This window comes from Mycobacterium sp. URHB0021, from assembly GCF_054057895.1.
In genome coordinates this window covers 6915133-7030475 of the sequence record NZ_JBSRZT010000002.1, presented here as the reverse complement: position 1 = coordinate 7030475, position 115343 = coordinate 6915133, and the positions used below count along the sequence as shown (strand labels likewise).

Sequence of the window (115343 nt, the reverse complement as noted above, 5' to 3'; positions counted from 1 at the left end):
TCGACCGCGACGATCTGCCGAAACTCGTCGACAAGCTGAAGCACGTCCTCGTCCGGCAGGAACTCGGCCGACCGCTACTCACTCAACACGGCATCGAGGAGCTCTCAACTGCGTTGAGCGGCAGGGGATTGCCGCAACGCAGCGTCGTCGCGCGCGCACTGGCCAATCAGGATGCCGCCGACGCGATGACCGAACATCAGGCCGTCATCCTCGATGCCATCAAGCTTTTGAGCCGGGTCGAGATCCGTGGGGGAGCGGGCAGCGGCAAGACCTTCCTCGCCATGGAGCAGGCCCGGCGGCTCTCCGCGAAGGGCGAACGCGTGGCACTGGTCTGCTACTCCCACGGCCTGGCCTCCTATCTCGAGCGCATCACCGCGAACTGGAAGCGCCAGCACCAACCCGCCTGTGTCGGCGAATTTCACGACCTCGGCAAGCAGTGGGGTGCGCCCGAGGGGCCCGATGAAGCGGTCCGCAGCGATGAGACGGTCCGCTTTTGGGAGCACGACCTACCGCTCCAAATGACTGACCTCGCAGCACAGTTGGAGCCCGGCCATCGGTTCGACTCGATTGTGGTCGACGAGGCCCAGGACTTCGCCGACGCGTGGTGGGATCCACTGCTGGCCGCGCTGAAGGACGACGAGACGGGCGGTATCTACGTCTTCACCGACGAAGGTCAACGGGTCTTCAGTCGATACGGCTCACCGCCGGTGCCGCTGGTTCCACTAATCCTCGACCACAATCTGCGCAAGACCCGCCAGATCGCCAACGCTTTTCAGCCGCTCGTCGACCATCCGATGCGTTTCCTCGGTGGTGAGGGTCCCGCGGTGAAGTTCGTCGCCTGCACCCGCAACGACGCGATGGGTGCCGGCGACGACGAGGTCGAGATGCTCCTCGAGGAGGGCTGGCGGCCCGAAGACGTGGCGCTGCTGACCACCGGGACCCGTCATCCGGAGCAAAAGGAACGGCAAGCCGGCGGCAGCGCCGCCTACTGGGACAGCTTCTGGGACGCCGATCAAGTGTTCTACGGTCACGTTCTCGGCTTCAAAGGGCTTGAGCGCCGCGCCGTGGTCCTCGTCGTCAACGAGGAGTCGGCATTCGAGCGATCCCGGGAACGGCTCTACGTCGGGTTGTCGCGAGCACGCGACCAACTCGTCGTGTGCGGGGATCCGGATTTCATCCGCCAGGTGGGCGGACCTGATCTCGCCCACCGGCTTCATGTGTCGCCGATCTAACGTCGCTGTCTTGCAGTCGCACCCATTAGGAGGGCCGTGGTTCGCGGCTCATGCCTCGTGTCCAGAGGAGCGCGTCGAGTAGTCGAAGCCGCTGACTGTCGCTGCTGAACCAGCTCTTACTCAGCCGACTGGTCCCGTGTGCGAGTAGCTTCCTGAACTCGCTGCAGAACTTGGCGATCAGGCTTGACTGCGCGCCGCAGGAACCACAGAACAGCCCGGTCGCGGTCAGTCCACCGCCACCATCCCTGCTGCGGGACACGTCAGTATCGTCACCGCTAGTCAACGATGCCTGTCAAAGGGCCGTGCCGAGGCAGTCGTGTGAGCCAATACATCAGGCAGACGGGAATTAAAGCACGCTCGCCAGCGCTATCTTACATAGAAACGCTATGTTTTGTTTCTCTCCGGAAGCGCCCCGCCGGGGCCCGACAACTCAATTGCGGCGAGCGAGCGGCCGTATCTCGGGCGTATCCACGCCCAAGGAGTGAATCATGACCATCAAACGCCGCTTTCTACCGCCAATGTTGTTCGCGGTGGCTGCCGCGGCATCGATCGTAACCGCACCCGACGCGCTGGCCGAACAATCCTGCACCTATACCAGCGCCAACAGCACCGTCTGCCAGACACCTGGAAATGTGCAGATCGTCAATTCGCCGCCTCCGGTGCAGTACGCCCCGGAGTTTCCCTACTTCGGTGGCAACTTGCTCGTCTTCCACCATGGTGGACATCGCTAGAACCTTCGAACGCTTGGTGACGAGCGGATAATTCTCGTCTCCGCTCGTATCCAGGATGTAGCTCCACTGCGCGAGACGATGGCTGTCCTCACAGACGGCGAGGGTGGCGGCGTCGACTTCGTTACCCATCTCGTGGCCACCACCGATGCAGTTCGATCGATCGTTGGCCTAATCGACTAACAGGCGCACGTCGGTTCTGGCATAGCTGACCTACAGCAAACATTACCCGCGTCGAGATGTCGTACCTTTCTGGAACAATCGGGTGATGACGCAAACACCACCCAAACGCCTTCATATCGTCGAGGGCAGCATCTGGAAAGACGCGGTGATCGCGCTCTTGGAACCCGCATCCCCGTACCGCCCGTGGCGTTACAGCTTTGAAGAAGTCAGCCCCGGCGATTTGGTGGTGGTCGTAATAGGCACGGATCCAATCTCGATCCTGACCGAGTTTCGCCCATGTTGGCGACGATGGCCGTCTCGGCACTGCGGTGCGCGGCGTGCGTTGGTACCGTGCCGATGTCGTCGATCTGACAGCCTTCGCCGCGATGCTCGGTCTGGGGCACTCCATGACGACGGAGTGGACGCTCGACGGCGACGCGGCCGTGCAGACGAGGCGCGCATTGACTGGTCTCCGCTGCGGTGGGAGGGAAGTGCGATTCGGTCACACCTCCCTGGCGGAGGCGCGCGTTCTGCTGCACTCGGGTGGCAACTGTCAGGGATGCGATCGCGAGATCGACCTCAGCAGACCCGACGCGCGCGATGAGGTCTTCGTGCACACCGTTGATGCCTACCGACGGCCGGCGCCGAGGGAATCCAGCCTCACCGCTGAGGCCGATTGGCCTGTAGTGCTCTGCCGTGGCTGCCACCTACGCATGCAGGACGGCGGCTACCGCAGTTGTCTTGATTTCCGATTGGACAAGAACCCGTCATGCCCCCAGTGCGGCGGGAGACGGAGCCTCAGCACGTTCTATGGCATGCCCGCCGGCGACATTCCGCCCGGGCGACATGCCGGCGGATGTTGTGTCTCCGAAGAACGCTGGTATTGCGACTTGTGTGGGTACCAGTGGTGACAAATCGGCTGGGATGTCGCGGGATTCAAGGTTTCGTCCACCGCTTCACGCGCTCGCGAAGAAGTCGATGCTGAACTGCCGACTCAGGGCATCGGTGTGCTGCCTTGCGCGTGTCGGCTCGCAACTCGGCGATGCGCGCGATCGCCGAGTCGTAGTCCAGGCCGCCGTCGATAAGGCGACAGCCGACCACGGTGCTGGTACGGCCCTTGCCGCCGCAGCAGTCGACGTAAACGACTCTGCCTGAGTCCGTTTCGCCTTGGATGCCGGTAAGGATCCGGTCATAGCCGGCGTGGGCAATCACTCCGTTGTCCGGAATCGGATGAGCGAAATGCCGCATCTGTCGGCCAGCCTCCGTGACCGCTTCCTGAAGCACCTCGCGATAGGAGTCGAGACGATCCTGTGGAGTCGTCAGATCGACGATCGACCCAACGCCGGCCTCGATGAGCAGGCGCACCTTCGCCGCCGCCTTCTTCCGCGTCAGCGCGCCCGGGTATTCACCGGCTAGCAGACGTCCCGGCTCCACCCACCACGCATGGAAGAATTCGTCATGCGGCCACCGCCCGACGTTACCCATCGAACCGCTCCGCAATCGCCCGCGACGAGTCATGGATCCGTCCGTGACTGACCAGCCGGACATCCAGGTCAGCGTTCTCCACGAGCGTCAGCGCATGCATGATCGCATCATCGATCCACGCGTGAGCGTTACCGAACACGCCACCTCCGACACGGGTCAACAGCACGATATTGGATTGTCCTGAGAGCGATTGCTCGACCGCCGCCAACAGCGTCGCATCGTACGTGGCCTCCAACACCAGCCGCGCGAATGCCTCCCATGCCGATGGCCGGCCGCTTCCGTATGCGACCGGCAACCCCGAGCAAAACGCCTGCGACACAAGCTGCTTGCCCTCGCGGACATCGGTCACCTCGACGTCGTGGTGCAATCCGATCGACAGCGACGCGCGCAGCTCGTCCTGCACGTCCTCGCTCACCTCAGCCAGCAGCCTGCTGATGGCATCCAGACCGTATCGCGTGCACAACGCGTAACCGTTGCTCATCGTCCACAGGTCCGACACTGGCCGGCCCAGTTTCGCCGACAGCGCCGCACCCATCGCAGCCAGCGCATCGAGCTGGCGATCCCGCGTCTGCCCGATCTGGCCGTAGACGGGGGCGAAGTAATTGCGGTAGATCGTCGCCGCCCCCGCCGCGACTGCGCACGCCGGTCCTTGCGTGTGGTCGCCGCTGTACCGCGTCACCCCGTCCTCCGGGGTGACACTGGGCCCCGTCATCTCCAGCAAGTTGAACTGCGACGCCACCTGAAACAGCGCGCCCTCCAGTGCGGGCTCGGCGTGCATGGCCCGCGCCTCGCCGCTGACACATCGCACGGTGATTCGTCCGCCCGAGGGCACGTCGACGCGCGCTCGCAGTTCGGCCAACGTCGGCAGTTCCAGGGTGCCGATGCCGTAGCGCTTTTCGTTGACCGTCGAGACGAGCGTGTCTCCCTCAACGACGAGCCGCTGGCGAGTGTCGTCATAGCTCGTCTCACGGAAACCTGTCAGGTCGGCGAACCAGTCATGCTGCATAAACAGCATGTTCGCACGCGCTACTGACATCTGACTTCGTGTACGCGTTTGCTGTCGCATACATGTATCTGCGTCCGTCCCTCAGAAATTGCCGCGGTTGCCCCTACGCGGGCAGCCATAAACTCGAAAAATGGGATTGCTCGAGGCCGACACGATCGGCCTGCGTATGTTGGCCGCGCATTGCGGGTCCTGGGCCATCGACGTCGAGGTAACTGACCAACCGGTGTCGGCCGCGCCTTGGTGTCAGGCGACATCGGCGGCGGTGGCTGCGGTGCACGCCGATGTCGGTGCGGCCGCACAGTCCCTCGCCGACCGGATGCAGTCGACCGCGGCGAAGCTGAGCGCGGCCAGTGTCGCCTACGCAGTCAACGACATGGACTCGGGTACGCGGATCAGTGCGCTGACCATTGCGGTGTAGATGCCAGCCAGCGCTTTGGGCCCCACGTTGCTGCAAGTACGTACATGGGATACCGAGCACCTGACCGAGGCGGCCGCCTACTGGACCGGCACAGCCACGGTGTGGGGCGACGCGTTCACGAACCTGTCGGCACACATCCCGTGTCCCGGTGGCAGCCCCTGGGTTGGTGATGCCGCCGAGGCCGCCCAACATCGGGCCGATGCCGACAAGCTGACCGTGATGGGTCTGGCCGATCAGCTGCATCATGCCTCGGCCGTCGCCCGCGCGGGCGCACGCGATATCGATGCTGCCAAACAGGGCGTCCTCGCCGCTGTGAACGCCGCGCGGGACGCCGGATTCATAGTGGGCGAAGACTTCTCGGTCGTCAGCCGCGAATCCGGCCTCGCGTCGGTGACGGCTACACGGCAGGCCCAAGCACAGGCGCTAGCCGCCGATATTCGGGCGCAGCTGGCAGCACTGATCGCCACCGACCAACAGGTGGCCGCCATGATCACCGCCGCCGCTGCCGGTGTCGGCACCGCACCCGACAGCGGGCATCCGACCATTCAGGCGGTTAACAACCGCACCGTGAAGCAAGCTCCTCCGCAGCCCGAACCACCCGACCCATCGCAGGGACCGATGCCGCCCATCAACGACGCCGAGGACGTCAAACGAGTTCTCGATCCGCTGCAGAACGGGGGTAGGCGTGGGCCCAATAGCGTCGGTACGAAGACCGGTGTCAAAGAGGTTTGGGACCGGGGCTCGGTGCGTCAGCTGTGGGAGAACCTGACGCGTAGCGCCGCGGATGCCGACGGTTGGCCGGGCTACCGTGGACCGGTGCGGATGCTTCCCGACGGCACAATGATCGGCCTACGACAGAGCGGTAAAGGGTGGGACGACACCATCGATATTCGGTACCCCGACGGCACGCGCAACAAGATTCACACACCGTATGCACCGTATTTTCCGTCAATTGGGACGCCCCCGCAGCTCGGGCCACCTCCAACTGCGCACGCGCCTGTAGCCGTGCCCTCAGCCGGAATCTTCGAACCGAGTGGCCTACCGCCGTGGCTGCAGAACCCCTCTGCGCCCGGGATCCAGACGCCCGTGCAGACACCGACGATCATGCCCGGAGTCGCGCTCCCTGATGCACCATCGGCATCCGTCACTACACCGGCCAACCCCGGATTCTTACCCGATCTGGGCCACGACCTTGCCGAGGCTAGCAAGACGGCAGGCGCCGGAGTGCTCGCTGGCGTCGTCATCATCGGTGGTCTCCTCACGGGCGGTGTCACCCCGAGTGGACAGATCGCGCGATGACATTAGGCGCAGCGGCGTTCCCCGAATCGGTTGCGCGCTATGGCACGTGGCCGTCACCGACTTTCGAAACATGCCCAACGTCAGGGCTTGCACCTCGTGCAATGGTCGTTTGGGCCGGTGATTTTCGTACATGAACGCCGTATGCACTTGACCGGCGAGATCGCGGCGACCAGGCCCTCGATCAGCAGGTTCTCTCGCACCGCATCGCGTTCAGAATCCGTCATAAGACGTTACCGCGACACAACTATCGGCTAAGGCTCACTGGACTTGTAGAGCTCCAATGCCAGCTGTTGTCCGATGGCCGTGAGGTTCATCCAAACGATGTCGCTCCAGCCCCGCCGGTCGTCGAAGTTCTTGACGTAGGCGTCTTCTATCCTGGCCATCGCCGCATCGACAGGCAGGTCCCACAGTTCGAAGCCGGACGGCTCTTTTCTGTCTGGCACACCCAGTACGAACAAACCGTCATTGACGAGGTCTCGGATCAAGTTCAGCGTCAAGTCCTGTACTTGGTTCAGTGGCGGCGCATGGGTGGGATCCGTGCCTGCGAAGCCTTCGTGCACTTCCCAGAGCGCGACGAAATCCTGTAGACCTTCGAGCAACAGGAGCTCTTTGACGTCGGCAGCATCAGGAATGTTCATCGCACGACTGTCACCATCTTGATCACCAATCTGCCCTCGCACGTCATTGCGAGGCCGTTCGTGTTGTAGATCAATGCTAGGCCGCCTGTGGACGGTCCAATACGCTAGATTTTTGACGGCGCAGCGGCACCCTGGATGCCGCGTCCGGCGCCCCACCTACCCGTCGAGCATCGCCATACTGTCGCGCCACGCGGTGACGATGTCCTCGACACGTGTGTGTACAGGTGCGCGAGCCGATTCGCGGTCGAGACCCGACATGAGCAGGTCGTAGTCAGTGTCGACGTGGCGCACCAAGGCGACGACGGCCAGGACCGCGTCGGGGTCCAACGACCGACCCGCCGCGCCTCGTCTCACCCGGCCACTGCTGCGTGTCGCAGCGTGCAGCGCGATCGCCGGGGCGCGGTCGGCCGGACGACCGGGGATCTGCTCCCGGATCGCGGCCGCGAACTCGCCCCGGAACCGCGCGTCCTGGTCGGCTTCAGTCGGCGTCAGGCCCTGCCCTTCGGCCCAGTGCCGCAACGCCAGAAGGGGCTATTCTCCATTCGGCCCATCGATAGGCTGCTCGGCCCCCAACTTCTGGATGTGCACGGTGCCGCCCCATGCAGACAGGAATCCCCGGTTACATCCTCCTGCAACGCCTTCGGCTTGCACGCCGACGGTGTGTTCGCCCGCCGGCACTCGATACGCCGCGGTACTTTCCCCTGGCCCTAGTAAGTCAGAGCCCACCACCCGGCCATCGATACGGACGCGCGCGATGATGTCGGAGCAGTGAGTCGGATCTGCGGTGATCCAGACGTTCGACCTTGTCGCATAGTGGGTGTCCCAACTTGGGATGTTCTTGCACAACTGGGTCCATGGTTTCTTGCACGGGTCGACCGTGATTTGTTCGTTCCAGGAATCCGCCGACGCGGGAGCAGCGAGCGCAAGGGCAGCGAAACCGCCAGTGACGGTAGCGATTGCGACCGACCTAGCCGCCCTCCGGGCGTATGTGAATGTCATATGAATCCCCCCAGTTTGGTGTGACCGAATGTCCGTTGAGCTGATGCTATTTCGGTCGATCATCGAGGTCGCGAGTAGTCGAGTACCCGAATCGTGGCCGCGTCGTGCGTGTCTACCTGCGGTTTCGGCACGCTTCGATTTCGGGCATACGGGTACGCCGCCGCTCGGGGGGTAGGTGCCTTAAGGCAGGTCGCCCAGTGCAGCAGTCTGATCAGGCGTCCGTCACGGAGGAAATCACCAAGCGGTCTGCCGCATCATTTCGGTGTCAGGCCCACCCGGGTCCCGCATTTGCAGAGTTGGACATGAAGCTGACCCCCCGCGCCGTCGACGTCACCCCTGCGCCCAGTGCGTCAACGCCCGAGGCGTCCGGTCCCTGTGTCGATGAGGACCTGGCCGTCACCAACGGGCCGCTGTTGTCGCGGAACACCCAAAGTCGCGTGGCGCTGCCTTCAACCGATCTGCAACGCCAGCGTCAGCTCGGTGGACCAAGCCGCTCTAGCCCAACACGTTGCACATCAGCGCGGCCCGCGCCCGGTCATCCCCGAACCTTGCCGGGCCCACTATCGCTTTTGTCCACCTCAGAGCGACACAGTCGCCAGATACATTGCACGCCTATCGATTGAGCGACAATGTCGCTCGGAGGTGGACACTGACAACAGTGGTCTGCGGCCGTCGCAATCACGTCGAGCGTCGCCGCCACGTCGTCCCTACACGGCGCCGGGCCCGCGGAGGCTATCCACAGCCCCGTCTCAATCGCGCATCGACCTGTCGGACGTCCGGTCGACAGTCGCTCCAATCGACGCGTACGCCGAGACCGCGTCATCGGAGATGGGGGAGACATGGGCAACAGGGTGAACTTCGTCATCGTCAAGGACCACGACTGGCAGCTCTATTACTCGCACTGGGCGGGCTGCCGCATCCTCGACGCGCTGATCGGCGGGCCGGAACTCGCCCTGCGGTACGCGGCCTCGCTGCGGCGATGCGAGAAGAACGAGTGGTGCCCCTCGACGTGGGCCGACGGCGGTGCGGTGGTAGACGTCGACCGTCGCCGGATCTTGTTCTTCGGCGAGTCGCTCATGGTGGAGATGAACGAGCGCCGAGCTCTCATGGGGGTACTCGCCACGGTGTGGTCCGACTACGAGATCTGCTGGGCATACGACGGAACCACAGAACTGGCGGGGTATGTGGGAGCTTCGCTGCCGCCCGATCCCTGGGACAGGCAGCCGACGTTGAAGCTTGCCCGTGGCCGAAATGACCTGTGCCATCTCATCTCTGTGGTCGACGCCGACGGAGAGCTCAGATTCTGGCCGCTGTGGTGGCACCTCAGCAAGGCGCGGCACGGGCCGGCATTGCTCGACAAACTGCCCGGTCCGGGCATCCGCCGGATCAGGCTCGGCAAGGTTCCCGAAGGCGGTGCCCACATCGACGTGCGTCGAAAGACGCTGGGAGCCTGGTAAACCGCCGACACCATGGGCTTCTTCCAAGCGCTTCCCGAGCTGTGGCCGGGGTGGCAGACAGAGGTCTGGGAGGATCGCTTCGAGAAGCACGTCGAACACTGCGGCGGCGCTCTACGCGTTCCCGGACTGGACGTGATCACAGGCATCGAGAGCGCCGAGGCGTCGATTCGCAAGCGGGTGTTCGAAAGCTTCGAGGACAGCCCGGCCGGGTACATCGCCCAACTCCCGGGACTGCTGGCGCCCGTTGCACCCGGCCTCGTGGTCAGCTCCGATGCCGTCGGCGATGGTGGCGTACGCCCGACCAGGGCCGAGTGGTCTCGCTTCGTCAGTGCGTGCGACCAGGTGGGCTGCCGACATGATCGTCGGAACGTCGGCTCATCGCGATGCTTGTCGCAGGGTAGATCGGCAACACGCCGGGCGGGGTGACGCGGTTGAGGGCCCGAGCGGGGAATGATGTGCGGCTGATGAGCCCGCCGATGGCGAAGCATTCAAGGTAGGTCTTGAACAGCGCCCAGACGCCCAGCTCGGCGAGGCCGAAGTTGCCCGCCGAACAAGACATTCCGCCCACCCGGCCCGATCATCGATGGTTGCTGGCGCCGGCATGCAATGACCGCTTGCCCGCGGAACACCTGGCGCGGCTCGTTGCCGAACTGGTCGACGAGCATGTGCGCATTCGATCTGCGCACATCGGGGTGCGCGGTGGATGGTCCTACGATCCCCGGCTGATGGCGGTCCTGTTGTACGCCTACACAATCGGAGTGTGGTCGTCGCGGATGATCGAACGCAGGTGCGTCGATGATGTGGCCTTTCGCTGGCTGACTGCCGGCGCGTCCCCGGAATATCGGGCGATCATCGAATTTCGCGAACAGCACCTGTCTGCGCTCGGATTTCTGTTGGTGCAGGCGTTGCGCCGGGCCCCCGGTGGCATCCGCCCAAAGGATGTCTCGGCCCTTCTGGTTGACGCCGAACGGATCGATGAAGCCGAGGACGCGGCGTTCGGAAGGAGCCGTCGTGTCGGCCGACAGCCGCAGCGGTTGCGGCGACGCGATATTGGGCTGTCCAAGATCGTCAATACCACGGCGGCCGTGGAAGCCGAGATCGGGCGGCGCCGGCAATGGCGGCCGGTGGTCGGCGCGCTCTTGCTGGCGGTGGCGATCGCGGGCGGATTCACCGTCGCGACGCACAAGACGCTCACGGTCTCGGTCGACGGCTCACCGATGACAGTGTCGACGATGAAGTCGCGGGTGATCGACGTGCTGCGGGAAAACGGCTTCAGCGTCGACAACCACGACGAACTGTATCCGGCCGCCGATCAGCCGGTCCATCAGTCCGACACCATCGTGCTGAAGCGTGGCCGGCCGTTGCAGGTGTCGGTGGACGGCGGCCGGAGCAAGCAGACGTGGACGACTGCCGTGACGGTCGACGAGGCCCTCAAGCAGCTGTCGATACGGGACGCCGCCCCCGCCGCGGTATCTCGTTTCAGCCGAGTGCCATTGGCCGGCATGGCGCTGTCGCTGGTCAGTGCGAAGAAGGTGCATATCGTCGACGGAGGCGTGCCCAGCGATCGGTGGCTGGCGGCGCCGAATGTGGGGCTGTTTCTGGCGGCAGCCGGTGCGCCGCTGGGGCAAGGTGACAACGTTGTCCCGCCGGCGTCGACTCCGGTCACCGCGGGCATGAGGATCGTGGTCACCCGTATCCGACTGCGGGATGTCACCGTGCGCATCGCGCTGCCGCCGCGGGCGTATCGCATCCAGGATCCGACGATGAACATGAGCCGCCACGTTGTGGAGGTCCCAGGCACCACCGGGACGCAGGAGGTCACCTTCTTGGTGTCGACCGTCAACGGTGTCGAAACCGGGCGGTGGCCCGTCAAAAACGAGATCGTGGCACCCGCCCGACCCTCAGTGTTGCGGGTCGGTGCGAAGCCAGGCACCTACGTACCGCCGGTGCTCCACGGCGCGGCCTGGGATGCGCTGAGCGCGTGCGAGTCCGGCGGCAACTGGGCCATCAACACCGGCAACGGTTTCTATGGGGGCGTGCAGTTCGACCAGAACACATGGGAGCGGCACGGTGGACTGCGTTATGCGCCGCGAGCGGACCTGGCTACCCGGGAAGAGCAGATCGCCATCGCCGAGGTCACTCGGGCAGTTCAGGGCTGGGGCGCCTGGCCGGTATGCAGCAGAAGAGCGGGGGTGCGCTGACTCCCCGTACTCGTCGAGCATCGCCACACGAATCGTTGGTGACGAGCAGCTGAGTCTGGCCCACGAATCGGGCACCATGGTGATGTGGCGCTCTCCGAAACGACGCTGCTCGACGTAGCCGGTGACCTGGTCTTCGCCCGGGGCGAGGACTACGTTCGTTATGTCCGAGGGCTCCGCACCACCGACTTCAAGGCCTACGCGTCAATCCAGGCCAAGCGCGTCTACACCGTCGAGCTCGACTGGTCCGGTCCGCTACCCGACGGGTCCTGCACCTGCCCGCATCATGCCGACGGCAACTTCTGCAAGCATCTGGTCGCGACCGGGCTCGCCGCGATCGACAGCGGACGGGTCGCGGTCGACGACACCGCCAGCAGTACGGCCGAGGCAGCGCTGCACGAGGCGGTGCAGGCGATGGATCCCGATGAGCTGCGTGAACTGGTCATCACACTTGCGCAGCGCGATGGCGGGGTGCGCCGCCTGCTGGAGATTCGCGCCACGACAGCCTCAGGCGACGACGCGCAAGCCAAAGCCGAGTTGGAGGCCTACGTGCGAAACACGTTGACGTTCCGCGGCTTTGTCGACTACCGACGTTCCTTTGAAGTCGCGGGAGCGGCTGGTGAAATGCTCGACGAACTCGAGAACCACCTCAACAGTGGGGCCGCGGAAGTCGCGCGGCCGGCGTTGCTGCGGGCACTGACCCGGCTGCGCAAGCTCATCCTGCAGGCTGATGACTCCTCGGGCTCGATCGGTGACCAATGCCAGCGGGCCGCCGACCTATACGCGCGCGCCTGCCGTCTGGGTAAGCCCGACCCCGTCAAACTCGCGACGTGGCTGGTGAAATTCCGGGCTGACTCGCCGGGGTGGCCGGCGCTGGTCTTGGCGGACTTCGTGGACTCGTTCGACGAAAAGGCACTCGGGACCTACCGCCAGGCAGTGACGGCGCTGGACCGTAAGCTCGAAGATCATGACCAATGGAAGCGGCTCGAAGTCGACGCGATGCTGCTGGAACTCGCCGATCACGACGGCGATGTCGACCGGGCCGTCCACCTGCTTGCTCAGCGGGAACACCCACAGTACGGGGCGATCGTCGACCGGTTGCGGACAGCCGGCCGCACCGAGGATGCGGTGGCATGGATCGATCGTGCAGTTGCGGATGGACGGGTCACCAGCCACATTGGTGCCAACGACTATTGGCTGAGCCCGGACGACGTGGCCAAGACGTATCAGGGATTGGGCCGGATCGAGGATGCGGTCACCGTCCTTCGCGCAGACTTCGTCCGGCAGCCGTCGATTCCCACCTACCGAGTCCTGCTCGATTTCGCGGCCGGCATCGACCGTGCCGACACCGAACGCACCTGGGCCCTCGACCACGCGCGGCAACTGGCGACTGACCGTTACGCCAAAGGCGCGGTCTTGGTTCAGCTCTCGCTGAGCGAGGGTGATGTCGAAGGCGCATGGCAGGCCGCGGACCGCTACGGCCCTGGCTGGGCGTGGCGGGAATTGGCCAACCGAGGCGCCGAGGCTCGGCCTGTCGGAGCTGCAGACCTGTACCGGCCGCAGCTCGAGAAGGATCTGCGGCACCCCGACTCCAAGCTCTATCCTGACATCGCCGCGACCCTGGCGACGATGGCTGAACTCTATGAACGAGGCGGTCGCAGTGCCGATTTCGCGTCATTCATCGCGCAGATCCGCCAGGACTACGGCAGGCGGCCCTCGCTGATGAAGGCGCTGGACGCGAAGGGCCTGTGAACGGCGGGCGCGATGTCACTGCCCGTGAGTAGCGTCCGCGATATGAGTGACAGACGACGTGCACGCAGGGCCAAATAGGTCCGACGTGACGCGCGGCGGGCGAAGAAGCGCGTCGCCGAAAGCTCTACCGACACCGCACTCACCCACGTAATACGCAGTGCCTTCGCGGGTGGGCAACCACTCAGTCTGCTCGGTGTCGCCAGCATGGCGATCAACGCGGCGAAACCCGCTCCGCTGATATCGCTGACGTCCGGCCAGTGCGATCCGGGTCGTCTGGACCGGATCCTTGACGGCTTGATCGGTGTGCGGGAGCGCGCGGGGACGGCGCTACTGGCCGTCATCGCCGAATTGCTCGTCGACGATCCGGCCCAACAGCTCCGTTGTCGCCGCGAAGTGGCCGAACGACGTGACCATCTGCCGCAATGGATCACCGCGTTACCGCGGGTCGACGTGTACCGGGCGGTGCACATTACCAATGCTTTCGGTGACTTCGACGAAGTCGTGATCGGTATGCGACTCGACGGTGGGCACGAGCTGACCATCGCGGTGGGGATCGACCACAACGTGTGCTCGACCGTTACCGATGCAGACGCCGTCCCCGATCCGATCGACGAAGCCCTCGCTCGGGCGGCCGAATCCCGCAGCGAGACTCACGTTTTCGAGATGGGTCTGGCCGACGCGCGTGCCTGGATCGGGGATGCGCTCGACAAGCCGACACTCGCACCTGAGACCGAAACGTGGCCGCAGTGCCGGCCATTAATTCAGTGGTTGGTAGGTCGGCTGCCTGAAGGTGGTGACCGCCGGTCACCGGCCTGGGAGTGGCAGTCGAACGAGGAGCTGTGTGACGGGTTCTTCGCAACCAGTTCCGCAGCGCCGTTCACCGACTTCAGTCATCGGGAACTGCTGCTGGAGTTGTTCGAGACTGGTACGGGCGACCCATTGCGGTGGAGCTCGGTGCGAGTCGAAGGGGCCATCGGCGGCACGCCCGACATCGCGGACGGCTTGCCGTTGGAGGTCGCGCTGGACGCGCCCGATCTGCTGCGCGCGTTCATTCCATATGCCCACGGGCAGAGCGGGATACGGGATGAACTGACGTCACAGACGCTTGCTGTGGTCGACGCGTTGAGGTCGAGCTACAAGCGGGAGGTGCTCAGGGAAGCCAAGTACTGGGATCTCGATGATGCGGTCTAGTCCGGGACTCGGGTGGCCCGAACTTGTCGGACCCCTCTGCGATGATGGGGCTATGTCTTCGACCGCGTCGCTTGAGGTGCCGGTGGTGCGGGCTGGGGAGCGTGTTGAGGTGTTGTTCGGGGAGTTGTCGGAGTTGGCGGGGCAGCGCAATGCCATTGATGGGCGCATTGTGCAGATCGTCGCGGAGTTGGATCACGACGGGTTGTGCGGGTCGACGGGGGCGCGGTCGATCGCGGCGTTGGTGGCCTGGAAGCTGGGCGCCTCCTCGGGCAACGCCGCCACGATCGCCGCCATCGCGCACCGGTTGCCGGTGTTTCCGCGCTGCGCGCAGGGGATGCGGGAGGGTCGGCTGTCGTTGGATCAGGTCGGGGTGATCGCCGGCGGCGCCGCCGATGGCTCCGATGAGCATTATGCGGAGTTCGCCCGTGTGGCCTCAGTGTCGCAGTTGCGCACCGCGGTCAAGCTCGAACCCCCACCCGAACCCGACCCCGACCCGCAGCCCGAGCCGCAGCCCCGGCCCGATCCCGAGCCCGAGCCGGAGCCGCGGGTTTCGATCAGCTCCACCTCCGATGAGCAGTTCTGCTATTACCGGATCACGTTGCCGCATCTGGAGGCGGCGAAGTTCGACGCGGCCCTGGCTTCTCATCGTGAGGCGCTGGTCGCCGAATGCAAACGCGATCATGCCGCCGGCGGCGACGCGTCCGGGCGGCCGGCGGCGCTCCCGTCCACCGGTGCGGCGTTTCTGCGGCTGGTCGATGCCGGCTGGGACGCCGAGGCGGCGGCCCGCCCCCACGGCCAGCACACCACCGTGGTGGTACACGTCGATGTCAAGGACAGGGTCGCGGCGTTGCATCTGGGTCCGCTGCTGTCGGCTGCTGATCGGCGCTACCTGAGCTGTGATGCCACCTGCGAGGTGTGGTTTGAGCGCAACGGGCAGCCGATCGGGGCGGGGCGGGCGTCCCGGGTGATCAGCCGCCGGCTGCGCCGCGCGCTGGAGTACCGCGACCGCAGCTGTGCGGTGCCCGGGTGTGCGGCCACCCGGGGTTTGCATGCGCATCACCTGTGGCATTGGGAAGACGGCGGCCCCACCGAGCTGGACAATCTGGTGCTGCTGTGCCCCTACCATCATCGTTTGCACCACCGCGGCGGCATCACCATCACCGGACCCCCACACAAGCTGTCGGTCACCGACAGCGCCGGCCGGATTCTGAGCCCGGGATCGCTGGCCCGCCCCCCAACTCAACCCCCACCGGCGGTGCCGCCGTATCCGGGACCCACCGGCGAACGCGCCCACTGGTGGTGGTATCAACCCTTCCAACCCCAACCACCACCCACCCTGAACTAGCTTCACTCACCGCAGCCGGCCACCGCCAGCGTCCCCGGGCAATCCGCAGCAACCCCGCGGTGCTCAACGATTTGGGCGGTAGGCGGAAGTAGTCGTCTTCGACGCGTCGCACGCGCGGTCGGACCGAGCGACTGCCACCACCGCATGCAGGCCGCCGTTTACCGTACCCTCCTCGATTTCGGATCCATCAGCGTGTCCAATTCACATTGGGACGAACATGATTCCGTTCAGTCGCCGTGGAATGACCAGCGGTGGAGCGCCCGCGTCGAGCCCGAACAGCTGCCTCGGCGCGAGACTCTCGGCGCAACTCCGGAGGCCGAGGCGGCCGGTATCTTGGACCTTCTAGCCGCAGAATTCGACGATCACACCTTCCCGATCGGCGGCTTCGCCCGATGGCTCAGCGACGCCGATATCGAATGCGAAATGTCCATGCAGTTCTTCGAAAACTAGTACTACGAGTGGCATTCAGCGACAATGTCGCTCGTAGGTGGACACTTTCTGCAGTGGTCTGCTGCCGGTAAAGAGTTCGTCCAGGATGTCGGTGATCCGTCTCGAACTCATCGGCCGAAACATCTCCGATTACGAAGCGGTGGTGCAAATCGACAGTTCTCGAGCATTCGCAACACCCGCGCGTCGACTTCGGCATCATTACCCCTTCGTGGGTGCACGCGCAGTCTGTTGAGTTTCAGCGGACCCGACGACGACGCAATGCCGTTGTCTACGCGGTCGATAGTCCGCGCCTGGCGGGGCGCAGTTCGACTGCCCGGTACTCGCCACGAACCTACTTAGCTAGGAAGCACGATATCGCCCACCCCGGGCCGGCCAGCGCAGCAATTTGCCCGCCCACTGACGCACCTGCAGCCGCCGTTGCAGGGCGCGAGGACACCGGCTCGCGCAGAGGCGCCGCCGAGAACCGGCTACGTTGGCACGGTGAGCGTCACTCCCCATGACCTGACCGGCACGGAGCGAGCTGTACTTCTGGTCTTGATGGCCGAATCGCGGCCAGTGCCGAATCCCGACCTGGTCGCCCTCGGGCCCAAACTCGACAAGCCGGGCCGCGACAAACTCAACGACCTGGGGCTGATCGAATCGGACCGCAGCAGCGGCCGCTTCGTGCACGAGCTCACCGACCGCGGCTGGCACCTGTGCCGCGAGATGCTCTCCGCCGGAGCGCCGCCTAAGTCGACCGGCCCGGCGAGAACCCTCTACACGATGCTGGCCGCTCTCGACCGCTACCTCACCCACGCCGACCTCAGCCTCGCCGACGTGTTCGGATCCCCGAAGGAGGTGCAGACCGCAACCGTCGAGGACCGCATCCGCGACACGTATGCCACCCTCACACCCCGGCCCGGCGGCTGGGTCGGCCTCGCCCACCTGCGCTCAGAACTGGCCGACGTGCCGCGCGCAGAAATCGACGCGGCTCTGCACACGCTCTATCGGACGCCCGGCGTGAGCCTCATCCGCGAAGAGAATCAAAAGGCGCTGACCACCATGGACCGCGACGCGGCCGTGATGATCGGCGGCCAGGACAAGCACCTCATCGCGATCGAGGCCTGATGCATGAAACACAGCGGGAAGCGCTCGCATCACTGCGCCTCACCTGGGCGCCCACAGCCGACGACCTGTGGCGGCCCCAGGCGGAGACCCACGTCAAGGGGCTCAACGAGTACGCCGCCGACGACGTCATGGAGGCCTTCGGCGACGCCGCCCGTGACCCGGTCTCCACGCCGCTCGGTGTCGTCGTGCGCGGGCCGGCCGGGTCGGGCAAGACCCACCTCCTCGGTCAGATCCGTGATCGAGTGCAATCCTCCGGCGGGTACTTCTTCGTCGTCGAACTGCTCGACGCCGCCAGCTTCTGGCAGTCGGTGCGTAGCGGCATCCTGGAAAGCCTGGGCCGTCCCGGCGCCGAGCGCGAAACGCAACTCAAGGATCTGCTGTGGGACTTATCGTCGATCGCGCACGTCTCCCGGGCCGACCGCCGGGCCATCATCGGTGACGACGATCTGGAGCCCGAGACCCTCGACCGCTTCGTCAACGCCATGGCCAAGGCCCGCCCCGACCCCGTCCGCCAGTGCCACCAGACGCTGCGCGCGCTCGTCCTGCTCGGCGCCGCCGACCTGTCCGCCCACGACGCCGGCGAGGCCTACCTGCAGTCCAGCGAGGAGTTCGGCAGCGACGACCGCGACCGCTGGCGGCTCCGCGCATCCCCCGCCTCCGCGCAGGAGTGCGTCCGAGAACTATCCCGGCTGTTCGCGCTCGCCGGTCCCGCGGTGCTCGCCCTGGATCAGATCGACACGTTGCTCGCGCAGTCGCTCGCAAGCACCGGCGACACCGCGACCGGCACCGGCGACACCGTCGTCGATCAGGTGGCGCACGGGCTGATGGCCGTCCGCCAGACCATGCGCCGCACCGTCGCGGTGGTCGCCTGCCTACCCAGCGTGTGGGAGCACGTCCGTGACCGGGCGACGGCGTCTGTGGCCGACAGGTTCCGCGTCACCGCACCGCTGCGGCCCCTGCCGACGGCCGACATCGGCCGCGCCCTTCTCGAGCGGCGATTCGTCGCGAGCTACGGCGCCAACGGATTTCATCCGCCCTATCCCAGCTGGCCCATTCTGCCTGCCGCCTTCGCCGACGCGCCCGACCTGACGCCCCGGCAGCTTCTGATCCGCGCCGACGCTCATGTCCGGGAGTGCCTCAAGCACGACGAGGTCATCGAACTCGAGCACCTCGCCGGCGAACAGCCCTCATGGGATACGCCGTCGCACGACGACATTGCCGACGACGCTCTGACAGGAGTTGACCGCCTCTTCGCGGAATACCGCCGTCGGGCGGTGCCCGCCGCCGCGCTCGACCCCGAGGGCGAGGACATCGCGATGCCCGAGCTGCTCAGCGCGGCGCTCACCGCGTGGATCGCGGAGCGCGATACCGACCAGTCCTACACCTGTGACCCGCCACCCGGCCGCCACGTGACGCTGCACGCCCGGCTGCGTCAGAGCCTCGACCCCACCACGGACGACGAACGGCACTGGGCGTTCCGCAGCATCGCCGCCACCAATGCCGTCGCTGTTCAGAACCGCATCAAGAAGTCTTGGGGTGCAACGGGACTCGGTATGGGCTCCGACCGGCGCCAGTTGTTCATGTTGCGTAACTCGGCGTGGCCCGCCGGACCGAAGACCGCTCAACTGGTCGAGGACTTTCACCGCGCCGGCGGCCGCACCGTCTCCGTCTCCGACAACGACCTCCGCACCATGACGGCCCTGCGGGACCTGATCGGGGAGGACCCCGCCGAGCTGTCCAGCTGGCTTCGTGCCCGTCGACCGGCGCACGGATTGGGCCTCCTGCGCGAGGCGCTCGGCGACGACGACGACACGCCACCGCCACCGGAGCCGACCCTCGAACCACACGGCGACCCCGAGATCGACATCACCGAACCTGATGACGCCGAGAATATTCCGGACACCGTGCTGCCGCTGGGAACCGACCTCCGCACCAACGAAACAGTCACCGTCGACCTCGCGGCGCTACGCAAGCACGTCGCCGTCTTCGCCGGCACCGGATCGGGCAAGACCGTCCTGATCCGGCGTCTGGTGGAGGAGTGCGCCCTGCGCGGTGTGTCCTCGATCGTCCTGGACCCCAACAACGACCTGTCCCGGCTGGGCAGCGGTTGGCCGGAACGGCCCAACGGGTGGCGGCGATCCGATGACGCGCGCGCCGCGGACTACCTCAACGACACCGAGGTGGTCATCTGGACGCCGCGGAAATCCTCGGGACGTCCGCTCGCGTTCCAGCCGCTGCCCGACTTCCCCAGCGTGGTCGACGACGAGGACGAGTTCCACGAAGCCGTCGAATCCGCCGCCGCGGCGCTGGAACCGCGGGCGCTGATCTCGGGTAAGACCGCCAAAGCGAACCGGGCTCGGGCGGTGTTGCGAGAAGCGTTGCAGCACTATGGGAGACAACCCACGCCGACGCTCCCGGGGTTCGTCAGCATGCTCGGCGACCTCCCCGAGGACATCAGCGACCTGGCCGGTGCAGACCGGATCGCCGCCGACATCGCGCAGGATCTGCGCGCCGCCATGGTCAACGACCCGTTGTTCGGCGGGCGCGGCACGGCGCTCGATCCCGGCGTGTTGCTCACCCCGGCGGAGGGATACAAGGCCCGCGTGTCGGTCATCAGCATGATCGGGCTGTCGTCCGACGAGCAGCGCCAGAGCTTCGTCAACCAGTTACAGATGGCGCTGTTCGCCTGGATCAAACGCAATCCGGCAGGCAAACGGCCGCTGCGCGGCCTGCTGGTGATGGACGAAGCCCAAACGATCGCCCCGGCAAAGGGATTCACCGCCTGCACCCGCAGCACGCTGGCCCTGTCGTCGCAGGCCCGCAAGTACGGGCTGGGGCTGGTGTTCGCCACCCAGGCCCCGAAGGGGCTGCACAACCAGATCCCCGGCAACGCGGTCACCCAGTTCTACGGCCTGCTCAGCGCGCCCGTCCAGATCGAGTCCGCGCAGGAGATGGCTCGCGCCAAAGGCGGTTTGATGCCCGACATCAGCCGACTGCGGTCCGGCAACTTCTACGTCGCGATCGAGGGCGAAGCGTTCCGCCGCATCGTGGCGCCATGGTGCCTGTCCCATCACCCGGCCAGTCCGCCGTCGGCCGAAGAGGTGCTTGCCCTCGCCCGGGCGCCCGGGCGTCCGATCAGAAGTTAGGTCCGTCGCCGGCTATCCGTCGAGCAGCGCCACACCGTCGCGCCACGCGGTGACGATGTCGTCGACACGCGTGTCGACCTGTGCGCGGGCCGATTCGCGGTCGACACCCGACATGAGCAGGTCGTCGTAGTCGGTGTCGACATGGCGCACGGAGGCGACGACGGCAAGGCGGACAGCGTCGGCGTCCAATGCCCGGCCCGCGGCGCTTCGTCCGACGCGGCCACTGCCGCGCGCCGCGGCGTGAAGTGCGATCGCCTCAGCGCGGTCGACCGGACAGCCGGGGAACTGCTCACGGATCGCGGCCGCGAACTCGCCGCGGAACCGCGCGTCGTCATCGGCTCGGCGGCTCTGGTCGCGTGTTCGGCGGCGGGCGCGCACGTCGGCGTCGGAGAGGCACTCTTGTGCGGCCTGTTCGATCGCGACCGGCTCGGCCAGGATGCCTTGCCGCTCATAACGTTTGCGTCGTGAGCTCCAGCGCACCACGACCGCGGACAGTCGGCTCGCTTGCCGGGCGCGGCGGGTCAGCGCGGCATCGCCCGAGGGCAGAAACTCGAGATGGCCGAGGTCGGCGCAGTCCAGACACAGGGGACCGGCCTTGCCCGTGAGCATGAGGTCGCCGGTGTCGCCGCACGATGCGCACGTCCACGCGTTGTGGGGAGAGACGACGGTGATGTCCCGGGGACGACGCGGGCTCTCGACAACAGGATCAGCAACGTCGGTCGACGACGCCCAATGGGTGCGGAAGGCGCGTTCGACGTCAGAGTCACCGTCGGCGGTGAATTCCAGATCGTGGTAGTCGGCTTCTGAGGGCGTGAGGCCACGATCTTCGGCCCAGCGCTGCAACGCCGCGAAAGCTGCGGTGACCTTCTCGGAGCCGACCCCTACGCACCGATCGAGTGAAGGAACACGGCCGTGCTCCCACCTGTCGACGTTCGGCTGAGCGAGCCAGCCGAGACCGACGAGAACATCGATGGGGCGGACGGATCGCCGTTCGGCCAGCGATGCCTCGGCGATCCGTGCCACTCGTGTTTCAAGGCTTGCCATAGCGATCTCGACGTTACGTCTGCGATGCGACACGCGACAGCGGCTAAGCGATCTCCCAGTTGACTGTGAAGCCCTCGTGCAGGACCAGAGCGGTCAGGACGTCGATCCGCTCGCCGAGGGGCCACGACTCGACGTCGAACCCGTCGGCGCCGAAGAACGCCCAGTTCAGCGACGACTCCGGGGTCGTGCGTGACCGATATCGGATGGCGTCGATATCGGTCCACCAGCGTCTGGCCGCGTCGGCGAGTCGCTGGCAGGTGGTCCAGACATCGGGATGTTGCCCGGTGCTGATCTGGTCGTCCACCTGCAACGCGTCGAGGTTCTTCTCGGTGCGGAGGTCGAGCACCCGTAGGTTGCGGGTCGACACGAGGCGGACGAGGTGGTGCGTTCGGTGGTCGGCGGGGATGACGAGCCCCGTCGATCGGTATCGCTCCCGGAACGCGCCGACGAGCGTGGCGCCGGCGTAGCGGGTCCGGAAGGCGCCCGATGCCGAATCGAACCGGTAGCGCGGTTCGAGAAAGCCGGTCCAGTCCCAGTCGGCGGGTGGGGTCGCGTCCACGCGCCAGATCTCGCTGCCGGCCGGGATCGATCGACGGCGTAGGCCGACGGGCCTGTCATGGGGGAATGGGACGCGGTAGCCGGCGGGAAGCTCAGGCACCGAGGGAGGTCAGCATCTGCCACGCGGTCGCGGTGGTCTTGGGTTTGCGCAGCGCCGCGGCGATCGAGGTGCTACCGAGTTCCTCATGTTCGAGGCGCATGATCCGGTCGGCCGCCAGGGGATCCGAGGTGAACCGGGTTAGCAGCTCGAGTATCCGCGGTAGGTCTGGGCGCATCCGGTCACCGTCGAACTGCCAAGCAGGAAACCAGGTTTGATTACCGACCGCACTGCCGATCAGCTTGCCGCGGCTGCGAAGCCGGTGCACCGCCTGAGGCGTTCGCAACTTCAAGATCTCCTGTACTTGCGGCGTCCGTATCGAGCCGTCGACGAAGTCCTCGACGAGTGCGGTGCGGCGCTGATCGCTCAGTTGGCGCGCCGCGACGCGCTCCAGCGTTCCCTGCGGAGACGTCGGGGCGGTGAGCAACGCATCGAGGACTTGGGCGAATCGCGAGTCTTTCTGCGCCCGAACCGCCACCTGACGGGCGAGTGGGGCAATGGCAGCGGTCATGCTTTTGACCTTACTCTCGGTCCGGGGGAATCGAAACAATCGAAACAGACTCTCGGATGGCGCACGGCGCGCACCATCCACAGGCCGGATCAGTTGTCAGACCTGCGCGGTATGGTTCAGATGCAGGCGAGACCAGCGGTGAAGATCCCCGCGGCGGTTCCCGCACGAAGCCTTTCCACTCCGACAAGAGGAGAAAAGATGGGCAATCGATACGACAAAGCGGGGCACCTGTGTTGCGACCGGTGCGGCAAGTCGGCCGGTGTCCGCAAGCGAACATGTCCCTACAAAGTGCTGGGGCACAGTCTGGATGGCCCGCGGCGGTGGTTGCCCTACTGTCCTCCACTGATGCTCTGTGGATTCTGCTATACGGCCATGGGGCAACGGCTCATGCACCGGGAGTGCCGCGCCGCCGCTGCTGTCAGTCAAGCCGAGGATGACGAGATCGAACGCCGACTCGATGCGGGGGAGTCGCTCTCGGTCGACGCGTACGGCGACTGGGAGCCGACGGTGCCCAAGGGCATGGTCGGCCTGAAGTTCGTCGGCCGCGGCGGTGTGTCTTACCGGCTGATGCCCGAGGCCGACTATCCCAACCAACTCGTGGCGCTGTCGGCGGTTCGGACTGAGCCCTGGACGGATCACCCCTGACCCCTCACGCCGGCCGGTGGCGTCGCCACTGCAGACGTCACCGCGTACGCGATCGACACCTCGACGGGAGACGCGTGCCCACGCTGGGGCTCGGTGCACTAAGCCGGTCAAGCCCTCACTATTCAGCGACAATGTCGCTCGTAGGTGGACACTGACAACAGTGGCCTGCCGGTCGTGCTGCGCTACTCCAGGGGGCAGTACGCCGCGGACGCGGTCACGTCCTTCCTTTCGGCGTGAGTCCGAAGGTTTGCGATCACAAAGCTGTGGGAACGCCATCCTCGCTATTTGTCCTGCTCGCAAGGAGGCGACCATGGCAACGCCCACTGAGACACCAGGCGTGATCCGCAGCAGCATCCCCGCGCGGATCGACCGGTTGCCGTGGTCGCCGTTTCACACCCGGATGGTCGTCGCGCTCGGGGTGGCCTGGATCCTCGATGGTCTAGAGATCACCGTGGCCAGCGCGGTCGCCGACACACTCACCCAACCCGAGACGCTCGGGTTGTCGTCCGCGGCGGTCGGCCTCATCGCCACCGTGTATCTGGCCGGCGAAGTGGTCGGCGCGCTGTTCTTCGGTCGGCTGTCGGACAAACTCGGCCGACGCAACCTGTTCATGATCACCTTGGGCGTCTACCTGATCGGCAGCGGTCTCACCGCTTTGACACTGGGCAACAGTGGGGGCTGGATCGCGTTCCTTTACGTCACACGGTTCATCGCCGGCATGGGGATCGGTGGCGAATACGCCGCCATCAACTCGGCGATCGACGAGTTGATCCCTGCCCGCTTCCGCGGCCGAGTCGACATCGCGGTCAACGGAACCTACTGGGGTGGCGCGATTCTCGGCACTCTCGGCACCTTCATCTTCCTCAAGACCATCGACCTGAGCCTGGGTTGGCGGCTGGCCTTCCTCCTTGGCCCGGTGCTCGGCCTGGTGATTCTGTTTGTGCGGCGGCATTTGCCCGAGAGCCCGCGCTGGCAGGTGATGAACGGCCGCGTGGACGCCGCCGAGAAGTCGATCGCCTACATCGAGAAAGAGGTCGAGGCCACCGGTGTCACGCTGCCCCCGGTCGACGAGAGCAAGTCCATCGAACTGCGACCGACCGAAAAGATCGGCTATCTGGCGCTGACGCGAGTGCTGTTCCGCGAGTATCCAACCCGGTCCATTTTGGGCGCGTCACTCATGATCAGCCAGTCGTTCCTGTACAACGCGATCTTCTTCACCTACACCTTGGTGCTGGGCAAGTTCTACGGGGTCCCCTCTGGGACGACGCCGCTGTATCTCATCGCGTTCGCCGTCGGGAACCTCACCGGTCCCTTGACCATTGGGCACTTCTTCGACACCATCGGCCGCAGGAAGATGATCGCCGGAACATATCTACTGTCCGGTCTTCTGCTCGCCATCAGCGCATTCCTGTTCAACGCCGGGATGCTCAACGCGATCACCCAGACCATCGCCTGGTGCGTCATCTTCTTCTTCGCCTCAGCCGGGGCCAGCGCTGCCTACCTCACCGTGAGCGAGATATTTCCGCTCGAGGTTCGGGCGAAGGCCATCGCGGTGTTCTTCGCCATCGCCCAGTGCTTCGGTGCCCTCGGTCCGGTCATCTACGGCGCCCTCATCGGTGATGGCTCCCAACCCTTCAAGCTGTTCCTGGGCTATCTGCTGGGCGCAGCCGTGATGATGGCCGGCGGCTTGGTCGCCTGGTTCCTCGCGGTCGACGCCGAAGGCAAGTCGCTGGAAGACATCGCCACCCCGCTGTCCGCTGCCGGCGTCGACCGCCGGCGGGGTTCCGTCCGTGCGGAGGGCGCCACCCGGCCCTACTCACCCTGAGTGCCGACGGCCGACGCCGATGGTGGCGCCGAGCCACCTTGCGGCTCGCGGGCCGTCATCAATCGGATGATCTCCTCGCGGTCGGCCGCCGACGGAAGGCCCATGCCGGGCTGGTACCCGTAGACCCCATGCAACGGGGTCGAGCCGGTCCGGCCGTCGAGGATGTCCACCGAGTCCGTGGAAATCAGACCGGGATGCTCCACCCCGCACGCCTCGGCGACCTTGACCAGGTCGCGGCGCAGCGTCTTGATGTAGTTCGCCACTCGCACGGACTTGATGTCGGGCACCAGCCCGCGGGCCAACCACGCGTTCTGGGTGGCGACGCCGGTGGGACACGTGTCGGTGTGGCACTTCTGAGCCTGGATACACCCGATCGCGAGCATGGCCTCCCGTGCGACGTTCACCATGTCACAGCCGAGCGCGAACGCGACCACCGCGTTGTCGGGTAAGCCGAGCTTGCCGCCGCCGATGAAGGCGACCTGCTCATGCAGCCCTTGCTCGGCGAAGATCCGGTACACCCGAGCAAAGCCGAGCTGGAAAGGCAGCGACACGGTGTCGGTGAAAATCAACGGCGCGGCGCCCGTGCCTCCCTCGCCGCCGTCGACGGTGACGAAGTCGACTCCGCGTCCCGTCTCTCGCATGAGATCGGTTATCTCATACCAGAATTCGAGATCACCGACCGCGGACTTGATGCCAACAGGCAGGCCCGTCTCGGCGGCGAGCAGTTCCACCCAGTCCAGCAGGCTGTCGGTGTCGGTGAACTCCGCATGCCGCGACGGGCTGATGCAGTCGCGCCCTTCCGGCACGCCGCGAGCCGCCGCGATCTCGGCAGACACCTTCGGGGCGGGCAACAGGCCGCCCAGGCTCGGCTTGGCGCCCTGACTCAGCTTGATCTCCAGGGCTCGTACCGGCGCGCCGGCCACCACGTCCTTGAGCTTGTCGAGATCAAAGCGGCCGTCGCCGTCGCGACAGCCGAAGTAGGCGGTACCGATCTGGAAAATGAGTTCGCCGCCGTGCCGGTGGTAACGCGAGATGCCGCCCTCACCGGTGTTCTGCAGGCAGTCGGCCAGCGCTGCCCCCCGGTTGAGCGCCTCGACGGCGTTGCCGGACAGGGACCCGAAGCTCATGGCGGAGATGTTGACAACAGATTTCGGCCGGAACGCCCCGCGCCGGTCGCGTGCAGCGCCGAGCACCTTGGCGCACGGCAGTTCAATCTCGTGCGCGGCCTTCGGCGCGGACGGCGGCACGGCTCTACTGAAGGTCCGATGCTTGATCACCGGGTAGCCGGCGGTGTACTCCAGGTCGTTGTCGGTGCCGAAGCCGAAGTAATTGTTCTCCTTCTTTGCCGACGCGTACACCCACCGACGCTGATCGCGGGTGAATGGGCGCTCCTCGTCGTTGGCGGCGACGATGTACTGCCGCAGTTCGGGGCCGATGGCTTCGATGAGGTAGCGCGCATGGCCGACGAGGGGAAAGTTGCGCAATAAGGCGTGGTTGCGCTGGAACAGATCGCGCGCGACGACAGCCCCCACGGTGGAGGCGGCCGCGGCCGCGACGGCCCGAACGGCACGGCTCATGCGATCAGTGTTTCCGCGCCGACGGGTCCTAAACCGATTCGATCGCAGTTCAGTCGCGACTCGGGCGGTCGAACATTCCTTCGCTGACTCAGATGATCGCCTTGCCCGCGCTGCGCTGTGTCGGCGCGAATGCCGATACGGCCTCCGCTCGTGGGGGGTGAAGATTGCCGCGTGCACCTGGACAATGACATCGTTCTCCGCGGCGTGCGGATAGGATACCTCCGCCAATGACAGCCCGGCGGCTCCGGCCTCCCGGTCACCCGTGACGATCGCTTGCATGGCCAAACCTCGTTTCGACGTTAATTGGTGTTTCGGCGGGCGCTCGGGTGCCGCAGATGATCGCGCGCCAGGATTTCCTCTGCCTCGAGCATGGTGATCATGTCCACTCCGGGAGCGCAGATGCACACCGCGACAAACCGGGTCCACGTCTCTGCGTCCAGATTCGATACCTGGTAGTGCACGATGTCGCCGCCAGGCTCCCAGAACGCCTCGCCCGCAACGATTCCCGGGGCGCCTCACCCTCCAGCTCGAAGAAGATCCTGCCCTCCAGGACGTATCCGAAGACCGGACCGGAATGGCGGTGTGGCTCGAGGTCGTCGGCTCACTGGCCGAATACGTCGAGGTTCGCGGCGTCGACCACGGCTACGACATCATGACCGACGACACCAAGACAACGCGGCGGATGTACGGGCTGATAGCAGCTCACGTGAACCGTGCGATCGGCTGAAATTCCCTGTCGACGTCCTGGTCGAGCCTCAATGCAACAGCGACGACGGCGGCACACCATAGCGCTGCCGGAACGCGGCGGCGAACCGGCCGAAATGAGTGAACCCCCACTTCACTGCCACGTCGGTCACTGAACAAGCGGAGCCCGAGGACAGCTCGGTTCGAACGCCGGCAAGTCGGATTTCAGTCAGACACTCGCGGGGAGTCTTGCCGAGATACAGGCGGAAGCCCTCCTGCAGGCGCCGTACGCTGACGCCGGCCACCTGGGCCATTTCCGCTGCGGTCCAGGGACGGTCAGGCTCAGCGTGGATGGCTTCGATCACGCGAGTGACGATCCGTGGTCGAGCAGCGTGCCGCTCTTCGGTCTCGTTCGGGATGGCAGCGAGCAGGAATCCATCTGTGAGCGACGTCGCCAACCCCTGTGCCACATGCGGATTAGCCAACAACGTGTCATCGACGGGTTGCTCGGCGATGCTGGTCAAGAGTCGAAACCAGCTGGCAGCAGCGGGCGTCCGCAAATCGATTTGATCCGGGATCACCGCATCGGGGCGACCGGTCACACGCCACATCTCGCGTTGGACGAAGTCCCGATCGATCTTGACGCCAAGAACCGTGCAGACCTGCGGCCAACGCGTGATATCGGTTGGCGTATCGGCCGGGTTGACCGTGGCGAAGCCCTGGGTGGACACGACCAGTCGCCCTGCGATCCGGGTCTCGAGCTCGCCGCGAAGCGGGATGTTGATGCCGATAGCTCCAGGATGCTCGCTGTGAACGGAAACATCGGCCCCCCAATTGATCCGGACGATACGCAGGGGGCCGAGGTGCAGAGCCGATACGCCGGGCGATTCGGCGCGATCGGAGGCCGCAAGCGGCTGGAGACGATGCGGAAAATAGGCGTCGGACACAGCATGGGACACCGCGTCCCAATCGGGACATGCTGGTTCCCGGAAGGGGCTGCCACCGGGTAACTCGGCGCCGGAAAAGCTCTCGCGCAATGTGGATCGACCTCGCGGTTTACGGATCGTCACTCAACGGATCCGTCCCTATGTTCTACCTCAGGTCGTAAGAATCAGAAAGGGGCGCACGACATGGAAAAGCGGTCCCTGAACAATGTGTTCGGCCAATTCGCCAGCGGCGTCACCGTGATCACCTGCGCCAACGCTTACGGGGAACCGCATGGAGCGACCGTCACGGCGTTCACCGCGGTGTCGATGGAGCCGCGGCTGTGTCAGGTAACGGTGACCCGTAGGTCGAAAGCCTGCGACTACCTCGACGGAGCTCCGTTCGCGGTGAACATTCTGGCTGCCGATCAATTCGACATCGCCCTGCACTTCGCCGGCCGACCATGTGAGCCGGGGCCGATATGGGCCGAAGGGCCGACAGTGCCCACCCTGCACGGGGCGGCGGCGACGCTGAGTTGTGAACCATGGCGCACCTACGACGGCGGCGACCACATCATCTTCATCGGAGAGATCGTCGAGGCGCATAGCACCGACAAGCCCCCACTCCTGTACTACCGAAGCACCTTCCATGATCTCGGCGAACCATCGGTCAAGTCGTTGTGGACGTTATCGGCCGACGACCCCCACTCAGGATGGTTCGACGCCACCACCGCTTTTGTGCCGGTAGCGCAGTTGCCGACCAGACCCAACCACGAGAGGTGACAGTATGACCGCAACGCAAGAGCCTGTAGTCGACGAGGCCGCGGTTCAAGGCAATCCGGCCGCGGACGCCGCTGCCAACACTGCGCGCAACTTCGCAACCCGGCCGATGACCGGCGACGAGTACATCGCTTCCCTGCAGGACGGCCGTGAAGTTTATCTGCACGGCGACCGGGTCGCCGACGTGACCACCCATCCGGCCTTCCGCAACCCGATTCGCATGGTCGCACGGCTCTACGATGCGTTGCACACCGGCGATCACGTCGATGTGCTCACCACCCCCACCGACACGGGTAACGGCGGGGTCACCATGCCATTCTTCAAGGCGCCCACCAGTAGCGAGGACTTGCTCAAGGCGCGGGACGCGATCGCGCGATGGGCCCAGATGACCTACGGCTGGATGGGCCGCTCACCTGACTACAAGGCCAGCTTCCTGGGCACGCTGCATGCCAACAAGGAGTTCTACGCTCCCTTCGAGGCCAACGCGGAGCGTTGGTATCGGGAATCGCAGGAGAAGGTCCTGTACTGGAACCACGCCATCATCAACCCGCCGGTGGATCGTCAGCTGCCACCCGACGAGGTGGGCGATGTGTTCATGAAAGTGGAAAAGGAAACCGACGCCGGCCTCGTGGTGTCCGGCGCCAAGGTAGTGGCGACGGGATCCGCGATCACGAACTACAACTTCATCGCCCATTACGGACTGCCGATCAAGAAGAAGCAGTTCGCGATCATCTGCACGGTGCCGATGGATGCTCCCGGCATCAAGCTGATCTGCCGCTCGTCGTACTCACAGAACGCAACCGTGATGGGCAGCCCGTTCGACTACCCGTTGTCGAGCAGGCTGGATGAGAACGACACGATCTTCATCTTCGACAAAGTGCTGGTGCCGTGGGAAAACGTGTTCATGTACGGCGATGTTGATCGCATCAACTCATTCTTCCCTCAGTCCGGATTCCTGCCTCGGTTCACACTTCAGGGATGTACGCGGCTCGCAGTCAAGCTCGACTTCATCGCCGGTTTGTTGCTCAAGGCGCTGGACGCCACCGGCGCAGGCGGATTCCGCGGGGTGCAGACGCGGGTGGGTGAGGTCATCGGTTGGCGAAACCTCTTCTGGGCGTTGACCGACGCGATGGCACGTAATCCCGAACCGTGGATCGGCGACACCGTCATCCCCCGGCTGGAGTACGGATTGACCTATCGGATGTTCATGATCCAGGGCTATCCCCGCGTCAAGGAAATCATCGAGCAGGACGTGGCTTCCGGGTTGATCTACCTGCCGTCCTCGGTCGCTGATTTCAAGAGCCCGCAGGTGCGGCCCTACCTGGACAAGTACGTCCGCGGATCTGACGGGGTCACCGCCGTCGACCGGGTGAAAGTGATGAAGGCCCTGTGGGACTCGATCGGTTCGGAATTCGGTGGGCGTCACGAACTTTATGAGCGCAACTATTCGGGCAACCACGAGAATGTGAAGGCGGAGTTGCTGTTCGCGGCGCAGAACCGTGGGGGCGTGGCGCAGATGAAGGGCCTGGCCGAAGCCTGCCTGGCCGAGTACGACCTGGATGGCTGGACCGTGCCGGATCTGATCGGCAACGAGGACGTGACGCACTTCGGAAATCGTTGAACATGACGCACGGTAACGAAAAAAGGGAAAGAGGACTATGACGACTGTCGAGAACAAAGAAGAAGCGGCCCCGGCGGCGGCGGCCTCGGGTGCGTCGGCGACGGAGCGTTTCCACGCCGACAAGTCACCGTTCGACGCGGTACGGGCAACTCCGGCCGCACGAGTGGACACGCTCGTCGGCGAGGTGCTCTCCGCCATACATGACACCATCCGTCGCCACCGACTCAGCTATGACGAGTACAACGCACTCAAGGCGTGGCTGATCGGCGTGGGCCAAGACGGTGAATGGCCGCTGTTCCTTGATGTTTGGGTTGAACATGTTGTCGAAGAAGTGGCTACCGACCACCGCCACGGCAACAAGGGCAGCATCGAAGGTCCCTACTACGTTCCGGGCGCCCCGGAGTGCGGTGCGGAGGGTGTCCTTCCGATGCGCGCCGATGAAGAAGGAACCGCGCTGGTGTGGTCGGGCGCGATCACATCCACCGACGGCACACCGCTGGCGGGCAAGGTCGAAGTGTGGCATGCCGACAATGGCGGCTACTACTCACAGTTCGCGCCGGACGCGCCCGAATGGAATCTTCGGGGTTGTTTCTCCACTGGACAGGACGGCCAATTTCGGGTCACCACAATCCGCCCGGCGCCTTACCAGATTCCCACCGACGGATCATGCGGGAAGCTGGTCGCGGCGGCCGGCTGGCACTCGTGGCGCCCGGCGCATCTGCATGTGAAGGTGAGCGCACCGGGCCATGAGCTGCTTACGGCTCAACTGTATTTTCCCGGCGATCCGCACAACGCAGACGACATCGCCTGTGCCGTCAAGCCGCAACTGATGCTGGACCCGGTGCGTCAGCCCGATGGCAGCGATCATGTCGTCTACAACTTCGTTCTGGACCCACTCCCAAGCTGAACCGCTGGCGCGCGTGGTCGTCCGGTCAGAACAGCGACAGCTGGCGCGGATCCCCGGACGGAGCGGTCCGCGCCGGCCGTTGGCGCACCTTCACCGGCCACCAGAACCATCGTCCGAGTAGCGCGGCGATGGACGGTGTCATGAATGATCGCACGATCAGGGTGTCGAACAGCAGGCCGAGCGCGATCGTGGTGCCGATCTGGCCGAGCACCAGCAGGTCGCTGAAGATGAACGACGCCATGGTGAAGGCGAATACGAGTCCGGCGGCGGTCACCACCGAGCCGCTGCCCGCCATCGAGCGGATGATGCCGGTGTTGATGCCGGCAGGGATCTCCTCCTTGAACCGGGAAACCAGCAGCAGGTTGTAGTCCGACCCCACGGCCAGCAGCAGGATCACGGCCAACGGCAGGATCACCCAGTACAGCGGAATGCCCAACAGGTGTTGCCAGACCAACACCGACAGGCCGACCGAGGCGCCCAACGACAGCGCTACGGTGCCCACAATGACGAGTGCGGCGACCAGGCTGCGCGTGATGAACATCATGATCAGCAGGATGAGGCTGAGCGAGGCGATGCCGGCGATGATCAGGTCGTAGTGCGCCATCTCAGAGATGTCTTTGTAGGTTGATGCGGTGCCGCCGATGTAGATTCTGGAGCCGGCCAACGGGGTGCCCTTGACGGCCTCCTGGGCCGCGTGCCTGATCGCGTCGATGTGGGCGATACCTTCGGGTGTTGCCGGATCCACGTCATGGGTGATGATCATCCGCGCGGCCTTGCCGTCCGGCGACAGGAACAGTTTCAGCCCGCGCAGGAACTCGGGGTTGCTGAACGCCTCCGGCGGCAGGTAGAAGGAGTCGTCGGTCTTGGACGCGTCGTAGGCCTGGCCCAGCGCGGTGGAGTTCTGCAGCGCCGCCTGCGACTGGTCGTAGATACCGGCCGTGGTGGCGTAGTTCGTCATCGTCAGGTCGCGGTTGGTCTGCTGATTGGCGATCTGCGGCGGGATCAACGCGAGCAGCTTGGGCTGCAGCGCATCCAGCTTGCCGATGCTGATCGCCACATTGCTCAACTGATCGGTCAGCTCGTCGATCCCGTCCAGCGCGTCGAACAGCGACCGCAACGCCCAACAGACCGGGATGTCGAAACAGTGTGGTTCCCAATAGAAGTAGTTGCGCAGCGGCCGGAAGAAATCGTCGAAGTTCGCGATCTTGTCGCGCAGCTCCTTTGCCGTGGCGACGGTGTCCTGAAACGCCACGCTCTGCTCGTGGGTCACGTCGCTGGACTGCTGCTGCAACGCCAGTTGTTGGCGCAGCACGCCGATGGTGTCGTCGATGACGGCCACCTGCTTGGTCAGATCGTTGGCACGGTCCTGCTGGAAGGGCAGGTTGTTGATCTGGGCCGCACTGCTGGTACTGAGCTGGAACGGGATCGAGGTGTGGTCCAACGGCGTGCCCAGCGGCCGGGTGATCGACTGCACCTGCGCGATGCCGTCGGTGTGGAACACGGCCTTGGCCACCCGCTCCAGCAGGATCATGTCGGTGGGATTGCGCAGATCATGGTCGGTCTCGATCATCAACAGTTCAGGATTCAGCCGGGCCTTGGAGAAGTGCCGCTCCGCAGCGGCGTATCCCACATTCGACGGTGCACTGGCCGGCATATACCCGCCGATGTCGTAACTCACCCGGTAGCCCGACAACGCCGCCAACCCGACGAAGGCCAGCGCCAGCGTGGCGATCAGGATCGGCCCCGGCCACCGCACGATCGCCGTGCCGATCCGCCGCCACCCCCGCTTGGCCGTCGTGCGCTTCGGTTCGAGCAGACCGAAGCGGCCGCCGATCACGATCACCGCCGGCGCCAGGGTCAACGAGGCGATCAACGAGACCAGCACACCGATCGCGGCCGGAATCCCCAGGCTCTGGAAATACGGCAGGCGGGTGAAGTACAGGCAGAACACCGCACCGGCGATGGTCAGCCCCGACCCCAGGATCACGTGCGAGGTGCCGCGGTACATGTCGGCGAAGGCGACCTCTTTGTCCAGGCCCTCGTTGCGCCGCTCGTGATAACGGCCCAGCAGGAAGATGATGTAGTCCGTGCCGGCGGCGATGACCAGCAGCGTGAGGATGTTCGTCGAATACGTCGACAGCCCGATCACACCCGCGTTGGCGAGGAACGCCACGATCCCGCGCGCCGCCGACATCTCGATGAGCACCGTGACCAGCGCCACGATCATCGTGACCGGCGAGCGGTACACGATGAGCAACATCAGCGCGATCACCGCGACGGTCAACAGGGTGACCATGACGGTGCCCGCGTTGCCCACCTCGAACTGATCGGCGATCTGAGGCGCCGAGCCGGCGACGTAGGCATGGACCCCCGGTGGAGCCGCTGTCTTGGCGATGATGTCGCGCAGCGCGTCGACCGACTCCAGCGACAACGCCTCGCCCTGGTTGCCGGACAGGAACACCTGCACGTAGGCGGCCTTGCCGTCGGGGCTCTGCGACCCGGCGGCGGTCAGCGGGTCACCCCAGAAATCCTGCACGTGCTCGATGTGCCTGCGGTCGTCCTCGAGCCGCTGGACCAGCTCGTCGTAGTAGCGGTGCGCATCGGCGCCGAGCGGCTGATCGCCCTCCAGCACCACCATCGCCGCACTGTCGGAGTCGAACTCACCGAACACCTTGCCGATTCGCTCAAACGCCTGCAGCGAGGGTGAATCCGGCGAACTCAACGCCACGTTGTGAACTTCACCGACCGCCTCGAGCTGGGGCACCAGCACGTTCGTCAGGGCAGCGACGGCCACCCAGAACAACACGATCGGCACACAGAGCCAACGAATCCACCTGGCCACCCGGTCGGTGATCATCGGGCGCTCGACGAGATGGTTGCTCATCCCGACTTGTCCAGGCAGTACGTGTAGGCGTTCACCGTGTTGGCCGTTCTCTCGTCCTTGACCACGTCGTCGATCTTGATCCGGCAGCCGATGGAGTCGCCGTCGCCCTGGGCGGAGACGTTGACGAACACCGCCGGGTCGGTGGTGGTGGTGTCGTAGGCCCACGGCAGCGCCGCGTCGTCGACCCGCTGCGGTTGAGCGTGCACGTCCAGATAGGTGATGGTCGCGACGGCGCCCGGGGCGCCGAACACCTCCAACACAACGTGCTTGGGGTTGAACGCGACGATGTTGTTCTCCGCGCCGCTAGGAGTGGAGGTGACATCGCGTGAACCGAAGATGCCGTTCAGCCGGTACACCGCGAATCCCGCCACCACGACGACGAGCACCGCCACCAGCAGCATCCATCGCCGGCTCAGCACGCCGCCGAGCGAAACCCGCTGCATCCCTGACCCTTTCGACGAGCGGCGACACGTTGACCGACGGTGGGACATCTCTTCGGTAGGGAAGCGATATCAACCAAATTGACAGTACGGTACCGGACCGGACTCCACAAGCCGTACGGGTTCTCGCTGGCTACTCGCGGCCTTCAGGCGGGGTCACGGGTGAGGCTGGGGATGTCGCGACATGAGGGCTTTTCGCTGCTCGAGGAACTGCTCCTGCATGATGGTCTCGAGATCGGCGCTGCGGGACACCTCCACGAGCACCGCACGGATGGTGCTCGCATGGGTGCTGACGTGAGCAGCCGGTGATAGCCGTGCTCCTGAAGCAGCTCCAGCGTCATGGCGAGCAGCTGTGCCTCCCGTGGCGACCACGGAGCCAGTCGACTCATGCGAACGAGTATCGGGCAATTCTGCTGAGATCCCAGAAATCGCGTCAGTGACCGGTGTCAGCGATCCGCCGATGCCGCCCAGGCGAGGAATTCGTCGGCGGTGAAGACCGGCTTGCCGTACTCCTGCGCCTTGCGTGCCTTGCCCGACTGCGTGCCTGCCTCCGCGGTCACCAGCACCTCGCAGCGCGTCTTGGTCACCGACTGCACCGGCGTCAACCCGACTGAGGCCGCCAGTTGCTCCATCTCCCAGCGCTCCACGATCTGACCCGCACTGTCCTGGGCGGTGCCGGTGAAACAGATCCGGACGCCGGGCGTCAGCACCGCGGCGATGTCGTCGCGTTCCGAACACACTGACCCCGAGACGATCTCGAGTCCCAACAGCTCAGATGCTTCCCGTAGGCGTTGGACCACCTCGGCGGGCAACTGCACCCGCGATGCGGCCGCCCGCAGCTGATCGGCCACCGACTGCCGGGCCGCCGCGTCCCACCCCGTGTCCAGATCGTCACGTGTCGGCGCCCCGCCCAACAGCACTGCCCCGACATCGCGGCTCACCCGCAGCAGGGCCGACAATCCCGGCAGATGATCGGCCGCCGGCGTCGGCACCGCAGGGTCGCGGCTCACCAGCAGACCCGAAACCGACTCCGTCGATTCAGGTTCCTCGAACGCCGAGGATCCCGGCTCCGAATCCGACTCGCTGTGCACCGTCAGCGCCGACTGCGCCCGCTCCAGCGCCGTGCGCCCCGACACGCGGGTGCCTGGTAGCTCGACACCGAGCGGCATCGCCGTCACGTATCCCAGCCGCTTGAGTTCGAAGTCGATCAAGCCCAGCGTCTCGTCGATCCCGGCGCCGACGGGGGTGCAGCCCGCCAGCATCGGGGCGATCACCGCCCAGGCTTCGCGCAGCGTCGGCGCCAATAGCACATCAGACACGTTGATCCCGAACGCCGTTCGGGCATCGGCCAGATCCCGCTGTGGGTTGATCAGCGTCGTCACCGCCGTGCCGTCGTCGAAGGCCACCGCCAGCTCCACCGGCCGCGGCCGCGACATTCGACCCTCGTCGCCCACCGTCAGCATCCCGATCGCGCAATAGCGGCGCGCGCCCGTATCGCCCGACGAGGTGCGCAGAAACCGTGCGATGCGCCGGTCGGTCTTCAAATCCTTCGGCAGCACAGGTCTTTTCAACACCAGGCCGGCCAACGAGGTGCAGCGACTCAACGCCACATACAGCTGACCCGTCGAGAACATCCCGCCGGACAGGTCCACCACCAGACGGTCCAGGGTTTGTCCCTGGCTCTTGTGGATCGTGATCGCCCAGGCCAGCTTGAACGGCAGCTGCGTGTAGGAGCCGATCACCTCCCGGCTCAGCGCGCCGCCCGACACCACCGGCCGCGTCGCCTCCCACGTGAACGGTGTCACGTCCGCGCAGGAGCCGTCGGCGAACTCCACCTCCACGACGGCTCCGTAGCGGTCGTAGTCGACGCCGACCACACGGCCGATGGTGCCGTTGACCCAGCGGTTGCCCTGGTCGTTGTTGAGCATCATCACCTGCGCGCCGACCTTGAACCGCAACGTCTCCTCGACCGGCGGGTCGAACAACGACAGGTCACCCGAGACCCGGGCGTGGTGGATCAGCTCGTCGCCGGGTAACCGTTCCAGGTGCTGGCGATTGCGCGCGGTCACCAGGCGGTTCGTCGGCGCCAAGGTCAGCCAGAACTCGTCGTCGGGCGGAACGAAGTCCGCGTCGGCGCGCGCGTTGAGCTGCTCCTGCGCGTGGCCCAGCAGCACGCCTTCGCGGATCTCGTTGAGAATGGCCGTCATTCGCTGATCGCCGAGCTGACGGAAGACCGTCGTCAACGCCACGGTGGGGAAGTCGTCACGGACGAAGCTGTGCGCGGAGAAGAAGTACGGCGTCTCGTACGCGGTCGTCAAGCCCGCCGAGAAAAACGCCGCCTCGCCCTCGCTGACCACCGGCGGCAGCTGATACAGGTCGCCGACCAGCACGATCTGCACGCCGCCGAATGGTGTCCCCGGCGCCGGTCCGAACCGCGACAGTGCGGCGGCCACCATGTCGAAGACGTCGGCGCGCACCATCGACGCCTCGTCGATGATCAGCGTCTGCAGCGATGCCAGCGTCTTGGCGAAGCGGCCCGGCCGGTAGGCGCCGCCGCGGACGTCGTCCAGTGTCGTGGTGGTGCGGAAGCCGAACAGCCGGTGGATGGTGTAGCCGTCGACGTTGAGCGCGGCGATCCCCGTCGGCGCGACGACCACCGCGCGTTCGGCGCCGGTCATGAAGTGGCGGATCAACGTCGACTTGCCCGTGCCTGCCTTCCCGGTCAGGAAGACGTGCCTGCCGCCGGCCAGCAACTCGAGCGCATGGCGAAACTCGTCGGTGAGAACGAGCCCGTCACTGTGCGCCACCACGAGTGTCCACGTTACTGGCGGATGTCACCCGCTGCTTGCGCAACCGCGAGCGTGACTCCGGGTGATCTGGCCGGCGTCTGCGCGGGCGACGGGCGGTCGCCAGATTTTGCGCTCGCCACCGTGAAGGCGATCGCGGCGGTGGCGAGGTCACTGGTCTCCGCGAGATTGAGGCCGGTCAGTGACGTGAAGACGCTGAGCCGCTTCCGGACTGTGTTGCGGTGTCGATAGGTCCGCGCCGCGATGTCCGCGATGGTCCCGCCGTGCGCCACGAGATCACCGACCGTTTCGAGGATTCCGTTGCGTTCATGTTCGGTGAGCGTGCCGAGCGGCCGGAATACCGCCGACTGCAACGCATCGGACAGTTCGGCATTGGCGGCGGTGACCGCGTGCAACCAATTGTCGCGCACCCAACGGACTCCGAGGTCGGACCGCCCGCCGACCGCCATCCGCGCAAGCCGAATCGCCCTCGGTACCGCCGCCATTCCGTCGGCGTCGATGACCGAACAGGTGTGTTCATCCAGCGGTGTGAGGCTGGGGATGATCTCGGGCTGGTGGTTGGTCACGAGAATGATGCCGCGAAGTTCTTGGGCGAACCAGTTGAAGTAAAACGCGTTGCCGCCGGCATCCAGGCGGGCGGCGCATTCAGCGACCAACTCCGGCCGTGGAATCGGGAAAGCTCCGACGAGGCAGACGTAGTGACCCGATGCCGGGAGTTCGAGTGTGCGCGCGGCGTTGTCGACGGTGGGCAGGTGGTGGTCGCCGTCGAGCAGGAGCTGCTCGAACGCCGCCGAGCGGATCTCTTCGCGACTGCCCTGCGCCACCTGATAGCCGTGCACGACCTCCTCGGTGCTGGCCTCGATGGATTCCCACACCATCAACGACGAACGCTCCAGGAAGTCGGCGCGGGTGTCGACGCCGAATGCGCGGCCTTCGGCAATCAACGCCTCCCACAGCGTTTTGAGGTCAATACGAAAGGCGTGGAGGACACTCGAGAGGGCGACGTTCTGGTGTGCCCTGATACGTCCCACATCGAGCGCGGCGTTCTCGAGAGATTCGGGGATGTCGTCACCGACAAGCCGGGCCAGCGCAAGACGCATCGTGCGGTCCATGTGGTAGCGCAGATCGTCCCGGCTCACGGGGCCGGTCGAGTACGTCGGCTCGTCATGGATGGTTTGTTCCACCGCGCTCTCGATGATCTGCGGCAGCCGGATGTTCAGAAGGCGACGGGCCGCCGCGCGGATCAAGAGCGTCGTCTCGTCCGTCGACGTCGTCATGGCGCTCCTCCCGGCCCGAGATCCGCTTCTCACACGGGGGCAACTCGGGCGAAACAATCACCGCGCTGATCCGCCGGTGATGTGCACATTGCACTCAATCTTGTCACATCCCGCGCCACTTGAAGCATTGACCTGGGCATATTGCCGCCAAAGAATGTGGTGTACGACACGTTGCACCCACTTGGTGGGACCCGCGCCCGGGAAGGAGATCGATGCCCAAGCCACCCGTCAACTCTGCCGACACCGATGTACTGGCAGAGGCTGTCGTGTCCGCTCGGCTGGCCGATTCCTACGGACTCGTCGGCGCCGATCTGAAGTTCCTGGGTGGCGAGTTGGACCGCAACTACCGAGTGTCGGCCGGCGATGGTCGCACCTTCCTGGCCAAGCTCCGCAAGAAAGCGGACCGGAGTGATCGGCTGCGCTGGCAGAAGGAAATTCTGCTGCACATTGCCGATCGACACGTCGGTGTCGGGGTGCCGACGCTAGTGCGCACCATCGACGGCGACCTGGACGTGGGCATCGACGTCGGTTCCGAGCGGTGGCTGCTCACCGTGCTCGATTGGGTGCGCGGAACCGACATGGTCCACATCGCGAGCCACTCCGAGGGATTGCTCATCGACATCGGTGCCGCCGCGGCCGGCGTGACAAAGGCGCTCGAAGGTTTCCGGTCCGAGACCTTGCATGAGACCCACCATTGGGACGTCACGCGCTCCGCCGAGGTGATCGACGAATGTCTAGCTCTGGATCCCACGCTCGGGGAGAATCCCGACATCCGCACCGCACGCGGATGGTTCACCGACGTCGAACCGCGGCTGGGCTCGCTGCCCAGGGCCATGGTCCACAACGATCTCAACGACAACAACATCTTGGTCGAGGTCGTCGACGGTGTCCAGAAGGTGGCGGGCGTGTTGGACTTCAATGACGCGCTGTACACCGTGCGGGTCGCCGAACCGGCCATCGCCGGCGCGTACGCGATGCTCCGCAAGGACGATCCCCTCACGGCGATGGGATTCATCATCGCCGGCTATTGCGACGTCACACCGTTGAGCGATGACGAACTGGCAGTGGCTTATCCGCTGGCGGCGGCGCGGCTGTGCGTGCAGGCATTGACATGGGCGGTCCGCGGACAGGCCAATCCCACTGAGTACGGAGCGATGCGGATGCGCCACACCCTGCCGGCGCTGCACCGCATCCTGCAGGTCGATAGGCGCACTGCGGCAGCGCATTTGCGAGAGATAAGCAGTCGGCGTCACGCACGACGGAATGGATGCTGAGGCCGGTCATGGCACATATCGAAATTCGCAAGGTCAGTAAGAGATTCGGTGCGACCGCTGCGCTATCGGAGGTCTCGATGTCGGTCGAAGCCGGCCGCGTTCACGGACTGCTCGGGGAGAATGGGGCAGGCAAATCGACCCTGATGAAGGTGCTCTCCGGCGTGGTAAGACCCGACGCCGGAGAGGTGACCATTGGCGGCCAGCGGTTGCGGATGGGATCGCCGCGCGACTCCCGCGACATCGGCCTGGCGATGGCCTACCAAGAGCTCAGCGCCCCGCCGAACATCACCGTGCCACCAAGCTGTGTCTCCCTAAACTGCCGACCCGCTTCGGCTTCGCGGTGTCCCAGCGGGAGCTGATGGAAAGGGCTCGGGCAAGACTCCGCGAGTGGGAGGCCGAACATCTCGACCCACATGCGGTGATCAGCGAACTGAGCCTGGCGGCTCGCCAAGAGGTGGAAATTGTTGCAGCTCTCTCAAGTTCGCCTTCGCTGCTGGTGCTCGACGAGCCGACGGCGGCGCTTCCCGACCCGAACTGGCTCTTCCGGCAGCTGGCGCGAGTCACCGCTACCGGCGCCTCCGTCATCTACATCAGCCACAAGCTCAACGAGATCAACACGATCTGTGACACCGGCACAGTGCTGCGCAACGGCCGGGCCGTCGCGAGCTTCACCCGCGGCGAACTGTCCGAGGACGAACTGGTAGAGCTGATGATCGGTCGCTCATTCAACCATGCATTTCCCGCCAAAGCCGACGAAGACAGCGTCGGCGATGTGGTTCTCGACGTCCGGGATCTCAAGGCAGGCGTCAAACTGGCAGGGGTGTCGCTCCAGGTGCGTGCCGGCGAGATCGTCGGCGTGGCCGGTCTCGAAGGCCAAGGCCAATGCGAGCTCTTCTACGCCCTGGCTGGGGAACTGCGCCATCACGGGGGCACGGTGTCCGTCGCGGCCAAGCCGGGCACGGTTGATTTCTCGCTCGTCCCCGAAGAGCGCAAGAGCGAGGCGTTGTTCCTGCAGATGCGTTCCGACTTCAACCTGACACTTCCGCTGACATCGCGGTTCTCGCGGGCCTCGGTGGTGTCGCGACGGCAAGAACGTGAGCTCAGCGAAGGAATCGCCGCCGAGGTCAACCTCGCGCCGACCATGCTCAAGCAGCGCATCGCCGACTTGTCCGGGGGCAACCAGCAGAAGGTGGTCTTCGGACGGTCCCTGGCGCAATCACCCCGCTGCCTGCTGCTGTTTGACCCGACCCGCGGTGTGGACGCCGCGACGAAGCTGGAAATCTACAAGATGACAAGGGAGTTCGCGGCCAGCGGGCACGCCGTGCTCGTGTACTCAACCGAGATCCCCGAACTCGTCGGCTTGTGTGATCGTGTCTGTTCGCTCTATGGCGGGCGGATCGTCGACGAGCACACCGCAGACAGTCTCACCGAAAGCTCGGTGATGCACAGTGTGCTCGGCCGCAACCCGGAGGCCGTCCAGTGAGCATCATCGAGGCTTTGACGCGCCGCAGCATCGGCACCAACCGTGAAACCCGCATCGCCCTCATCTTCTTCATCGTCTGCTACGGGGCGGTACTGTTCGTCACCCCGTTCGAACGGAACGGCTACGCGTTCAACAACTTCGTGGTTCTGATGACGCCGCTGGCGGTCGCCGCGGTCGGCACCACACTGGTCCTCATCACGGGTGGATTCGACCTGTCGGTGGCCGGCACGATCAGTCTGTCCAACGTCATCGCGGCGACGACCATGGCGAAGTATCCGGGCGCAACCTGGCTCATCGTGCTTGCTGTTATCGCCGTCGGCCTGCTGGTCGGCCTGACCAACGGACTGCTCGTCGTCCGTGCCGGTCTGCAATCGCTGGCGGTGACCCTGGGCACGTTCATCATCCTGACCGGCATCGCGCTGGTCGTTCTCCCCGCACCGGGCGGCGAGGTTCCCGAATCGTTCGCGTTGGCGTTGACCGATCCCCTCGGCCCCGTGCCGGTCGCATTGATCGTGCTGTTGGTACTGGCCGGGCTGTGGTGGGCGTTCAGCACGTCGCCGATCGGGGTGGCGGCCTACGCCGTGGGGGCCGACCGTCAGGCCTCGCTGATGTCCGGCGTCCGCGTCGGCATGGTGGAGATTCTCTGCTACACCCTCGCCGGCGGACTCTACGCGGCGGCGGCCCTGTACCTGACCGCGATCACCGCGTCGGGAGACCCGAATGCGGGACGGCCCTTCCTGCTCACGTGCTTTGCGGCCATGGCCCTCGGCCTCGTCGGTTTCCGGGGCGGGTCGGGCAGCGCGGTGGCCGCCATGTTGGGTGCCGGCAGCCTTGTCGCGCTGCCGAAGCTGCTCTTCGCGGCGGGGGTCGAAGACTTCTGGTCAGGAGCACTGCAGGGCAGCGTCATTCTCATCGCACTCGCGATACCCGTAGTCACCATGCGACTGGCCGCCGCCAGACGACCACGAGCCGACGTCGAGGAAGGGCTGGCACGATGACCTCCGGAATCACCGAGCCGACCGTGGACGCACCCGCCGGCACCGACTCGCGGTCCGCGCCCGCCGGCCCCCGCCGCGACTGGATGCGAAACCAGGCACTCATCGTCTGGGTCCTGCTCATGCTGTGTTTTCCGCTGTCCCGCTTGGCAAGCGAGAGCTTCCCGTCGGTATCCCTGGTCGTCAATGTGATGATCCTCGGCCTCTTCCTCGCCGTCATCGCCTTCGGGCAGGGCCTGGTGGTGCTGACCGGCGGCATCGATCTGTCCGTGGCGTCCTCGGTCGCGCTCGGTGCCTACCTCACCGGATCGCTGTGGACGGGCGGCATCCCCGCTGTGTTCGCCGCCATCATCGCCGTGGTGGCCTGTGCCGCGGTCGGTGCCATCAACGGCCTGATCATCAACCGGCTGGGGTTTCCGGCGTTCATCGTCACCCTCGCGGTCGGCACGATACTGGCCTCCGTATTGCTGGGCGTGGCCCGCGGCGCCCCGGCGCAGCGGTCACCCGAAGGGCTGGCCGCATTGTTTCGTCAAGAGACCACGGTGATCGGGATTCCCGTGGCGATCTGGCTGTTCCTCGTAGTGGCGGCGCTCGGCCTGTTCATCCAGCACAAAACGACGCTGGGACTGCGCGCCTATGCGTTGGGCAACAGCGTTGCAGCGGCCAGGAACGCACGCGTCGACGTCGGCCGGGTGACGGTCTCGGTGTACGGGATCGCCGGCGCCGCGTACGGGCTGGCGGGGGTGATGCTTCTCGGATACTCGTCGGGCGCCGACCTGAATGTCGGTGAGCCGTGGCTGCTTCCCAGCATCGCCGCTGTGGTCGTCGGAGGTGCCGCGATCCGCGGTGGCTCAGGCACTTACGGCGGCACGCTTGCGGGCGCGCTGCTGCTGACACTCCTGGGCATCGACATCAGCGCCACCGGCCTGGCCGAGGGTTACAAACAAATCGTCTACGGCGCCGTCATCCTCATTGCGCTGCTAGGGTCCCGCCTCGCGGGCAGGAGGAACTGACATGACCAGGTTACGTTCCGTCGCCGCGCTGGCCGCAGCGCTGATTACGGCAGCCGCTCTGAGCGCATGCGCGGACCCCGACGCGGGCACGGACAAGATCTTCCTCGATCTCAGTTACAGCGGCAACAACTGGCAGGACGAAGCTGCCAATCTCGCCCTCGCCGTCGCAAACTCCCCGGAGTACGCTGGAAAATACGTTGTCAGAAAACAGATCTCGGGTACCGACATTCAGAAACAAATTTCCGATCTGCAATCGATGATTGCGGCCAAAGCCAAACTGGTGGTGCTCTACCCACTGTCACCGACCGCATTGTCGCCGACCATCCGGCAGGGTTGTGAACGTGGCGTCACCTTCATCGCCTATGACTCCACTGTCCGCGAACCATGCGCCTACAACGTCGCTTTCATCACCGGCGCACGAGTCGACAATCCGCGCGACGCCTTCTTCGGAGCGCAGACGGCCGAAGCGCTGGCACAGATGCTCAACGGTAAAGGCAAGATCTTCATGAATCGGGGCGTTCCCGGAACGGCGACCGACCAGGTCCACTACGACACGGCCAAGGCCGTATTCGACCGCTATCCCGGGATCACCGTCGTGGCCGAGTATTACGGTAAGTGGGACTCGGCAGTCAGCCAGCAGGAGACGGCCAAGGCGCTGGCAGCACACCCCGATGTCAACGGAATCTGGTCCCAGGACGGTGAAGTCGGCGTCGTCAAGGCACTGCAGGCGGCCGGCAAGAAGATTCCGGTGACGGGGGAGAACGGCAACTACTTCCGCAAGATGCTGAGTCAAGGATGGCCGGGCATCTCCTCGGGCTCGCCACCGGCGCAAGCAGGTGTCGCGATGCGCATCGGCCTACGCATCCTGGAGCAGGGGCCCGATTCGGTGCCGCACAACATCGAGATGCCGCTACCGTGGGTCACCACGCAGAGCGCAAAGCCTTGTCCTGGCAATGAATTCGTCGGTGGATGCAACTTCTTCCCGAACGAGTCCGACACCTTTGTCACCGAGATCTTCCAGAAGGACCTGCTACCGCAGAGTTCGCTCGCCGCCGCAAAGACCGGCCAGCCGATGGCAGGGCTGAAACCCCTGGGTGACGTCTCGGGTTTCGCGCAACCGGAATGGCGACGGGTCTACACACGGGGGAAGTGTGACAGCGGCTGGCGGGAGGGTGACGTCGCGGACGTCCAGAACCCGTCCGGGCTACCCGGGTGCGTCCAGGATCAGCAGTGACTGCGCCAGAACGGATCGGAGAGGACATGAAGGTGATCAATCGAATCGACCTCAACGCCGACATCGCCGAGAGCTTCGGCCGGTGGAACCTGGGCGAGGATCATGAGCTGGTCAAGCTCGTCACGACGGTCAACGTCGCGTGCGGTTGGCATGCCGGGGATCCGTCGACCATGCATCGGTCGGTGGAGATGGCCGCCGCCGCGGGGGTGAACATCGGCGCCCATCCCGGATTCCCCGACCTGTTGGGTTTCGGGCGGCGACCGATCGTCATCGACGACACCGACGCCGTCGATTACGTGCTGTACCAGGTCGGCGCCCTGATGGGGATCGCCAGCCGGTTCGGCGTCGAACTCAGCCACGTCAAGCCGCACGGTTCGTTCTACGGTTCGATCGTCACCAGCGCCGAGCGGGCCGTGGCGATCGGGGAGGCCTTGCAAGGGCTGCAAAAGGGCATCCCGATGCTGCTGGCCCCGGGGCCCGGCACCGATGCCCTGCGTGCCGCCGGCCTGCCGGTAATCGCCGACAACGCCGCAGATCTCGACTTCGACGAGGACGGCAGAAACATCATCGAGCCGCGACCGGCGGCACGTGACCCCGAAATCGTGGCCCAACAAGCACTTCGGATGGCCCGCGGCACTGTGCTAACGGTATCCGGGCGCGAAATTCCGATGGCGGTGCAGACCGTCTGCGTCCACGGCGACCGGCCGAACGCCGTGGCGGTGGCGACCGAGATCCGGCGGGTCCTCGCCGACAACGACGTCGCGGTTCGGTCGGCTTTCGAGGACCACCGGTGACCGAGCTGCCCGACGGATCGCGGTTGACTTACGGCGGTGAGGAATTCGTCTTCGTCGAGCTGACCGAGTACATGTCGCTGTCGGGAGCGTTGAGAATCCAGGCGATCACCGACGCCCTGGCCGAACTCAACCTGGACGGCGTCATCGACATCTGCCCCTCCAACGCGAGCTACATGCTGCGCGTCGACCCCGACCGGTGCGATCCGCGGTCACTGCACGAACCGATCTGCGAACAGCACCACCGCTTCGTCGACACCGCCGATGTGGTGCTGGACACCGAGATCCTCGAGGTCCCCATCTTCTACAACGACCCGTGGAGCACCGAAACTGCGATGCGGTTCCGGGACCGGCACCAGTCCAGCACCGAGACCGATCTCGAATACATCAGCAGGATCAACGGTTTCGACTCGATCGGCGACTTTATCTCCGCACACTCCGGCAATCCGTTCATCGTCACCTTCATGTGCTTCGTGCCCGGCAATGCCGAGTCCATGCAGCTGGTGCCCGAGGACATGCAGCTGGAGGCGCCGAAGTACGTGCGGCCCCGCACCGACACTCCCGCACGGGCGCTCGGCCACGGCGGCGCCTTCGCGACGATCTATCCCGCTCGAGGTGCTGGCGGCTATCAACTCGTCGGCCGGGCCGCCACCCCGGTCTTCGATCTCGCCCAGGAACTCCCCGACTTCTCCACCGATCCGGTGTTGGCCAAGGCGGGCATGATCGTCAAATACCGACCCATCGACCGAGACGAATACGACGCCATCCGCAAAGACGTGGAGAGCGCCACTTACCGATATCGGCGGGTCCCGGTCGAGTTCGGCCTGGCGGCGTTCTTCGATGACCCGCTGACCTACAACAAATCTCTCCTCGGTGAGCTGAGCCGTGCTTGACGTCGTCGAACCCGGTGTCCAGACCCTGGTGCAGGATCTGGGCCGTAACGGATACTTCGCCATCGGACTGCCGCCGTCCGGCCCGATGGACTACCGCTCCCATCACGTCGCCAATGCGCTCGTGGGGAACGACCCGGCGGCCGCGACCCTGGAATCCGTGTTCAGCGGTCCCACACTGCATTTCCGCCGCGACACCGTCGTCGCGGTCACCGGCGCCAAGGTTGACTTGCGGATCGACGGGGTGGCGATGCCAACATGGACCACGCTGCCGGTGTGCGCCGGCCAGATACTGACCGTCGGGCCCGCGCTGGAAGGTGCGCGCAGCTATGTGGCCGTGCGCGGCGGTATCGGAACTCCGGTGGTCATGGGCAGCCGGTCGACGTATCTCCCCTCGGCGATCGGGGGGGTAGATGGTCGCGAACTCCGCGTCAATGATGTCCTGCCGTGTGCGAACCAGTTCGGGCCTTGCCCCCGCCTCGGCTATGTGGTCGATGAGTCACTGCGCCCGTCACTGAACCCACATCAAGAGATCCGCATCGTCTTAGGACTGTGCAGCTACCGGTTCACCGGCGTCAGTATCGAGAAGATGCTGTCATCTGACTTCAACGTCGGCGTCGAAGCCAACCGGGTCGGCTACCGGCTGAGCGGACCACCGTTGGAGTTCATCGACCGGGAAGCACCTTTTGGCGCCGGCGCCGATCCCAGCAACGTTGTCGACCTCGGCTATCCCGTCGGGTCCATCCAGGTCCCGGGTGGCCAGGAATTGATCTGCCTGCTCCGAGACGGTGTGACCGGCGGCGGCTACGCGACCATCGGAACCATCATCGGTGTGGACATCGACGCTCTGGCACAGATGCAGGCGCCCAACACCGTTCGGCTGGTCGATGTCGACATCGACCAGGCCGTCGGTGCCCGGCGCGCGCGGGACTCCACGTTGTCCGAGATCTATCGATCGGTGATGTCTTAGCTGATCCCGCCCAATTGAGCGCCAGTGCGCCGGAATAACAAGGAGTAATCGTGGTATCGAAGACCCTGCACATGGCCAACGCCTTCGACGGGTCCGAGTTCGATCGCCTCGACCCTGAGGCGCAAGCGCTGATCCGCCGACGCGAGGCCGTCCTGGCGCCCAGCTACCGGCTGTTCTACCGGCACCCCGTGGTCGCGGTGCGTGGGTCCGGTGTGTGGTTGTACGACGCCGACGGCAATCAGTACCTCGATGCCTACAACAACGTCCCGGCCGTCGGCCACAGCCACCCCCACGTGCAGCGCCTGGTCAATGATCAGCTCGGCCTCCTCAACACCCACACTCGGTATCTCACCGAGCCGGTGATCACGTACTCGGAACGTCTTCTCGACCTCTTCCCGCCCGAGCTGACGAAGGTCGTCTACACGTGCACGGGCAGTGAGGCGGTTGACCTCGCCCTGCGGATCGCCCGGTACGAGAGCGGCGCTGAGGGGGTCATCTGCACATCCCACGCATACCACGGCACCACGGCTGCCGCGGCGGCGATCTCGCCGAGCCTGGGACCCAACAACCGGATCGGTTCCGATGTGGCACTCGTCGCTGCCCCCGATACGCAGCGCGACGACTCGGCCACCATGGCGGAGGACTTCGCAGACCGAGTCCGCCGGGCGATCTCCGACCTGCGCGACCGCGGTGTCGGATTCGCCGGAATGATCGTGGACTCCATCCTGTCCAGTGACGGAGTGCATTCTGATCCGGCGGGATTTCTCGCGCCGGCCGCACGCGCGGTCCGCGAAGCCGGCGGGCTGTGGATCGCCGACGAAGTCCAGCCGGGGTTCGGCCGGCTCGGATCCACGTGGTGGGGGTTCCAGCGACACGAGTTCGTGCCGGACCTGGCCGTCATGGGAAAACCAATGGGCAACGGGGTGCCGATCGGCGCCGTGGCCGGTCGCGAGGAGGTGATGGCAGCTTTCGGTCGAGATATTCGCTACTTCAACACCTTCGGTGGCAATCCGGTCAGCATCGCCGCAGCCACCGCGGTCCTCGACGTCATCGAATCCGAGCGGCTGCTCGAGAGTGTGAGCAGGACCGGGCAGACTCTGATCGAGGGTTTCAACGAGCTGGCAACCCGGCATGGCTGCATAGGCGGCGTCCGCGGATCCGGGCTCTTCACCGCGGTCGAGTTCGTCAATGAGGAGGACCGGAAAACACCCGACGCTGCACGAGCATCATTGGTCGTCAATGAACTACGCGATCGCAGAATCCTGATCAGTGCCTCCGGGCCGCATGAGAACGTGCTCAAGATCCGTCCGCCGCTGCCGTTCACCACCGACCATGCGACACAGCTGCTCGGTGAGCTCGACGATGTGCTCGCAGGCCCAGCTCGGTGATTCGCAATCGGGAGGCGCGAACCCGTCCGGTCCTGTGCTCACGCCTTGGCGAAACCCAGCTCGCCGGGGTCTGGAAGACCGCGCTGGGTGCAGGACTGCACGTGCATTTCCAGGATCTGATCGATCGGCACCGGGCTCCGGGTGGTGGCGGCCATGGCCCGCTGTGCCTCTTCCGCCCAGAGGAACGGAAATACCGCGAATCCCTGCCGCAGGCCCATTCGGCCGCCTCCGCGCGCCGAGTCGGCCACAGCACGTCGTAGTTACCCCGGTCGAGTGCCCATGACGTACTCAGCACCTACCCCGGCAGCAGCATCGCTGCCGCCAACGCCTACCTCGTGAGCCGGCCCGCGCCCCAATGAGCAGCAGTCAGGTTGCGTTTCTGGCCCCGGTGCCGGCGGCAGACCCCTCAGCTCCGCCAGCGTGGCCACCACGAGGCTTCGGTGTGACCCCGTCGGCCGGATCGCGGTGATGGGTGGCGCGCGGTGAATCCCCGTTGCGCGGATGATGGCCGCCGCCAACACTTGTCGCGTCGCTCGTCGGATCGTCGTGTTGGTGGTCGCCCTTCTTCGTTCCGCCGCGTCCGTGCTTGGGGACGTCGCCGGACTCGTCGTCCTTACGGCCCGGCGCGGTGGCGCCGGGTCCGTCGGTGTTCTTCGAATCGTCGGATGTCGCGGACTGATCCGACGACCCCGGCTTGTCCGCCGCCGGGTGCTCGTCCGGGTTGTTCGGCTGCCCGTCTTCGGTCGCCTTGGTCGCCTCGTCGGCGCCCACCCCTTGATCGGCAGCCGGTTCCTCAGCACTGGACTTCTCGGCTTCCGGATTCTCTTTCGCCGTCGTCTCGTCCTGTATCGACTGCGCAGCCAGCCCGCTCGCCTCGGCCACTTCCTGCTGCCTTTCGACGGGAAGCGCAAGCGCCGCGAGCGTGGTACTGCCGGGGTTGGCCAGGCCGTTGAAGAACGCGGTGACCGCCTTGACGACCGCCTCCTCGACGCCCTGGACAGTCTTGGCGATCTGGTTGACGAACTGGGTGACCGCCTCGGTAATCGCTTGGGCGAGAGCCTGAACGGGGTCGAGGATGGCACCGGCGTTGGCCGGATTACCCCAGGGCGAGGGGGGTGCTATGCCAGCGTTGCGCGCGTCGATGAGCTGCTTGAGCATGATCGCGGCCAGCTTGGGAACCCAGTCCGCGCCGTACTTGAAGATGCCGAGCGAACCGTTCTCGTCGGAGTTGTCCAACCGATCCTGAAGGGTGTAGATGAACGCCGGCCCCAGCCAGTCCGTCCCCAGGTACGCGTACGCCGGATTCTGGTCGAGTGTGGCCCAGCCGTCGAGGAAGTTCTTGATCCAATCCGACTGCATCTGTTCCCGCATCTGCTCGGTACCGCTCAACAGCGCGGTGCCGAGGCCGTATTCGGTCGCCCAGATCTTGGTCAGCGCGTCTCCGTTGGCGATCATCATCTGCCGCAGATCGATCAGCTGCTGCAGCGGCGTGTTCTGACAGAAATTTGCGCAGTTGCCGTCGGTGAACTGCTGCTGATAGCTGTACGGATGGAAGGACAGCGCGTCGAAGAAGCCCTTGGCGCCGTTGGCGTACATGGTCGCGAGAAAATCCCGGGGATCCACCGTCACGTTGCCGAAGTTGATCACCGACGTGAAAACGCCGGCGACCACCAGCGCGGCGGGGTCGGCCGCCTTGATCGCGGTGTAGGCCTTCTTCAACAGTTCGGTGTAGGCCACCGGGTCCGGAGCCGGCAGCCATGATTGATACAGGTTCGGTTCGTTCCAGACCTCATAGGCCGAAATCGCACCAGGGAAAAGGGTATTGAGCCGGGTCACGGCTTCGGATGCAAACGCCGCGAACTTGTCCGGGTCGGGCGCGACGCCGTAGCAGCCGATACAGCCCTGGCCGTCCTGGCCGCCCCAGTACGGCGTCGAGTTCAGCACCCCCAGCACGGCCATGTTGCGCTGCTGGGCCTGGCTGACGATCAGATCGATGCGTTTCCAGTCCGGCGGGAAGAAGACCTCCTCCGGGCTACCGGGCGCCGCCGGCTCGATCGCGCCCCACGGAACCAGCACCCTCACGGTGTTGACCCCCAAATCCTGCATCTGCTGGAGGCGCTCGATGACCTGCTCGTCGGTCAAGTTCGGGTCGTACAGATCCGAGTCGGAGATGCCGATGGTCTGATCGGAGTCGTTGATCGCTGCGGTGTTGACGATCCCCACGCTTGCTGCGTTCACCGTCCGCGGCAACGGCGAAGTCGGCACAAGCAAATTCGACACGTAGGCGCACACTATGGCGATCGGCGCGACAACAATCATCGTTGTGATCGCATAGCGTCGCCAACGACGGCACACTGAGCGCCTCATAGCCACTCCTGATTGAGAAACGATGCCAAAGGCATCGAGGATTTGCGTCGACAAAAGTTATCCCACGGCAGTTAACGGAGCGTAGTTAATTCGAAAACGCTCTGATTGGTGACGACTGAGTGCAGCGCTGGATCACACTGTGTGCGTGGTGTTCTCAGCACCCTCCCAGCTGATGCCCAGCCAGACAATGTCAGCAAAAGCGCACGGATTGTCTCTGATTCCGTCCGGCATCCGCTGTTTCGAATTGAAATTGCACTGAATTTGGCCAACGGGCCGATCCCCACACTGTGCGCCACCACCACTGCGGGCTACCTGGCGGCCGATTTCTGCGCACCGAGTTTCCTGGTGGAGTAGCCCTTTGCGCACCCGACGTGCTCCGGCAAAATGTGGTCACGAACCGTCCTCGGGTGATTCAAATCACTCCAGCTATGCGCCGCGCGACGTGCCCATATCGTTCGACGCGGTCGGGGGCCGACAGGGCGTTGTACAGCACGATCCGCGTCGCGACTCCCTGGTATCTCTCGATCAGCGCGTCGGCCAGGCCGTCCCACGTGGACTCGGTGGCGAAGGCCGCGATGTGGTCGTCGGTGATCTGGGCCGCCATTCCGGTGAAGTCACCGGCTTTCTGCTTTTCCCGGATCCGGGCGGTCGTCCCCTCGAAGCCGGCCTCGTCCCAGATGAACGCGTAGTTCGGCGTGCTTCCGTAGAAACTCATGCTGGCCCGCGCTAGCTCGCGCTCGTGCTCGCGTTCCTCGTCGCTGTCGCCGACGATCGTCATGACCGGAACGACCACGGCGATCTCATCGGGCGACCGTCCCGACTTCCGCACTCCCACAGCTAGATTCGGTACCACATGACGCGCGATGTAGCCGGGTTCACCGAGCGGATGCACGTGTACGCCGTCGGCGACCTCGCCCGCCATCCGCAGCATCCACGGATTCACCGCCGCCACGTCCACTTTGGGATCGGGCGCGTCGATCGGTCCCGCGCTCCACTGCGGGGTGATGAAGTCGAGGTCGTAGAACTCGCCGTGATGGTTCAGCGTCCCGGTGCGGAACGCGGCGAAACACGCTTTCACCGCGCGCACGTAGTCGCGCAACCGCGGGCCCGGATGCTCGAACGGCATACCGTAGCGCCGCACGACATGGGTGCGCACCTGCGTGCCGAGACCGAGCCGGAACTTCCCGCCACTGGCCTCCTGGAGTTCCCATGCCGTCGCCGCGGTGACGAAGGGGCTGCGCGGAAAGGCCACCGCCACGCCGGTCGACAGGTCAAGGCCCGGCGCGGCCTGCGATGCGACCGCGACGTTGAGATACGCGGTGCGCCCGGTTTCGGTGAAGAGCAGACCCGAGAACCCCGAGTCTTCCACTCGCCGGGCCAGATCGCCGATCTTGTTCAGCTGCCGGGGAACCGTCATCGCGTCGACATACACGGGAGAACGGTACTCCTGAGTCCGGTTGTGGCGGCCGATCATTCGCGGCGGACAACATTATCGAACCTTCAGGTCGTCACCGAAGAACATTCAAAAGCGATGACGAGACTAAACCCGTCAGGCCAAGAAATGGCCAGGAGTGCGGGCAGTACGGCGTCCGCGAGACGAAGGGCTTGGTGATGAAGAGACTCACTCTGGCGGCGGGTGCCGTCGGCGCGCTGGCGGCGACGGTGCTGGGCTCCTCGGGTACAGCTGCGGCGGCTCCTTCGGGGTTCGCCAACTTCGGCAACGCCCAGGACACCGTCAACACGTTGACGGCGGCGGGTTACAACGTGCAAATCAACGGGGGCACCGCATTTCCGTTGTCGAGTTGCAAGGTCATTCAAGTCAAGGGGCTGAACAACTCGAACATCGACTCCAACGGAAAGCGGATCGACCCGACCAAGTTCGACACGGTGAGCGTCGACGTCTCGTGCAGGGGAGGCTAGTGCGTCCCGTCGGGAGGCCGATCGCAGCACGGGAGCGACGATTTTGCTCCTCGGCATCGGCCTCGCGGCGTAACGTTTGCCCGGCACACGGCCTCGACATCGGAGTCGAAGGGAATAACGATGAAGGTCAGGAAATTAGCGGCAGTCATCCTTGCCGCCGCGGTGATGATCGCCCTTGCTGCCAGTTCGGTGTTCACGGCGTCGGCGGCCAACAACATCCGGGCGTTCGGTCAGCAGGACACACTGAACGACTACGTCACCGGCGCCCCGATGATCGGGTACACGGTGGACGGCCTCATGCCGAGCTCCGACGCCGTGCCCCATAACGGCAGGTTGTACGAAGCGACCGTGACCGTCGATGCGCTGGGAGGTTGGGCCGCTCCGTTGGTCCCCCTGTTCAACGCCCGCGCCGAGAACGGGCAGACCTACCGCGTCATCGCGGATGCTCCCGGAGGGCTCAGCGGCGCCGCGGTTCCGCCGGGGGTCTCGACGACCGGCAAGCTTTATTTCGACGTCGTCGGCGACGATCCGAACAGCGTCGTCTACAACGACGGCGTCCACGACCTCCTCGCCTGGGTTCCATAGACCGGCCGCCCTTTCGGACTCAGCCGTCAAGCACGCCGACCTCGAACGACGAGAAGGCCCTGATGGCTCGTTCGGCTACGCCGTTTGCGAGGCTGGACCCGAGGAGCCTGCTGGATGACTTTGCCGATCGTGTCTGCCGTGCTCTTCTCGGCGTTGCTGCATGCGATCTGGAATTCGTTGGCGCACGCCGTCGGCGACCGCCTGGTGGGCTTTGCGCTCATCGGCGTCGCCGACGCCGCGGGCGGGGCGGTGATGGTGGCGTTCGCTTGTCTGCCACCCGCCGGCGCCTGGCCCTTCATCGTCACTTCCGCGGCGCTGCACGTGGCCTACAACCTGCTGCTGTTGGCCAGCTATCAGCTCGGCGAGTTCAGCCAGATGTATCCGCTGGCCCGAGGCACCTCGCCGTGGGTGGTCGCGTTGGTCTCGGTGACCGTGCTCGGCCGCCACCTGCCGATCGTCGAACTGGCCGGTGTGCTGGCGGTGTCCGGAGGTCTCATCGCCCTGGTCCTCATCGGCGGCCGTCCGCACCGTAAGGATCTGCCGGCACTGTCCGCGGCCACGCTCACCGGCTTGATGATCGCGGCCTACACGGTGACCGACGGACTCGGCGTCATGCACGCGCCGCTGTTCGCCTACACCGGGTGGATGTTCCTGCTGCAGGGCCCGCCTATCGCGATCATCGCGATGGCCCGGCGCGGACGCCGGCTGCCGAGTGCGGTACGTGCAGCGGCCATACCGGGACTCAGCGGCGGCGTCATCTCGCTGGCCGCGTACACCATCGTGCTGTGGGCGCAGACCAGTGGCGCGCTTGCACCCATCGCGGCGCTGCGCGAAACCAGCATCGTGTTCGGGGCGTTGATCGGCGCGCTGTTCCTCGGTGAGCGGCTCGGTGCTCGCCGCGCGATCGCCGCGGGTGTGGTGCTGGCCGGGGTATTGTTGATCAGCCTGGCGTGAACGCGATTATGCTGTCGGACACCGGCTTCCGGTGCTATGGGCGCAGATCAGTACGTCGGGACGCCTGCGGCCGGCGACGGCAGCACTTGCGAGGATCGCAGTGATCTTCATGGTCGACAAACTTCAATCAGATACATCGCTCTTGCCGCTCAGCGAGGCCACCACGGTCCCGAGAGTGGTGACGACTCCGCGAGGTCGAACAGGACAAGCTCAAAGACAACGAGAACAACGCCGCGATCGCGGCCACGAGGCCGAATGTCGCGTGGCTGAACATGAACGCCACGACACAGACGGCGGCGAAGGCGGCGGTCAAAGAGCTGAGGACCACACCGGTCGCGGTGGGGGTATCAGTCACACCTAACGCATACCACTTCGACGGGTGAGACAAACGTGGCGGAAGTGGCGGCTATGCCCCGGGCTCTTGACCTGCGGCTGCGACGGTCCTGAGTCTGTTTCGGCGCAGGCGCTAATCGGTGGCTTGCGATCCGGTGGCGATCACCGCGCGATTGCGGTCCGCGATGATCCCGAAGTTCATCTTCTCCAACCGCCGGTCGTAGCTCATGAACCCGTTGACCTCGTCCTCGACGTCGGTGGTCTGGGTGTAGATGGCGCCCGACAGCCCGCCGTCCCGCACCGCCTTCTCCAGATCCCGGCTGACCTCGACGTAGCGCTGGGTCAGCCGCGCCTGGCTGTCGGTCATCTCGTAGGCCTGCGGCTTTCCCGGCCACCGATTCTGATCGAGCACCAGCCCGAGACCGCCGTACTCACCGTCCACCCGGACCCGTCGGTCGACCGGACGCGGGTCGGCAGCCTTGGACCGGTCGTCGCGGTCATCGGGCACCACCGGCCGGCCGGGACCGACATAGGTGTGGTCGTCGAAGATGTCGCCGGCCATGCTGTCGGGCCGGGACTTGCAGCAGTTCACCCCGCTGTTGGCGTCCACCATCCGCGTCGGATCCTCGGCCTTCACAGCGTTTGCGACCCGGGCGGTGTCGAACTCGCCCCAGCCCTCGTTGAACACCACCCACCCGATGATCGAGGTGACGCTGCGCAACTGGTCCACCATCGCCGCCAGCTCGTGCTCGAAGTTCGCCTTGGCCGCAGGCGGCGGATCGGGGGCGGGGCCGACCGGAACCTTCAGCGACACATCCAGCGACGGCATGTCCTGCCACACCATCAGCCCGATCTTGTCCGCCCAGTAATACCAGCGCGCCGGCTCCACCTTGGCATGCTTGCGGACGAAGTTCATTCCCATCGCCTTGGTTCGCTCGAGGTCGAACTTCAGCGCATCGTCGGTGGGCGCGGTGTAGATCCCGTCCGGCCAGAAGCCTTGGTCCAGCGGGCCGTGCAGGAAGGTGATCTTGCCGTTCAGCGCGATCCGCGGTCTGCCCTTGCCGTCGTTGACGACGCCGATCGTGCGCAACCCGGCATAACTGGAAACCTCGTCGACCACCTTGCCGACGGGGCTCAGCAATCGCACCTTGAGGTCGTAGAGGTACGGGTCGTCCGGGCTCCACAGGTGCGGGTTCGACACCGGGACACGCAGCGGCGTACCCGCGATGCCGACCGAGTGCGCCACCTCCTCGCCGTCCGGTGTCGAGACGACCACCTCGGCGCGCTGCTTGCGCGCCCCGGAGACCCTTGACGTGATGGTGAACCCGGTCAGGTTCGAGGCGATGTCGAGCTTGTCGATGTGCGCAGCGCGCACCGGCTCGATCCACACCGTCTGCCAGATGCCCGACGCTCCCGTGTAGAACAGGCCCTCCGGCCCGTTACGCTGCTTGCCGACCGGGAACGGGTTGGCCTCGTTGCGGTCTTCGACCCCGACCGTGATCTGCTGCTGCGATTCGGACCGCAGCGCATCGGTGATGTCCGCGCTGAATTCGGTATATCCGCCTTCGTGATGGGCCACCTGTTTGCCGTTCACCCACACGGTGGCGATCTGGTCGACCGCGCCGAAGTGCAGCAGGACGTGCCGACCACGCCAGCTCGTCGGCAGCTCGAAAACCTTGTGGTACCACATCTGATCGTCGTGGCGCTGTATCCCGGACAGCGCCGCCTCCGTCGGGTAGGGGACCAGAATCCGCTCGTGGTACTCCTTCGCCGGGGGAGGTGCCGGCAGGGCGGCCGCCTGCGGTCGGCCGGCGTAATCCCACACACCGTTGAGGTTCATCCACGGTGCCCGGGCCATCTGCGGGCGTGGGTACTCGGGCAGCGCGTTGTTCGGTCCCACCAGCTGAGTCCACGGTGTCGACAGGGGCGGATTCTGCCGGTGCCATTCCACGAGCGCGTTGGCCGGCGCGTTCACCATTGCGATGCTAATCAGGACACCCAACGCCGCCGCGGCGAACCGGCGGGGCCACACGGTTTTCAACAAGACGCAACACCGGTGACGGTGTCGTCCCGCTCCGGTCGCTGGTGATCGGACGGTACGGGGCCAGCAGGCATGGATATCCCCCACATTGAAGATTCGATCGGGTCGATGCGGCGGCGCTATCCCGAAGGACCCCCGTGAACGGCCAGCATCGCAGCAGCAAACCTACCGGCAAGCCGTTGAAAAAGAAAGCACATGTCGAGCGGCGCGTCGCGGCGCGCCGCACCGAGACGCTGTGTATCTCATCACCCTGAGCAGGGCACTGTGTCCAAGAAGACCGCGGTGAACTCGTTAAGTGACGTACTGCAAGGCACTCTCAAGTACGGAATGAGACTTTTCATGATCGATCTTGTTCGTCGGTCATTCGGCCGACAGGGACTGCATCACGCCCTCAGCACGGCGTATCGCAACCCCGATGATGCGGCCGCAGCCGTGACCTGCTTTCCCGGCGAGCAAACGACCGCTGCCCGAGCGGACTCAGACTTCGTGGATCATCACGCGGGCGCGATACTCGAGACGTTGTCACGGTGTGCCAGCATCAACGGAGATGATGCCGACCGATAACCATGTGCACACGCGGTGGTCCTGGGACACCGCTACCTCGTCGTCGATGCAGCTTGCCTGCGCCCGCGCCGTCCAGGTCGGCATTCCCGGGCTGGCGTTCACCGAGCACGTCGACTTCACCGACTGGAGCGTCCACGACTCGGACGAACTCGCCGGGACGGCGATCGCACCACCGGCACGCATCAGTCCGCGGCCACGCGTGAAGCCGTTCGACGTCGAGGGCTACTCCGCCGACCTGGCGCGGTGCCGCGAGCAGTTTCCCGAGCTGCGTATCCTTTCTGGCATCGAAGCCGGCGAACCCCACCTGTTCCCTGCCAGCGTGGCCGCCGTACTGGCGGCGGGGAACTTCGAGCGCGTGCTCGGCAGCCTGCACGGAATCGTGGACCACGGCACGCTCACCGGGATCAGTCACGCGCTGTTCGACCGCCTCGGCGCACACCAGCTGATGCGACGCTACTTCACCGATCTCGTTGCTCTGGTGGACAGTTCGTCAGTGTTCAATGTGCTGGCGCACTGCGATTATGCACGCCGGTACTGGCCGACCGCGCGGGCGGGCGCCTACGCCGAAGCCGACTTCGAGGAGGAGTACCGGACGGTATTTCGCGCCCTGGCGTCGTCGGGGCGCGCGTTGGAGATCAACACGCGTAGCCCGCTGGCGTCGGCGGACCTGATGCGCTGGTGGTGGCAGGAAGGTGGCGACGCGGTGTCGTTCGGCAGCGACGCTCATCAACCGTTCCGGGTCGGCGAGCACTTCGACCGCGCTGTGGACGTCGTCGAGGCGGCCGGGTTCCGGCCCGGGCGGGACCGCTACGACTTCTGGCGGCGCTGACAGATGCGGACATGCTGATTCTCTTTGGAGGACCTTGAAGTTCGTTGTGCGTTTCGCCGCTGCTGGACCGTTTCATCACCGAGCGCGTTGTCACTCGTGATCCGGGTTGAACGAGCAGCCTCTCGGCGGGAAGCGAAATGGTATGAAACGAATGTTCGCGGGTGTCCTGGCGGTGGGAGCGGTCGGTTGCGCCGCCGGGCTGGGAGAAGGTGTCTCGGCAGCCGACGACGCCTACGGTGCCGCCGCCAGGTCGTCGGTAGGCAGATCATCGACCGCCCGAGTCGTCTACGCGGTGGGAGGGGCGCGGGCGCCGGACATCCCGTGGTACGACTACACCGAACGGGCCGGCACCGCGTACTATCCCGGCGCCAAACGGACGATCGTCGACTACCCGGCCGCGGCGGCGTTCAACTGGCTGCCCGATATGTACCTGCCCGCGGGTGGCCGGGAGAGCGGGAGCATCGGCCAGGCGGTCGATGTCGCGGCGAAGCACCTGGACGCAGACATCCGCGGCGGCGCCGGCCCGGCGGGCGCCGTCGGCTTGTCCGAAGGCGCGCTGGGACTCGACCTGGAACAGATGCGGCTGGCCGGCGACCCGAGCGCCCCGCCGCCCGACAAGGTGTCGTTCACCGAATTCGGCGACCCCACCGGCCGCAACGCGTTCGGCGCCAGCATGCTGGCACACATCTTCGGACCCGGTTCCTACATTCCGGTGATCGACTACACCATGCCCAAAGCCGTGGACAGCCAATACGACAACAACAAGGTCGTCACCGCATACGACGGGCTCTCCGACTTCCCGGACCGCCCCGACAACCTGGTGTCACTCGCCAACGCCGCCGCGGGCGCTGCCCTCGTGCACACCCCGACCGCGTTCACGAGCCCCGGTGACGTCCCGTCGACGAACATCCGGGCCACCGGCAACGCCAAGGGCGGGACCACGACGACATATCTCATCCCCGTCGACCATCTCCCTCTGACGCTTCCCCTGCGGTATCTCGGCGTGCCCCCGGGATTCGTCGACCAAATCGACAGTGTCCTGCAACCGATGGCCGACGCCGGATACGCGCGCAACGACAACCCGGCCACCAAACCGGTATCTGTCGATCCTGTTCACGGCATGGATCCGATCGCCCTGCTGGACCCGGCCAGCCGCGACAGCATCAACAAGACCTTCGGGACGATTCGCGGCATGATTCCGTCGATCGGCTGAGGCTCGCACCACGGTCGGTGGCGGCGTAAGGTTCGACCGTGACGATTCGATTTTGCTCGAATACTGAGCGCCACAAGACATTCAGGTGGTGGCTCGGGTACAGGAGCTGCATCGTCGTCCTGGCCTCGGCGGCGCTGGCCACCGGTCTGTCGACGGCTCCGGGGCGGTACGGCGTGCGGTTGGCCGCGCTGATCACGCCGGCCAATTCCACCGCGCAGATATTCGCCGGCGCCAGTTACTACGAGCAGGACTGGTCGCCCTTCGGCCAGCAGCAGGTCGTGCCGTTCTTCTTCGGCCCGCAGGGCATCGTCACGGCGATCGACAACAACAGCGCCGACCCCACCGGTACGGTCGTGCTGTCGTCGGGGTGGGGCGCCGGCCAGACGAGCACCGCGCTCGGCGCTATGCAGGCCAACCACGACCCCTCGATCGACAGCGTGCGCCTCGCGATACTCGACAATGACACCAACCGCGCCGGTGGCGGGTTCTGGACCACCTACTGGATGTTCGCGCCGCTGCTGTCGACATCGGCGGCGCCGACACCGAGCGACACGCCGGTGCCCGTGGTCGACACCGCCTACGCATACAACGTCAACTCCGACGCACCGACGTACCCGATCAATGTGCTCGCCGACATCAACAGTCTGGCCGCGTACGTCGAGGACTATGGAGCGCAGGCGACCGCCCCCATGCCCGCCGCGGTATTGCAGTCGGTGACGCCCGGCGCCCAGCATTACCACTACATCGTCGCTGCCGACGGCACCGTGACCAAGCAGGTCGCGGTTTCCGGCAACATCACCTACGTCACGTTCGAGTCTGCCGGCCTGCCGTTGCTCAAGCCGCTTCGGCTGCTGCCCGGCGGTAGCATCCTCGCCGATGCCCTCGAACCCGCTCTGACCGTGCTCGTCGACTGGGGTTACCAGGACAACAATCCGATCCCTGACGATCCCACGGTGACACGACCCGTCGGCCTTTTGCCGTCGCTGTCACAGGACGTGGCAGCCGTCCAGCAACTGGGCACTGCCATCGGCCAGGGCATGGCGGCCCTGCAACGGGACCTGACGCCGTCGACCACATCGGTGAAAATGAGTTCGGCGCAACGGGTTCGGTCTCGCGAGAGTGCAGCCCGCGACGCTGCTGTTGCCGACCACACGATCGCCCGGGAACGGCGGCCCCACTGGCATCGAGCCGAGGACCACCATTCGTCGGCGCAGGCTCCGCATCGCGCGACCGGTGTCCGGCATGACCACGGGTCATCCGGGTCGGCATCGCCGGCGTCGCACTCTGCCCGTCACCACAAAAGCGGTGGCCATTCGCGGTGAGTTCCGGTCACCCGCACCCTGAAGAAGATCGACGACGACGCGATCGATCCGACGCTGCGTGAGGGGTTGCTGAACGCGTTCCGCGACTGGAAGTAGCGCAGTGCTATCCGGCGCGAAGGTGCCGTGGCGGGCGTGGAGCGTCCGAATACTGTTGGCGCCGAACGTCAGACAGCGGCGAGTGCACCATGTAGCCGACTCCGCGGACCGTGTCGATGAGATGCTCGTATTCGCGTCCCAGTTTGGCGCGAAGCCGCTGCACGTGGACGTTGATGGTGCGGAGGCTGTCACCGCAATCGTCATCCCAGACTTCGTGCAACAGCTCTTGGCGCGTGAACGCCTTGCCCGGATGACTGGCCAGGCAGCTGATCAGCCGAAACTCGGTGGGCGTCAGATTCAGCGAACGGTCCGCCAGCCGGGCGCCGTGGCCGACCTGATCCAACACGAGATCGCCCACGATGATCTCACTGTCGCCCCCCTCACCTGGGCTTCGTCGGTTGATCGCCAGTCGCATGCGCATGTCCAACTCGCCCGGGCTGAAGCCGGACACCGCGACTTCGTCGATGAGCCAATGCTCGTTGACCGCCACCAGACCGGACTGCGCGACCAGCAACAGAATGGGCAGTGATGGCGCCGCCGCCCGCAACAATGCACACAGGTTCCGCGCCGCGACAAGGTCGGTACGGCCGTCGACGACGCCGATATCGGGGCGCCGCAAGTCGGCTTTCGCCACGGCGCCGTCTCGCATGGACACGGTGTCGACCGCGTCGGCCAGCAGTGTCACGCCTGCAAGCTCACCGTCCAATTCAGGGTCATCGGTGACGATCAAGACGTTCATGGGGTTTTCCCCTCCGGCGTGCGGCCCACGTCAGTCGGGCCGCACCCAAATGTTCAGTTGAGGCCACGGCGGCAACTTCGACCGGGGCGCATGCAGGGCTGCAAGTACTGGCCGAGTACCCGAATCGACGAAGATAAATGCAAAACGAAGAAACCTGTGCGTGCGCTGAGGGGCAGGTCAGCCTCGACGGCGGACTCAGCGCGGTGTGACAGACACCCGCTCTCTGGACGGCGCGGGCCGGACCCTGACCACCTGTGGCCACCAGAACCAGCGACCCATCAGCCCCGCGATCGACGGCGTCATGAAGGCCCGAATCACCAACGTGTCGAACAGCAGGCCCAAACCGATCGTCGTGCCGATCTGGGCGACCACCACCATGGCGCTGACCATCATGGACATCATGGTGAACGCGAACACCAGGCCGGCCGCGGTGACGACGGACCCACTGCCGCCCATGGCGCGGATGATTCCGGTGTTGATTCCCGCCGGTATCTCCTCCTTCATCCGTGCGACCAGTAGCAGGTTGTAGTCCGCGCCCACCGCCAACAGGATGATGACCGCCATCGCCATCACCATGAATTGCAGTTCGATGTGCAGAAGATGCTGCCAGATCAGAACCGACAACCCGAAGGAGGCGCCGAGCGACAGCACCACGGTGCCGACGATGACACCCGCCGCGACCACGCTGCGCGTGATGAGCAGCATGATGATGAAGATCAGCGTCAACGCGGCAACGCCGGCGATCAGCAGGTCGTACTTGTTGCCTTCCTCCATGTCCTTGAACGTCGATGCGGTGCCGCCGATGAAGACCCTCGATCCCTCCAGCGGAGTGCCCTTGATCGCATCGAACGCCGCGCCCCTGATGGCGTCGATGCGCTTGATGCCGTCGGCGGACAACGGGTCCTTTTCGTGGGAGATGATGAAGCGGACCGCGTGGCCGTCCGGGGAGATGAAATTATCCATGCCGCGCTTGAAATCTTCGTTGTCGAAGATCTCCGGCGGCAGATAGAACGTGTCGTCGTTGTGGGAGTCGTTGAACGCCTCACTCATCGCACTCTGATTCTGGTTCATCGCCTCCGTCTGGTCCTGCTGGCTCTGCTGGCTGGAGTGCATGCCCAGCATCATCGTGCGCATGTTCCGCATCGTCTCGATCGTGGGCCCCATCAACGTGACCATCTGGGGCATCAGGGCATCGAGACGATTCAGGTCCGGGAGCAGGCTCTGGAATTGGTCGGTCAGGGTGTCGACCCCGTCGAGCGTGTCGAACACCGATCGGATGGACCAACACACCGGGATGTCGTAGCAGTGCGGCTCCCAGTACAGGTAATTGCGGATCGGCCGGAAGAAGTCGTCGAAATCGGCGATGTGATCGCGTAACTCGGCGATGTCGACGGCCATGTCGTTGGTCTTGCCGACCATCTGGTGCGTCGTCGCGCTCAGCTGTTCCATCAGCACGATCATCCGGTCCATCGTGTTGATGGTCGTCTGCATCTCGCTGGCCTGCACCAGCATGTTGTCCATGGTCTGCTGCATGTACGAGCGGTTCATCTCCTGGAAGTTGCCGCTCAGGCCCAGCTGCGCCGGAATCGTGCTGAACTTGACGGGCTTACCGTCCGGGCGCGTGATCGACTGCACCCTGCCGATGCCGGGCACCTTGGTCACGGCCTTGGCGATCCGCTCGATCACCAGGAAGTCCGCCGAGTTGCGAAGATCGCGATCGGTTTCGACGAGAAGCATCTCGGGGTTCATCCGGGCCACCGGGAAATGTCGTTCGGCCGCGGCGAATCCCTCGTTGGCCGGCAGGTCGGCGGGCAGGTATTTCCGGTCGTTGTAGCTCGGCTGATAGCCCGGCAGGGTGACCAGCCCGACCAGGGCGATGATGACCGTGATGAGCATTATCCAGCCCGGCCACCGGACGACCGCGGCGCCCAACCGCCGCCAGAAGCGGATCCGCATCGCCCGCTTGGGCTCCAACAGCCCGAAACGGCTGGCGACCGTGATGATCGCGGGTCCCAACGTCAGCGCCGACAGGACGGCGACGACCATCCCGACCGCGAGCGGGATGCCCAGCGTCTGGAAGTAGGGCAATCGGGTGAAGGAGAGGCAGAAGGTCGCACCGGCGATCGTCATGCCCGAGGCCAGCACCACGTGGGCGGTGCCGTTGAACATGGTGTAGAAGGCCGTCTCGCGGTCTTCCCCGATCGTGCGGGCCTCCTGGTAGCGCCCGATCAGGAAGATCGCATAGTCCGTCGTGGCGGCGATGGCCAGGGTCACTAATAGCTGCGTCGCGAAGGTCGACAACCCGATCAGGTCGTGCCAACCGAGGAACGCCACCACCCCACGGGTCACCAAGAGGCCCAACACCAGCATCACCAACACGAGCAGGACGGTGACGATCGACCGGTAGAAGAACAGCAGCATCAGAACGATGACGCCGACCGTGGCCATTTCGATGATCTTGACGCTCTTGTCGCCGGCCATCTGCTGGTCAGCCTGCAGGGCCGGCCCCCCGGTGACGAACACCTCGACCCCGGGCGGCGGTGACAGTGCCTCGACGATGTCCTTCGCCGCGGCGACCGACTCATTGCCCAGCGCTTCGCCCATATTGCCTGCGAGGTTCACCTGGACGTAGGCGGCTTTGCCGTCCTCGCTCTGTGCTCCGGCTCGCGTCAGCGGGTCGCCCCAGAAGTCCTGAATGTGCTGAACGTGCTTTTTGTCGGCCCGGAGTTTGGCGATCATGTCGTCGTAGAAGTGGTGCGCGTCCGCGCCGAGGGGCTTGTCGCCCTCCAGCACGATCATCGCCGAGCTGTCCGAGTCGGATTCCTGGAAGTCCTTGCCGATGCGCATCATCGCGATCACGGATGGTGCGTCTTTGGGGGACATCGACACCGACCGGAGCTGTCCGACGACGTCGAGCTGCGGCGTGGTCACGTTCAACACCACGATGAGGCCCAGCCAGCCGAGGATGATCGGAATCGCCAGCCGGCGGATCCAGCTGGCCAGCCGGTTTCTCTTCGGCAGCTCGGCGGTGGTTGCGGGGTCGATCGTCGGGGCGCTCACCTGATCGTCATCCGCCGACGACGCGAGTAGGGCATCTGGGCAGGACTCCTCCCAGCGGCATCGCCGTGACGATGCGGTTAAAGGTTCGCTACGAGAATACGATGCGCAGCGCCGTCAGGGTGGCGGCCGGCCGTCAGTCGACGGCCCGCCTCGCGCGATGGGCCGCGAACAGGGCGCCCGCGGCGGTTGCAATGCGCACGGTGTTGAGTCGATACCAGAGGCGCAGGCGGGCGTCGCGTACAGCCGGTGGGGGCGGATCGGCCGTGAACATCACCTTCAAATTCACCTCGCGCACGAGGTAGGCGGTCAGAGCTGCCGCCGCGGTCGAGCAGCCGGCCGCGATGGTCAACCACCGGCGTGCACCGGGGATGCCCCAGCCGGCGACGACCGCTCCGACCGTGCTCACCAGCGTTGCCGGCGCGACTGGGGCGTAATAGCGCACCGGACTGCCGGGCCCCAGAACGGAGGTGCCGCGCTTGCCGTTGGCGGCCTCGTCGGCGAGGTGGTCCGGGATCTTCGCGACTGCCTCGTAGATGTTGCCGAACAACCAATGGGCATAGCCGAGCTGGGCGATATCGAGCAGCCGCGCCGTCAGGACGGGCCGGCGAGCGGCCGAACGCGTTCCCTTCATCTCCCCAGGTTACGAGCGATAGAGCGGAAGGTTCTCGGTGAGGGATCGAATGTTGTGCAGGACAGCGAATCAGGGTGTCGTCGACTGGCCGGCGGCCCACTCCTTGGCGCGCTCGAGCTCGTCGAGGCCGAACAGGGCGAGCTCGCCGGGGACCATCCACGCCAGCGCATGCAGCGTATGGGCGACCCATTCCCTGTCGGACACCACGGCGATCCGCTTGAACGCCGAGTGACGCTTGACCAAGGCGCCGAAACCGAGCTTCAGGTCCTGCGCCAAGCCGCCGCGGGCGAAGCCCTCGTAGTCGGGAGCGATGACCTCCACGAGTCTGATCTCGTCGGTATCGAGCATCTCCGCCATCGTCGGCGCGAAATCGCGCAGGTCGTTACCGCCCAGCCGACCCGACACCCGGATTCCGGTCACTCCATTCGGCATGTCTGGCAAGACTTCGATCATCGGTGTTTCCTCCCTGGCATCATCGTGCCCCTCGCGAGGCTTTCGCGACAGCACGAAGCCCACCGCGTACGTGTCTGCGGTGTCCGGTGTGTCCGGGGCGTTACCCATCCGTCAATTGGGGTTTGATTCGCTACCGGCCGGGGTAACGGGTCCGCCATGACAGCCCTTGACTCGCCGTCCAGTCGAACCGGCGGCCTAGAAATCTGGCCTGGCAAGGCCTATCCGCTGGGCGCAACCTACGACGGTTACGGCACCAACTTCTCGTTGTTCTCGGAGACCGCCGAGCGGGTCGAGCTTTGCCTGTTCGAAGTCGACGAGGCCGGCCGGCTCGAAGAGACGAGGGTGACATTGCCGGAAGTCGACGCCTTCGTGTGGCACGGTTATATCCCCACCATCGAACCGGGCCAACGATACGGCTACCGCGTGTACGGTCCGTACGATCCGGCGGCCGGTCAACGCTTCAACCCGAACAAGCTGCTACTGGACCCGTACGCGAAGGCGATCGACGGTCAGTTTCAATGGGATCAGTGCCTGTTCGGTTACACCTTTGGCGACCCGGAGAGCCGCAACGACGAGGACTCGGCCGAGTGCATGCCGAAGTCGGTGGTGATCAGTCCGTTCTTCGACTGGGGGGTGGATCGGCCGCCGAGACACGAGTATGCCGATTCGGTGATCTACGAGGCGCACGTCAAAGGGTTGACGCAGACTCATCCGGACGTTCCCGAGCAGTTGCGCGGTACCTATGCGGGGGTGGCGCATCCGGTGGTCATCGAGCACCTGAAGTCGTTGGGCGTCACGGCGATCGAGTTGATGCCGGTGCATCACTTCGCCAATGACTCGACGTTGATCGACAAGGGCCTGTCGAACTATTGGGGTTACAACACCATCGGGTTCTTCGCGCCGGACTCCAAGTACAGTTCCAACCCGAACCCGGGCGGTCAGGTGCAGGAGTTCAAGGCCATGGTGCGTGCCCTGCACGAGGCGGACATCGAGGTGATCCTCGACGTCGTCTACAACCACACGGCCGAGGGCAATCACATGGGCCCCACGCTGTCGATGCGCGGCATCGACAACGCCGCCTACTACCGCCTGGTCGACGACGACAAGCGCTACTACATGGACTACACCGGCACCGGCAACACATTGAACGTCCGGCACCCGCATTCGCTGCAGCTGATCATGGACTCGCTGCGGTACTGGGTCACCGAGATGCACGTCGACGGCTTCCGCTTCGACCTCGCCTCCGCGCTCGCCCGTGAGTTCTACGACGTGGACCGATTGGCGACTTTCTTCGAACTGGTGCAGCAGGATCCGACGGTCAGCCAGGTGAAGCTGATCGCCGAACCGTGGGATGTCGGGCCCGGCGGCTATCAGGTGGGCAATTTCCCGCCACAGTGGACGGAGTGGAACGGCAAGTACCGCGACACCGTGCGTGACTACTGGCGAGGTGAGCCGGCGACATTGAACGAGTTCGCGTCAAGGCTGACCGGCTCCGCGGACCTCTACGAACAGACTGGGCGCAGGCCCGTCGCGTCGATCAACTTCGTCGTCGCCCACGACGGGTTCACGCTGCGCGACCTGGTGTCCTACAACGAGAAGCACAACGAGGCCAACGGTGAGAACAACAACGACGGCGAGAACCACAATCGCTCGTGGAACTGCGGAGCCGAAGGGCCGACCGATGACCCGGCGATCAAGGCGCTGCGTGCCCGCCAGCAGCGCAACTTCCTGACCACTCTGCTGCTGTCGCAAGGTGTCCCGATGATCGCGCACGGCGATGAACTGGGCCGCACCCAACTGGGCAACAACAACGTCTACTGCCAGGACAACGAGGTGTCCTGGATGGACTGGGAGCACGCCGACGAGGAGCTGTTGGAATTCGTCCGCAGAGTAGGCGCACTGCGCACCGCTCATCCCGTCTTCCGGCGCAGGCGTTTCTTCAGCGGCCGCCCCGTGCGGCAGCGCGGGGCACAAGGACTACCCGACATCTCCTGGTTCCGTCCGGACGGCTCGGAAATGGATGACGCGGACTGGGAGAGTGGGTTCGGCAAGTCCGTCGCCGTGTATCTCAATGGGCTCGGGATTCCTGACCTGGATGCACGCGGACAGCGGGTTACCGACGACTCGTTTGTGCTGTGTTTCAATGCGCATCATGAGCCGATCGAATTCGTGCTGCCACCAGAGGAATTCGGGGCGCGGTGGGAACCGGTGATCTATACCGCCGACGCCGTCCAGGTGGAAGGCGTGAAGCCGATCGATGCCGGGTCGTCGCTCAGCGTCGAGGGACGTTCGATCCTGGTGTTGCAGGGACTGGTTGCTACCGCATGAGGCGCCCGGCGCGCCAGATCGCGAGTTCGGCGTGATGCTGTCGCCATTCCCATCGCAGCCACAGGACGACGGCGGGGACGGCGACGACAACGACCATCCACCAGGTGTAGCCGAGGATGAAGCCCACGGCGAGCAGGGTGATCGCCAACTGGGCGACGAGACTCGTCCGGCCCATTTCCTCGACGTCTCCGCTCAGTGGGACGCTCATCGCGTCCGATAACGGCCCAAGACGGACAGCAGGCTGGTTGGCCGCCAGCTTTGCGCCAAACGGTTCGTTCATCGAGAGCCCCTCGCTCTGGCGATTGTCATACGCGTTAATTGAAGCGCGTCGGGCATGTTACTGCTCGGTACAGGGTGACATTTCGTCCTTGTTGTCGTACGAACGGCGGATGTCAGGTATGGATGGTGATCCAAATTTGCCACATCGGAGTGACCGGAGGGGGCGGTACTGCTCAGCGTGGGGCCTCGATTCACTCCTCCAGGTCGAGGACCGGCGTCGGTCGCTGGAAGCCGCGGGTGATCGCCAGCAACCAGATGAAGCCGACGCCGAGCCAGCACAGGCCGATCACCAGCGCGGTTCCGGACAGGCTGGTCCACAACCACGCGGTCAGCAGAAAACCGATCAACGGCAGGACCAGGTTCATGAGCACACGGTTCCGCTCACGCAGGTCGACGAAGAAGTGCTTGATCACCGACAGGTTGACCACCGAGAACGCGACCAGTGCGCCGAAGCTGATCACCGACGCCAGAATCGCCAGATCGATCACGATCGCCAGCAGAGACACGACGCTCACCACCAGGATCGCGTACACCGGCGTGCTGAACCGCACCGACACATGCCCGAACACCTTGCGCGGAAGAATGCCGTCGCGTCCCATCGCGAACAGGATCCGGGCCACCGACGCCTGCGAGGTCAGCGCCGATCCCAATGCGCCCGCCACGTAGGCGGCGGTGAAGAACGCGTTGAGGAACTGGCCTCCGGCGGCCACCATCACATCGAGTGAACCCGAGTCCACGTCGGCGAACTCGTTGGACGGAAACACCAGATGAGACACGTACGACAGCACGATGAAAATCACGCCGGAGACGACTGTGGCGAGCATGATGGCCTGCGGCACAGTACGTTTGGCGTCTTTGGCTTCCTCTGACAGCGTCGAGACGGCGTCGAATCCGAGGAACGACAGACACAGGACCGCCGCGCCGGCCAGGATCGGGCTCAGACCGCCGGCGGTGCCGTCACCGGTGAAGGGCGCCATCAGGTCCACCTGACCGAAGCCCGCCACCTTCGACAGCGCCATCACGATGAACACGACGATGAAGACGGCCTGAATCGCGATGATCAGGAAGTTGGCCCGCGCCACCGAGACGATGCCGACGATGTTGAGCACTGTGACGATCCCGATCGCCACCAGCACGATCACCCACGGCGGCAGCGCAGGCACCGCCGCGTTGAGGTACAGCCCGATGACGAGGTAGTTGATCATCGGCAGGAACAAGTAATCCAGCAGCAACGACCAGCCGGCCAGGAACCCGACGGGGGCGCCAAAGGTCCTCTGCGTGTAGGTGTACGCCGAGCCCGCCACCGGAATCGCCCCGGACATCCGGGCGTACGACAGCGCGGTGAAGATCATCGCGATCGTGGTCACGGCGTACGCCACCGGCAGCCGGCCACCGCTGGTCTGGGTGACGATCCCGTAGGTGGTGAACACCGTCAGCGGCACCATGTAGACGAGGCCGAACAGCAACAACGACGGCAGGCCCAGTGCCCGCTTCAGGTGGCCTTCGTGCTCGCCGACGGTGGCCCCGCTCGCGACGGAATCCGAGGGCAGTGTCATGGTCAGTCCTTTCCGTTGCCGGCCCGGTATGCCGGTTCGCCGTTCAAATAGGTCGCATGCACCGCCACCGCGGGCAGCTCCAACGCCGGGGTGCTGCGCGGGTCGCGGTCCAACCAGACCAGATCAGCGCTGGCACCGGGCGCGATGACACCCCAGTTGCCTTCCGCGAACGCCTGATTGGCGACGCCCGCCGTGTATGCGCTCAACGACCGCTCGATCGGCAGGATCTCGTGCGGCGTCCACCCGCCGTCCGGTTCACCGTCCTGGGTGCACCGCGACACCGCCACCGAGATTCCGTCGAGCGGTGCACCGGAGGACACCGGCCAGTCCGAACCGAACCCCAGGGGCGCACCCAGCTTGTCGAGCGTCCGGATCGGGTACTGCTTGTCGGCACGCTCGACGCCGAGACGCGGAATGGTCAGCACCGTCATCAACGCATCCATCTGCGCCCACAGCGGCTGCATGTTCGGGATGACGCCCAGCTCTGCGAACCGGCCGAGATCGGCGTCGTCGACCAACTGGGCGTGCGCGATCACCGGCCGGCGGTCGCGCGGCCCGTTGCGCGCGGCCACGTACTCGATGGCGTCCAGCGCCTGACGCACCGCGGCGTCGCCGATGGCGTGGATGTGGATCTGCAGTCCCAGCTCGTCGACGCGGCGGGCGGCCTCGTCCAACGAGTCGCCCTCCCAGGTGCGCATCCCGTGGCTGTGCAGCCCCGAGCAGTAGGGCTGCAAGAGCGCGCCGGTCTCGTTCTCCACCACGCCGTCGGCGAAGAACTTCACCGTGTTCGCGGTCAGCAGTGGCGACGCGGCGTCGGTGACCAGGCGGCGTTGCTCGGCGTAATGCTCGACCTGCGAATCGAAATGCCGCGGGTCGGCGTAGAGGGCGAGGTTGAAGCGCATCCGCAGCGCGTTGCTCCGCGCCGCCGCGACGTAGGTGTCGACGTCGGCGGGCTCCACCCAGGCGTCCTGGGCCCAGGTCACGCCGCGGGCCAGGTAGTAGTCGGCCGCGGTGCCCAGCGCGTCGATCCGCACCTGCTCGTCAAGCGGGGGAACCGCCGCCATCAGCAGATCCACTGCGCCCCACTCGCGTAACGTGCCGAGCACCGATCCGTCGTCACGATGCGGGATCTCGCCGAGCACCGGATCCGGGGTGTCCGCCGTGATCCCGGCGCGGTCCAGCGCCACCGAGTTGCACCACATCGTGTGGTAGTCCCAGGCGCGCAGCGCCACCGGGCGGTCGGGGACCGCGGCGTCGAGCCAGCGCGCGTCGAACAGTCCGTCGGGCGCCAGGCTGCCGTCGTACGAGGCGCCGAGGATCCACTCCTGGTCGGGGTGATCGGTGGCGAATCGCCTTACGGCCTCGACGATTTCGTCGACACTCCGGCCGGCGCGGACGGGTGGTCCGACGGCTTCCAGCCCGCCGTAGAGCGGATGGGCGTGACCGTCGCCGAAGGACGGCATGAGGAATCCGCCGTCGAGGTCGACGCGTTCGGCGCCGTCGGCCCGTTGCCGCGCCTCGTCACCGATCGCGACCACCCTCCCGTCGGACACCAGAACCGCGTCGGTGTCGCCCGTACCCGTCCAGATCACGCCGCCGGTGAACAGCGTCGGGCTCATTTGACCACCGCGGTGGCGAGGTGGCCGGCACCGTAAGGGTGTTGCGTGTCAACAGGTTCGGTCAGACGCGCGTAGGTATCGGGACGGCGGGTGAGCAGGAACGGGAACAGCTCCAGCCAGTCGCGGCGCTGATCGAGGTCGAGATCGGCGACCAGGACGGCCTCCTCGTCGCGGGGTGCCTGAACGAGCACCCGGCCGTAGGGATCGGAGATGAACGACGACCCGTAGAACGACACCGTGCCCTCGTCCCCGGTTCGGTTGGGCACCACCATGAACAGTCCGCTGGTGATGCCGTTGGCCACGATCACGTGCTGCCACAGCGGGCGGGTGTCGAAGTCGGGGAACACCGGCTCGGAGCCGATAGCGGTGGGGTAAACGACGATCTCGGCGCCCCCGAGTGAGTAGTTCCGTGCGACCTCGGGGAACCACTCGTCCCAGCACGTCGGCAGCCCGAGGCGGGCGTCCAATCCGTCGGGCTCGTAGACGGGGTAGGGATCGTCTGATGCGTCCAGACCCGGACCGGGACGAAAATAGGTGTCCTCGTAGTAGCCCGCGGAGATCGGGATGTGCAGCTTGCGGGTGCGGGCGACCAGTTCTCCGGCGGGGGAGACCAGGATCGCGGTGTTGTAGCCCAGTCCGTCGGCAGCGGGGGCCTGCTCGTAGAGCGAGGCGTGCACGAAGATCCCGTTGGCCTTGGCGGCGTCGGCGGCCAGGGCGAAGGTGGGCCCGCCGGTCAGGTTCTCGGCCTGTGCGCCGGGGTTGTCGCCGCCGGGCTGGTCGGCGGGATAGCGCAGCAGGGTGATCTCGGGAAGGAACACCACCGAGGCTCCTTCGCCGGCAGCGAGGTCGATGCCCGACCTGAGCGTCTTGGCGAGCTCATCGGCGTCAGAACGCCAGCGATGCTGCACCAATCCGACGCGCAGCGGCGTCCGCTGGGAGTCGGCGGAGCGCGACAGCGGCGGCGGCGCGGAAGCGGTCAGAATGATCATGCAACTCCTAAAACGAACAAAGTTCGTTTATTGTGACCTCAGTCACTTGCCTGCGCAAGAGGAGACCGATGGGACGACCGCGAACGCCGCTGCTGTCGACCGAATGCATCGCGGAGGCGGCGCTGGAGTTGGTGACGACCACGGGTGAATTCACCATCCCCGGCGTGGCGCGCAAGCTGCGGGTTCAGCCGTCATCGCTGTACAACCACGTGTCCGGCCGCGACGAGATCGTCGAGCTGCTGCGGGAACGGGCCATGTCGGACGTCGAGTTGCCGCAAGACCATTCCGAGCGGCCGTGGCGTGACGTGGTCGCCGACATCATGCGGTCCTACCGCCGCAGCTTCGCCCGCTATCCGCGGCTAATCCCCCTGCTGACGGCGCATGCGGTCAACAGCACCCACGCGTTCACGATGTACAACGCCTTGGCAACCACGCTGCAGCGGGCGGGGTTCGACGCCGCTGACACGCTGAGCGTCATCACGGTGATGGACTGCTTCGTGCTCGGTTCGGCGTTGGACGTGGCCGCACCGGACGAGCCGTGGCATTCGGGCGCGGAGGTGTGTCCGGAGCTGGCGGCGGCACTCGCGACAGGTGCCGCGAAGCCCGAGCGGGCCGACGATGCGTTCGAGTTCGGCCTGGCCGTCCTGTTGCGTGGGTTGGTCGAGACGAATGCCCGATAGCCGGCGACGCGGAGCGTCACCGCAGCTGCGCGACGAGTGCCTCCGTCACCTCGTCCGTCGACCCACTTCCGCCCAGATCACCTGTGCGGGTCTCGGGCTTCGCCAGCGTCGACTCGATTGCCGCCAGAACGTCCGCCGCCGCATCGCCATGCCCCAGATGGTCGAGCATCATCGCCGCCGACCAGACCGCCCCGATCGGGTTGGCCACACCGCGGCCGGCGATGTCGGGCGCCGACCCGTGCACCGGCTCGAACATCGACGGGAACTCCTTCGTCGGGTCGAGATTGGCCGACGGTGCGATGCCGATCGATCCCGCGACCGCCGCGGCCAGATCAGACAGGATGTCGCCGAACAGGTTTGAACCCACGACCACATCGAATCGCTGCGGCTGCAGCACGAATTTCGCAGCCAGCGCGTCGATGTGCTCGCTGTCCACCCGCACGTCCGGATACAACGCCGCCCGCTCCGCCACCACCTCATCCCAGAACGGCAACGTGTGCACGATCCCGTTCGACTTGGTCGCCGACGTGACATATCCGCGTCGCGTCCGTGCCAGCTCGAACGCGAACTCGGCGATCCTGCTCACCCCGACCCGGGTGAAAACCGACTCCTGAACCGCCATCTCGTCGGGAAAGCCGCGATTCATCCGCCCGCCGATCTCGCTGTACTCGCCCTCGACGTTCTCCCGCACCACCACGAAATCGACATCGCCCGGCGCGCGCAGGGGACTCTCGACCCCGTGGAACACCCTAATCGGGCGCAGGTTGACGTACTGACGAAACGCCCGCCGGATCGGGATCAGCAATCCCCACAGCGACACGTGGTCGGGCACCCCGGGCCAGCCCACTGCGCCGAGCAAGATTGCATCGAACCCACGCAACGTCTCGATGGCATCTGCCGGCATCATGGCACCCTCGCGCTCGTATCGCCGGCAGGACCAGTCGAATTGGGTGTAGGTCAACCCGATTCCGTGTCGGGCCGCCACCGCGTCGAGCACCGCGCGGGCCGACTCGACCACCTCGCCGCCGATCCCGTCACCCGGGATGACGGCGATCGTCTGCCCCGTCATCCGCCCAGGCCCAGGACGCTGACCATGATCGGCAGCAGGATCATGATCAGGATCGCGCCCGCGATGTCGAACGCGACCCCGGACCGGATCATCGTGGTGATCCGCACGACGCCCGAGCCGTACACGATCGCATTCTGCGGCGTCGACACCGGCAGCATGAAGCCGAACGATGCCGCGAACGTCGCCGCCAGTGCCGGCACGAATGGATTGATACCGGCCGCCATGGCCACCGGAATCACGATGGGCACCACCACCGCGGCAGACGCCGTGTTACTCGTGGTCTCCGACACGATGATCGCCAGCAGCACCGCGAAGATGGTGATCGCGACACTGCTCGAGAGGCCGAGGGCGTCATTGACGGAGGTGCCGATGGTCTCGGCCAGCCCGGTATCGGAGATCAGCGATCCGAAGATGATGCCGCAGCCGAAGAGCACGATTGTGCCCCAGTCGATCTCGGCGGCGTCACGCCACCGCAGCGTGAACTCGCGCTCCTTCCAATCCGTCGGCAACAGGAAGAGCAGCGACGCGCCGAACACGGCCACCACGCCTTCGTCGAATCGGTCGCTGACGAACTCGTAGGCGCCCGATTCGGTGCCGGTGATCAATGCGACGACCCCAGGCATGATCCACAGCATCACCGTGACGACGAACGCGATGAGCGTGTTCTTCTCGGCCCGCGACAGGGCGCCCAGCTTTTCGCGTTCTGCGGCGACGTACTCGGCGACGCCGTCGATCCGCTTGATCTCCGGCTTGTTGAGCCGCAGCAGGATGAAGGCCAGCAGCACGAACATCAGCAGGCAGATGGGCAGCGCCAGCGTCATCCACTGGAAGAAGCTGATCCGCTCGCCGGTGGCCTCCTCGATGAGGCCGCGCCCGATCAGGTTGGGCGGGCTGCCCACCGGCGTCAGCAGGCCGCCGACGCTGGCGCCGTAGGCGAGCATCAGCATGATCGCCGCGCCCACCCGCAGGCGCTGGGGATCGAAGTCGGGTTCGACGTCGCCGCGGTGTTGCAGCAGCTTGCCGATGACGGCGATGATGCCGATCGCGGTCGGCAGCAGCATCGCCACCGTGGCGGTGTTGGAGACGAACGCCGACAGCAGGCAGGTGATCGCACCGAACGCGAGGATCACGCTGGTGGTGGACCGGCCCACCCCCGGCAGATTGAGGATCCAGAAGGCGAACCGCCGCGCGACGCCGTGCTTGAGCATCGCCTGGGCGAGGATGAAGGCGCCGATGAACGTGAAGATCGTCGATGACCCGAACGGCCCGAGCACGTCGTCGACCGGTGCGACGCCGAGGAACACCGCGACGGCCACGCCAAGTAGGCCGCCGATCGGGATCGGTACCGCTTCGCTGATCCACAGCACGATCACCCCGAGCAGCACGGCGGCCAACACCTGCTGTTCCCGGGGGATGTCGATCGGGAGAACGAGGAAGGCGACCGTGACGAGCGGGGCAAGGAAAAGGCCAATGGTGCGCCGGCCCTTTTCGAAGCGCTCCTCCTGCGGGGAGAGTTTCTGCTCGCCGAGACTCCGATACGTCGCCGTACCGAGTAGCGCCTTATCGACGTCGGTCGGCTTGGCCGGGTTCTCAGTGGTCATGGACACGCTCCATCCACCCGTGCATGTGCTCTATATCGCACCTGTGTGGATGCTTTGTGCCCTCTCTCCAGGTCAACCTAAACGTCGGCGGTTATCGATCACCGAACTGCCGGCACTGCGGCCGGGGCAACCGCGGGAACCGCGCCCGGGATCGGCATGGCACCCGGCGGCGGCAGGGCACCGGGCACCGGCATGGGCGGCGGTGGCGGGGGAGGCAGCGGAGTGGTGAGGATGCGCACCAGGTCCGGCTTCATCTGTTGCAACTGCGCACCCCAGTAGCCCCAGCTGTGCGTTCCGTTGGGCGGGAAATTGAACACCGCATTGCGTCCGCCGGCGGCCACGTACTTCTGCTGGAATTCCTTGTTGGTGCTCAGCGTGATGTTCTCCAGGTACTGCGCGCTGAAGTTGGCGCCGAAGTCCCCGCCGGTGTCGAGGTCGGACATCGTGCCATTGCCGCAGTAGACCCACATGGCGGTGCGGTTGGCCACCAGCCGCGGAATGTTGAGCATCGCGTCGTGGCGCTGCCACGCCGGATTGTTCGGCGGTCCCCACATGTCGACGGCCTTGTAGCCGCCGGCGTCCTTCATGGCCAGGCCGATCAATGTCGGCCACAAACCGACCGACGGGTTCAGGTACCCCGACAGCGAGCCGGCGAAGATGAACTGCTGCGGATACCACGCCGCCAGCGTCAACGCCGCTCCGCCCGACATCGACAGTCCGACAACGGCGTTGCCGCGCGGGTCCTGGCCCTTGTTGGCCGCCAGCCACGCCGGTAGCTCCTGGGTCAGAAATGTTTCCCATTTGTAGGTGAGGGTGCCGTTGGTTCCCGTGGCGGGTGCGTACCAGTCGCTGTAGAAGCTGGACTGGCCACCCACGGGCATCACCACGGAGACGCCGGACTGGTAGAACCACTCGAACGCGGCGGTGTTGATGTCCCACCCGTTGAAGTCGTCCTGGGCGCGCAGACCGTCCAGCAGAAACACCGAATGCGGGCCGCCGCCCTGGAATTCGATGCGGATGTCACGTCCCATCGACGGTGACGGGACGTCGAGCTGCTCGACCGGAAGGCCCTCTCGTGAGTATGCACCTGCCTGCGGTGCGACGGCCAGCACGACGGCGGCGATGATCACCGCAGCCACCGTCATCGCCGCGGCGATCAGTGCGCCGACACGACGAACTCGATGTATGAAACCCTCAGCCACGGGCGCGAAACTAACAAGCATCTCGCGTTCGACCCCGGCACCGCGCGGCGCAGTGATCGCCTTGTTATCGAGATGTCCTCGGGGCTTTCCCTGTCGGCGAGTTGACGCCAGGGGCAACCGCAGGCAACGAGTGCATCACGAATCCGCCGACACGTCGGCCGGGGTGCGCGCCGCTTAACTGGACGGCCTACGATGGGAACGCGATCGGCTCGTCCGGTCGAATGTCCCGGCCCGTGCCGAAACTACTGGAGTGCTGTTGCCTTGGTCTCGTCGCGTTCGCGTCATCTCCGCCACTCTCGGTGTGGCAGCGTTGGTGCTGCTGGGCGGAGACGTGGCGACGACCGCTGCCCAGTGCCCGGCGCAGTGCCGCGTGACCGCTGAGGCGCAAACTCCGTCCGCTCCCGCCCCGGCTCCTCCTCAGGCTGCCGCGTTGCGAGTGGTGCCGCGGCCGCAGAGTGTCGATGTCAATCCCGCCGCACCCGTGTCCGTCGTCGCCTTCTCCGGAACCGTCGACGACGTCACCATGGTCAACGACGCAGGCAAGCCGATTCCGGGCGCCGTGACACCGGACAGGAAGGGCTGGCATCCGACCAGTCAACTGGGCTATGGGCGCACCTACACGATGACCGTCTCTGCCCGGGGTCCCAGCGGCATGCCGTCTCGTCAGACCTCGAGCTTCACCACCCTGTCACCCGACTACCAGGCCTCCGTCTACCTCGACACCACCGCGGGCACCCTGATCCAGGACGGCGGCACCTACGGCATCGGCACCGTCGTCGTCGCGCGCTTCGACGAGCCGATCACGGACAAGGCGGCGACCGAACGCAAGCTGAAGGTCACCACCAGTCCGCCCGTCACCGGATCGTGGAACTGGATCGACGACCAGACCGCGCACTGGCGGCCCGAGAAGTACTACGCACCAGGCACTTCCGTGACCGTGTCGGCGGAGCTGTACGGCACGCGGCTGGGTGACGGGCTCTACGGCGAACAGGACGAACGCGTCTCCTTCAAAATCGGCGACTCGCACATCTCAATTGCCGACGACAGGACCAAGCAGGTCAGCGTGTTCGACAACGGCAAGCTGGTCCGGACCATGCCGACCTCGATGGGCATGGGCGGCACCGAGACCATCAATGGCACCACCCTGTCGTTCTGGACTCCGTCGGGCGTCTACACCGTGATGGACAAGGCCAACCCGGTGATCATGGACTCCTCGACGTTCGGCCTGCCGATCGGCTCGCGGCTGGGCTACCGCGAGACCATTCCGTACGCCACCCGCATCAGTACGGACGGCATCTATCTTCATCAGCTCAACGCGACCGTGTGGGCCCAGGGAAATACCGACACCTCGCACGGCTGCCTGAACCTGAACGGCGACAACGCCGAATGGTTCTTCAACTTCTCCGTGCCCGGCGACGTCGTCGAGGTCCGCAATACGGGCGGGCCGCCGCTGCAACTCTCGCAGAACGGCGACTGGACAGTGCCGTGGGACCAGTGGCGTCAGGGCAGCGCGCTCAACGACTGACCGTCGCGCCGGCTTCTGTCCGGGCGCGGCTGGCGTCAGAAGCCGATGCCCACGCCGCCCGTGAACCCGCCGTCGTCGTGGTTCGGGCACGCGACGTCGACATAGACGGTCACGAAGGTGTCGGGGCTGGGCGGTTGATCGCCGGGGTTGTTGATCGAGGTGACCCAGCATTGATCCAGCGGCTTGGTGTCGAATCCGTTGGTCCAGTTGATCTGGACGTTGTAGCCCTGCGCCTCGAGGTCGTCGATGACGGCCTGCGCGCCTCCGCCGCTGTGTGGCGGTCCGAACGGGTCCGCGGCAACGACGGGCGAAAGCGCCACTGACGCGACGGCCACCGCCGCCATCGACCACCCCAAGCGTCTCGGCTCGAGCCACATGATTCCAGCATCCTCCCGAAGGCGTGGGCGCGGACCGATCAGGGCGGATTGCCGGGGGTCCACTAGCCCACATTGACGAACGGGCTGATGGCGTCCCGGGCGAACTGGACGACGTTGACCGTCGGATTCCCATCCGGGTAGCTCACGGTCGCCAGCACATTGCCGCCGGCATCGGCGAAGTTGCCGTCGGCGCGGTCTTGATGCGTCGTCGAGGTCACCAGGACGATGCCCGAGGTGCCGGCCTGCTTCGCCAGCGGAACCGAGAACTGAGCGTTCTGCACGGTGCTGTTGGCCCGGTCCTCGACGATGATCCGGTTGCCGGGGAAGCCGAGCAGTTGCAACATATTGCGCATCTGCCCGGCTTCGGTCTTCCCGTTCTGTGGGTTGCCGCCGGTCACGATGATCGGCGACTGCGGGAAGAACTGGGCGACGATGAGACCCGTCATCACCCGCCGGCGCAAAATCGTGCGCATCGTCCCGTCGGGGTTGAGCCCGTACCCGAGGACGACGATCGCCGGTTTCGAGAAATCCTTCGCGGCGATGGCGGGCTGGGCCTGAGATACCGGAGGAGATAACAGGCCCACGGCTGCGGCGACGCCGATGGCCAGTGCTGCGGCAGTGGTTCTCCATCGGCGTCGCATGCGCCCTCCATGACAAGTGAGACGGATGGGATATATGTTGCTGCCGGTGTCATCGTGTCAACACGGTCACGTGTTACCTGAGCCCCCGAGATCGCCTTGCCGACCACTGCGACGTCGGGCGGCAGACCCACCGCGCGGTGGGACCTCTCGGCTCGGCCGCCAGGGTGCGGGTCTCGTCGATGACCAGAAGGGTTCCGCTGTCTGCGGTGAGCCTGCGCAGTCCGGCGACCTCGGGGCGGCCAGCCGATGCTGCGGCACTACCGCCGCCGCGCCGGTCGCACCATCGACGTCATGGCACTATCCGGTGCCGGTGGGAGAAGGACTGCCAGTGGACTTGTATCACCGCGAACAGGAACGCCGTGCTGATGCCGAAGAGCAGCACTCCGTTCACCGCCTGCAGTGCGCTGAGCATGTGCCACCGGGGCGGCAACGTCAATCCCGGTATCTCGAACGTCGTCATGGTGGCCAGGGCATAGACGGACGCCTCCGTGAACGAATCGAGCGCGCCGAGCCACCAGTACGCCGACGCCCACAAGATGGCTTCCAGCCCGTGCAGCGCGGCCAGTATCAGCGCGACGGCTCCGATGTGGCCGATCATGGCCTGAATCGCCCGCAGTCGATCGGATTGGCACGTGACGACCCGCGCCCGAATCCTCGTTTCCAGGCCGAACGCCATCAACACCACCGCGGTCGTGTGGATCGCGATGGTCAGCACGATGAGCGAAAGGCCCACGCTCCAACTCGACAGATCCACCACGTCTTCCCTACCACCGGCCCCATCGACCGACGACCACATCTACCGAATTCGGTTGGACGGTCTAGTTGCCCACATCAGAGCGACTACGAGCGTGTACTGAGGGGACTGGCACAGGTCGGACGCCGCCCGGACAGGTCGGCGCGATTCATGCGGAGGTAGGCCGTGGGCGACTTCGGGATAGCGGGCCTCTGGCTCCTTCTGGCATTGGCCCTTGTTGCGGCGGTACTGGTGGCGGCCGGCAGTTTATGGCTGGCGGATCGCACCCTGCCAAAGCCGGTGAGTGATGGGCACAACGGGGCCCTGTCGCCGTTCTTGACCTGTGTCGGCCTCGTCTACGGCGCTCTGCTCGGATTCACCATTGTGGTGGCGTGGGAACAGTTTTCCTCCGCGGAGACCAACGTCTCCAACGAGGCGTCCACTCTCATCACCATGTACCGCCAGACCGTCGGCATGCCGGTCCCGGAGCAGACCCAGATGCGGGTGCTCCTCCGAAAATACACAGGGGCTGTCGAGGGACCCGAGTGGGCGAACGCCATCCGCTCCGGCACCGGAACCGAAAGTGCACGCGACGCGCTCAACGAGATGTACAGGGTTCTCGGCAGTAAGCAGTCCAGCGTCCAATCGAGCCCGATAAGTCAGAAGTTCCTCGACCAGCTGACCACTTTGGCGTCGGAGCGGAATCAGCGAATCCTGGACGCCAAACCGCGGATACCCGGATTGCTGTGGACGGGCCTGCTATTCGGCGGTGTCATCCTGCTGGGACTCGGCGGGTTCATGCGCTTGGGAAGTACACGTGCGCATCTACTCCTACTGAGCGCGGTGGCTATCCTCCTCGGCTTGCTGCTGTTCATCGTCTTCTGGCTCGACCATCCGTTCGGCAACGAGTTGGGCGTCACGTCCGAACCGTTCGAGCAATCACTGAGCGTTTTCGACTCGATCGACCGCGGAACGTGATCACCCGAACCCGATTCTCCCACTCAGATCCCACTGCACGTTGACGCCCGGGGGTGTGCGCGTTCGAGTTGCCCGGTGGGGTGTGCCTGCATGACCGGCTACTTCGCCAGCAGCCAGTGATAAAGCTCGAACGATGCCTGCTCGACCCAGCCGCGCTGCAGCTTTCCATCGGCGACAGTCCAGACGGCGGTGCCGGTCATCGCGATCGGTTTGCCGTCGGCTTCGGTGCCGAGGATGCCGTTGTTGGATCCTGTCAGCACCCATCGGGACGTGACCCGGGTGCCGTCGCCGTTCTGGAATGTCTCGATAGTGTCGACGCGCAGGTCGTTGACGTGGTCGAGGAACTCTCTGATCCAGTTCTCGATGTTGCCTGTGCCAGAGATTTCCTGGCCGCCCGCCTCTATGACGATGTCATCGGCGACGAACCGGCCGACGGCATCGGGATCGTGAGCGTTCCAGACGTTGTCCCAGAACGCCTCGACAATCGCCGTTGATCGCATGTTTGCACGATCCCACCCGTGAGCAACGCCCGCAGGCCTTTCGACTGCTGGATCGAGCGGACACTCCGTCACCCGCCAGGTCGAATCGAGTTGCGAATGCAACTGGATGCTGACGGGATCGACGGGCTGCTCACGTTGCCCCAGGGGTTGGGAAGGCGCATGACGGCGGGTGGGGAGGTAGGCGACGGACAACCCCCTCAAAGCTGGCAATTGCGCGGCCGCTGACCATAAGATGTCGACGTGCAGCGAATCGGTGCGGACGCATCGGCGCGGCCGCGAAGTGGTTCACTGCGCATGACAGGGTGACAACTGCGCGAGTAGATCGGACACGGTGGCCGACGAGCCCTCGGTTCCGCTGCGGCGGCCGAGACCTCAGGACAATGCTGCACCGTACGAAGCGGTGCGGGCGCACTGGCGCGAGGTGGCTCGCCGAGCAGGGGCAGTCGATAACACCGTTCGACTCGATCTGGAGACGGTGCCCGTCAAGCCGACGGCTCCGCCGCGGGTGCCGGGACAGAAGGACGCCGCTCCGCTGCGCGAATCTGGGCGTGCGCACTTCAAGGTGCTCTGCCGCGAACGACCGGTTGACAAGCCCGCGCGGCTAGATCTCGATGTGGACAACGCTGCCGGACAAGATCCCGGTCTTGACCACACTGCGCGAATAGATCCGGAGACGGTGCCGTCCAGGCCGTCGGCTCCGCCACAACGGCCTGGGCGGCAGAACGATGCTCCACGGCACGAAGCGGTGCGGGCGCGTAGGCCCGGCCGCGGTGACATGGGTCGCCGCCCACGACCGGTTGAAGCTGCGGCGCGACTTCGAACGGGGCCTATCAGGCCTCCGGTGCCGCTGTGGCGGCCGGCACCGGCACACGATGCTGTATTGCTCGAAGCGGTGACCGTCGGCGAGGCAAATCGCTGGGGACTGCGCCTCAAGCGGAGTGCCGTGGCGTTCTGCGCCGTTCTCCTCTTCGTCGCGTTGGTGGTCTTCAGCGGGCGGCCCTTCGGGGGAGAGGACCAACCCGCGCCGCAACCGCCGGTGCCCTCGGCAACCGGTGACGGGCCGCCGGCCGCGACGGATCAACCGGCGCCTGACCGCGGTTCTGTTCCCCCGGGTCTGCATCCCGAAGGCTCGTCCGGCGGCGCATTGCCACCGGCCCAAGGAGTGCAAGCGTCTTCCGGCGACACTCAGTCTCAGGCAAAGCCGATGCCGCCCAAGCAGAGCCAAAGTGGTCCGTTGTCGTGGTCGCAGTTATTCCTCAACGGCGTGCTGCTGGCCTTGTCGCTGGGGATGTTCACGGTCGCAGGTACGACCCTGTGGTGGATGCTGCACGCGTGGCGCAGTCCAGACGCGTTGGCCGCGACCGGTTTTCGGCGTCGAGCAGCTGGTGCGCCTCGGTCCTTCTCGTTGCTGTTGCCGGCTCGCCACGAACAGGATGTCCTCGGGGACACGATCGACGCGCTGGCTCGGCTCGACCACCCCAAGTACGAGGTGATCGTGATCATCGGTCACGACGACTCGGAGACCGAATCCGTCGCGCGTGAGGCGGCGGCACGCTATCCGTACATCGTGAGAGTGGTCATCGACTACCACCTGCCCAAGAACAAGCCGAGGGCGCTCAACACCGCGCTGCGTAGATGCCGCGGCGACATCGTGGGTGTCTTCGATGCCGAGGACGAGGTGCATCCCGGCCTGCTGCGTCTGGTCGAGGCGCGTTTCGAGGAATCCGGCGCCGATGTCGTGCAGGCGGGCGTGCAGTTGATGAACGTCCACACCAATTGGTGGTCGCTGCGCAATTGCCTCGAGTACTACTTCTGGTTCCGCTCCCGCCTGCATTTCCACGCGGAGAAACGGTTCATTCCGCTCGGCGGCAACACCGTGTTCACCCGGACCGTGCTGCTGCGGGAAGCGGGCGGCTGGGATCCCGACTGTCTGGCCGAGGACTGCGAGATCGGCGTGCGGTTGTCCACCCGGGGCGCAGTCGTGGCCGTGGCCTATGACCCGAAAGCGGTAACACGCGAAGAGACCCCCGGTTCAATCCGTGCCTTCCTGAAGCAGCGAACCCGCTGGGATCAAGGGTTTCTGCAGGTCCTTCGCAAGGGGGAGTGGCGCAAGCTGCCCAGCCTCAGACAGCGCTGGCTGGCCCGCTACACCTTGGTGATGCCCCTGTTGCAGGCGGCAACCGGAGCGTTGATGCCGCTGTCGCTGGCATCGATGTTCCTGCTGAAAGTTCCGATGCCGACGGCGTTGGTGACATTTCTGCCGCTGGCGCCGACGCTCGTCACCATGGCGGTCGAGTCTGCCGCACTCGGTGAGTTCGGACGCGAGTTCGGAATCCGAATACGTTTCCGTGATCACGCGCGACTATTGCTGGGCACCGTGCCATACCAACTGCTGCTAGCGGCCGCCGCCGTGCGGTCGGTGTGGCGTCAGAGCCGCGGGCAGGGAGGCTGGGAGAAGACCACTCACAACAACGCTCACCGCACCAACACGCCGAAGCGGCCGGTGGCGGCATGAACCATCGGTTACCCCGTCTGAATCCCTCGATCCCGGTACTCGGAATCCTCTTGATAGTCACCGCGACAATGCGGTTGATCAACCTGACGGGGTCGCCGGCCCGGCTCGACGACGAAGGCACCTATATGGCCCAGGCCTACGCCGTGGCCGAATGGGGAGAACTCGCTCACTACACCTACTGGTACGACCATCCGCCGGCCGGTTGGCTGCAGTTGGCGCTGTGGACGGTGATTGCTGGTCCCGACTTCGGGGGCAACGCGGTCGCTGCAGGGAGATACCTGATGGTCGCCGTCGCAGTGATCACCGCCGCCCTGCTGTGGGCGTTGGCGCGCCGAATCGAGATGTCGCGGTGGGCCGCCGCGGCCGCGGTCGCCGTCTTCGCGCTGTCTCCGTTGGCAATCTCGCTGAGCCGCACGGTATACCTGGACAATCTCGCCACCGCGTGGGTGCTGGGCGCCCTCGTGTTGCTGTGCTCACCCCGGCATCGGCTGTCGGCAATGTTCGGGGCGGCAACGTGTTTCGGCATGGCGGTGCTGACCAAAGAAACCATGCTACTGCTCCTGCCGATGTTCGCCTGGCTGGTCTGGACCAGGACCGCGCCGGTGACCCGCCGCTACGCACTCGCCGTGTTCGTCGCCGTGTTCGGCGTGGTGGTCAGTGTGTACGTCTTGATGGCCGTTCTTCGGGGCGAGTTGGTCCCCGGGCCCGGGCACGTCAGTCTGTGGGACGGAATCAGGTTCCAGCTGTGGCAGCGCACGGCCGGCGGGACGCTCGACGATCCCTATTCGCTCAAACGTCATACCGTTGGCGAATGGCTGAAACTCGATCCGGCCCTGCCGTTTCTGGCCGTCCCGATCGCCCTGGCCGCACTCTTCGTGAAGCGGCTGAGGCCGTTCGCGATCGGGTTGGTGATGCTCATCGCGACGATTCTCCGTCCCGGGTATCTGCCGGTGCCGTTCGTCCTGTCCGCGCTGCCGTTGACGGCGCTTCTGGCCGCGGGCACCGGCGAGGTGGCGCTGCGCCATCTGTTCCGCAACGCTACCCTGCGACCAATTGGCCTGCGGCGCTTACGTGTTCCGGTGATGGCTGCCGGGGCGCTGGTCGCGTCCATCACCGTGTCGCTCTGGCTGCCGACCTATGACGACTTGATGAAGTCCGACGATGATGCGTCGATGCGGCAGACACAGCAGTGGCTCGCGCAGAACGTGCCCAAGACCGACCGGCTGATCGTCGACGATGCGTTTTGGCTAGACCTGGTTCGGGACGGCCGCGACCGGCGCAATGTCGTGTGGGCCTACAAGGTGGACACCGACGAGCAGGTGCAGGGCTGGGCACCGCACGGCTGGACCGACTACGAGTGGGTTGTGTCGACGGCATCCTTGCGTGCCAACATGCCACCGAAGGGTGTACTCACTGACGCGATAGCACACTCACAACCAGCGGCGGTCTTCGGTTCGGGGGGGACGCGAGTGGAGGTGCTCCGTGTCGACGATGGTGCACCGAACTCCAAACCCCCGTCGCCCGCTGCGCCGATGTTCGGTGGACAACTCGCGGCCCGCCTTGCCGGCGCCACCGATCCTGATGTGCTCGCGGTCCTGCAGTCTCGGACGGTGGATCAGCGTGTGCTTGCGACGCTCGCGGTGATCGCGGCGACGCAACCCGTTCAGGTCAAAGATATTTCGACCATCGAAGGAGAGGACGACACCGGAACGCCCCGACGCGATATCACGCTGATGGCCCCCCGCCCACGGCTACAAGGGGTGGCGAACTTCTTGGAACGGCAAGTCGGCCCGTTCGCAGTGCAGTCCGTCGACCTGACCGCCACCGGACTGAGAGTTCGCTTTCCGTTACGCACCAACGATATCGGTCTGGGCGCAGGTCCGGCACCGCTGCAGGGGAGTCCGGCCGCGCTGCGGGTGGCGGATCTGCGCCGCAGCCGACCGGCCATGCAACTCAACTTTGTGCGCATCGACGGCACCGCGGCAGGCGCGCTCGAGACGAGTGACGACGCGAATCCGTCGAGCTATCGATCTTTACCCGCAGGGACGTACGCGGTGGTGACCAACCGTCCCGGCGGAAATGACCCCGTCATACGTCAGCTGCTCAAGCTCGACCCGGGGTTGAGCTATACGCTGGCACTGTTCTCTGGGGCCGAATCCGGCCAGTTTGCAATGCAACTCGCACCGGACGACCCGCCCGCCGGCCCCACGCCCGACGCCGCCGTGCGGATGCTGCACGCCGCGGCTGCCGCGGGATCGGTGTACCTGGCGCTGGTAGCGCCCGGCGCAGTCGAGCCGATGGTGCTGGCGAACCAAGCTGGATACGGGCTGATCACCGGATACGCCGCGGTGCCCGCCGGCCAGTACGAAGCGGTGGTGAGTGCGAACGGCCGGGAACGGCGCCAACCCGTTGAATTCCACGGTGGCGAGCCAATGAGCCTCCTGCTCACCGATGGGCCCGACGGTCCCGTGCTGCGGACGCTGCTGGATGCCCCGGACGCCCCCGCGACGCTGAATCCCCCGACGTTGACGATGCCCGCGAGCGCAAGTGCGGCACAGAAGAACACCGCGAAATCGCCTGCGATTGAACGCTCGGACGGAAGGCAGATCGCGGTCGTGCTGTGCGCCGCCATTATCATCGGCGCCGCGGTTGTGATGGCCAGGGCTCGACCGACGCGGCGGGAACAGCGCAACGATGCGTCGCGGCAAGGAAGTGTGGGGGCGCGTGGGCACGGCCGTGCGGTGGTTCGTCCCGCACGACCGGCAGTTGACACTGCGCGGGCGCACAGGGGGGTCGTCAGGTCTTCGGTTCCGGCACGGCCGAGACAACAACACCCGAGACAACAGAACAATCCCGCCCAGCGCCAAGCGATGCGGGGACGCGGGCGGGGAGGTGGCGTGGTTCGCCTCGCACGACCGGTCGACGACACTGCGCGGCTGGCTGTCGGTGTCGACGACACTGCGCGGCTGGCTCTCGATGTTGACGTCACGGCGCGACTGGGTCTCGATCCAGACGTCACGGCGCGACTGGGTCTCGATCGAGACGTCACGGGGCGACTGCCTCTCGACCCACAGAACACTGCGCGACTGCCTGCGGTCGCCGTCAGATCTTCGGTTCCGTGGCGGCGCCGATGACGAGGCGAGTGAGGACCGGGTCGGCAATTGTGGTCGTGCTGGTGTTCATGGTCGGGGTCGGCTGGTGGATCGCGAACGGCATTGATCCGCGGCTGGATGCGGCCGACATCGAAGGCATGCGGCAGGACACGGCCCTTATCGCCGGCCAGAAGTTCCTGGATGAGTACGTCGAAAACGACGGTCGGGTCGTGCGACGTGACGAGGGCGGTGACGTCGTCAGCGAGGGACAGGCTTACGGCATGCTCATCGCTGCGGCGGTCGGTGACGAGACTCGGTTCCGGTCGATATGGAAGTGGACGAAGACCCACCTGCGCCGCGCCGACGGCCTGCTCGCCTGGCGGTGGGCCGATGACAAGGTCGCCGGTGTCAACAGCGCCGCGGATGCCGATCTCGATGCGGCGCGGTCGTTGGTCTTGGCCGGTCGACGTTTCAACGCGCCAGAGCTCACCAAGGACGGCCGACGGCTGGGTGTCGCGATCTTGCAAACCGAGACCGTGGCTGTCGGCACTGGGTCCGTCCCTCCGAGCGATGTGAATCCACCGGGTACCTGGGTGGCCGGATCGGGCCGCACGCTCGTCGGCGGAAACTGGGCTATGACGCCGCCGTACGTCGTCAACCCGGGATACTTCAGTCCGCGCGCCGAAGCGCAACTCTTCGAGGCGTCGGCCGACCGGCGGTGGACCGACATCACCCGCACGCAGCGGGTGCTCGGCTGGCAGCTCGTCGGGACCGGAATGCTGCCACCCGACTGGGCCACCGTCAGCGAAGTCGGCCATGCCGTGCCCACCGGACCTGTCACCGGGGGACCCGTACGCTTCGGTCTCGACGCCGCGCGCCTACCAGTCCGGTTCGCCGAATCCTGCGATCGGGAGGACCGAGCCCTCGCGGGCGCGATGCAGCCCCTGCTCACCGCGCCGGGTGAGGTTCCCGCGGTGCGCAATCTGAATGGCTCCGCTGCGAGCAATTGGCAGCATCCCGTCGGCCTGGTGGCCGCGGCCGCCGCCGAACAGGGCGCCGGCAATCCCGACGGCGCAATCGAGCGCCTCGACGCGGCGGCGCGACTGGAGCAGCGGTCTCCGACCTATTATGGCGCCGCCTGGGTGGCGCTCGGCCGCATCATGCTGACCACGTCGCTGCTCGGCGAATGCCCGGATGACGGTCTCCGCAACTCGGGGACCTAGTCGCCGCCGTGGCCGTGCCCCCCGCCGTGACCGCCACCACCGCCATGTCCGCCACCGCCGTGGCCGCCACCACCGCCGCCGCCGCGACCCCAGGGCCCCTTCGGGCCCGGGTTGAAGAACGGTGGCGGCTGAAGAATCGGGGGAAACCACTGGATGAACGGCGGCGGAGGCCACGGCGGGGCCACAGCGGGCGGCGGTGGACCGGGCGCGGGCGGTGGCGCCGCCGGCGCGGGCGCTGCGTTGCGGACCACCACTCGGGGCGGCGGGGTCGCGGGCAGAACCTTCAGGCGTGCGGTGGCATTGGCCGCCGCGAGTCGTGGTGCCACCACGGCGGGGCCAGGGATCTGGTGCGGCGCAGGCGGCAACGGGCCAGGCGGCGCGGCAGCGGCGGGAGGCGCGGGCATGGCGTCCGGGGTTTCATCGGCGGTCGGCTGGATACTGATCGCCATTGCGATGGCCAGTGCCGCCATTCCCGCTGCGAAGATTGCGGTCAGCGAGCTGCCCATCAACAGGAACGGCTTGCTGCGTTCCGTCGCATCGTCGGACTCAGAAGCGATGTCGTCGGTATCCAGGAATGCGTTGGCCTCGAGGAAAATCGTGGCGTCATTGGCCATGACCAGCGGGTAGTCCGTGGTGCCGTCGTGAACTTGTGAGTAGGCCAGGCCGACGGTGGAGGCATCAAAGCGCGGCGCATTCGCCGACGCCAGCGCAGCGCCGCGGGCCAACGCCAACTCGGGTTCTTCAGGAGCGATGACGGGTACCGCCACGAGGTCCTGCAAATGTGCCTTGACCGCGGTGACGTCGACCTCGGAGCCGACGACGAACATGCCCTCGGGCATGGAGTTCTCGGCCTGCAGGCCGGCGACCATCTCGGCCAGCACGGCGAGCGGGTCCGCGCTGTGCAGACCGTGGCGCAGCACCTTCACCACTGAGCCATCGGCGGTTTCGACGACCGCCAGCGTCGCGGTGTCGCGCTCGACGAACATCAGTGCGGTCTTTTCGTAGCCCACCGCCCGCCCGACCGCCTGGGCGAGGGCCGCGGCGGCATGCAACTCCGAAACCAGCAGTACATCGTCGACGCCGCGGGCGACCAAAGCCTCCCGCAACACGGCCGCTTGAGCGTGGTCAGTCCATGTCACTCCGGTCGACACCAGCCGGTGGCCGGCGGCGATCGCGCCCTCCTGGGTGCCGAGGATCGCGGCGATGACGTGATCGGCCGCGTTCGAGGTTGCCGAACCGTCGTTGGTGCCGATCTCGAAGACGTCCCGCTCGACGATGACACCGTCGGCCTTTTCGCCCTCGACGAGTGCGATGCTGACCGTCGTCGGTGTCATCGCCACACCAAAAACGATCTCCACCGCTCCTCCAACGCGTTTGCTGGCATATTGGGCTATTGGCGGGGAGGCGCGGTCCCACGCAAGCCGTAAACGTCCGTCGCCCGTAGCCGCCGACCACCAGGGTGTTCATGTCGACGTGGGCTCGCGCTTGCCCTGCACAGAGAAGTCTACTCGCTCAGTCCGGTGCTTGCGGGTGCGTGGCGAGATTTTTTAGCTGCTGCCGGACTTTGCCCGCGGCGGGTGCCGTCGTCGTACATCCAATGAATTCGATTGCGCGGCAGCCTTTTCGAGGCAGAGGATGAGCTCCTGCCGTGGGCACGGTGGGTGCGAAGGAACTCTTCGGAGACCTGTTGCAGTTCGGCTCAATAGGGTTCAATGCGGTCTGACCGCGAGGTCATTGCGCCTAGCATCAGCACATGGAGCGGCTCAGCGGGCTCGACGCGAGTTTCCTGTACATCGAAAGTCTCACCCAGCCCCTGCATGTGTGCTCGATCCTCGAGCTGGACACCTCAACGGTGCCCGGTGGCTACACCTTTGACCGGTTTCGCGACAAGCTGGCGTCGAGGATCACGGCCCTTCCCGGCTTCCGGGCTATGTTGGCCGACAATCTGCTCAATCTGGACTATCCGGTGTGGGTCGACGACGATGCGTTCGACCTCGATCGTCATCTGTACCGCATCGCTCTGCCGGCGCCGGGAGGGCGCAGGGAACTCGCGGAAATCTGCGGACACATCGCCTCCATGCCATTGGATCGCGGCAGGCCGCTGTGGGAGATGTGGGTTATCGAGGGCGTTGCCGACACCGACCCGCACGCGGATGGCGGCCTGTTGGCGGTGATGACGAAGGTTCATCACGCCGCCGTGGACGGAGTGACCGGCGCCAACCTGCTGTCGCAGCTGTGCAGCGTCGAACCCGACGTGCCGCCGCCGGAGCCGGTGGACGGCCCAGGTAGCGCAGGCCAGCTTCAGATTGCGGCGGGTGGCCTGCTGAGGTTTGTGTCCCGTCCGTGGCAGCTGGCCAATGTGATGCCGACGACTGTCGCAACGATCGTGAAGACGCTTCGCCGCGCACGCACCGGTCTGAGCATGGCCGCACCGTTCGCCGGCCCGCCGACGCGGTTCAACGCATCGGTGACCGCCGGCCGAAACGTCGCGCTGGCCCAGCTGGACCTGGACGACATCAAGAAGGTGAAGGACCGCTTCAATGTGACGGTCAACGATGTGGTGATGGCCCTGTGCGCGGCGGTGTTGCGGTGGTTCTTGAGCGACCATGACGAGCTGCCGGCCAAGTCGCTGGTCGCGATGGTGCCGGTGTCGGTGCACGACAAATCCGATCGACCAGGCCACAACCAGCTGTCGGGAATGTTCTGCAGCCTCGAGACTCACATCGTCGACCCCGCCGAACGGTTGCGGGCGATCGCCCGGGCCGACGCCCTCGCGAAGAATCACAGCTCTGCCATCAGCGCCACGCTGTTGCAGGACTGGGCGCAACTCGCCGCCAGGGCGGTGTTCGGCGCCATTTTCCGGATCGTCGCCGACTCGCCGCTCATCGGAAACCCGGTCCACAACCTCATCATCTCGAACGTGCCGGGCCCGCGGGCTCAGCTGTACTTTCTGGGCTGCGAGGTCGAGGCGATGTATCCGCTCGGCCCGCTGTTCCACGGCTGCGGACTGAACGTCACGGCGATGTCGCTGAACGGCAAGCTGAACGTCGGAGTCATCTCCTGCCCGGATCTGCTGCCCGACCTTTGGCGACTGGTCGACGACTTCGATGTTGCGCTTCAGGAGTTGCTCGACTATGCAGGTCCGGCACGCATATGAGGCGGTGGCGGACAGTGCTCATTCGCGGAATATCGGCGCTTGCTTCGGCCGTGATGTTGGTTGTCGCGTGCGCAGATGGCGTTGAATCGCGAGGTGAGCCGAACGTCGGCGGACCCGTCGACGTTGCCGCCGGCCTCGATGTGCCGTGGGGCATCGCGTTTCTTCCCGACGGCAGTGCTTTGATCGCCGAACGCAACAGCGGCGCCATCAAACACATGACGGCGCCCGGCGTCATCAACCCGGCCGGCAGCATCGCCGGCGTCGCCGCGAGCGGGGAAAGCGGCCTGCTCGGTCTGGCCGCCGCGGGGCCGACCGTGTTCGCCTACGTGACGACAGGGCAGGACAATCGCGTGGTGCGGATGCGCTTCGACGGAGGAACGCTGGGCGAGCAGTCGCCGATTCTCACCGGTATCCCGGCCGCTTCCGTGCACGACGGTGGACGCATTGCGTTCGGCCCGGATGGCAAGCTCTACGTCGCGACGGGTGAAAGCGGCACGCCTGCGCTGGCGCAGGACCGCTCGTCGTTGGGCGGCAAGATTCTTCGCGTCAACCCTGACGGGTCCATTCCGTCGGACAACCCAGACCCCGCGTCACCGGTCTGGTCGTTCGGCCACCGCAACATCCAGGGACTGGCGTGGGACTCGGCGGGCCGACTATGGGCCACCGAGTACGGTGCGAACCGGTTCGACGAGCTCAACTTGATCCAGCGAGGCGGCAACTACGGGTGGCCGATGGCGGAGGGGCGCGCCGGCACGCCGGGACTGATCGACCCGGTGATCCAGTGGTCGACCGACGAAGCGTCGCCCTCGGGGCTGGCCTACTTCGGCGGGGCGCTATGGGTGGCGGCCCTGCGCGGGCAGCGGCTGTTTCAGATACCGGTCGGGGCCGACGGCTCGCTCGGTGATCCGGCGCCGCTGTTCGTCGGGCATTACGGGCGTCTGCGCACGGTAGTCGCCGCACCGGACGGCACGCTGTGGTTCACCACCAGCAACCGCGACGGCCGGGGGAGTCCGCGCGACGGAGACGACCGCATTCTTCAGTTTCGGCTGTAACCGGCACCGGCGTCGGTCGAAACAAACTGACAACACCGGCATTCCGGCACGGAACACGACCGTAGGTTTTGAAACACAGCCCGCCTAGCTTTGCCGAATGACCCAAGAGCTCAGCAACGAGCCGGTGAACGAGGCTGCCGTGGCAGACCTCGACACCATGACCGCCACCAAGGAAACTCTCGAGGACTACACGCTGCGGTTCGCCCCGCGCAGCTACCGCAAGTGGTCGACGCGTGTGGTCGGCATCTCGGCCCTGGGCGGCATCGCCTACCTGGCTGACTTCGCCATCGGCGCCAACATCGGTATCTCCTACGGCACCACGAACGCGCTGTGGGGCATCCTCATCTTCACTGTTGTCGTGATGGCGACCGGCTTCCCGGTGGCCTACTACTCCACCCGCTACAACATCGACCTCGACCTCGTCACCCGCGGCAGCGGCTTCGGGTATTACGGCTCGGTGGTCACCAACGTCATCTTCGCGACGTTCACGTTCATCTTCTTCGCGCTCGAAGGCTCGATCATGGCCCAGGGCCTGCAACTCGGCCTCGGCATCCCGCTGTGGCTCGGCTACGGGGCGTCCACGCTGATCATCTTCCCGCTGGTGATCTACGGCATGAAAGTGCTTTCCACACCCCAGGTCTGGACCACGCCGCTGTGGCTGATCCTGATGGTCGCGCCGTTCGGCTATCTCGTCATCAGCCACCCCGAGTCGGTCGGTCAGTTCTTTGCCTACCAGGGCGAGAACGGCGTCAAGGGCTTCGACATGGGCTCGACCCTGCTGGCCGCCGGCGTCTGTCTGTCGCTCATCGCCCAGATCGCCGAGCAGAACGACTACTTGCGTTTCATGCCACCGAAAACGCCCGAGAACAAGCGCAGTTGGTGGACCTGGATGTTCCTCGCCGGCCCAGGCTGGGTGCTCTTCGGCGCCATCAAGCAGATCGTCGGACTGTTCCTCGCCGTCTACCTGATCGCCAACGTCGCGGACAGCGCCGGTCTCGCCAACCAGCCGGTGCACCAGTTCCTGGAGATCTACCAGAACTTCCTGCCCGGCTGGCTTGCCATGACGCTGGCGGTCTGCCTCGTGGTCATCAGCCAGATCAAGATCAACGTCACCAACGCCTACTCCGGGTCGCTGGCATGGACCAACTCGTTCACCCGGGTCACCAAGACCTATCCGGGCCACCTGGTGTTCCTCGGCGTGAACCTGCTGATCGCACTGGTCCTGATGGAAGCCAACATGTTCGACTTCCTCAACACGATTCTCGGCTTCTACGCCAACTGCGGTATGGCGTGGATCGTGGTGGTGGCCTCCGACATCGTGTTCAACAAATACCTGCTGAAGCTGTCGCCGAAGCAGCCGGAGTTCCGCCGTGGCATGCTCTACTCGTTACCCCGTCGGCTTCGGGTCGATGCTGATCGCCGCGGGTGTGTCCGTCATCACGTTCTTCGGTGGCCTCGGCGAGGCCATCCGGCCGTACTCGCCGCTGGTCGCGATCGGCCTCGCCTTGGTGCTGCCGCCGATCTTCGCCATCGCCACCCAGGGCGAGTATTATCTGCGCCGCAGCGACGACGGCATTGACCTGCCAATGTACGACGAGCACGGCAACCCGTCCGGTGAGCACCTGAAATGCCATGTCTGCCATCATGATTACGAGCGGCCGGACATGATGAAGTGCGAAACTCACGACGCCCACGTCTGCTCGCTCTGCCTGAGCGCCGACAAGGTCGCCGACCACGTGCTGTCGGCTCAGGCCTAGCCCAGGCAGCCAGACCGTCACTCCGATCAGCAGAGCATCGACCAGGTCGCCCCGTCGCGTTCGAGCGTGTCTGCGGGCTGCGGACGCCGGGTAGCGCGCCGACGTTTAATCTCGAGCAGACGCGAAGCCGTTGCTGAAGGCAATTGGCTGCTTCGAAGCTGGGAGAGGTGATGGAGTCGTTATCGGCACAACGGGAGTTCACGGCGTACGGGCCGTCGCACTGGGTCGTCATCGCGGTGTTCGCGATAGGCGCAGCGCTCCTGGTCTGGGTCGGGCGCAGGCAGACCGAATCGCAGGCCCGCATCCTCGGCAGGGTCCTCGGCGGACTGCTGTTGGCGGTGTTCCTAGTGGCGCTGGCCTACAAATTGGTCCAGCCCGAAATCGACACATCTGTGCCGTTGCAACTCTGCGATCTCGCAGAACTAACGGCTGTCTATGCCTTGTGGTCGCAGCGGCACTGGGCCTCTGCGATGTCGTACTACTGGGGTCTGGTCCTGAGTTCACAGGCCTTGATCACCCCGGACATCGGCACGCCGCGGGACGGCGCGCCTGATTTCCCCCACCACCTTTTCATCACGTTCTTTGCGCTTCACGTGCTCGTGGTGTGGGCGGCGATCTACCTCACCTGGGGGCGAAGGATGCGGCCACAGTGGCGCGATTACCGCTTCGCGATCATCATGACCCTGGCGTGGGCGGCCATCACCTTCATCTTCAACGTGATCGCACGAACCAATTACGGCTATCTCAACAGGAAACCCCCTGTCGCATCGCTGTTGGACGTATTGGGTCCGTGGCCGGTGTACCTGATGGTCGAGGTGATCATCGTTGTCATCGTGTGGGCTCTGATGACCTGGCCGTGGGAGCGGTTGCGGCGCCCCGACACGGATCTAGCGTCGGGCGAAGTCGGGCGCGTGCTGGGGAAGTAGTCCGACGCCGACGATGTAGGCGGGAACAGCCGTCAACTGCGGAAGACGTTCCAAGAGCTTCACCATGGCGGCGGGTGGCGTCACTTCGCGACCCTGCAACACGGAGCCCAGCAAGCCGCGATGCAGGACGCGCTGCATGGTTTGGGTGACGACGGTGGGCAGTAGTCGGCGCCGACGCACCGCGGCCAGGTGCTTGTTCGTGAGCCGGCGAGTCTCCAGTGGTCGCGCCAGTAGACCGGCGGCGGCGACGGCGTCGGCGATGGCAAGGTTGATGCCGACACCGCCGACGGGCGACATGGCGTGTGCGGCGTCACCGATGCAGAGCAACCCGTCGCGGTGCCAGCGGCGCAGGCGGTCGAGGCGGACGTCGAGGAGTTTGACGTCCCCCCACGACGTGAGTGCCTCGGCCGACGTCTCGGGGATCAGGGCGGCGAGTTCGCGGTGGAACGCGTCGAGCCCTTGTGCCCGGATCTCCGCGTCGCTTCCCTTCGGGATCAGATAGGCGATCTGGAAGTAGCCCTCACGCGGAATCATGATCAACGCCCGCCCGGGCCCGGTCCGCGGGATCAATGAGTATTGCGCAGTCTGGTTGCGCGGCAGTCGAAACCACCACACATCGAAGGGCACCGGGTATTCGCGGATGGGCAGCCCGGCGTCGCGGCGGATGACAGACGTGCGCCCATCGCAGCCGACGACGAGGTCGGCACGTAGTTCGCCAGGACCGTCGGGGCCCGTGTAGCGGACGCCGGCGACGCTGCCGTGATTCATCAGCAAGCCGGTGACTTCGGATTGCATGCGCAGCGTGAACGTGGGCTCCGCGTCTGCGGCGTCGGCGACCAGGTCGAGCAGATCCCATTGCGGCACCATCGCCACATAGGGATGGGGCTGGTGCAGGCGCCCGAAGTCGACGACGGTGAGCAGATGGCCGTCGACCTCGAACTGGCCTTTCTCGACCCGACTATGGGGTAGGGCGTCGAATCGCTCGAAGAGGCCGAGTTCGTCGAGGAGACGCAGCGTGACCGGGTGCACCGTGTCGCCGCGAAAGTCACGCAGGAAGTCCGCGTGCTTCTCCAACACCGTGACCTCGACACCGGCGCGTGCCAACAACAACCCCAGAAACAATCCGGCCGGGCCGCCCCCCACGATTGCGCATGTCGTCGTGTCAGTCACACTGCCACCCCTACCACGAACACCGGCTTCGCGCGACAGCGCCGCCGACCACGGGCCGGCGACCCGGACTCACGTCAGCCGGCCGGTTCCGGTTCGCCCTCCGGCCGGCCGGGCCGAGCGCGCCACTTGCGGTAGGCCTGGCGCGCGACGACCGCTCCGATGATGGCCGTCACACACCACACGGCGATTGCCGAATAGGCCAGCGGGGCGGACAGATCCCCGATCGAAGCGCCCAGCGCGGTATAGACGAAGGCGCGCGGCGCCGAGCCGATGAACGCCCCAACGGCCATCTGCCACAACGGAACCCCGAACGCTCCGAACCCATAGGAGGCGAGCGCATCTGAGATGCCGGGGATGAACCGCTGACCGACCACCGCCCACAAGCCGCGCCGCTCGATCTGTGCGTCGATGCGATCGGCACGGGCGCTGCCGAGCAGGGCACGGGCGCCGGTCCGGCCTGCCCGCCTGCCGATGAGGGCGGTCAATGTCGCCGTACCGACCGCTGATCCCAGCGTGACGAATGTGCCGAGCACGGGGCCGAACAGCACGCCGCTGCCGGCGGCCAGCAGTGGACCCGGTACGAACAACGCGCCGAGCACCGCCGAGGCCACGACGTAGACCAGAGGAGCGGCCGGGCCGGTCGCCGTGACAGCGCGCCGGACCTCCTCGACGTCGATGACCCGCATGACGGCCACGAGATAGAACAGCCCCAACAGAAACGCCGCGAACACCGCGAGTCGAACGATGTGGCGGCGTCGCGAGGGAGCGGGGGCGTCGGCCTTACCGGCATTGTCTGCCATGCTGACCGCCATTCTCGCGCAACTGCGTCGCAGCCTGTGCCGACAACTCCTCGACTGACCATCGGTGTCGGTGAGAAGTCAGCCGACGCAGCACCACCCGCAGGGCCGCCCGGTGGCGGTCCGTCCCCGAACAGTGGTCCGCCTGGACCAGCGCTGTGAGCAGGCAGCTGTCGCTTCGTTGTCGTTCGAAGGCGGGGAGTTGATGTCACGATGGGGACATGTCTGACGACGAGATGACCGCCGAGCGCGAGTTCAACAAGCAGAACATCGAGGAGTTCCGCCGCAACGGCGGGAAGGTGGGTGGACAGTTCGAGGGGTTCCCGCTGCTGATCCTGACCTCGACCGGTGCCAAGAGCGGCGCCGAGCGCGTCAACCTCATCGCCTACTTCGACATCGACGGCAAGACCTACATCATCGGCTCGGCGGCGGGGCGCGATCAGAGCCCCGCCTGGGTGTTCAATATCCGCGCCCACCCCGACGTCACCGTGGAGATCGGCGCGGACCCGCCGAGAGGCGCGGTCGCCCGCGAGCTGCCGCGCGACGAGCGCGACCGCGTGTACGGCATCGTCGTGGAGCGCGCCCCCGGATTCGCCGAGTACGAAAAGAAGACCGACCGGGTCATCCCCGTCTTCGAGCTGACGTAGTCACGCCCCCGGCTTTTGTCGCGCCGAGTCGGCGTCGATGATGGACACATGACCCGTGACGAGATCACCCAGCAGATCGTTGCCGCCCGGTTGGCCAAGGGCTTCACGTGGCAGGAACTTGCCGACGCCATCGACAAGCCCGTCGTGTGGACCACCGCAGGCCTGCTCGGCCAGCACCCGATCCCGCCCGAGTCCGGCCGCAAGCTCATCGAGATGCTCGGTCTCGACGCGTCGGCGGTGCCGGTGCTGGCCGCCGTGCCGATGCGCGGCGGGCTGCCCACAACCGTGCCCACCGACCCGACCATCTACCGTTTCTACGAGGTTCTCCAGGTTTACGGGCCGGCGATCAAGGAACTGATCCACGAACAATTCGGCGACGGCATCATGAGCGCCATCAACTTCAGCGTCGACGTCCAAAAGAAGCCGCACTCGACCGGTAGCCGCGTCGTCGTAACCCTGGACGGCAAGTTCCTGCCGTACGACTGGGTCGCCGCCGAGGACTGATCAGCGGGGCGTCCGCCGGCGTCGCATGCCCACGACCGCCACCCCCAGCACGAGCGCGGCGGCGAGGACCGCGGCCATCGACAGGGCGAGGCCGTCCCGCTGCGCCGCACCGATTGCCACCGCCACCAATGCCCACAGCACGCCCGCTGCGTAGCCCACGGTTCCGCGCAGCATCGTTGTCAACGCGATCGCGAACGTCGCCGCGGCCACCAGCACCACCATCTGCCACGCCACCGCGGACGCCGAAACGCCAGAACCGATCAGCGCGGCAGCGATGTTGGCGAACACCGCGATACTGCCCCATCCCAGATACAGCCCGAAGGTGACGGTAGCCAGGGTCGCCAGCCACGACGGGCACGTCAGGTCATGGCGCCGCCGAACCAGCAGTCGCATGACATGGATCAGGGCCGACACCATCACCGAGAACACCGCGACGCTGACCCAGAGCCAGTCCTGCGCGGCCACCAGCAGCCATCCACTGAATCCCGCGAACACCACGCTCACGTCGATCAGCAGGCTCGTTTCCCACCACGAGCCCAGCCCGTAGCGCAGCACAGCGATCGCGGTCGCCGCGCTCAGCACCGTGATCAGGCCCCACAGACCGAACGCGTACCCGGCGGGGGTGATGAGTGCATCGTTGGTTGGCCCCGAGGACAGGAAGTTCCCGGCGAGCGCATGCGTCACGACGGGCGCCGTCAGTTGGATCAGGGCCAGGACAGCGGCGATCCACCGCCACATCCTGACGGCAGGCGGTGCGGTCTGGACCTTCGACGTGCTGGGCAATGTCTCTCCTTTCCGGACCGGTATAGCACGTCGCGCGGGATCGGAGAACGAAAAATATCGAGGCGCAACGGCTTTCATAGCAACGTCATAATCAGTATCCGGTCGGACCGTGGTGCGCGTAGAGTCAGGTCCATCGGCGGCACGTCGAGCACGACCGGTTGAGTTCGTGTCGTCGCCGATTTCGAAGTAGTGGCCGCTATGCGGCCGAGGTGGGATCGTCACATGACACAACAAGAGGGCCGTGCCGTTTCCGGCAACCGCCACGAAGGGCCCGAGATCACCCCGCGGCTGCGCTTGAAGGCCAAGGCGCCGGCGACCGGGCACGTCGACGGCGCATGGTGGCCGCGCAGTGACGACCTCGTGAAGGAGCTGCCGGATCTGCTGGCCGTGCTGTCGGTGCGCCTGGGCACGGTCGACCGGGTGTTGTTCAACCTCGCCGAATGGGCGAAGGCGCCGGGACGGCTTCTGACCGGTGGACGAGCGGTCCGACTCGATGGGTACCGCATCCAGCCGGCCCACACCCTCGAAGTACTCGGGATGGGCCGCGAGAAGCTACTACTTCTGGTCGTGCCGCCGGACACCGATGCGGATCTCGCTCACGAGGCGATGATGACTGCGGCTGCTACAGACGACATTTCGTCGGTCGCCGACCTGCTCGCCGTCAAGAATGCGGTTGCTCAACCACTTTGAGTGGAGTGGTTGAGCAACCGGCGAAAACCGTGTGCTCTCAGCGCTTTTTGTTGTCGTGAAAGAGTGCGTCGGTCGACGTGGCGCGTTGGGCGGCCTTTTCGTGCTTGGCCGCGCGCTTCTCTTTCAACGACTTTCCGGACTTCTTGGCCATCGTTTGTCGAGGAGACTTATCAGACATGGGGGACCCCTTCATCGTGGGGGCCTTATTGGTCCCGATGTCCCCGACACTACTCCCTGGGGGTGTAACGTCAACCGCGTTGGAACCCAGCCAGTCCGGGACGTGTCAGCCCGATACCGTTGACCGCGCCGAGCAACCGCTCACGCTGGACGTGCAGGTGACAACCGCAAGTTGGGATCATCGTGAGTGCTTTATCCACCTTCCGGCCGACGACGTTTCCCGGCGTAACACAGGGATTTTCGCGGACAGCGCGGTTCGGCTTGCTCACTGCATATCCGCCCACGCTGTGCGGGCCGGCGACGTTCGGCGCAGGGCTCGTCGACGGGTTGATCGCCAACGGCGCCAGTGTCAACGTGGTGCGCGTGGCGGACGGGGAGCTGTCCGCGAGTGACCGTGTCATCGGAGAGCTGGTCAACGGCTCGCCGGCCTCCGTCGCGGCATGTGGCGAACTGCTGAACCTGGGTGACGTCGCGGTCATCCAGTACGCGTGCGGCGCCTACGGCTCGGTCGACGGCGATGACGTCATCGGAATCATCGACGGCCTACGTGTCCCCTCGATCGTCATTGTCCGCACTATCGTGAAGAACCCGACGCGACGCCAGCGATCCGTTGTCGAAATGATTGCGGCACAAGCCGACCAGGTTGTCGTGGTGTCCGAGGCGGCCGGCGAACGGCTTCGCAGTGGCTTTACCGTCGACCGGCGCAAGATCGTCACCATCGCCCACGGCGCCACCGTCCCGCCGAACGCTTCCGGCGCGCGAGGCCGCCGGCCGACCGTGCTGACCTGGGGCCTGCTCGGCCCGGGAAAGGGCATCGAGCGGGTGATCGAGGCGATGAAAACGCTGCGTGGTCTCCCCGGCAGGCCGCGGTACATGGTCGTGGGCCCGACACATCCCAAGACGCTGGCCGCCGAGGGCGAGACGTACCGCGATACCCGAATCGAGCAGGCGCGGCGCGGCGGCGTGGCGGATGCGGTGAGCTTCGACGCGGGTTACCGCAACGCCGCGATGCTCACCGCGCTCGTCCAGTCCGCCGCGGTCGTGGTCCTGCCCTACGACTCGACCGATCAGGACGTCTCCGGTGTACTGGTCGACACCATCGCCAACGGCAGGCCCGTGGTGGCCACCGCGTTCCCGCACGCCCTCGAGCTTCTCTGCACGGGGGCGGGCACCGTCGTCGCTCATGACGACCAGGACGCGCTTGTGGCCGCCCTGCGGCGCGTGCTGACCGATCCACGCTTCGCCGGTTCGATGGCTGCCGAGGCGCGCCGATTGGCGCCCGACATGGCCTGGCCGGTTGTCGCCGGCTCGTATCAGAAGCTGGCGCAACAGTTACTGGCCGGCCGTCGCAGAAACATATGAATCACCCGAACAGGCGTCGAACGTAGCCCACACCAAGTCCGTGACCGGTTCAGCTGCATCTGCAGATGCCGGCGCAACTCGTGCAGGCCCGGATCGGTCCAGCGGTTGACGGCCTCCGCCGGATGTCAAACGTGCGCTCCACCTTCCGAATGCGCAGAGGCGCAGGCGGATTGGCCGTCTGCTTCATCCGGCGCGCAGCCCGAGCGGCGAACCGGCGGACAGGTTGCCGCGTGCCCCCGCATTTCACTTCATCTGTTCGCTAATTCGTCTCGAGTAGAGCAGTGTGTAGGAGTGACATCCCGCCCCGACGACCACCCGCCGTTCGGTTGAATGTGGCGTTCCGTGAGCAGTTGCTCGCCGCCGTCGAGGGCCGGCGTGGGGTAGCTGCCGCCGACCGGCTCTGTGAGGCCTGCGTGGCGCTGCTCGACGTCGACGCGGCGGCGATCTCCCTCATCTTCGAGGGTACCGCCACCGGCACCCTCGGTTCCAGCGGCGCCGCGGGGCGGGTTTACGACGAACTGCAGTTCACCCTCGGTGAGGGTCCCTGCCTGGACTCGATCGCCCAACGTGGCCCCGTGCTGGTCGTCGATCTGGCCCACCCGAATGAGGTCCGCTGGCCCGCCTTCGGGCCCGCCCTGCTCTCTCACCGCATCCGCGGTGTTTATGCCATGCCCGTCGTCGTGGCCGGCGAGTACGTCGGCGCCCTTGACCTCTTTCGTGCCGGGCCTGGCCCCCTCGACGGCGACCGGCTCGCCGGCGCCGTCGTCGCAGCCGAAATCGCCGGTCTCCCGCTGCTGGATCTTCTGGACACCGATTTGAAGGCCGCCGTCGACGAACCCGGCAGCAATGCGTGGGCCGAACTCAACACGCTCTCGCGCGCCGAGGTCAGCCAGGCTACCGGCATGCTGGTGGCACAGCTCGGAGTCGAGCCCGCCGAAGCCCTGGTCCGCCTGCGTGCCCACGCCTATTCCACCGGACGCAGCGCCACCGATGTCGCGCGCGACATCCTCGACCGCCGACTCACCCTCGAAACAGACTGATGTGCCCGAAATGACAAGGAGCGCAACGTGACAGGTACACCCCGTGAAACCCGCGTACTCAATGCGGTGGTCTCGCTCGTGGACACACTGCTCGATGATTTCGATGTCGTGGACCTGCTGACCGAGCTGACCGAACGCTCCGCCGAGCTGCTCGACGTCGCGGCGGCCGGTTTCCTTCTCGCGGATCCGCTGAGTCGTCTGCGGCTGTTGGCGGCGACCTCCGAAGAGGCCCGTGACCTCGAACTGTTCCAACTTCAGTCTGACGAGGGTCCGTGCGTCGACTGCTTCACCACGGGTGAACCCGTCTCGGTCGCCGACGTCGCCGCCTTCGTCGAGCGGTGGCCACGCTTCGTGCCCGCCGCACGGGACGCCGGCTTCGCCTCCGTGCACGCCATCCCGATGCGCGCCGCGGGCATCGTGCTCGGCGCCCTCGGCCTCTTCGGCGCCCGGCCGGGCGCACTGGGCGAGGCAGACTTGCTGGTGGGGCAGGCGCTGGCGCATATCGCCTCGGTGGCGATCCTGCAGGAACGCGCGCCGACGCCGTCGTCCGTCCTTCCACCGCTACGTTCGGCGCTGGCCAACCGCGTCGTCGTCGAACAGGCCAAGGGCTTTCTCCGCCAGGCGCTCGACGTCTCCGTGGATCAGGCGTTCACCCTGTTGCGCACGTACGCCCGCACGCAGAACGAACACCTCACCGATGTGGCCCGGCGGTTGATGACCGACCGGCACAGCCGACCCGTCCTGCTGGAGGACATCGCAACCCTGCGACCGCCGTCGCGGTGACGTCAGCGCCGGCGCACCCGCGCCCGTTGGACCGCCTCCTCGACCAGCCGCTCCGCCACCACCGAAAGCTTCGTATTCGCGTTCTGGCTGATCCGGGTCAACCGTTCGAAGGCCTCGTCGCTGCTGACCCCTGAGCGGCCGCGAATGATGCCGATCGCCTGATCGATGACCGCCCGTGTGACCAGCGCGCGCTGCAGTTCCCTGGTCCGTTCCCGCGCCCCCGCCAACAATTGCGCGTTGTACAGCGACACCGCGGCGGGGCCCGCGAACTGTGAACCCAGTTTCACGGCATGAGCGGAGAACGCGTCTCGCCTGCAGGCGTAGGAATTGATCGCTCCGATGACCTCATCGCCCACCAGCAGTGGCAGCGCCAAGGCGGAGTGCACTCCCATCCGGGCGACCCGGCCGCCGAAATGTGGCCACCGACGGTCGCTGCCCAACGATCCGCTGACCGCCGGCCGGCGCGTCTGCATGCACGTGATGCACGGCCCCTCGCCGAGGACCTCGTATTGCACGGCGTCGATCTCGCGGATGAAGTCGGCCGTGACGGCCCACTGAGAAATGCGCGGGTGGTCCTCGCGCATTTCGTTCAACGTTGCTCCCGCGCCGTCGGCGCCCGGAATGGCCTGCACCGCCAATTGGGCTATATCACCCAGGATTTCGCTGACCTCGCGAGCTCCCGCGACGATTCCCGCCACCCCGCTCACCCCAGCCTGCAGATCGACGTCATCGGCTTCCCGCTGCGCCGCAGAGAGTTCGGGGTCCGGCGGTGTCGTGCGTCCGGGTTGGGGGTCGTACTCGGCCATCGTGAGCGTAAATCTACGCCCACGCCGCCGAGATCAGTCCACCAACGACAGGGCGTGTGCGCGCCGCAGCTTGCCCGATGGTGTCTTCGGGATCATGCCCGGCTCGAGCACGACGACGTTGCGGGGCCGCACGTTGACCTCCGCGAACACCTCGTGGGCCACGTCGTGCTCGATGCGACGGGCTTCCTCGCGAACGGAGTGCTCCTTCGACTCGACCGCGACGGCGAATGTCTCTCGCGACAGGCCCGCGTCCAACCGCACCGCCACCGCACACCCCGGGCGGACTCCGGCCACGCGGCTGGCTGCACGTTCGATGTCCGTCGGGTAGATGTTCCGGCCGGCCATGATGATCACGTCCTTGACCCGGCCGCACACCACGATCTCGCCGGTTTCGGTGAGGTAACCCAGGTCGCCGGTGTCATACCAGCCCTGCTGGTCCTGTGCGCCGAGGAAGCCGCCCATCGTGGTGTAGCCGCGGGTCACCGGCTCGCCGCGCACGTGGATGACCCCCACCCCGCGCGCCGGCATGATGCTGCCGTCCTCGTCGACGATTCGCGCCTCGATGCCCTCCAACGGCTGACCGAGGCTGACCAGCCTGCGGGTACGCCCCCTGGTTGCCGGAATCGCCAGGTGGAGTACCGACAGCATGTCGGCGTCCACTTCGTCGACGACCATGCCGCCCCCGCACTTGGAGAACGACACCGCGACCGTGGTCTCGGCCATGCCATAAGCGGGAATGATGGCCTCCGGCTTCAACCCGAACGGCGCGCCTGCCTCGCAGAGGTCCTCCATGTCGGCGGGATCGACCTGCTCCGCACCGGAGAGCGCCCATCGCAGCGACGACAGGTCGAAGTCGCCCGGTTTCGCCTGCCTGCGCAACCGCTTGGCGAACAGGTTGTAGGCGAAGTTCGGGGCGGCGGTCATGGTGCCCTTGTACTTGTCGATCAGCCGGGCCCACAACAGCGTGTCGCGCAGGAAGTCCATCGGCGTGATCTTGACGAGTTCGACGCCGTAATACATCGGCACGGTGAGGTAGCCGGTCATGCCCATGTCGTGGAAACACGGCAACCAGCTGATGATCACATCGCGATCCGGGTCCACGTCGGCGCCTGCGAACATCGCCTCGGCATTGGCCACGAAGTTTCCGTGTGTGATGCCAACGGCTTTCGGGGAGCCTGTGGAGCCTGAGGTCAGCTGCAGGAATGCCAAGTCGTCGTCGTAGGTGGTGACCGGAGCTATGCCCCGGTTGTCAAGCAGCTGCTCGACCGTCAGCACGCACATGCCGCGCTCCGAAAGCACCGGCGCCGCAAGCATGAACGGATCGGAGACCACTACCGCCTTCGCGTCGATCATCTGGATGACCGCGGTGGTCTCGTCGGCCCACCGCTGCAGGTCGGTTCGTGGTGTGGGCTGGTGCAGCATCGTGAGGCAGGCGCCGCGCATCCAGATGCCCTGCGCCGTCGGCGCGATCTCGACCGGGGCGCCGGCCAGGACGGCCACCGCGTCGCCGTGTCCCACGCCGGCGGCGGCCAGGCCCCCAGCGACCTGTTTGGCGCGCTGATGCACCTCCGCCCAGGTGTGGCGGACGGGTGCGTGTGGTTCGCCGGTGGTCATCCCCTTGAGGCTCCACCGGGCGTTGTTGAACATGGTCTCGGTGAATCGGCTCACGAGCGTCCCCCTCGCTCCGGCGCGAACGCGCAGGCTATTGGGCTGTGGTGGGTGAAAAGCGGCGCGAGATGGCAGGCGCCGACACGGTTGGAGCCGCTGGAGTGCGACTGTCGCCAGCCCCAGGTCAGGGCCGGCGAGGATGGCAACAGAGTATGACTTCCTTCGGTACACCCCAGGTGATCCGCCACTCCGGGTGAAGTGCGGGGCCTAGCAACGAGACGACATGACTGTACAGACTCGGTCGCTGCCGAGCGAAGAAGCGCGCCGAGCTCCCCGGATAGGCGCATAACCCCAGGCAAACGACCCCCACCGATGCCAAATTGCAACCTGCTTGTGCCGGATCACGTCAAGATCAGAGTCCGTTCGGCAGGGAAATCAAGATCGCCGCCGTGACGTGTCCGCGAGGCTGTGTAGTCAACCGGTGAATGAGGTTACGCGCCGGAGGCCGACTTTGTCCCCGTTGCCCGCAAGCCGGACGCAATCGTTAGCGATGCTGCACTTGCAGCCGCTGCCGCAGTCCCGTCGCGCGGACCGCCCGGCGGTCGATCGCCGCCCGTACTTCGAGCTCCGACCCGGCCAGCCGTACCTTGTATTTCGCGCGGGTCACGGCGGTGTAGAGCAACTCGCGGGTGAGCAGTCTGGAGTCTTCCGGCGGAAGCAGAACGGTGATCTCGTCAACCTGGCTGCCCTGGCTCTTGTGGATCGTCATCGCATGCATGGTGTCGACGTCGGCCAGCCGAGTGGTGGCGAAGTCGAGGGACTCGCGCGCGCCGGCGACCACCGCCCGCAGGCCGTTGTTGCTTGCGATCGTCACGCCGGTGTCGCCGTTGTACAGGCCAAGGCCATAGTCGTTGGCGGTCACCAGGATCGGCCGCCCGGCATACCAGGATCCCCAGATCGGGTCACCTGTTTCCTCGGTGAGCCAGCGTTCCACCTGGCGGTTCCAGTGCGCAGCGCCATGGGGGCCTCGTCGGTGAGCGCACAACAGCCGGTGCTGGCCGAGCGTCGAAAGCGCTGTCGTGACGTCGCCGAGAAGCGCCGCCTGGCGCAGTGCAAGGGCTTGTGGCACAAGAACTTTCCGGAGCGACGCGGACGGCTCGCCGGTGTCGATCCAGTCGATGTGCTCGCCGCCCGCGCGCAGCAGGTCCATCACCTGGTCACCGTCTCCGGAGCGAATCGCCGACGCCAACGTGCCGATCGACTGGCCGAACCGGTGCGGCGTCTTCAGCTCGGCGATACGGGCCGCACCCAGTCCGTCGACCAGGTCCGCGAGCACGGCGCCTGCTTCCACCGACGCGAGCTGGTCGGGATCGCCGACCAGGATCAGCCGGGCGTCCGGACGCACCGCCTCCAGCAGCCGCGCCATCATCGTCAACGACACCATCGACGTCTCGTCCACCACGATCACGTCGTGTGGCAACCGGTTGCCGCGATGGTGGCGGAACCTGGCTGATGTGTCCGGTCTGCTGCCGAGGAGCCGGTGCAGGGTCATCGCCTGCAGCCCGGCCAGCGCCTCCCGGTCCGTCGGCGCCAGCTCGGCGACCTCCAGCTGCACCGCCTCCTGCAGCCGGGCCGCCGCCTTGCCCGTCGGCGCCGCCAGGGCGATCCGCAATCGGGTTCCGCCGGCCAGCAGGGCCAACAGCCGCGCCACGGTGGTCGTCTTCCCCGTACCCGGGCCACCGGTCAGCACCGTCAGCCCCTGTGACAACGAGGCTTCCGCAGCCGCGCGCTGCTCCTCGAACCCCGACGGGAACAGACGGTCGAGGTCCGGCGACGGCTGTCTCGGCCGAGCCGCGACCATCCTCAGGATGTCGTCGCACACCTGCTGTTCCTCGACCCAGTACCGATCGAGGTACAGCAGATGGCCGTCGACGCGAAGCACCGGCGGTGCCTCCGCCAATGGACTCCTGCGCACCGCGGACAGCCAGTCGTCCAGGTCTGGCCACGGTAGGCCCTGCACTGCCACCTGCTGGTCCACCTCGCTGAGATCGACACACACCGACCCGTTCCGCAATGCCCGCACCACGACGGCCACGGCCAGCGCGACGGCCTCGTCGGACTCCTCGGCGAGCGCGGTGAGCCGCTGCGCCACGTGCACATCCGGGGCGTCGATCACCTCGGCGTCGACGAACTCCCGGAGCAGACCGGTGGCCCCTGCGGCCCGTCGCCATTCCACGCTCGTCATGCGGCGACCCTGCCCGCATCGACCAGATCCGACAGCGCGGTGATGAGCGACGCCGGTGGTCGCCAACTGAACACCCCGGCCGGGTGGCCGTCGATGACCGGGGTGTCCGGTCCGCACATCCCCCGCAGAAACAGATATGCCACGCCGCCCAGGTGGCTTTCGGGCGTGTACCCGGGCAGTCGCCACCGCAGAAACCTATGCAGCACAACGCTGTACAGCAGCGCCTGCAATGGGTAGTCCGAATGCAGCATCGCCTCGGCGAGCCGGGGCGGCGCGTAATCCGCGGCGGTCAGCGGTCGAGCGGGATCGCCGAGCCAGTTCGTCTTGTAGTCGACCACCAGATACCGGTCACCGACGCGCAGCACCACATCCACCGAACCCGACAGATACCCCTTCAGCGGTTGGGCGCCCAATGCTGCTCCGGTCAGCCGGTCCGCGTAAGACGCGAGCGGATCGTCGTTCGTCAGATGCCGCCGCAACAACTCGCCGACGTGCGTGAGTCTGACCTCGGGCGCCGCGGCGCGCACATCACCGCCTGCCAGGGGGAATTCGAAGTCCATCTCCCGCAGTCGGTCCCGTAGGCCGATCTGGCGCAGCGTCAGGCCGTCCGCCAGCGGACCCAGCGGACTGTCGTGCATCGGTACCAACGCGGCGGCCAGATCGGGGGCGGGCACGTCGACCGGCCACCACGCCGAGTGCTCGCAGATGTGCCGTTCCAGTTCGGCAGCGAGATCGACGGCGAAGGGGTCGGCCGTCTCCAGCACCGCGTGCACCAGCGTGCCGAATTTCGCGCCCATCGGCAGATCCGCCATCGGCGACGGCACGTCGTCGCCCTGTGCCGCGGCGACGAGCGGGATCTCGGCGACCTCGTCGTCCAGTTCGACCACCTCGGGCTCGCTGCTCACCGGCGTCGACTCGGCCGCGCGGATCAGACCGGAATACGAGGTCCGGCGCCAGGATGTGTCGATCGTGCGGTGGAAGTGCCGGGCCTGGAAATCCGGCCGTGTCTGTGCACGTGGCCGCGGGGCAGCGGGGCGGATGACCGACTCTTCGATAACCGGGCCTCCGACGGCCTCCCACTCCGTGAACGTCGCCATCGCGTCGTGATCGGAAACCTTGCCCGGCACAACGCTGTCCGGCACCACCGGTTCGCCGGGCCGTCGGCCCCGGAGCAACCGCGACAGACCGCCGTTCGGTTCGTCCTTGGACGGCGCCCACCACGCCACCACCTGTGCCTGCGCCCGCGTCATCGCCACATACATCAAACGGCTGTCGTCACTTGCATCCTCGGCGCGCCCCAGCTTCGACACCGCGTTGAAGTCCGGACTGTCGCTGCCACCGATGTGCAGACACCTGGTGTCGCCTTCGTGGTACAGCACCAGCTCGGGTTCCCACACGTTGCGGTTGAACGCGAACGGCAGATACACGATCGGGAACTGCAGTCCCTTGGCGACGAACACGGTCATGACCGCAACCGCCGCGGCGTCATTGTCCAGCCGGCGAGCGTGTTCGGACACGCCGCTTCGGTCGTCGCGCTGCGCGCGCAACCAATCCCGTAGGGCGGGAAGCGTGAAGTGCTCTCGGTGCGCAGCCTGCTGCAGCAGTTGCGTCATGTGCGCCAGGTCGGTCATCAGCCGGTCGCCGTTCTGCCACGACAGCACCCGGTCACCCATGCCGTTGAGCTGCGCCGCCTCGAAGATCGCTGCGACACCACGTTCGCGGGCGTGACTGGCCCACTCCCGCAACGTGTCCGCGACGCGATCGGTCAACTCGTCACCTCCGTCGACGAGCGACTCGGCCGTCTCGCCGAAGAACATCGTCGCCGCCGCGGCCCGCACGATGCCGGACCGGTGCGGCTGATCGAACGCCTCGAGCAGCGCCAGCCAATCCTGCGCGGCATCCGAGGTGAAGATGCCGGAGTCGCCGGTATAGACCGCAGGAATGCCGGCCTCACACAGCGCGTCGTAGCACACGCGGGCGTCTCTGTGCTTCTCCACGATCACCGCTATGTCGCCGGCCTCTAGCGGTCTGCCGTCGAACGTGGCATCCGAGTTCAGCAGGGTGCCGATGTCGGCCGCCAGATCACGCGAGATGTGAGTGCGCAGTTGGTCGATCAATATCACGTGCGTGCCGCTGCGGCCGAACTTCTCCCGACCCACCACCCGCAGCCGGAAAGGATCGGGGCGCGGGGCGCCCACCAGGCGGGACCCTTCGTGGTGCGCTTCGACGTCGTGGACGATGATCCGCTCATGCCCGAGACGCGCACCACGCAGTACCGCCTGCAGTCGCTCCACCAGCGCGGCGTCGCTTCGCCAGTTCGTGCCCAGCGTCATCTGCGTGCCCGCGGTCGCTGACGCACTGAGATACGTGACGATGTCTCCGCCGCGGAAGGCGTAGATGGCCTGTTTGGGATCGCCGATCAGGATCAGCGTCGAGCGGCCGGTGAACGCGCGGTCGATCACCTGCCACTGCACCGGATCGGTGTCCTGGAACTCGTCGACCATCACGATCGGCCAGCGGTGATGCATCCGCGCCTGCGCCGCCGAGTCGTGGGCCTTCAGCGCGTCGGCCAGCCGGCCGAGCAGATCGTCGTAGCCGAGAATGCCGCGTCGCCGCTTCCGGATCTCCAGTTCGGCTGTGACATCCTGCGCGAAGCGAACGCACACCGCCGCGCGCGAACCGGGGTCGGGATCCTCCGGCCGTAGCTGCGTCGCCGGATGGTTGACCACCTCGCGAGCCAGCCGCAGCGCGTCGGGGTAGGTCAGCAGCGGATGATCGCGGTCGCGGCCGAAGTGACGCAGGTAGAGGTCGTCGACGATCTCGGTGACCAGCTCGTCGAGGCTCTCCACCAGCGTCACGCCGCTGTCGGTGTCGCCCGCGACCCCGAGAGATCTGAGTACCAGTTGGCAGAACTGATGTGTGGTGGCGATGGTCGCCGCGTCGAATGTGGCCAGGGCGTCGCGCAGACGTCGCCGGCGATCCTGGAGTTCCTCTGGCGTTCCGGCGAGGAGATGGGCCACCACCTGGTTGTCGCCGGCACGGGAGGGATCGGCGAAAGCGTGGACTGAATCGACGATTTGACGGCGCACTCGATCACGCAGCTCCTGAGTGGCGGCTCGGCTGAACGTGATCAACAGCATTTGGTCCAGCGTGGCCACACCCTCGGCGATATAGCGCGTGACCAGACCGGCCAGGGCGAAGGTCTTGCCCGTCCCGGCGCTGGCCTCCAGCACGGTGGTCGACCGCTCGGCGGGCAGCGGTCCCAGCAGATCGAAGGGCTTCATCGTCACTCCAGCGCTCGCAGCATCGGCAGCCACAGACGGCACGCGTAGGTGTCGAGGCCCCGGTCGACGAGGTGGGTCAGCCATGTGCCCTTACCGAACGCCAGCTGATACGCCGGCTCCTGGTCCTCGCCGGGATAATTGTTGGTCTTCCAACGGAAACCGGCCGCGCGTTCGGCATCGCCGTGGCCGTGCCGGGCGTCCGCCCACGCATAGGACGTCTTGACGGGAAGCGGCAACGGCTCGCGTCGCCCCTCGTCGTCCATCGCGACGAGGTCGGCCAACAGGTCCAGCGCGGATTCCGCAGGCCGGTTCATGATCTCCACCCGCGGTGTCGTGCCACGCCTGGGCCGGCCGATCGAGATGGCCGACCAGTCCCGGCCGGCAGCGTGGGCGAGCAACGCCAGCAACGGAATCCATGGTTGCAGCAGGTGGCGGCCGTCGAGCTTGGAATAGGTCACTGAGACCAGCCGATTCCCGTACACCGGTGAGACGGTGCCGATGAGCCGCCGCCCACCGCCCAGGTCGATGTCGACGTCGACGGCGCCGGGTTCTGCGCTGCGATAGGGACGGGCGGCGTCCGCGATCAACGCGGCCTGATCGCAGATCTCGTTGGCCTTGCGCCAGCCCAGGTTTCCGGGTGGAAGCGTGCCCCGTCGCCATTCGGCCTGACGCGCCTGGTCGGGATCCATGCCGTGCAGCATGTCGTGCAGCATCCGGTCGCCGACCGTCCACTCCTCCAGGCCGTTGATGTCGACCGGCATGGCGTCCTCGACGCCGTCGACCTCCCACGGCAGGGTGTAGTCGAGCGCGCGGAAGAACCCCTTCACCGGATCGCGGAAGAACGCGACGAGATCGGCGAGCGCCACGTCGTCGGGCGGCGGAGCGGGCAGCGGGCCGGAAATGAACGGGGGTCGGTCGGCGCGCTCGCCGGTGCGCGCGATCGCCGCGCGTTTCACGGTGGTGTCGAAGGTGAACGGCTCGCCGGGTATCAGCATGCCGGGGATCACGTTGCGGGTATCGAAGGGCTGCAACGGATGCCGGACGACTATCCTGTCGCGCACCGGCGCGGGCGTCGTCACATCCAAGGAGTCGATGAGCTCGGCGAGCGGTACCGCGGGTGGGCGTTCCTGACCGGAGTACTCGTTGGCGCCGGTGTAGGTGATCACCAGCTTCTCGGTGGCGGCGCTGATCGCGTCCAGCAGCAATTGCCGCTCCTCGGAACGGATGTCGCGCTCGCCGGTCATCGGGTCGCGGGCCAGCGCATCGTCGCCGTCGACAACGCCCACCCGTGGGAACACGCCGTCGTCCAGGCCGACCAGGCACACCACCCGGTGCGGCACCGAGCGCATCGGCACCATGGTGCACACGGTGAGCGTGCCGGTGCGGAAGTTGGCCCGGGTCGGGCGTCCCGCGAGGTGGCTTTCCAGCAGGGCACGGATGTCGGGCAGGCGCATCAGCGTGCCGGCCCGCGGCCCTGCGCTATTCAGCACATCGGCGAACTCGCGCTCGAGCTGGCTGGTCTGCCAGGCATCGTCGTCGTCGACCCGGGCCAGTAGGCTGATCCCGTCGGCGAGTGAGGTCAACCATTGATTCAATGGCTGTGCACGGGTGAGAGATTCGACGGTATGCGCAAGCCTGTCCACGAATTCGGCCAGCTGCCCGGCGAGTTCGACACGGTTGCTGCCGACGTCGTCGAGCGGCAGGGTGGTGTCGATCCAGGCGTGCGAATCGTCGGACATCGCCACTCCGGCGAGGACGCGGTCGATACCGAAACGCCAGGTGTTCTGGACGAAGTCGACGCCGAACGGTTGGCGATGTGCGCGGTCGAAGCCCCAGCGGATGTTGGCCTGACGGACCCACCGGGTGATGTCTTCCAGGTTGTCGTCGGTGAACCCGAATCGGGCCCGCACCGGTTCGGTCTGCGCGAGGTTCAGCACCTCGCTGGACGTCGCCCGCCCGCCGGCCAATGCCAGCAGTTGGGACGCGACGCCGAGCAGCGGATTGGTTTGCACGAGTGAGCGGTCAGCCAGGCGCACCCGCAACTGATGGGCCGGATGCACGCCACGGATCATGTCGCCGAGCCCGAAGCCGGCGACGATCAGCGGCGCGTAGGTTTCGATGTCCGGGCACATGACGAGGATGTCGCGGGGTTCCAGAGGCCTGTCGTCGGCGAGCAGACCGAGCAGGACCTCTCTGAGGACGTCGATCTGACGGGCCGGCCCGTGGCAGCTGTGGATCTGCACCGAACGGTCAGTTGGGTTGTGCGCCCGGCCTTCCGGCCTGACCGCGTTGGCGGTGATATCGGATTGCAGCCAGCCCAGGAGGCTATCGGGTCGGTCGGTGCCGGCCAGGTATTCGTCGGTCTGCGTCTGGGCGGGCAGGCTGCGTTGCAGCTCGCGCAGGTCGCGGCCGAGAGTGGCCAGCAAGGGGTGGGCCACTTCGCGGTGGCTGGTGTCGTCGCGGCGGGGGACCGGCCCGTGAATGCCGCGGAGTGAGGACCACAGGTCATCGCTGGGGTGCGGTAACCACAGATGGAGTTCGTGGTGGGTGGCCAGGGCCTCGAGAAGTTCGATCTCGGTGCTCGGCAGTCTCGTGTGACCGAAGAGCGAGATCCGCTCTGGCAGGCTGGTCGGGGATTCCTGCAGGGAGGCAACGGTTTTGGCGTGCCTGATGTGGGGCGGGTCGGCATCGATGCGGTCGACGAGCGCACGCCACAAGGCTGGCTGCCAGTGAAGGTCGGGCGTGATGTCGCCGGTGGTTTCGCGTTCCCAGTCGACGAGCAGCTGCGGCCGCTGGCGTGCATACGAGGCGAACAACCCGGCCAGCCGGCGGGCCACCGAGTAGCGCCGGCCCTGCCGAAGCTCCTTCTCCTCACCCGCTTCGAAATGCCCGAGGTGGGTGGCCAGAGGTTTGCACCAGGCCTGCGCGCAGCTGGCGTCGATGACGTCCAGCATTGGCCAGACCATGGCATCGGGTGACCACGGGTCGTCTTGGGCCGTGCCCGTGATCTCTCCGATGAGCGACCGGGGGTTACGGAACGAGATGCCCGCGCAGACACCGTCCTGACCGTCACCGCGCCCGAGGATGTGGGAGAGGCGCTGACTCAGCCAGCGCTCAACTCCCTTGGCGGGCACGATGACGAGTTCTTCGGCGAACGGGTCGGCGAGCGGATCACTCAGGAGCGCACCGAGGCCGTCGGCCAGGAGATCTGTGCGCTCGGCACGGTGCAGGTGCATGGCCATCGAGCGTCAGACTACGGCCGGCTGGCCGTCGCCTTTGACGAGGCGCGTCAATTCCCGGAGCACACGGT

General features: G+C 65.9%; 95 protein-coding genes and 3 pseudogenes (2 of these 98 only partly in view). 53 read left to right on the top strand and 45 right to left on the bottom strand.

Going from position 1 to position 115343, the window contains the following annotated elements:
- Window positions 1–1232: the 3' portion of an NERD domain-containing protein gene (locus ACVWWN_RS36600; RefSeq protein WP_457148218.1), read on the top strand. Its footprint begins 427 nt before the window's first position; the window shows 1232 of its 1659 coding nt (coding positions 428–1659); its start codon lies off the left edge, out of view; its stop codon occupies window positions 1230–1232.
- Between the two features lie 488 nt (window positions 1233–1720).
- Window positions 1721–1963 carry a hypothetical protein gene (locus ACVWWN_RS36595; protein ID WP_457148217.1) on the top strand — a complete coding sequence of 81 codons (243 nt, stop codon included), beginning with the start codon at window positions 1721–1723 and terminating at the stop codon, window positions 1961–1963.
- Window positions 1964–3058: 1095 nt separating this feature from the next.
- On the opposite strand, the gene ACVWWN_RS36590 is transcribed toward ACVWWN_RS36595, so the two are convergent.
- The gene (locus ACVWWN_RS36590) at window positions 3059–3607 is read right to left on the bottom strand and encodes a protein-tyrosine phosphatase family protein (protein WP_457148216.1); all 549 of its coding nucleotides are present in this window, start codon (window positions 3605–3607) and stop codon (window positions 3059–3061) included.
- Entirely contained in the window at window positions 3600–4613 is a 1014-nt protein-coding gene (locus ACVWWN_RS36585; RefSeq protein WP_457148215.1) for a hypothetical protein, read from the bottom strand. Before ACVWWN_RS36585 ends, ACVWWN_RS36590 begins: the two co-directional genes overlap by 8 nt.
- A 130-nt stretch (window positions 4614–4743) precedes the next feature.
- Between ACVWWN_RS36585 and ACVWWN_RS36580 the strand changes: the two genes are divergently transcribed.
- Together ACVWWN_RS36580 and ACVWWN_RS36575 are read left to right on the top strand one after the other, a co-directional pair.
- Window positions 4744–5031, top strand: coding sequence for a type VII secretion target (locus ACVWWN_RS36580; protein WP_457148214.1), 288 nt, complete (start codon window positions 4744–4746; stop codon window positions 5029–5031).
- Complete coding sequence (locus tag ACVWWN_RS36575; protein ID WP_457148213.1) at window positions 5032–6330, top strand: WXG100 family type VII secretion target; 1299 nt, start codon at window positions 5032–5034, stop codon at window positions 6328–6330.
- A gap of 251 nt (window positions 6331–6581) precedes the next feature.
- Here the strand turns inward: ACVWWN_RS36575 and ACVWWN_RS36570 are convergent, their stop codons facing one another.
- Both ACVWWN_RS36570 and ACVWWN_RS36565 read right to left on the bottom strand, forming a co-directional pair.
- Window positions 6582–6968, bottom strand: coding sequence for a hypothetical protein (locus ACVWWN_RS36570; RefSeq protein ID WP_457148212.1), 387 nt, complete (start codon window positions 6966–6968; stop codon window positions 6582–6584).
- A 156-nt stretch (window positions 6969–7124) separates the two neighbouring features.
- Window positions 7125–7487, bottom strand: coding sequence for a DUF2293 domain-containing protein (locus tag ACVWWN_RS36565; RefSeq protein ID WP_457148211.1), 363 nt, complete (start codon window positions 7485–7487; stop codon window positions 7125–7127).
- 1319 nt (window positions 7488–8806) lie between these two features.
- Here ACVWWN_RS36565 and ACVWWN_RS36560 point away from each other — a divergent pair.
- From ACVWWN_RS36560 to ACVWWN_RS36515, 10 genes and pseudogenes are all read left to right on the top strand, one after another.
- On the top strand, window positions 8807–9424 hold the full coding sequence (locus ACVWWN_RS36560; RefSeq protein WP_457148210.1) for a hypothetical protein: 618 nt from the start codon (window positions 8807–8809) through the stop codon (window positions 9422–9424).
- 12 nt (window positions 9425–9436) lie between these two features.
- Window positions 9437–9850 carry a hypothetical protein gene (locus ACVWWN_RS36555; protein ID WP_457148209.1) on the top strand — a complete coding sequence of 138 codons (414 nt, stop codon included), beginning with the start codon at window positions 9437–9439 and terminating at the stop codon, window positions 9848–9850.
- Between the two features lie 239 nt (window positions 9851–10089).
- A pseudogene (locus ACVWWN_RS36550) lies at window positions 10090–10284 on the top strand (transposase); the annotation flags it as partial.
- Between the two features lie 225 nt (window positions 10285–10509).
- On the top strand, window positions 10510–11625 hold the full coding sequence (locus ACVWWN_RS36545) for a transglycosylase family protein (protein ID WP_457149420.1): 1116 nt from the start codon (window positions 10510–10512) through the stop codon (window positions 11623–11625).
- Between the two features lie 84 nt (window positions 11626–11709).
- Window positions 11710–13374, top strand: a complete 1665-nt coding sequence (locus ACVWWN_RS36540) for an SWIM zinc finger family protein (protein ID WP_457148208.1) — start codon at window positions 11710–11712, stop codon at window positions 13372–13374.
- A gap of 204 nt (window positions 13375–13578) precedes the next feature.
- The gene (locus ACVWWN_RS36535) at window positions 13579–14565 is read left to right on the top strand and encodes a hypothetical protein (RefSeq protein ID WP_457148207.1); all 987 of its coding nucleotides are present in this window, start codon (window positions 13579–13581) and stop codon (window positions 14563–14565) included.
- 52 nt (window positions 14566–14617) lie between these two features.
- Window positions 14618–15910, top strand: coding sequence for a DUF222 domain-containing protein (locus ACVWWN_RS36530; RefSeq protein ID WP_457148206.1), 1293 nt, complete (start codon window positions 14618–14620; stop codon window positions 15908–15910).
- 192 nt (window positions 15911–16102) lie between these two features.
- The gene (locus ACVWWN_RS36525; RefSeq protein WP_457148205.1) at window positions 16103–16360 is read left to right on the top strand and encodes a hypothetical protein; all 258 of its coding nucleotides are present in this window, start codon (window positions 16103–16105) and stop codon (window positions 16358–16360) included.
- A 480-nt stretch (window positions 16361–16840) separates the two neighbouring features.
- Window positions 16841–17467, top strand: coding sequence for a hypothetical protein (locus ACVWWN_RS36520; RefSeq protein ID WP_457148204.1), 627 nt, complete (start codon window positions 16841–16843; stop codon window positions 17465–17467).
- Window positions 17467–20613, top strand: coding sequence for a helicase HerA domain-containing protein (locus ACVWWN_RS36515; RefSeq protein WP_457148203.1), 3147 nt, complete (start codon window positions 17467–17469; stop codon window positions 20611–20613). Before ACVWWN_RS36520 ends, ACVWWN_RS36515 begins: the two co-directional genes overlap by 1 nt.
- Before the next feature lie 12 nt (window positions 20614–20625).
- On the opposite strand, the gene ACVWWN_RS36510 is transcribed toward ACVWWN_RS36515, so the two are convergent.
- Genes ACVWWN_RS36510 through ACVWWN_RS36500 form a run of 3 tightly spaced genes read right to left on the bottom strand, consistent with a single transcriptional unit; the run spans window position 20626 to window position 22823 of the window.
- Complete coding sequence (locus tag ACVWWN_RS36510) at window positions 20626–21663, bottom strand: DUF2293 domain-containing protein (RefSeq protein WP_457149419.1); 1038 nt, start codon at window positions 21661–21663, stop codon at window positions 20626–20628.
- 37 nt (window positions 21664–21700) lie between these two features.
- Window positions 21701–22315: an RES family NAD+ phosphorylase gene (locus ACVWWN_RS36505; RefSeq protein ID WP_457148202.1), complete on the bottom strand. Its 615-nt coding sequence runs from the start codon at window positions 22313–22315 to the stop codon at window positions 21701–21703.
- On the bottom strand, window positions 22308–22823 hold the full coding sequence (locus tag ACVWWN_RS36500) for a hypothetical protein (protein ID WP_457148201.1): 516 nt from the start codon (window positions 22821–22823) through the stop codon (window positions 22308–22310). Before ACVWWN_RS36500 ends, ACVWWN_RS36505 begins: the two co-directional genes overlap by 8 nt.
- Before the next feature lie 372 nt (window positions 22824–23195).
- Here ACVWWN_RS36500 and ACVWWN_RS36495 point away from each other — a divergent pair, with 372 nt between their 5' ends.
- Together ACVWWN_RS36495 and ACVWWN_RS36490 are read left to right on the top strand one after the other, a co-directional pair.
- Window positions 23196–23468, top strand: coding sequence for a hypothetical protein (locus ACVWWN_RS36495; protein ID WP_457148200.1), 273 nt, complete (start codon window positions 23196–23198; stop codon window positions 23466–23468).
- 310 nt (window positions 23469–23778) lie between these two features.
- The gene (locus ACVWWN_RS36490; RefSeq protein ID WP_457148199.1) at window positions 23779–25293 is read left to right on the top strand and encodes an MFS transporter; all 1515 of its coding nucleotides are present in this window, start codon (window positions 23779–23781) and stop codon (window positions 25291–25293) included.
- On the opposite strand, the gene ACVWWN_RS36485 is transcribed toward ACVWWN_RS36490, so the two are convergent.
- Both ACVWWN_RS36485 and ACVWWN_RS36480 read right to left on the bottom strand, forming a co-directional pair.
- Window positions 25281–26870 (bottom strand): FMN-binding glutamate synthase family protein, encoded by a 1590-nt coding sequence (locus ACVWWN_RS36485; protein ID WP_457148198.1) that lies wholly within the window; start codon window positions 26868–26870, stop codon window positions 25281–25283. The two genes, ACVWWN_RS36490 and ACVWWN_RS36485, sit on opposite strands and share 13 nt — an antisense overlap.
- Before the next feature lie 299 nt (window positions 26871–27169).
- The gene (locus ACVWWN_RS36480; protein WP_457148197.1) at window positions 27170–27331 is read right to left on the bottom strand and encodes a hypothetical protein; all 162 of its coding nucleotides are present in this window, start codon (window positions 27329–27331) and stop codon (window positions 27170–27172) included.
- A gap of 113 nt (window positions 27332–27444) precedes the next feature.
- Here ACVWWN_RS36480 and ACVWWN_RS36475 point away from each other — a divergent pair, with 113 nt between their 5' ends.
- Window positions 27445–27597 carry a hypothetical protein gene (locus ACVWWN_RS36475; protein WP_457148196.1) on the top strand — a complete coding sequence of 51 codons (153 nt, stop codon included), beginning with the start codon at window positions 27445–27447 and terminating at the stop codon, window positions 27595–27597.
- 28 nt (window positions 27598–27625) lie between these two features.
- Here the strand turns inward: ACVWWN_RS36475 and ACVWWN_RS36470 are convergent, their stop codons facing one another.
- Window positions 27626–28501 carry an AraC family transcriptional regulator gene (locus ACVWWN_RS36470; protein WP_457148195.1) on the bottom strand — a complete coding sequence of 292 codons (876 nt, stop codon included), beginning with the start codon at window positions 28499–28501 and terminating at the stop codon, window positions 27626–27628.
- Between the two features lie 183 nt (window positions 28502–28684).
- On the opposite strand from ACVWWN_RS36470, the gene ACVWWN_RS36465 reads away from it, so the two are divergent.
- Genes ACVWWN_RS36465 through catA form a run of 3 tightly spaced genes read left to right on the top strand, consistent with a single transcriptional unit; the run spans window position 28685 to window position 31785 of the window.
- Window positions 28685–29260, top strand: coding sequence for a flavin reductase family protein (locus ACVWWN_RS36465; protein WP_457148194.1), 576 nt, complete (start codon window positions 28685–28687; stop codon window positions 29258–29260).
- Between the two features lie 4 nt (window positions 29261–29264).
- A complete protein-coding gene (locus ACVWWN_RS36460) occupies window positions 29265–30878 on the top strand; it encodes a 4-hydroxyphenylacetate 3-hydroxylase family protein (protein ID WP_457148193.1) in 1614 nt (537 codons plus the stop codon).
- Window positions 30879–30915: 37 nt separating this feature from the next.
- Window positions 30916–31785 (top strand): catechol 1,2-dioxygenase, encoded by an 870-nt coding sequence (gene catA / locus ACVWWN_RS36455; protein ID WP_457148192.1) that lies wholly within the window; start codon window positions 30916–30918, stop codon window positions 31783–31785.
- 25 nt (window positions 31786–31810) lie between these two features.
- Here the strand turns inward: catA and ACVWWN_RS36450 are convergent, their stop codons facing one another.
- The 5 genes and pseudogenes from ACVWWN_RS36450 to ACVWWN_RS36430 form a co-directional block, all read right to left on the bottom strand.
- Window positions 31811–34669, bottom strand: coding sequence for an MMPL/RND family transporter (locus tag ACVWWN_RS36450; protein ID WP_457148191.1), 2859 nt, complete (start codon window positions 34667–34669; stop codon window positions 31811–31813).
- The gene (locus ACVWWN_RS36445; RefSeq protein WP_457148190.1) at window positions 34666–35112 is read right to left on the bottom strand and encodes an MmpS family transport accessory protein; all 447 of its coding nucleotides are present in this window, start codon (window positions 35110–35112) and stop codon (window positions 34666–34668) included. Before ACVWWN_RS36445 ends, ACVWWN_RS36450 begins: the two co-directional genes overlap by 4 nt.
- 180 nt (window positions 35113–35292) lie before the next feature.
- Window positions 35293–35498, bottom strand: a pseudogene (locus ACVWWN_RS36440) (hypothetical protein); the annotation flags it as partial.
- A gap of 57 nt (window positions 35499–35555) precedes the next feature.
- Entirely contained in the window at window positions 35556–37919 is a 2364-nt protein-coding gene (locus ACVWWN_RS36435; RefSeq protein ID WP_457148189.1) for an AAA family ATPase, read from the bottom strand.
- A gap of 11 nt (window positions 37920–37930) precedes the next feature.
- Window positions 37931–39193, bottom strand: coding sequence for a helix-turn-helix domain-containing protein (locus ACVWWN_RS36430; protein WP_457148188.1), 1263 nt, complete (start codon window positions 39191–39193; stop codon window positions 37931–37933).
- A 212-nt stretch (window positions 39194–39405) separates the two neighbouring features.
- Between ACVWWN_RS36430 and ACVWWN_RS36425 the strand changes: the two genes are divergently transcribed.
- From ACVWWN_RS36425 to ACVWWN_RS36380, 10 genes are all read left to right on the top strand, one after another.
- The gene (locus ACVWWN_RS36425) at window positions 39406–40467 is read left to right on the top strand and encodes a phosphotransferase (RefSeq protein ID WP_457148187.1); all 1062 of its coding nucleotides are present in this window, start codon (window positions 39406–39408) and stop codon (window positions 40465–40467) included.
- Window positions 40468–40544: 77 nt separating this feature from the next.
- Complete coding sequence (locus ACVWWN_RS36420) at window positions 40545–40826, top strand: ATP-binding cassette domain-containing protein (protein ID WP_457148186.1); 282 nt, start codon at window positions 40545–40547, stop codon at window positions 40824–40826.
- A complete protein-coding gene (locus ACVWWN_RS36415; RefSeq protein ID WP_457148185.1) occupies window positions 40826–41950 on the top strand; it encodes an ATP-binding cassette domain-containing protein in 1125 nt (374 codons plus the stop codon). The genes ACVWWN_RS36420 and ACVWWN_RS36415 overlap by 1 nt, the downstream gene beginning before the upstream one ends.
- On the top strand, window positions 41947–42948 hold the full coding sequence (locus tag ACVWWN_RS36410) for an ABC transporter permease (RefSeq protein ID WP_457148184.1): 1002 nt from the start codon (window positions 41947–41949) through the stop codon (window positions 42946–42948). Before ACVWWN_RS36415 ends, ACVWWN_RS36410 begins: the two co-directional genes overlap by 4 nt.
- Entirely contained in the window at window positions 42945–43958 is a 1014-nt protein-coding gene (locus ACVWWN_RS36405) for an ABC transporter permease (protein ID WP_457148183.1), read from the top strand. Before ACVWWN_RS36410 ends, ACVWWN_RS36405 begins: the two co-directional genes overlap by 4 nt.
- Before the next feature lies 1 nt (window position 43959).
- The gene (locus ACVWWN_RS36400; RefSeq protein WP_457148182.1) at window positions 43960–45192 is read left to right on the top strand and encodes a sugar ABC transporter substrate-binding protein; all 1233 of its coding nucleotides are present in this window, start codon (window positions 43960–43962) and stop codon (window positions 45190–45192) included.
- Entirely contained in the window at window positions 45189–45986 is a 798-nt protein-coding gene (locus ACVWWN_RS36395; RefSeq protein WP_457148181.1) for a LamB/YcsF family protein, read from the top strand. The genes ACVWWN_RS36400 and ACVWWN_RS36395 overlap by 4 nt, the downstream gene beginning before the upstream one ends.
- Window positions 45983–46876, top strand: a complete 894-nt coding sequence (locus ACVWWN_RS36390) for a 5-oxoprolinase subunit B family protein (RefSeq protein WP_457148180.1) — start codon at window positions 45983–45985, stop codon at window positions 46874–46876. Before ACVWWN_RS36395 ends, ACVWWN_RS36390 begins: the two co-directional genes overlap by 4 nt.
- Window positions 46869–47843, top strand: a complete 975-nt coding sequence (locus tag ACVWWN_RS36385) for a 5-oxoprolinase subunit C family protein (RefSeq protein ID WP_457148179.1) — start codon at window positions 46869–46871, stop codon at window positions 47841–47843. The genes ACVWWN_RS36390 and ACVWWN_RS36385 overlap by 8 nt, the downstream gene beginning before the upstream one ends.
- Before the next feature lie 65 nt (window positions 47844–47908).
- Window positions 47909–49231: an aspartate aminotransferase family protein gene (locus ACVWWN_RS36380; RefSeq protein ID WP_457149418.1), complete on the top strand. Its 1323-nt coding sequence runs from the start codon at window positions 47909–47911 to the stop codon at window positions 49229–49231.
- Window positions 49232–49269: 38 nt separating this feature from the next.
- On the opposite strand, the gene ACVWWN_RS36375 is transcribed toward ACVWWN_RS36380, so the two are convergent.
- From ACVWWN_RS36375 to ACVWWN_RS36365, 3 genes are all read right to left on the bottom strand, one after another.
- Window positions 49270–49449 carry a hypothetical protein gene (locus ACVWWN_RS36375; protein ID WP_457148178.1) on the bottom strand — a complete coding sequence of 60 codons (180 nt, stop codon included), beginning with the start codon at window positions 49447–49449 and terminating at the stop codon, window positions 49270–49272.
- A gap of 148 nt (window positions 49450–49597) precedes the next feature.
- Entirely contained in the window at window positions 49598–51511 is a 1914-nt protein-coding gene (locus tag ACVWWN_RS36370; RefSeq protein ID WP_457148177.1) for a cellulase family glycosylhydrolase, read from the bottom strand.
- Window positions 51512–52010: 499 nt separating this feature from the next.
- The gene (locus ACVWWN_RS36365; protein WP_457148176.1) at window positions 52011–53030 is read right to left on the bottom strand and encodes a TIGR03617 family F420-dependent LLM class oxidoreductase; all 1020 of its coding nucleotides are present in this window, start codon (window positions 53028–53030) and stop codon (window positions 52011–52013) included.
- A 179-nt stretch (window positions 53031–53209) separates the two neighbouring features.
- Between ACVWWN_RS36365 and ACVWWN_RS36360 the strand changes: the two genes are divergently transcribed.
- From ACVWWN_RS36360 to ACVWWN_RS36350, 3 genes are all read left to right on the top strand, one after another.
- Entirely contained in the window at window positions 53210–53518 is a 309-nt protein-coding gene (locus ACVWWN_RS36360) for a hypothetical protein (RefSeq protein ID WP_457148175.1), read from the top strand.
- A gap of 120 nt (window positions 53519–53638) precedes the next feature.
- Window positions 53639–54103 carry a DUF1942 domain-containing protein gene (locus ACVWWN_RS36355; protein WP_457148174.1) on the top strand — a complete coding sequence of 155 codons (465 nt, stop codon included), beginning with the start codon at window positions 53639–53641 and terminating at the stop codon, window positions 54101–54103.
- A gap of 114 nt (window positions 54104–54217) precedes the next feature.
- Entirely contained in the window at window positions 54218–55057 is an 840-nt protein-coding gene (locus tag ACVWWN_RS36350) for an EamA family transporter (protein ID WP_457148173.1), read from the top strand.
- A gap of 466 nt (window positions 55058–55523) precedes the next feature.
- Here ACVWWN_RS36350 and ACVWWN_RS36345 read toward each other — a convergent pair whose 3' ends face one another.
- Window positions 55524–57368, bottom strand: a complete 1845-nt coding sequence (locus ACVWWN_RS36345) for a glycoside hydrolase family 2 protein (protein ID WP_457148172.1) — start codon at window positions 57366–57368, stop codon at window positions 55524–55526.
- A 610-nt stretch (window positions 57369–57978) separates the two neighbouring features.
- Between ACVWWN_RS36345 and ACVWWN_RS36340 the strand changes: the two genes are divergently transcribed.
- From ACVWWN_RS36340 to ACVWWN_RS36330, 3 genes are all read left to right on the top strand, one after another.
- Window positions 57979–58824, top strand: coding sequence for a PHP domain-containing protein (locus tag ACVWWN_RS36340; protein WP_457148171.1), 846 nt, complete (start codon window positions 57979–57981; stop codon window positions 58822–58824).
- A 142-nt stretch (window positions 58825–58966) separates the two neighbouring features.
- Window positions 58967–60037, top strand: coding sequence for a PE-PPE domain-containing protein (locus ACVWWN_RS36335; RefSeq protein WP_457148170.1), 1071 nt, complete (start codon window positions 58967–58969; stop codon window positions 60035–60037).
- Between the two features lie 38 nt (window positions 60038–60075).
- Window positions 60076–61359, top strand: a complete 1284-nt coding sequence (locus ACVWWN_RS36330) for a PE-PPE domain-containing protein (protein ID WP_457148169.1) — start codon at window positions 60076–60078, stop codon at window positions 61357–61359.
- Window positions 61360–61462: 103 nt separating this feature from the next.
- Here the strand turns inward: ACVWWN_RS36330 and ACVWWN_RS36325 are convergent, their stop codons facing one another.
- The 4 genes from ACVWWN_RS36325 to ACVWWN_RS36310 all read right to left on the bottom strand — a co-directional run bounded on the left by ACVWWN_RS36325 (window position 61463) and on the right by ACVWWN_RS36310 (window position 66338).
- The gene (locus ACVWWN_RS36325) at window positions 61463–62194 is read right to left on the bottom strand and encodes a winged helix-turn-helix transcriptional regulator (protein WP_457148168.1); all 732 of its coding nucleotides are present in this window, start codon (window positions 62192–62194) and stop codon (window positions 61463–61465) included.
- 195 nt (window positions 62195–62389) lie between these two features.
- Complete coding sequence (locus tag ACVWWN_RS36320) at window positions 62390–65254, bottom strand: MMPL/RND family transporter (RefSeq protein ID WP_457148167.1); 2865 nt, start codon at window positions 65252–65254, stop codon at window positions 62390–62392.
- A gap of 133 nt (window positions 65255–65387) precedes the next feature.
- Window positions 65388–65885, bottom strand: coding sequence for a hypothetical protein (locus ACVWWN_RS36315; RefSeq protein ID WP_457148166.1), 498 nt, complete (start codon window positions 65883–65885; stop codon window positions 65388–65390).
- Window positions 65886–65954: 69 nt separating this feature from the next.
- A complete protein-coding gene (locus ACVWWN_RS36310) occupies window positions 65955–66338 on the bottom strand; it encodes an STAS/SEC14 domain-containing protein (protein ID WP_457149417.1) in 384 nt (127 codons plus the stop codon).
- Window positions 66339–66494: 156 nt separating this feature from the next.
- Between ACVWWN_RS36310 and glgX the strand changes: the two genes are divergently transcribed.
- Window positions 66495–68666: a glycogen debranching protein GlgX gene (gene glgX, locus ACVWWN_RS36305; protein ID WP_457148165.1), complete on the top strand. Its 2172-nt coding sequence runs from the start codon at window positions 66495–66497 to the stop codon at window positions 68664–68666.
- Here glgX and ACVWWN_RS36300 read toward each other — a convergent pair.
- The 4 genes from ACVWWN_RS36300 to ACVWWN_RS36285 all read right to left on the bottom strand — a co-directional run bounded on the left by ACVWWN_RS36300 (window position 68656) and on the right by ACVWWN_RS36285 (window position 73109).
- The gene (locus ACVWWN_RS36300; protein WP_457148164.1) at window positions 68656–68946 is read right to left on the bottom strand and encodes a hypothetical protein; all 291 of its coding nucleotides are present in this window, start codon (window positions 68944–68946) and stop codon (window positions 68656–68658) included. The two genes, glgX and ACVWWN_RS36300, sit on opposite strands and share 11 nt — an antisense overlap.
- Before the next feature lie 190 nt (window positions 68947–69136).
- Window positions 69137–70501: an APC family permease gene (locus tag ACVWWN_RS36295; RefSeq protein WP_457148163.1), complete on the bottom strand. Its 1365-nt coding sequence runs from the start codon at window positions 70499–70501 to the stop codon at window positions 69137–69139.
- Window positions 70502–70503: 2 nt separating this feature from the next.
- Window positions 70504–72120, bottom strand: coding sequence for an amidohydrolase (locus tag ACVWWN_RS36290; protein WP_457148162.1), 1617 nt, complete (start codon window positions 72118–72120; stop codon window positions 70504–70506).
- Window positions 72117–73109, bottom strand: a complete 993-nt coding sequence (locus tag ACVWWN_RS36285) for a nitrilase-related carbon-nitrogen hydrolase (protein WP_457148161.1) — start codon at window positions 73107–73109, stop codon at window positions 72117–72119. The genes ACVWWN_RS36290 and ACVWWN_RS36285 overlap by 4 nt, the downstream gene beginning before the upstream one ends.
- A 68-nt stretch (window positions 73110–73177) precedes the next feature.
- Here ACVWWN_RS36285 and ACVWWN_RS36280 point away from each other — a divergent pair, with 68 nt between their 5' ends.
- The gene (locus ACVWWN_RS36280) at window positions 73178–73789 is read left to right on the top strand and encodes a TetR/AcrR family transcriptional regulator (RefSeq protein ID WP_457148160.1); all 612 of its coding nucleotides are present in this window, start codon (window positions 73178–73180) and stop codon (window positions 73787–73789) included.
- Between the two features lie 16 nt (window positions 73790–73805).
- On the opposite strand, the gene ACVWWN_RS36275 is transcribed toward ACVWWN_RS36280, so the two are convergent.
- The 3 genes from ACVWWN_RS36275 to ACVWWN_RS36265 form a co-directional block, all read right to left on the bottom strand.
- Entirely contained in the window at window positions 73806–74858 is a 1053-nt protein-coding gene (locus tag ACVWWN_RS36275) for a tartrate dehydrogenase (protein ID WP_457148159.1), read from the bottom strand.
- Complete coding sequence (locus ACVWWN_RS36270; protein WP_457148158.1) at window positions 74855–76459, bottom strand: SLC13 family permease; 1605 nt, start codon at window positions 76457–76459, stop codon at window positions 74855–74857. Before ACVWWN_RS36270 ends, ACVWWN_RS36275 begins: the two co-directional genes overlap by 4 nt.
- A gap of 98 nt (window positions 76460–76557) precedes the next feature.
- Entirely contained in the window at window positions 76558–77604 is a 1047-nt protein-coding gene (locus ACVWWN_RS36265; RefSeq protein ID WP_457149416.1) for an esterase family protein, read from the bottom strand.
- A 310-nt stretch (window positions 77605–77914) separates the two neighbouring features.
- On the opposite strand from ACVWWN_RS36265, the gene ACVWWN_RS36260 reads away from it, so the two are divergent.
- A complete protein-coding gene (locus tag ACVWWN_RS36260; RefSeq protein ID WP_457149415.1) occupies window positions 77915–79186 on the top strand; it encodes a L,D-transpeptidase in 1272 nt (423 codons plus the stop codon).
- A 35-nt stretch (window positions 79187–79221) separates the two neighbouring features.
- Here the strand turns inward: ACVWWN_RS36260 and ACVWWN_RS36255 are convergent, their stop codons facing one another.
- The 3 genes from ACVWWN_RS36255 to ACVWWN_RS36245 form a co-directional block, all read right to left on the bottom strand.
- Window positions 79222–79563, bottom strand: a complete 342-nt coding sequence (locus tag ACVWWN_RS36255) for a hypothetical protein (RefSeq protein WP_457148157.1) — start codon at window positions 79561–79563, stop codon at window positions 79222–79224.
- A gap of 62 nt (window positions 79564–79625) precedes the next feature.
- Window positions 79626–80204 (bottom strand): YdcF family protein, encoded by a 579-nt coding sequence (locus ACVWWN_RS36250; protein ID WP_457148156.1) that lies wholly within the window; start codon window positions 80202–80204, stop codon window positions 79626–79628.
- Between the two features lie 289 nt (window positions 80205–80493).
- Window positions 80494–80958: a hypothetical protein gene (locus ACVWWN_RS36245; RefSeq protein ID WP_457148155.1), complete on the bottom strand. Its 465-nt coding sequence runs from the start codon at window positions 80956–80958 to the stop codon at window positions 80494–80496.
- A 165-nt stretch (window positions 80959–81123) separates the two neighbouring features.
- Between ACVWWN_RS36245 and ACVWWN_RS36240 the strand changes: the two genes are divergently transcribed.
- The gene (locus ACVWWN_RS36240) at window positions 81124–81915 is read left to right on the top strand and encodes a bestrophin-like domain (RefSeq protein WP_457148154.1); all 792 of its coding nucleotides are present in this window, start codon (window positions 81124–81126) and stop codon (window positions 81913–81915) included.
- A 98-nt stretch (window positions 81916–82013) separates the two neighbouring features.
- Here ACVWWN_RS36240 and ACVWWN_RS36235 read toward each other — a convergent pair whose 3' ends face one another.
- Window positions 82014–82607: an ester cyclase gene (locus ACVWWN_RS36235; RefSeq protein WP_457148153.1), complete on the bottom strand. Its 594-nt coding sequence runs from the start codon at window positions 82605–82607 to the stop codon at window positions 82014–82016.
- Between the two features lie 688 nt (window positions 82608–83295).
- Between ACVWWN_RS36235 and ACVWWN_RS36230 the strand changes: the two genes are divergently transcribed.
- The 3 genes from ACVWWN_RS36230 to ACVWWN_RS36220 are packed head-to-tail and all read left to right on the top strand — an operon-like array spanning window position 83296 to window position 89245.
- Window positions 83296–84930: a glycosyltransferase gene (locus ACVWWN_RS36230; RefSeq protein ID WP_457148152.1), complete on the top strand. Its 1635-nt coding sequence runs from the start codon at window positions 83296–83298 to the stop codon at window positions 84928–84930.
- Window positions 84927–88064: a DUF4397 domain-containing protein gene (locus ACVWWN_RS36225; protein ID WP_457148151.1), complete on the top strand. Its 3138-nt coding sequence runs from the start codon at window positions 84927–84929 to the stop codon at window positions 88062–88064. Before ACVWWN_RS36230 ends, ACVWWN_RS36225 begins: the two co-directional genes overlap by 4 nt.
- Window positions 88061–89245, top strand: a complete 1185-nt coding sequence (locus tag ACVWWN_RS36220; protein WP_457148150.1) for a glycosyl hydrolase family 8 — start codon at window positions 88061–88063, stop codon at window positions 89243–89245. The genes ACVWWN_RS36225 and ACVWWN_RS36220 overlap by 4 nt, the downstream gene beginning before the upstream one ends.
- Here ACVWWN_RS36220 and ACVWWN_RS36215 read toward each other — a convergent pair.
- Window positions 89242–90603, bottom strand: a complete 1362-nt coding sequence (locus ACVWWN_RS36215) for a DUF7159 family protein (protein WP_457148149.1) — start codon at window positions 90601–90603, stop codon at window positions 89242–89244. The genes ACVWWN_RS36220 and ACVWWN_RS36215 overlap by 4 nt on opposite strands.
- A 395-nt stretch (window positions 90604–90998) precedes the next feature.
- Between ACVWWN_RS36215 and ACVWWN_RS36210 the strand changes: the two genes are divergently transcribed.
- From ACVWWN_RS36210 to ACVWWN_RS36195, 4 genes and pseudogenes are all read left to right on the top strand, one after another.
- A complete protein-coding gene (locus ACVWWN_RS36210; RefSeq protein ID WP_457148148.1) occupies window positions 90999–92402 on the top strand; it encodes a WS/DGAT/MGAT family O-acyltransferase in 1404 nt (467 codons plus the stop codon).
- Between the two features lie 53 nt (window positions 92403–92455).
- Entirely contained in the window at window positions 92456–93454 is a 999-nt protein-coding gene (locus ACVWWN_RS36205) for a PQQ-dependent sugar dehydrogenase (RefSeq protein ID WP_457149414.1), read from the top strand.
- Between the two features lie 97 nt (window positions 93455–93551).
- Window positions 93552–95211: pseudogene (locus ACVWWN_RS36200) on the top strand (purine-cytosine permease family protein).
- 170 nt (window positions 95212–95381) lie between these two features.
- On the top strand, window positions 95382–96137 hold the full coding sequence (locus tag ACVWWN_RS36195) for a YwaF family protein (protein WP_457148147.1): 756 nt from the start codon (window positions 95382–95384) through the stop codon (window positions 96135–96137).
- Here the strand turns inward: ACVWWN_RS36195 and ACVWWN_RS36190 are convergent.
- Window positions 96099–97307, bottom strand: coding sequence for an FAD-dependent oxidoreductase (locus tag ACVWWN_RS36190; protein ID WP_457148146.1), 1209 nt, complete (start codon window positions 97305–97307; stop codon window positions 96099–96101). The two genes, ACVWWN_RS36195 and ACVWWN_RS36190, sit on opposite strands and share 39 nt — an antisense overlap.
- A 74-nt stretch (window positions 97308–97381) precedes the next feature.
- Window positions 97382–98107, bottom strand: a complete 726-nt coding sequence (locus tag ACVWWN_RS36185) for a TVP38/TMEM64 family protein (RefSeq protein ID WP_457148145.1) — start codon at window positions 98105–98107, stop codon at window positions 97382–97384.
- Window positions 98108–98325: 218 nt separating this feature from the next.
- Between ACVWWN_RS36185 and ACVWWN_RS36180 the strand changes: the two genes are divergently transcribed.
- Both ACVWWN_RS36180 and cynS read left to right on the top strand, forming a co-directional pair.
- A complete protein-coding gene (locus ACVWWN_RS36180; protein ID WP_457148144.1) occupies window positions 98326–98751 on the top strand; it encodes a nitroreductase family deazaflavin-dependent oxidoreductase in 426 nt (141 codons plus the stop codon).
- A 48-nt stretch (window positions 98752–98799) separates the two neighbouring features.
- A complete protein-coding gene (cynS, locus tag ACVWWN_RS36175; protein WP_457148143.1) occupies window positions 98800–99255 on the top strand; it encodes a cyanase in 456 nt (151 codons plus the stop codon).
- Here the strand turns inward: cynS and ACVWWN_RS36170 are convergent, their stop codons facing one another.
- The gene (locus ACVWWN_RS36170) at window positions 99256–100038 is read right to left on the bottom strand and encodes a hypothetical protein (protein ID WP_457148142.1); all 783 of its coding nucleotides are present in this window, start codon (window positions 100036–100038) and stop codon (window positions 99256–99258) included.
- Window positions 100039–100260: 222 nt separating this feature from the next.
- Here ACVWWN_RS36170 and ACVWWN_RS36165 point away from each other — a divergent pair, with 222 nt between their 5' ends.
- Window positions 100261–100728 (top strand): DUF5994 family protein, encoded by a 468-nt coding sequence (locus ACVWWN_RS36165; RefSeq protein ID WP_457148141.1) that lies wholly within the window; start codon window positions 100261–100263, stop codon window positions 100726–100728.
- 37 nt (window positions 100729–100765) lie between these two features.
- On the opposite strand, the gene ACVWWN_RS36160 is transcribed toward ACVWWN_RS36165, so the two are convergent.
- A complete protein-coding gene (locus ACVWWN_RS36160) occupies window positions 100766–100906 on the bottom strand; it encodes a hypothetical protein (RefSeq protein WP_457148140.1) in 141 nt (46 codons plus the stop codon).
- A gap of 179 nt (window positions 100907–101085) precedes the next feature.
- On the opposite strand from ACVWWN_RS36160, the gene ACVWWN_RS36155 reads away from it, so the two are divergent.
- The 3 genes from ACVWWN_RS36155 (at window position 101086) to ACVWWN_RS36145 (ending at window position 104090) form a co-directional block, all read left to right on the top strand.
- The gene (locus ACVWWN_RS36155) at window positions 101086–102267 is read left to right on the top strand and encodes a glycosyltransferase (protein WP_457149413.1); all 1182 of its coding nucleotides are present in this window, start codon (window positions 101086–101088) and stop codon (window positions 102265–102267) included.
- Window positions 102268–102599: 332 nt separating this feature from the next.
- Window positions 102600–103307 (top strand): GAF and ANTAR domain-containing protein, encoded by a 708-nt coding sequence (locus tag ACVWWN_RS36150; protein WP_457149412.1) that lies wholly within the window; start codon window positions 102600–102602, stop codon window positions 103305–103307.
- 27 nt (window positions 103308–103334) lie between these two features.
- A complete protein-coding gene (locus tag ACVWWN_RS36145; RefSeq protein WP_457148139.1) occupies window positions 103335–104090 on the top strand; it encodes a GAF and ANTAR domain-containing protein in 756 nt (251 codons plus the stop codon).
- Between the two features lie 2 nt (window positions 104091–104092).
- On the opposite strand, the gene ACVWWN_RS36140 is transcribed toward ACVWWN_RS36145, so the two are convergent.
- From ACVWWN_RS36140 to ACVWWN_RS36115, 6 genes are all read right to left on the bottom strand, one after another.
- Window positions 104093–104896 carry a GAF and ANTAR domain-containing protein gene (locus ACVWWN_RS36140; protein ID WP_457148138.1) on the bottom strand — a complete coding sequence of 268 codons (804 nt, stop codon included), beginning with the start codon at window positions 104894–104896 and terminating at the stop codon, window positions 104093–104095.
- A 33-nt stretch (window positions 104897–104929) separates the two neighbouring features.
- Window positions 104930–106564, bottom strand: coding sequence for a fatty acyl-AMP ligase (locus ACVWWN_RS36135; protein WP_457148137.1), 1635 nt, complete (start codon window positions 106562–106564; stop codon window positions 104930–104932).
- 484 nt (window positions 106565–107048) lie between these two features.
- Window positions 107049–108749, bottom strand: coding sequence for an exodeoxyribonuclease V subunit alpha (gene recD / locus ACVWWN_RS36130; RefSeq protein WP_457148136.1), 1701 nt, complete (start codon window positions 108747–108749; stop codon window positions 107049–107051).
- Window positions 108746–112033 (bottom strand): exodeoxyribonuclease V subunit beta, encoded by a 3288-nt coding sequence (gene recB / locus ACVWWN_RS36125; RefSeq protein ID WP_457148135.1) that lies wholly within the window; start codon window positions 112031–112033, stop codon window positions 108746–108748. The genes recD and recB overlap by 4 nt, the downstream gene beginning before the upstream one ends.
- A gap of 2 nt (window positions 112034–112035) precedes the next feature.
- Window positions 112036–115275, bottom strand: a complete 3240-nt coding sequence (gene recC, locus ACVWWN_RS36120; protein WP_457148134.1) for an exodeoxyribonuclease V subunit gamma — start codon at window positions 115273–115275, stop codon at window positions 112036–112038.
- Window positions 115276–115281: 6 nt separating this feature from the next.
- Window positions 115282–115343, bottom strand: partial view of an HD domain-containing protein gene (locus tag ACVWWN_RS36115; RefSeq protein WP_457148133.1) — the end only. 556 nt of this gene lie beyond the right edge of the window; only the last 62 of its 618 coding nucleotides appear in the window; the start codon falls outside the window, past its right edge; its stop codon occupies window positions 115282–115284.

Excerpts from the sequence above, each read along its gene's own strand:
- ACVWWN_RS36595 (WP_457148217.1), top strand. The coding sequence starts at position 1,721 with ATGACCATCAAACGCCGCTTTCTACCGCCAATGTTGTTCGCGGTGGCT.
- ACVWWN_RS36590 (WP_457148216.1), bottom strand. The coding sequence starts at position 3,607 with ATGGGTAACGTCGGGCGGTGGCCGCATGACGAATTCTTCCATGCGTGG.
- ACVWWN_RS36585 (WP_457148215.1), bottom strand. The coding sequence starts at position 4,613 with ATGCAGCATGACTGGTTCGCCGACCTGACAGGTTTCCGTGAGACGAGC.
- ACVWWN_RS36580 (WP_457148214.1), top strand. The coding sequence starts at position 4,744 with ATGGGATTGCTCGAGGCCGACACGATCGGCCTGCGTATGTTGGCCGCG.
- ACVWWN_RS36575 (WP_457148213.1), top strand. The coding sequence starts at position 5,032 with ATGCCAGCCAGCGCTTTGGGCCCCACGTTGCTGCAAGTACGTACATGG.
- ACVWWN_RS36570 (WP_457148212.1), bottom strand. The coding sequence starts at position 6,968 with ATGAACATTCCTGATGCTGCCGACGTCAAAGAGCTCCTGTTGCTCGAA.
- ACVWWN_RS36560 (WP_457148210.1), top strand. The coding sequence starts at position 8,807 with ATGGGCAACAGGGTGAACTTCGTCATCGTCAAGGACCACGACTGGCAG.
- ACVWWN_RS36555 (WP_457148209.1), top strand. The coding sequence starts at position 9,437 with ATGGGCTTCTTCCAAGCGCTTCCCGAGCTGTGGCCGGGGTGGCAGACA.
- ACVWWN_RS36535 (WP_457148207.1), top strand. The coding sequence starts at position 13,579 with ATGGCGATCAACGCGGCGAAACCCGCTCCGCTGATATCGCTGACGTCC.
- ACVWWN_RS36530 (WP_457148206.1), top strand. The coding sequence starts at position 14,618 with ATGTCTTCGACCGCGTCGCTTGAGGTGCCGGTGGTGCGGGCTGGGGAG.
- ACVWWN_RS36515 (WP_457148203.1), top strand. The coding sequence starts at position 17,467 with ATGCATGAAACACAGCGGGAAGCGCTCGCATCACTGCGCCTCACCTGG.
- ACVWWN_RS36500 (WP_457148201.1), bottom strand. The coding sequence starts at position 22,823 with ATGACCGCTGCCATTGCCCCACTCGCCCGTCAGGTGGCGGTTCGGGCG.
- ACVWWN_RS36495 (WP_457148200.1), top strand. The coding sequence starts at position 23,196 with ATGGGGCAACGGCTCATGCACCGGGAGTGCCGCGCCGCCGCTGCTGTC.
- ACVWWN_RS36490 (WP_457148199.1), top strand. The coding sequence starts at position 23,779 with ATGGCAACGCCCACTGAGACACCAGGCGTGATCCGCAGCAGCATCCCC.
- ACVWWN_RS36485 (WP_457148198.1), bottom strand. The coding sequence starts at position 26,870 with ATGAGCCGTGCCGTTCGGGCCGTCGCGGCCGCGGCCGCCTCCACCGTG.
- ACVWWN_RS36475 (WP_457148196.1), top strand. The coding sequence starts at position 27,445 with ATGGCGGTGTGGCTCGAGGTCGTCGGCTCACTGGCCGAATACGTCGAG.
- ACVWWN_RS36465 (WP_457148194.1), top strand. The coding sequence starts at position 28,685 with ATGGAAAAGCGGTCCCTGAACAATGTGTTCGGCCAATTCGCCAGCGGC.
- ACVWWN_RS36460 (WP_457148193.1), top strand. The coding sequence starts at position 29,265 with ATGACCGCAACGCAAGAGCCTGTAGTCGACGAGGCCGCGGTTCAAGGC.
- catA (WP_457148192.1), top strand. The coding sequence starts at position 30,916 with ATGACGACTGTCGAGAACAAAGAAGAAGCGGCCCCGGCGGCGGCGGCC.
- ACVWWN_RS36450 (WP_457148191.1), bottom strand. The coding sequence starts at position 34,669 with ATGAGCAACCATCTCGTCGAGCGCCCGATGATCACCGACCGGGTGGCC.
- ACVWWN_RS36445 (WP_457148190.1), bottom strand. The coding sequence starts at position 35,112 with ATGCAGCGGGTTTCGCTCGGCGGCGTGCTGAGCCGGCGATGGATGCTG.
- ACVWWN_RS36430 (WP_457148188.1), bottom strand. The coding sequence starts at position 39,193 with ATGACGACGTCGACGGACGAGACGACGCTCTTGATCCGCGCGGCGGCC.
- ACVWWN_RS36425 (WP_457148187.1), top strand. The coding sequence starts at position 39,406 with ATGCCCAAGCCACCCGTCAACTCTGCCGACACCGATGTACTGGCAGAG.
- ACVWWN_RS36420 (WP_457148186.1), top strand. The coding sequence starts at position 40,545 with ATGTCGGTCGAAGCCGGCCGCGTTCACGGACTGCTCGGGGAGAATGGG.
- ACVWWN_RS36415 (WP_457148185.1), top strand. The coding sequence starts at position 40,826 with ATGGAAAGGGCTCGGGCAAGACTCCGCGAGTGGGAGGCCGAACATCTC.
- ACVWWN_RS36405 (WP_457148183.1), top strand. The coding sequence starts at position 42,945 with ATGACCTCCGGAATCACCGAGCCGACCGTGGACGCACCCGCCGGCACC.
- ACVWWN_RS36400 (WP_457148182.1), top strand. The coding sequence starts at position 43,960 with ATGACCAGGTTACGTTCCGTCGCCGCGCTGGCCGCAGCGCTGATTACG.
- ACVWWN_RS36375 (WP_457148178.1), bottom strand. The coding sequence starts at position 49,449 with ATGGGCCTGCGGCAGGGATTCGCGGTATTTCCGTTCCTCTGGGCGGAA.
- ACVWWN_RS36360 (WP_457148175.1), top strand. The coding sequence starts at position 53,210 with ATGAAGAGACTCACTCTGGCGGCGGGTGCCGTCGGCGCGCTGGCGGCG.
- ACVWWN_RS36355 (WP_457148174.1), top strand. The coding sequence starts at position 53,639 with ATGAAGGTCAGGAAATTAGCGGCAGTCATCCTTGCCGCCGCGGTGATG.
- ACVWWN_RS36350 (WP_457148173.1), top strand. The coding sequence starts at position 54,218 with ATGACTTTGCCGATCGTGTCTGCCGTGCTCTTCTCGGCGTTGCTGCAT.
- ACVWWN_RS36345 (WP_457148172.1), bottom strand. The coding sequence starts at position 57,368 with ATGGTGAACGCGCCGGCCAACGCGCTCGTGGAATGGCACCGGCAGAAT.
- ACVWWN_RS36340 (WP_457148171.1), top strand. The coding sequence starts at position 57,979 with ATGATGCCGACCGATAACCATGTGCACACGCGGTGGTCCTGGGACACC.
- ACVWWN_RS36335 (WP_457148170.1), top strand. The coding sequence starts at position 58,967 with ATGAAACGAATGTTCGCGGGTGTCCTGGCGGTGGGAGCGGTCGGTTGC.
- ACVWWN_RS36325 (WP_457148168.1), bottom strand. The coding sequence starts at position 62,194 with ATGAACGTCTTGATCGTCACCGATGACCCTGAATTGGACGGTGAGCTT.
- ACVWWN_RS36315 (WP_457148166.1), bottom strand. The coding sequence starts at position 65,885 with ATGAAGGGAACGCGTTCGGCCGCTCGCCGGCCCGTCCTGACGGCGCGG.
- ACVWWN_RS36310 (WP_457149417.1), bottom strand. The coding sequence starts at position 66,338 with ATGATCGAAGTCTTGCCAGACATGCCGAATGGAGTGACCGGAATCCGG.
- glgX (WP_457148165.1), top strand. The coding sequence starts at position 66,495 with ATGACAGCCCTTGACTCGCCGTCCAGTCGAACCGGCGGCCTAGAAATC.
- ACVWWN_RS36300 (WP_457148164.1), bottom strand. The coding sequence starts at position 68,946 with ATGAACGAACCGTTTGGCGCAAAGCTGGCGGCCAACCAGCCTGCTGTC.
- ACVWWN_RS36295 (WP_457148163.1), bottom strand. The coding sequence starts at position 70,501 with ATGACACTGCCCTCGGATTCCGTCGCGAGCGGGGCCACCGTCGGCGAG.
- ACVWWN_RS36290 (WP_457148162.1), bottom strand. The coding sequence starts at position 72,120 with ATGAGCCCGACGCTGTTCACCGGCGGCGTGATCTGGACGGGTACGGGC.
- ACVWWN_RS36285 (WP_457148161.1), bottom strand. The coding sequence starts at position 73,109 with ATGATCATTCTGACCGCTTCCGCGCCGCCGCCGCTGTCGCGCTCCGCC.
- ACVWWN_RS36280 (WP_457148160.1), top strand. The coding sequence starts at position 73,178 with ATGGGACGACCGCGAACGCCGCTGCTGTCGACCGAATGCATCGCGGAG.
- ACVWWN_RS36275 (WP_457148159.1), bottom strand. The coding sequence starts at position 74,858 with ATGACGGGGCAGACGATCGCCGTCATCCCGGGTGACGGGATCGGCGGC.
- ACVWWN_RS36270 (WP_457148158.1), bottom strand. The coding sequence starts at position 76,459 with ATGACCACTGAGAACCCGGCCAAGCCGACCGACGTCGATAAGGCGCTA.
- ACVWWN_RS36265 (WP_457149416.1), bottom strand. The coding sequence starts at position 77,604 with ATGACGGTGGCTGCGGTGATCATCGCCGCCGTCGTGCTGGCCGTCGCA.
- ACVWWN_RS36255 (WP_457148157.1), bottom strand. The coding sequence starts at position 79,563 with ATGTGGCTCGAGCCGAGACGCTTGGGGTGGTCGATGGCGGCGGTGGCC.
- ACVWWN_RS36250 (WP_457148156.1), bottom strand. The coding sequence starts at position 80,204 with ATGCGACGCCGATGGAGAACCACTGCCGCAGCACTGGCCATCGGCGTC.
- ACVWWN_RS36225 (WP_457148151.1), top strand. The coding sequence starts at position 84,927 with ATGAACCATCGGTTACCCCGTCTGAATCCCTCGATCCCGGTACTCGGA.
- ACVWWN_RS36220 (WP_457148150.1), top strand. The coding sequence starts at position 88,061 with ATGACGAGGCGAGTGAGGACCGGGTCGGCAATTGTGGTCGTGCTGGTG.
- ACVWWN_RS36210 (WP_457148148.1), top strand. The coding sequence starts at position 90,999 with ATGGAGCGGCTCAGCGGGCTCGACGCGAGTTTCCTGTACATCGAAAGT.
- ACVWWN_RS36205 (WP_457149414.1), top strand. The coding sequence starts at position 92,456 with ATGTTGGTTGTCGCGTGCGCAGATGGCGTTGAATCGCGAGGTGAGCCG.
- ACVWWN_RS36195 (WP_457148147.1), top strand. The coding sequence starts at position 95,382 with ATGGAGTCGTTATCGGCACAACGGGAGTTCACGGCGTACGGGCCGTCG.
- ACVWWN_RS36185 (WP_457148145.1), bottom strand. The coding sequence starts at position 98,107 with ATGGCAGACAATGCCGGTAAGGCCGACGCCCCCGCTCCCTCGCGACGC.
- ACVWWN_RS36180 (WP_457148144.1), top strand. The coding sequence starts at position 98,326 with ATGTCTGACGACGAGATGACCGCCGAGCGCGAGTTCAACAAGCAGAAC.
- cynS (WP_457148143.1), top strand. The coding sequence starts at position 98,800 with ATGACCCGTGACGAGATCACCCAGCAGATCGTTGCCGCCCGGTTGGCC.
- ACVWWN_RS36165 (WP_457148141.1), top strand. The coding sequence starts at position 100,261 with ATGACACAACAAGAGGGCCGTGCCGTTTCCGGCAACCGCCACGAAGGG.
- ACVWWN_RS36160 (WP_457148140.1), bottom strand. The coding sequence starts at position 100,906 with ATGTCTGATAAGTCTCCTCGACAAACGATGGCCAAGAAGTCCGGAAAG.
- ACVWWN_RS36140 (WP_457148138.1), bottom strand. The coding sequence starts at position 104,896 with ATGGCCGAGTACGACCCCCAACCCGGACGCACGACACCGCCGGACCCC.
- recD (WP_457148136.1), bottom strand. The coding sequence starts at position 108,749 with ATGACGAGCGTGGAATGGCGACGGGCCGCAGGGGCCACCGGTCTGCTC.
- recB (WP_457148135.1), bottom strand. The coding sequence starts at position 112,033 with ATGAAGCCCTTCGATCTGCTGGGACCGCTGCCCGCCGAGCGGTCGACC.
- recC (WP_457148134.1), bottom strand. The coding sequence starts at position 115,275 with ATGGCCATGCACCTGCACCGTGCCGAGCGCACAGATCTCCTGGCCGAC.